Source organism: Proteiniclasticum sp. C24MP (genome assembly GCF_043951855.1).
In the GTDB taxonomy this organism is placed as follows: Bacteria; Bacillota; Clostridia; order Clostridiales; family Clostridiaceae; genus Proteiniclasticum.
Genome location: NZ_JBINJW010000006.1, coordinates 1 through 115343 on the forward strand (window position 1 = coordinate 1; position 115343 = coordinate 115343).

At 43.2% G+C, this 115343-nt stretch carries 116 protein-coding genes (1 of these 116 running past the window's edge); 101 read left to right on the forward strand and 15 right to left on the reverse strand.

Annotation, left to right across the window (positions count from 1 at the left end):
* On the reverse strand, positions 1 to 653 hold a 653-nt coding region (locus ACHAL6_RS06385; protein WP_395269416.1), incomplete at its 3' end, for a DUF3221 domain-containing protein.
* Between the two features lie 191 nt (positions 654 to 844).
* Here ACHAL6_RS06385 and priA point away from each other — a divergent pair.
* The 11 genes from priA (at position 845) to ACHAL6_RS06440 (ending at position 12663) form a co-directional block, all read left to right on the forward strand.
* Positions 845 to 3028, forward strand: a complete 2184-nt coding sequence (priA, locus tag ACHAL6_RS06390; RefSeq protein ID WP_395269417.1) for a primosomal protein N' — start codon at positions 845 to 847, stop codon at positions 3026 to 3028.
* Between the two features lie 24 nt (positions 3029 to 3052).
* Positions 3053 to 3565: a peptide deformylase gene (def, locus tag ACHAL6_RS06395; RefSeq protein ID WP_395269418.1), complete on the forward strand. Its 513-nt coding sequence runs from the start codon at positions 3053 to 3055 to the stop codon at positions 3563 to 3565.
* Positions 3566 to 3570: 5 nt separating this feature from the next.
* Positions 3571 to 4506 (forward strand): methionyl-tRNA formyltransferase, encoded by a 936-nt coding sequence (gene fmt, locus ACHAL6_RS06400; RefSeq protein ID WP_395269420.1) that lies wholly within the window; start codon positions 3571 to 3573, stop codon positions 4504 to 4506.
* On the forward strand, positions 4506 to 5195 hold the full coding sequence (locus ACHAL6_RS06405) for a zinc metallopeptidase (RefSeq protein WP_395269421.1): 690 nt from the start codon (positions 4506 to 4508) through the stop codon (positions 5193 to 5195). Before fmt ends, ACHAL6_RS06405 begins: the two co-directional genes overlap by 1 nt.
* Before the next feature lie 11 nt (positions 5196 to 5206).
* Positions 5207 to 6523: a 16S rRNA (cytosine(967)-C(5))-methyltransferase RsmB gene (gene rsmB / locus ACHAL6_RS06410; protein WP_395269423.1), complete on the forward strand. Its 1317-nt coding sequence runs from the start codon at positions 5207 to 5209 to the stop codon at positions 6521 to 6523.
* 175 nt (positions 6524 to 6698) lie between these two features.
* Positions 6699 to 7724 carry a 23S rRNA (adenine(2503)-C(2))-methyltransferase RlmN gene (gene rlmN / locus ACHAL6_RS06415; RefSeq protein WP_395269596.1) on the forward strand — a complete coding sequence of 342 codons (1026 nt, stop codon included), beginning with the start codon at positions 6699 to 6701 and terminating at the stop codon, positions 7722 to 7724.
* A 19-nt stretch (positions 7725 to 7743) separates the two neighbouring features.
* Entirely contained in the window at positions 7744 to 8466 is a 723-nt protein-coding gene (locus ACHAL6_RS06420) for a Stp1/IreP family PP2C-type Ser/Thr phosphatase (protein ID WP_395269424.1), read from the forward strand.
* A complete protein-coding gene (gene pknB / locus ACHAL6_RS06425) occupies positions 8463 to 10385 on the forward strand; it encodes a Stk1 family PASTA domain-containing Ser/Thr kinase (RefSeq protein ID WP_395269426.1) in 1923 nt (640 codons plus the stop codon). Before ACHAL6_RS06420 ends, pknB begins: the two co-directional genes overlap by 4 nt.
* Positions 10386 to 10520: 135 nt before the next feature.
* Entirely contained in the window at positions 10521 to 11384 is an 864-nt protein-coding gene (rsgA, locus tag ACHAL6_RS06430; protein ID WP_395269428.1) for a ribosome small subunit-dependent GTPase A, read from the forward strand.
* Positions 11378 to 12031: a ribulose-phosphate 3-epimerase gene (gene rpe, locus ACHAL6_RS06435; protein WP_395269430.1), complete on the forward strand. Its 654-nt coding sequence runs from the start codon at positions 11378 to 11380 to the stop codon at positions 12029 to 12031. The genes rsgA and rpe overlap by 7 nt, the downstream gene beginning before the upstream one ends.
* Entirely contained in the window at positions 12028 to 12663 is a 636-nt protein-coding gene (locus ACHAL6_RS06440) for a thiamine diphosphokinase (protein ID WP_395269432.1), read from the forward strand. Before rpe ends, ACHAL6_RS06440 begins: the two co-directional genes overlap by 4 nt.
* Before the next feature lie 178 nt (positions 12664 to 12841).
* On the opposite strand, the gene rpmB is transcribed toward ACHAL6_RS06440, so the two are convergent.
* The gene (gene rpmB, locus ACHAL6_RS06445; protein ID WP_207598228.1) at positions 12842 to 13033 is read right to left on the reverse strand and encodes a 50S ribosomal protein L28; all 192 of its coding nucleotides are present in this window, start codon (positions 13031 to 13033) and stop codon (positions 12842 to 12844) included.
* 269 nt (positions 13034 to 13302) lie between these two features.
* Here rpmB and ACHAL6_RS06450 point away from each other — a divergent pair, with 269 nt between their 5' ends.
* From ACHAL6_RS06450 to ACHAL6_RS06480, 7 genes are all read left to right on the forward strand, one after another.
* Complete coding sequence (locus ACHAL6_RS06450) at positions 13303 to 13650, forward strand: Asp23/Gls24 family envelope stress response protein (RefSeq protein ID WP_395269433.1); 348 nt, start codon at positions 13303 to 13305, stop codon at positions 13648 to 13650.
* 195 nt (positions 13651 to 13845) lie between these two features.
* Positions 13846 to 15486 carry a DAK2 domain-containing protein gene (locus tag ACHAL6_RS06455; protein WP_395269434.1) on the forward strand — a complete coding sequence of 547 codons (1641 nt, stop codon included), beginning with the start codon at positions 13846 to 13848 and terminating at the stop codon, positions 15484 to 15486.
* Positions 15487 to 15528: 42 nt separating this feature from the next.
* A complete protein-coding gene (gene recG, locus ACHAL6_RS06460; RefSeq protein ID WP_395269436.1) occupies positions 15529 to 17550 on the forward strand; it encodes an ATP-dependent DNA helicase RecG in 2022 nt (673 codons plus the stop codon).
* A gap of 13 nt (positions 17551 to 17563) precedes the next feature.
* Complete coding sequence (gene rsmD, locus ACHAL6_RS06465) at positions 17564 to 18148, forward strand: 16S rRNA (guanine(966)-N(2))-methyltransferase RsmD (protein ID WP_395269437.1); 585 nt, start codon at positions 17564 to 17566, stop codon at positions 18146 to 18148.
* A gap of 9 nt (positions 18149 to 18157) precedes the next feature.
* Positions 18158 to 18655: a pantetheine-phosphate adenylyltransferase gene (gene coaD, locus ACHAL6_RS06470; protein ID WP_395269439.1), complete on the forward strand. Its 498-nt coding sequence runs from the start codon at positions 18158 to 18160 to the stop codon at positions 18653 to 18655.
* The gene (locus ACHAL6_RS06475; RefSeq protein WP_395269440.1) at positions 18655 to 19212 is read left to right on the forward strand and encodes an ATPase; all 558 of its coding nucleotides are present in this window, start codon (positions 18655 to 18657) and stop codon (positions 19210 to 19212) included. The genes coaD and ACHAL6_RS06475 overlap by 1 nt, the downstream gene beginning before the upstream one ends.
* Before the next feature lie 304 nt (positions 19213 to 19516).
* A complete protein-coding gene (locus ACHAL6_RS06480) occupies positions 19517 to 20008 on the forward strand; it encodes a CarD family transcriptional regulator (protein WP_395269442.1) in 492 nt (163 codons plus the stop codon).
* 91 nt (positions 20009 to 20099) lie between these two features.
* Here ACHAL6_RS06480 and ACHAL6_RS06485 read toward each other — a convergent pair whose 3' ends face one another.
* From ACHAL6_RS06485 to ACHAL6_RS06495, 3 genes are all read right to left on the reverse strand, one after another.
* Positions 20100 to 20984, reverse strand: coding sequence for a hypothetical protein (locus tag ACHAL6_RS06485; RefSeq protein ID WP_395269443.1), 885 nt, complete (start codon positions 20982 to 20984; stop codon positions 20100 to 20102).
* A 141-nt stretch (positions 20985 to 21125) separates the two neighbouring features.
* Positions 21126 to 22004: an SDR family oxidoreductase gene (locus ACHAL6_RS06490; RefSeq protein WP_395269445.1), complete on the reverse strand. Its 879-nt coding sequence runs from the start codon at positions 22002 to 22004 to the stop codon at positions 21126 to 21128.
* 153 nt (positions 22005 to 22157) lie between these two features.
* Entirely contained in the window at positions 22158 to 23363 is a 1206-nt protein-coding gene (locus ACHAL6_RS06495; protein ID WP_395269447.1) for a nucleotidyltransferase, read from the reverse strand.
* A 130-nt stretch (positions 23364 to 23493) separates the two neighbouring features.
* On the opposite strand from ACHAL6_RS06495, the gene pta reads away from it, so the two are divergent.
* The 45 genes from pta (at position 23494) to ACHAL6_RS06720 (ending at position 69728) form a co-directional block, all read left to right on the forward strand.
* Entirely contained in the window at positions 23494 to 24492 is a 999-nt protein-coding gene (gene pta, locus ACHAL6_RS06500; RefSeq protein ID WP_395269448.1) for a phosphate acetyltransferase, read from the forward strand.
* Between the two features lie 35 nt (positions 24493 to 24527).
* Entirely contained in the window at positions 24528 to 25721 is a 1194-nt protein-coding gene (locus ACHAL6_RS06505; RefSeq protein WP_395269449.1) for an acetate/propionate family kinase, read from the forward strand.
* A 170-nt stretch (positions 25722 to 25891) separates the two neighbouring features.
* Positions 25892 to 26608, forward strand: a complete 717-nt coding sequence (locus ACHAL6_RS06510; RefSeq protein WP_395269450.1) for a DUF2087 domain-containing protein — start codon at positions 25892 to 25894, stop codon at positions 26606 to 26608.
* Positions 26609 to 26772: 164 nt separating this feature from the next.
* The gene (locus tag ACHAL6_RS06515) at positions 26773 to 27270 is read left to right on the forward strand and encodes a YceD family protein (protein ID WP_395269452.1); all 498 of its coding nucleotides are present in this window, start codon (positions 26773 to 26775) and stop codon (positions 27268 to 27270) included.
* A 2-nt stretch (positions 27271 to 27272) separates the two neighbouring features.
* Positions 27273 to 27458 carry a 50S ribosomal protein L32 gene (rpmF, locus tag ACHAL6_RS06520; RefSeq protein WP_207598213.1) on the forward strand — a complete coding sequence of 62 codons (186 nt, stop codon included), beginning with the start codon at positions 27273 to 27275 and terminating at the stop codon, positions 27456 to 27458.
* Positions 27459 to 27672: 214 nt separating this feature from the next.
* The gene (gene plsX, locus ACHAL6_RS06525; protein WP_395269453.1) at positions 27673 to 28659 is read left to right on the forward strand and encodes a phosphate acyltransferase PlsX; all 987 of its coding nucleotides are present in this window, start codon (positions 27673 to 27675) and stop codon (positions 28657 to 28659) included.
* Between the two features lie 64 nt (positions 28660 to 28723).
* Positions 28724 to 28957, forward strand: coding sequence for an acyl carrier protein (gene acpP, locus ACHAL6_RS06530; protein ID WP_207598211.1), 234 nt, complete (start codon positions 28724 to 28726; stop codon positions 28955 to 28957).
* A 134-nt stretch (positions 28958 to 29091) separates the two neighbouring features.
* Complete coding sequence (gene rnc, locus ACHAL6_RS06535) at positions 29092 to 29781, forward strand: ribonuclease III (protein ID WP_395269454.1); 690 nt, start codon at positions 29092 to 29094, stop codon at positions 29779 to 29781.
* The gene (locus ACHAL6_RS06540) at positions 29774 to 30796 is read left to right on the forward strand and encodes an elongator complex protein 3 (protein ID WP_395269456.1); all 1023 of its coding nucleotides are present in this window, start codon (positions 29774 to 29776) and stop codon (positions 30794 to 30796) included. Before rnc ends, ACHAL6_RS06540 begins: the two co-directional genes overlap by 8 nt.
* Positions 30796 to 34362 carry a chromosome segregation protein SMC gene (gene smc, locus ACHAL6_RS06545; protein ID WP_395269457.1) on the forward strand — a complete coding sequence of 1189 codons (3567 nt, stop codon included), beginning with the start codon at positions 30796 to 30798 and terminating at the stop codon, positions 34360 to 34362. Before ACHAL6_RS06540 ends, smc begins: the two co-directional genes overlap by 1 nt.
* Positions 34355 to 35260 carry a signal recognition particle-docking protein FtsY gene (ftsY, locus tag ACHAL6_RS06550; protein WP_395269459.1) on the forward strand — a complete coding sequence of 302 codons (906 nt, stop codon included), beginning with the start codon at positions 34355 to 34357 and terminating at the stop codon, positions 35258 to 35260. The genes smc and ftsY overlap by 8 nt, the downstream gene beginning before the upstream one ends.
* A 107-nt stretch (positions 35261 to 35367) precedes the next feature.
* On the forward strand, positions 35368 to 35685 hold the full coding sequence (locus tag ACHAL6_RS06555; protein ID WP_395269460.1) for a putative DNA-binding protein: 318 nt from the start codon (positions 35368 to 35370) through the stop codon (positions 35683 to 35685).
* A gap of 11 nt (positions 35686 to 35696) precedes the next feature.
* Positions 35697 to 37040, forward strand: a complete 1344-nt coding sequence (gene ffh, locus ACHAL6_RS06560) for a signal recognition particle protein (protein ID WP_395269461.1) — start codon at positions 35697 to 35699, stop codon at positions 37038 to 37040.
* Positions 37041 to 37067: 27 nt separating this feature from the next.
* Entirely contained in the window at positions 37068 to 37313 is a 246-nt protein-coding gene (gene rpsP / locus ACHAL6_RS06565) for a 30S ribosomal protein S16 (protein ID WP_207598204.1), read from the forward strand.
* Between the two features lie 14 nt (positions 37314 to 37327).
* Positions 37328 to 37558, forward strand: coding sequence for a KH domain-containing protein (locus ACHAL6_RS06570; protein ID WP_395269463.1), 231 nt, complete (start codon positions 37328 to 37330; stop codon positions 37556 to 37558).
* Positions 37559 to 37642: 84 nt separating this feature from the next.
* Positions 37643 to 38140 (forward strand): ribosome maturation factor RimM, encoded by a 498-nt coding sequence (rimM, locus tag ACHAL6_RS06575; RefSeq protein WP_395269465.1) that lies wholly within the window; start codon positions 37643 to 37645, stop codon positions 38138 to 38140.
* Positions 38130 to 38861 (forward strand): tRNA (guanosine(37)-N1)-methyltransferase TrmD, encoded by a 732-nt coding sequence (trmD, locus tag ACHAL6_RS06580; protein WP_395269466.1) that lies wholly within the window; start codon positions 38130 to 38132, stop codon positions 38859 to 38861. Before rimM ends, trmD begins: the two co-directional genes overlap by 11 nt.
* 119 nt (positions 38862 to 38980) lie before the next feature.
* Positions 38981 to 39328 carry a 50S ribosomal protein L19 gene (gene rplS / locus ACHAL6_RS06585; protein ID WP_395269468.1) on the forward strand — a complete coding sequence of 116 codons (348 nt, stop codon included), beginning with the start codon at positions 38981 to 38983 and terminating at the stop codon, positions 39326 to 39328.
* 298 nt (positions 39329 to 39626) lie between these two features.
* On the forward strand, positions 39627 to 40490 hold the full coding sequence (gene ylqF, locus ACHAL6_RS06590) for a ribosome biogenesis GTPase YlqF (protein WP_395269469.1): 864 nt from the start codon (positions 39627 to 39629) through the stop codon (positions 40488 to 40490).
* A complete protein-coding gene (locus tag ACHAL6_RS06595; RefSeq protein ID WP_395269471.1) occupies positions 40483 to 41280 on the forward strand; it encodes a ribonuclease HII in 798 nt (265 codons plus the stop codon). Before ylqF ends, ACHAL6_RS06595 begins: the two co-directional genes overlap by 8 nt.
* An 89-nt stretch (positions 41281 to 41369) precedes the next feature.
* Positions 41370 to 42326: a DNA-processing protein DprA gene (gene dprA / locus ACHAL6_RS06600; protein ID WP_395269473.1), complete on the forward strand. Its 957-nt coding sequence runs from the start codon at positions 41370 to 41372 to the stop codon at positions 42324 to 42326.
* Positions 42327 to 42603: 277 nt separating this feature from the next.
* Positions 42604 to 44694: a type I DNA topoisomerase gene (gene topA / locus ACHAL6_RS06605; RefSeq protein ID WP_395269475.1), complete on the forward strand. Its 2091-nt coding sequence runs from the start codon at positions 42604 to 42606 to the stop codon at positions 44692 to 44694.
* Between the two features lie 490 nt (positions 44695 to 45184).
* Positions 45185 to 45958 (forward strand): GTP-sensing pleiotropic transcriptional regulator CodY, encoded by a 774-nt coding sequence (gene codY, locus ACHAL6_RS06610; protein WP_395269477.1) that lies wholly within the window; start codon positions 45185 to 45187, stop codon positions 45956 to 45958.
* Between the two features lie 187 nt (positions 45959 to 46145).
* Positions 46146 to 46847 carry a 30S ribosomal protein S2 gene (gene rpsB, locus ACHAL6_RS06615; protein WP_395269479.1) on the forward strand — a complete coding sequence of 234 codons (702 nt, stop codon included), beginning with the start codon at positions 46146 to 46148 and terminating at the stop codon, positions 46845 to 46847.
* A gap of 85 nt (positions 46848 to 46932) precedes the next feature.
* Positions 46933 to 47844: a translation elongation factor Ts gene (gene tsf, locus ACHAL6_RS06620; RefSeq protein ID WP_395269480.1), complete on the forward strand. Its 912-nt coding sequence runs from the start codon at positions 46933 to 46935 to the stop codon at positions 47842 to 47844.
* Between the two features lie 106 nt (positions 47845 to 47950).
* Entirely contained in the window at positions 47951 to 48670 is a 720-nt protein-coding gene (gene pyrH, locus ACHAL6_RS06625; protein WP_395269482.1) for a UMP kinase, read from the forward strand.
* A 33-nt stretch (positions 48671 to 48703) separates the two neighbouring features.
* Positions 48704 to 49255 carry a ribosome recycling factor gene (gene frr / locus ACHAL6_RS06630; RefSeq protein WP_395269484.1) on the forward strand — a complete coding sequence of 184 codons (552 nt, stop codon included), beginning with the start codon at positions 48704 to 48706 and terminating at the stop codon, positions 49253 to 49255.
* A gap of 25 nt (positions 49256 to 49280) precedes the next feature.
* The gene (locus ACHAL6_RS06635) at positions 49281 to 50048 is read left to right on the forward strand and encodes an isoprenyl transferase (protein WP_395269486.1); all 768 of its coding nucleotides are present in this window, start codon (positions 49281 to 49283) and stop codon (positions 50046 to 50048) included.
* Positions 50041 to 50835 (forward strand): phosphatidate cytidylyltransferase, encoded by a 795-nt coding sequence (locus tag ACHAL6_RS06640; protein WP_395269488.1) that lies wholly within the window; start codon positions 50041 to 50043, stop codon positions 50833 to 50835. Before ACHAL6_RS06635 ends, ACHAL6_RS06640 begins: the two co-directional genes overlap by 8 nt.
* Positions 50836 to 51042: 207 nt before the next feature.
* Positions 51043 to 51180, forward strand: coding sequence for a hypothetical protein (locus ACHAL6_RS06645; protein ID WP_207598188.1), 138 nt, complete (start codon positions 51043 to 51045; stop codon positions 51178 to 51180).
* 496 nt (positions 51181 to 51676) lie between these two features.
* On the forward strand, positions 51677 to 52834 hold the full coding sequence (locus tag ACHAL6_RS06650; RefSeq protein ID WP_395269490.1) for a 1-deoxy-D-xylulose-5-phosphate reductoisomerase: 1158 nt from the start codon (positions 51677 to 51679) through the stop codon (positions 52832 to 52834).
* 1 nt (position 52835) lies between these two features.
* Positions 52836 to 53840 carry an RIP metalloprotease RseP gene (gene rseP / locus ACHAL6_RS06655; RefSeq protein WP_395269491.1) on the forward strand — a complete coding sequence of 335 codons (1005 nt, stop codon included), beginning with the start codon at positions 52836 to 52838 and terminating at the stop codon, positions 53838 to 53840.
* A gap of 3 nt (positions 53841 to 53843) precedes the next feature.
* Positions 53844 to 54893, forward strand: coding sequence for a flavodoxin-dependent (E)-4-hydroxy-3-methylbut-2-enyl-diphosphate synthase (gene ispG, locus ACHAL6_RS06660; RefSeq protein ID WP_395269493.1), 1050 nt, complete (start codon positions 53844 to 53846; stop codon positions 54891 to 54893).
* Positions 54894 to 54939: 46 nt separating this feature from the next.
* Positions 54940 to 59187 carry a PolC-type DNA polymerase III gene (locus ACHAL6_RS06665; protein ID WP_395269598.1) on the forward strand — a complete coding sequence of 1416 codons (4248 nt, stop codon included), beginning with the start codon at positions 54940 to 54942 and terminating at the stop codon, positions 59185 to 59187.
* Between the two features lie 196 nt (positions 59188 to 59383).
* A complete protein-coding gene (gene rimP, locus ACHAL6_RS06670) occupies positions 59384 to 59836 on the forward strand; it encodes a ribosome maturation factor RimP (RefSeq protein WP_395269495.1) in 453 nt (150 codons plus the stop codon).
* Positions 59837 to 59855: 19 nt separating this feature from the next.
* Positions 59856 to 61088, forward strand: a complete 1233-nt coding sequence (nusA, locus tag ACHAL6_RS06675) for a transcription termination factor NusA (RefSeq protein ID WP_395269496.1) — start codon at positions 59856 to 59858, stop codon at positions 61086 to 61088.
* A 47-nt stretch (positions 61089 to 61135) separates the two neighbouring features.
* Complete coding sequence (rnpM, locus tag ACHAL6_RS06680) at positions 61136 to 61402, forward strand: RNase P modulator RnpM (RefSeq protein WP_395269497.1); 267 nt, start codon at positions 61136 to 61138, stop codon at positions 61400 to 61402.
* Between the two features lies 1 nt (position 61403).
* A complete protein-coding gene (locus ACHAL6_RS06685) occupies positions 61404 to 61709 on the forward strand; it encodes a ribosomal L7Ae/L30e/S12e/Gadd45 family protein (protein ID WP_395269600.1) in 306 nt (101 codons plus the stop codon).
* Positions 61710 to 61726: 17 nt separating this feature from the next.
* Positions 61727 to 63805, forward strand: coding sequence for a translation initiation factor IF-2 (infB, locus tag ACHAL6_RS06690; protein ID WP_395269498.1), 2079 nt, complete (start codon positions 61727 to 61729; stop codon positions 63803 to 63805).
* Between the two features lie 34 nt (positions 63806 to 63839).
* Positions 63840 to 64196: a 30S ribosome-binding factor RbfA gene (gene rbfA / locus ACHAL6_RS06695; protein ID WP_395269500.1), complete on the forward strand. Its 357-nt coding sequence runs from the start codon at positions 63840 to 63842 to the stop codon at positions 64194 to 64196.
* A gap of 2 nt (positions 64197 to 64198) precedes the next feature.
* Positions 64199 to 65158, forward strand: a complete 960-nt coding sequence (locus ACHAL6_RS06700) for a bifunctional oligoribonuclease/PAP phosphatase NrnA (protein ID WP_395269502.1) — start codon at positions 64199 to 64201, stop codon at positions 65156 to 65158.
* On the forward strand, positions 65155 to 66021 hold the full coding sequence (gene truB / locus ACHAL6_RS06705; RefSeq protein ID WP_395269503.1) for a tRNA pseudouridine(55) synthase TruB: 867 nt from the start codon (positions 65155 to 65157) through the stop codon (positions 66019 to 66021). The genes ACHAL6_RS06700 and truB overlap by 4 nt, the downstream gene beginning before the upstream one ends.
* Before the next feature lie 8 nt (positions 66022 to 66029).
* Complete coding sequence (locus ACHAL6_RS06710) at positions 66030 to 66959, forward strand: bifunctional riboflavin kinase/FAD synthetase (protein WP_395269505.1); 930 nt, start codon at positions 66030 to 66032, stop codon at positions 66957 to 66959.
* Positions 66960 to 67071: 112 nt separating this feature from the next.
* Positions 67072 to 67335, forward strand: coding sequence for a 30S ribosomal protein S15 (gene rpsO, locus ACHAL6_RS06715; RefSeq protein ID WP_395269507.1), 264 nt, complete (start codon positions 67072 to 67074; stop codon positions 67333 to 67335).
* 263 nt (positions 67336 to 67598) lie between these two features.
* Positions 67599 to 69728, forward strand: coding sequence for a polyribonucleotide nucleotidyltransferase (locus tag ACHAL6_RS06720; protein ID WP_395269508.1), 2130 nt, complete (start codon positions 67599 to 67601; stop codon positions 69726 to 69728).
* A gap of 90 nt (positions 69729 to 69818) precedes the next feature.
* Here the strand turns inward: ACHAL6_RS06720 and ACHAL6_RS06725 are convergent, their stop codons facing one another.
* Positions 69819 to 70250, reverse strand: a complete 432-nt coding sequence (locus ACHAL6_RS06725; RefSeq protein ID WP_395269509.1) for a hypothetical protein — start codon at positions 70248 to 70250, stop codon at positions 69819 to 69821.
* 282 nt (positions 70251 to 70532) lie between these two features.
* On the reverse strand, positions 70533 to 70721 hold the full coding sequence (locus ACHAL6_RS06730; protein WP_395269511.1) for a DUF6440 family protein: 189 nt from the start codon (positions 70719 to 70721) through the stop codon (positions 70533 to 70535).
* Between the two features lie 214 nt (positions 70722 to 70935).
* Here ACHAL6_RS06730 and ACHAL6_RS06735 point away from each other — a divergent pair, with 214 nt between their 5' ends.
* From ACHAL6_RS06735 to ACHAL6_RS06750, 4 genes are all read left to right on the forward strand, one after another.
* Positions 70936 to 73482: a DNA translocase FtsK 4TM domain-containing protein gene (locus ACHAL6_RS06735; protein WP_395269513.1), complete on the forward strand. Its 2547-nt coding sequence runs from the start codon at positions 70936 to 70938 to the stop codon at positions 73480 to 73482.
* Positions 73483 to 73593: 111 nt separating this feature from the next.
* Positions 73594 to 74184: a CDP-diacylglycerol--glycerol-3-phosphate 3-phosphatidyltransferase gene (gene pgsA / locus ACHAL6_RS06740; protein WP_395269515.1), complete on the forward strand. Its 591-nt coding sequence runs from the start codon at positions 73594 to 73596 to the stop codon at positions 74182 to 74184.
* A gap of 263 nt (positions 74185 to 74447) precedes the next feature.
* The gene (locus ACHAL6_RS06745) at positions 74448 to 75143 is read left to right on the forward strand and encodes a DUF1361 domain-containing protein (protein ID WP_395269516.1); all 696 of its coding nucleotides are present in this window, start codon (positions 74448 to 74450) and stop codon (positions 75141 to 75143) included.
* A 258-nt stretch (positions 75144 to 75401) separates the two neighbouring features.
* Positions 75402 to 75665 carry a GlsB/YeaQ/YmgE family stress response membrane protein gene (locus ACHAL6_RS06750; protein ID WP_395269518.1) on the forward strand — a complete coding sequence of 88 codons (264 nt, stop codon included), beginning with the start codon at positions 75402 to 75404 and terminating at the stop codon, positions 75663 to 75665.
* 81 nt (positions 75666 to 75746) lie between these two features.
* Here the strand turns inward: ACHAL6_RS06750 and ACHAL6_RS06755 are convergent, their stop codons facing one another.
* From ACHAL6_RS06755 to ACHAL6_RS06770, 4 genes are read right to left on the reverse strand one after another with little or no spacing between them, the layout of a single operon-like run.
* Positions 75747 to 76466, reverse strand: coding sequence for an HAD family hydrolase (locus ACHAL6_RS06755; protein ID WP_395269519.1), 720 nt, complete (start codon positions 76464 to 76466; stop codon positions 75747 to 75749).
* Positions 76467 to 76481: 15 nt separating this feature from the next.
* Positions 76482 to 76646 carry a hypothetical protein gene (locus ACHAL6_RS06760; protein ID WP_395269521.1) on the reverse strand — a complete coding sequence of 55 codons (165 nt, stop codon included), beginning with the start codon at positions 76644 to 76646 and terminating at the stop codon, positions 76482 to 76484.
* The gene (locus ACHAL6_RS06765) at positions 76633 to 77079 is read right to left on the reverse strand and encodes a threonine/serine exporter family protein (protein ID WP_395269523.1); all 447 of its coding nucleotides are present in this window, start codon (positions 77077 to 77079) and stop codon (positions 76633 to 76635) included. The genes ACHAL6_RS06760 and ACHAL6_RS06765 overlap by 14 nt, the downstream gene beginning before the upstream one ends.
* A 1-nt stretch (position 77080) precedes the next feature.
* Positions 77081 to 77839, reverse strand: coding sequence for a threonine/serine exporter family protein (locus tag ACHAL6_RS06770; RefSeq protein ID WP_395269525.1), 759 nt, complete (start codon positions 77837 to 77839; stop codon positions 77081 to 77083).
* A gap of 315 nt (positions 77840 to 78154) precedes the next feature.
* Between ACHAL6_RS06770 and glyA the strand changes: the two genes are divergently transcribed.
* From glyA to ACHAL6_RS06835, 13 genes are all read left to right on the forward strand, one after another.
* Positions 78155 to 79387: a serine hydroxymethyltransferase gene (gene glyA / locus ACHAL6_RS06775; protein WP_395269527.1), complete on the forward strand. Its 1233-nt coding sequence runs from the start codon at positions 78155 to 78157 to the stop codon at positions 79385 to 79387.
* Between the two features lie 185 nt (positions 79388 to 79572).
* Complete coding sequence (sufC, locus tag ACHAL6_RS06780; protein ID WP_207598165.1) at positions 79573 to 80352, forward strand: Fe-S cluster assembly ATPase SufC; 780 nt, start codon at positions 79573 to 79575, stop codon at positions 80350 to 80352.
* Positions 80325 to 81737 carry a Fe-S cluster assembly protein SufB gene (sufB, locus tag ACHAL6_RS06785; protein WP_207598164.1) on the forward strand — a complete coding sequence of 471 codons (1413 nt, stop codon included), beginning with the start codon at positions 80325 to 80327 and terminating at the stop codon, positions 81735 to 81737. The genes sufC and sufB overlap by 28 nt, the downstream gene beginning before the upstream one ends.
* 10 nt (positions 81738 to 81747) lie before the next feature.
* Positions 81748 to 82818, forward strand: coding sequence for a Fe-S cluster assembly protein SufD (gene sufD / locus ACHAL6_RS06790; protein WP_395269529.1), 1071 nt, complete (start codon positions 81748 to 81750; stop codon positions 82816 to 82818).
* A 1-nt stretch (position 82819) separates the two neighbouring features.
* Entirely contained in the window at positions 82820 to 84043 is a 1224-nt protein-coding gene (locus ACHAL6_RS06795) for a cysteine desulfurase (protein WP_395269530.1), read from the forward strand.
* Positions 84030 to 84464 carry a Fe-S cluster assembly sulfur transfer protein SufU gene (sufU, locus tag ACHAL6_RS06800; protein ID WP_395269531.1) on the forward strand — a complete coding sequence of 145 codons (435 nt, stop codon included), beginning with the start codon at positions 84030 to 84032 and terminating at the stop codon, positions 84462 to 84464. The genes ACHAL6_RS06795 and sufU overlap by 14 nt, the downstream gene beginning before the upstream one ends.
* 79 nt (positions 84465 to 84543) lie before the next feature.
* Positions 84544 to 84966, forward strand: coding sequence for a rhodanese-like domain-containing protein (locus tag ACHAL6_RS06805; protein ID WP_395269532.1), 423 nt, complete (start codon positions 84544 to 84546; stop codon positions 84964 to 84966).
* Positions 84967 to 85105: 139 nt separating this feature from the next.
* A complete protein-coding gene (locus tag ACHAL6_RS06810; RefSeq protein WP_395269534.1) occupies positions 85106 to 85615 on the forward strand; it encodes a flavin reductase family protein in 510 nt (169 codons plus the stop codon).
* A 50-nt stretch (positions 85616 to 85665) separates the two neighbouring features.
* Positions 85666 to 86439: a PHP domain-containing protein gene (locus ACHAL6_RS06815; protein ID WP_395269536.1), complete on the forward strand. Its 774-nt coding sequence runs from the start codon at positions 85666 to 85668 to the stop codon at positions 86437 to 86439.
* 45 nt (positions 86440 to 86484) lie between these two features.
* A complete protein-coding gene (locus ACHAL6_RS06820; RefSeq protein ID WP_395269602.1) occupies positions 86485 to 86922 on the forward strand; it encodes a MarR family winged helix-turn-helix transcriptional regulator in 438 nt (145 codons plus the stop codon).
* Positions 86923 to 86984: 62 nt separating this feature from the next.
* Complete coding sequence (locus ACHAL6_RS06825; RefSeq protein ID WP_395269604.1) at positions 86985 to 87611, forward strand: histidine phosphatase family protein; 627 nt, start codon at positions 86985 to 86987, stop codon at positions 87609 to 87611.
* Positions 87608 to 88387: a type I 3-dehydroquinate dehydratase gene (gene aroD / locus ACHAL6_RS06830; RefSeq protein ID WP_395269538.1), complete on the forward strand. Its 780-nt coding sequence runs from the start codon at positions 87608 to 87610 to the stop codon at positions 88385 to 88387. The genes ACHAL6_RS06825 and aroD overlap by 4 nt, the downstream gene beginning before the upstream one ends.
* 35 nt (positions 88388 to 88422) lie before the next feature.
* Entirely contained in the window at positions 88423 to 90855 is a 2433-nt protein-coding gene (locus ACHAL6_RS06835) for a beta-glucosidase (protein ID WP_395269539.1), read from the forward strand.
* A 69-nt stretch (positions 90856 to 90924) separates the two neighbouring features.
* Here the strand turns inward: ACHAL6_RS06835 and ACHAL6_RS06840 are convergent, their stop codons facing one another.
* Positions 90925 to 91164: a hypothetical protein gene (locus ACHAL6_RS06840; RefSeq protein WP_395269540.1), complete on the reverse strand. Its 240-nt coding sequence runs from the start codon at positions 91162 to 91164 to the stop codon at positions 90925 to 90927.
* A gap of 106 nt (positions 91165 to 91270) precedes the next feature.
* Between ACHAL6_RS06840 and ACHAL6_RS06845 the strand changes: the two genes are divergently transcribed.
* The 6 genes from ACHAL6_RS06845 to ACHAL6_RS06870 all read left to right on the forward strand — a co-directional run bounded on the left by ACHAL6_RS06845 (position 91271) and on the right by ACHAL6_RS06870 (position 96849).
* The gene (locus ACHAL6_RS06845) at positions 91271 to 92539 is read left to right on the forward strand and encodes a replication-associated recombination protein A (RefSeq protein ID WP_395269542.1); all 1269 of its coding nucleotides are present in this window, start codon (positions 91271 to 91273) and stop codon (positions 92537 to 92539) included.
* A 71-nt stretch (positions 92540 to 92610) separates the two neighbouring features.
* The gene (locus tag ACHAL6_RS06850; protein ID WP_207598152.1) at positions 92611 to 93060 is read left to right on the forward strand and encodes an Rrf2 family transcriptional regulator; all 450 of its coding nucleotides are present in this window, start codon (positions 92611 to 92613) and stop codon (positions 93058 to 93060) included.
* Entirely contained in the window at positions 93053 to 94204 is a 1152-nt protein-coding gene (locus tag ACHAL6_RS06855; RefSeq protein WP_395269544.1) for a cysteine desulfurase family protein, read from the forward strand. The genes ACHAL6_RS06850 and ACHAL6_RS06855 overlap by 8 nt, the downstream gene beginning before the upstream one ends.
* A 36-nt stretch (positions 94205 to 94240) precedes the next feature.
* Positions 94241 to 95320: a tRNA 2-thiouridine(34) synthase MnmA gene (mnmA, locus tag ACHAL6_RS06860; protein WP_395269545.1), complete on the forward strand. Its 1080-nt coding sequence runs from the start codon at positions 94241 to 94243 to the stop codon at positions 95318 to 95320.
* A gap of 123 nt (positions 95321 to 95443) precedes the next feature.
* Positions 95444 to 96619 (forward strand): DUF2812 domain-containing protein, encoded by a 1176-nt coding sequence (locus ACHAL6_RS06865; RefSeq protein ID WP_395269546.1) that lies wholly within the window; start codon positions 95444 to 95446, stop codon positions 96617 to 96619.
* A 38-nt stretch (positions 96620 to 96657) separates the two neighbouring features.
* Positions 96658 to 96849: a hypothetical protein gene (locus ACHAL6_RS06870; protein WP_395269547.1), complete on the forward strand. Its 192-nt coding sequence runs from the start codon at positions 96658 to 96660 to the stop codon at positions 96847 to 96849.
* Between the two features lie 25 nt (positions 96850 to 96874).
* On the opposite strand, the gene ACHAL6_RS06875 is transcribed toward ACHAL6_RS06870, so the two are convergent.
* The gene (locus ACHAL6_RS06875) at positions 96875 to 97489 is read right to left on the reverse strand and encodes a 4Fe-4S binding protein (protein WP_395269548.1); all 615 of its coding nucleotides are present in this window, start codon (positions 97487 to 97489) and stop codon (positions 96875 to 96877) included.
* A 95-nt stretch (positions 97490 to 97584) separates the two neighbouring features.
* Here ACHAL6_RS06875 and ACHAL6_RS06880 point away from each other — a divergent pair, with 95 nt between their 5' ends.
* Positions 97585 to 98241 carry a Crp/Fnr family transcriptional regulator gene (locus ACHAL6_RS06880; RefSeq protein ID WP_395269550.1) on the forward strand — a complete coding sequence of 219 codons (657 nt, stop codon included), beginning with the start codon at positions 97585 to 97587 and terminating at the stop codon, positions 98239 to 98241.
* Between the two features lie 74 nt (positions 98242 to 98315).
* Here ACHAL6_RS06880 and ACHAL6_RS06885 read toward each other — a convergent pair whose 3' ends face one another.
* Positions 98316 to 99191: a general stress protein gene (locus ACHAL6_RS06885; RefSeq protein WP_395269552.1), complete on the reverse strand. Its 876-nt coding sequence runs from the start codon at positions 99189 to 99191 to the stop codon at positions 98316 to 98318.
* A gap of 574 nt (positions 99192 to 99765) precedes the next feature.
* Between ACHAL6_RS06885 and alaS the strand changes: the two genes are divergently transcribed.
* From alaS to ACHAL6_RS06935, 10 genes are all read left to right on the forward strand, one after another.
* Entirely contained in the window at positions 99766 to 102384 is a 2619-nt protein-coding gene (gene alaS / locus ACHAL6_RS06890; RefSeq protein ID WP_395269606.1) for an alanine--tRNA ligase, read from the forward strand.
* 101 nt (positions 102385 to 102485) lie between these two features.
* The gene (locus ACHAL6_RS06895; protein ID WP_207598143.1) at positions 102486 to 102740 is read left to right on the forward strand and encodes an IreB family regulatory phosphoprotein; all 255 of its coding nucleotides are present in this window, start codon (positions 102486 to 102488) and stop codon (positions 102738 to 102740) included.
* A 142-nt stretch (positions 102741 to 102882) separates the two neighbouring features.
* The gene (ruvX, locus tag ACHAL6_RS06900) at positions 102883 to 103302 is read left to right on the forward strand and encodes a Holliday junction resolvase RuvX (RefSeq protein ID WP_395269553.1); all 420 of its coding nucleotides are present in this window, start codon (positions 102883 to 102885) and stop codon (positions 103300 to 103302) included.
* Positions 103303 to 103319: 17 nt separating this feature from the next.
* Entirely contained in the window at positions 103320 to 103589 is a 270-nt protein-coding gene (locus tag ACHAL6_RS06905; RefSeq protein WP_207598142.1) for a DUF1292 domain-containing protein, read from the forward strand.
* Position 103590: 1 nt separating this feature from the next.
* Positions 103591 to 104088 (forward strand): Fur family transcriptional regulator, encoded by a 498-nt coding sequence (locus tag ACHAL6_RS06910; protein ID WP_395269555.1) that lies wholly within the window; start codon positions 103591 to 103593, stop codon positions 104086 to 104088.
* A complete protein-coding gene (locus ACHAL6_RS06915) occupies positions 104069 to 105736 on the forward strand; it encodes a ribonuclease J (RefSeq protein WP_395269557.1) in 1668 nt (555 codons plus the stop codon). Before ACHAL6_RS06910 ends, ACHAL6_RS06915 begins: the two co-directional genes overlap by 20 nt.
* 16 nt (positions 105737 to 105752) lie before the next feature.
* Positions 105753 to 106100, forward strand: a complete 348-nt coding sequence (locus ACHAL6_RS06920) for a YlbF family regulator (RefSeq protein WP_395269558.1) — start codon at positions 105753 to 105755, stop codon at positions 106098 to 106100.
* A 204-nt stretch (positions 106101 to 106304) separates the two neighbouring features.
* Positions 106305 to 108122, forward strand: coding sequence for a translational GTPase TypA (gene typA / locus ACHAL6_RS06925; RefSeq protein ID WP_395269559.1), 1818 nt, complete (start codon positions 106305 to 106307; stop codon positions 108120 to 108122).
* A 34-nt stretch (positions 108123 to 108156) separates the two neighbouring features.
* Positions 108157 to 109179, forward strand: a complete 1023-nt coding sequence (mltG, locus tag ACHAL6_RS06930) for an endolytic transglycosylase MltG (protein WP_395269560.1) — start codon at positions 108157 to 108159, stop codon at positions 109177 to 109179.
* Between the two features lie 104 nt (positions 109180 to 109283).
* Complete coding sequence (locus ACHAL6_RS06935) at positions 109284 to 109865, forward strand: 5-formyltetrahydrofolate cyclo-ligase (RefSeq protein ID WP_395269561.1); 582 nt, start codon at positions 109284 to 109286, stop codon at positions 109863 to 109865.
* Positions 109866 to 109935: 70 nt separating this feature from the next.
* Here the strand turns inward: ACHAL6_RS06935 and ACHAL6_RS06940 are convergent, their stop codons facing one another.
* A complete protein-coding gene (locus ACHAL6_RS06940) occupies positions 109936 to 110781 on the reverse strand; it encodes a GNAT family N-acetyltransferase (RefSeq protein ID WP_395269563.1) in 846 nt (281 codons plus the stop codon).
* Positions 110782 to 110992: 211 nt separating this feature from the next.
* Between ACHAL6_RS06940 and ACHAL6_RS06945 the strand changes: the two genes are divergently transcribed.
* From ACHAL6_RS06945 to ACHAL6_RS06960, 4 genes are all read left to right on the forward strand, one after another.
* Positions 110993 to 111844 carry a Ku protein gene (locus tag ACHAL6_RS06945; protein WP_395269565.1) on the forward strand — a complete coding sequence of 284 codons (852 nt, stop codon included), beginning with the start codon at positions 110993 to 110995 and terminating at the stop codon, positions 111842 to 111844.
* Between the two features lie 2 nt (positions 111845 to 111846).
* Positions 111847 to 114348, forward strand: coding sequence for a DNA ligase D (gene ligD, locus ACHAL6_RS06950; RefSeq protein WP_395269567.1), 2502 nt, complete (start codon positions 111847 to 111849; stop codon positions 114346 to 114348).
* Positions 114349 to 114541: 193 nt separating this feature from the next.
* Positions 114542 to 115183 carry an O-methyltransferase gene (locus tag ACHAL6_RS06955; RefSeq protein ID WP_395269569.1) on the forward strand — a complete coding sequence of 214 codons (642 nt, stop codon included), beginning with the start codon at positions 114542 to 114544 and terminating at the stop codon, positions 115181 to 115183.
* Positions 115176 to 115343, forward strand: partial view of a U32 family peptidase gene (locus ACHAL6_RS06960; RefSeq protein WP_395269571.1) — the start only. Its footprint extends 1053 nt past the window's final position; 168 of the gene's 1221 nt are visible here — the first part of the coding sequence; it begins with the start codon at positions 115176 to 115178; its stop codon lies beyond the right edge, outside the window. The genes ACHAL6_RS06955 and ACHAL6_RS06960 overlap by 8 nt, the downstream gene beginning before the upstream one ends.

Here is a 115343-nt window from a genome sequence, read left to right on the forward strand (position 1 = left end):
CAGTTCTCATCGACTTGGATCACAGAGGAAGCGCTACCCTGCATGGGATAGCTTTCAGCCAGCGGACCATCAATGACCACGAACACTCTGTTTCCGACGGAAAAAAGCTTTTCCGCATCATGTGAAGTGTATGCATGCTCCGGAACGCGAACATAAACTTCACTTTCAGCCCCATATCCGGTCACTTCACCTTGTACCAGAAATGTGAGGGCAGCAGCATCATCTGTGGATACTTCCATGATTTCACCTTTTATGATGATTTCAGTGGATACTTCAGAAAGTATTGTCACCTTTTCCGCATCTCCCTGAGCCGGATAACTGGTCCGCAATGTGTCGGAGCTTTCGATTCTCACCAGATTCCCTACTGCCAGATCCTCTGATGCAGCCTCAGCGTGATCCGTCTGAATAATGGTGCTGTCAGTCAGGGTGAAACGGATCACACCTTCCGTAGCCTCATCCTGGCCGTTGTTCATGAAACTTCCGTCCACTAACATGGATGAACCATCGTCACTTTTTGTGAGACTGATGATGGTTCCCTCATACAAGGATGAAGGTTCATTTTTGAGAAAAAGCTGATATAAAGAAACGGCGGAAATGATGAAGATCAGGAGAGCCAGAATAATGTATTTTTTTGAACTGTCACCTCTGTCCATGTGGGATCCTCCTTACTGTGAAATTGAAGATACAATCTCTTTTCTTATTTTATACCACAGTCCGCCAAGGCTTATGTGACAGAATGCTTACATAAGAAGGATTCAATGAGAAAGAAGCAGCGCGGGAATTGGATGATGGAACAGCATGTGGATTGATGCTATAATTAATTGGTTATGAAGGTGGTGATAGAATGTCGTATGCTGGCATAGTTGTAAATAATGAAGCACTGTCCATGGATCGGATTTTCACTTATAGCGTGCCTGAAAATATGAGGGTTTCTGTAGGTCAAAGAGTCAAGGTTTCCTTTGGTCAGGGCAATAAGAGAATAGACGGGTTTGTCATGAGGATATCGGAAGAAGCGCCAGAAGGAGTCTCCAGGCTGAAGGAGATTCAAAGTGCTTATCCGGAAACTTATTTTGATGAAGATCAGGTGGAGTTCATTGAGACCTTAAGAAAAAAATATCTCGCCTCCTATCTGGATGTCATCAAGCTTCTGATACCAAGAGGGATTCTCAGTGGCATGAAATACAAAACCAGCGAAAAACTGTACTATGTAAAAGAAGCGGAGGGACGATACGATAAGATGCAGTATAGAGCCATCCTGGACCATGTTAAAGCAAACCAGGGGAAACTCATCAAAGCGGATCTGTCCAAAGCAGGATTTTCCGTAAGTTCCGTGAACACACTGCTCAAGCACGGATTCTTATCCGTCATGAGTGAAAATGACTATCGCTACAATATAGAAGAGTATGAGGCTTACAAAGCCAAAAATCTGAATGAAGAACAGCGCTATGCTGTGGAAAAAATAAAGAGTGCACCGGGAACTTATCTGCTTCATGGAATTACAGGCTCTGGAAAGACAGAAGTTTTTCTTGAGCTTATAAGACAGAACATCGAAAAGGGGTATGACAGCATCGTCCTCCTACCGGAAATCAGTCTGACACCCCAGATGATCGAAAGATTCAAGGGGAGATTCGGAAAAGACATCACCATTTTCCATTCCAGATTGAGTGATGGAGAAAGATATGACGAGTGGCATAGAGTAAGAAACGGAAAAGTGAAGATTGCCATAGGGGCACGTTCTGCGCTGTTTCTCCCTTTCAGAAACCTGAAGCTTGTGGTCATAGATGAAGAACATGAAAGCACCTATAAATCAGAGATGAATCCGAAATACAATGCCAAGGAAGTGGCAGAACACATGATGGATAAGAAGGCGGGACAGCTGGTTCTGGCTTCAGCTACACCTTCCGTGGAATCCTTCCATCGTGCAGAGAAAAACGAAATAGAACTGATTACTCTGCATAATAGGGCTACCAGTGGTGTACTCCCTTCTATGGAAATCGTGGATATGCGGGACGAGCTTATGAGCGGCAACCGCTCCATTTTTTCGAGAACACTTCTGGGGAAAATGAAAGATCGGCTGGACAAGAAGGAGCAGATCATACTGTTTCTCAATCGTAGAGGCTTTTCCACCTTTGTGTCCTGCAGATCATGCGGCTATGTATTCAAATGTGAGAACTGCGATATCAGCATGACCCATCACAGGGATAATTCTCTCATGTGTCATCAGTGCGGTGCGAGAAAGCATCTGCCCAAAACCTGCCCTGCATGTCAGTCGAAATACATCAAGCAGTTTGGTACGGGGACGGAAAAAGTGGAAGAATCCGTAAGGAAGTTCTTCCCGGATGCCCGAGTCATGAGAATGGACAGAGATACCACAAGGCAGAAGAATTCCTATGAGCTCATGTACAATGATTTCAAAAACAATGAATGTGACATACTCATCGGTACGCAGATGATCAGTAAAGGGCTGGATTTCAAGGATGTGACGCTGGTCGGTGTTCTTGCGGCGGATCTGTCACTGAATATGCCGGATTATCGGGCTTCCGAAAAGACATTTCAGCTCATCACCCAGGTGGCCGGGCGTGCTGGAAGAGGCGATAAGCCTGGTGAAGTGATCATACAAAGCTACAGTCCGGATAATTTCGCCATCACTTCGGCTCAGTCCCATAATTACAAGGGATTCTACAAAAGAGAAGTGGAAATGAGAGAAGCGTTGAATAATCCACCGTTTTCAAGACTTTTCTATCTGGTTTTCACTTCCGAGAAAGAGGAACTATTAATCAAAAATATACAATCTATTGGTGGAGTTTTAAGAAAACATTTGACAAAATATGATAATATAATTCTATTAGGACCCAGCCCGTGCATTATTTCGAAAATCAAGAACAATTACAGATGGCAGGTCCTCATAAAAGGAGAGATCCATGATGAGACGGCACTGGAAATCAGAAATCTCATCCAGGATGAGATGAAGTCGGTGTATAAAGACATCAAAGTCAGCATGGATCTGAATCCGAACAGTATGATGTAAATTTAAAGAAATAGGAGAAAAGAAATGGCATTAAGAGAAGTAAGATTGGTACCGGACAGTGTACTGAGAAAAGTGGCAAAACCTGTAAAGGAGATGACGCCGAGGCTTCAGACCCTGGTGAAGGACATGTACAACACCATGGACAGTGAAGACGGCATAGGGCTTGCCGGCCCGCAGGTTGGTATTCTGAAGAGAATATTCACTGTAGGAATCGGTGATATAAGACTCTGCTTTGTGAACCCTGAGGTTCTTGAAACCAGAGGAGAATATCTTGACGTGGAAGGATGCCTGTCCATTCCAGGGGAGACTGGTGTGGTGAGCAGACCCGAATATGTCAAAGTGAAGGCCATGAACGAGAAGAATGAAGCGTTCATCATTGAGGCGAAAAATCTTCTTGCAAGATGCATCCTGCATGAACTGGATCATCTGGATGGAGTACTGTTTACAGATAAACTTGTGGAAGTGGACGAAGATTTTGAACCGGAAGAGCAGAAAGAAGAGCTTCTGGTGAGTCTCACCTACACAGAGAAGGAGTAATGAATTTGAAAGTTGTTTTTATGGGAACACCTGATTTTGCGGTTCCTTCCCTGAAAGAGATGGATGACCGTTACGGCGTGGACCTGGTGGTGACACAGCCGGACAAGCAGAAAGGCAGAGGGAAGAAGCTTCAGTTCTCTCCTGTGAAGGAAGAGGCGCTGAAAAGAAATATCAGAGTGCTTCAGCCTCTGAAACTGAGAAATGATCGGGAGGTCATTGAAGAAATCAAGAGTCTGGAACCGGATTTCATCATCGTGGTTGCCTATGGTCAGATTCTAAGTGAAGAAGTCCTCTCCATTCCGAAATATGGCAGCATCAATCTTCATGCCAGTCTGCTCCCTAAACTGAGAGGTGCGGCCCCGCTGAATTTCGCGCTCATTGAAGGACATGAGGAAAGTGGATCCACCACCATGCTCATGAATAAAGGGCTGGATACGGGGGATATGATTCTGACAGACAGAGTTCCGCTGGATGATGAAATGAATGTGGAAAAGCTTCATGATCTGCTCAGCAGTCGTGGAGGAAAGCTTCTCATTGAAAGCATGGAAGGCCTGAAAGAGGGCCGTATTACACCTCGAAAACAGAACCATGAAGCGTCAACCTATGCACCACTGATCACGAAGGAAACCTGCGAAATCAGCTGGAACAGGTCCGCCAGGGAGATTCATAATCTTGTGAGAGGGTTGTCTCCTGTACCAGGAGCTTTTTCCTATATCGAAGAGAACAAAGTGAAGATCCTGGAAACCGAGGTGCTGGAGGGAAATGGAAGTGAACCAGGAACCATCCTTGAGGTAACACCAAAGGGAATCCAGGTGGCAACGGGCGATGGAGTCCTCCATATCCTGAAACTGCAGTATCCGGGAAAGAAACCCATGCTGGTGAGAGATTTTCTCAACGGAAATGAAATCACAGTGAAGAAATTTGAAAGGAGTGTTGATTAATGCTAATGCCATATGGTTTGGATCCAACGATTCTATTACTGATACCAGCCATGATCTTATCGATCTATGCGCAGAGTAAAATCAAGAGCGCTTATAATATCTACTCTAGAGAAGGGCTCAAGAGCGGTATGACCGGCGCTGAAGTAGCAAGAATGGTATTGGACCGTTCAGGCCTTCAGGATGTTGTCATCGAAAGAGTGGCAGGAAATCTGACGGATCACTATGACCCTAGAAAGAAAGTGCTGCGCCTATCATCAGATGTATACAGCAGACCGACCATCGCATCCGCTGGTGTTGCCGCCCATGAAGCGGGACACGCCATTCAGGATCAGGTGGACTATGGACCGCTGAAACTGAGATCCTTCATGGTGCCCTTCGCCTCCTTCGGTTCAAGGTTTTCCATGATCATCATCATCATCGGACTGATATTCGGCTTCACGGGTATGATCAGTCTTGGAATCGTTCTGTTCTCTCTGGTTGTGATGTTCCAGCTTTTCACACTGCCGGTGGAATTCAATGCTTCCAGCAGAGCGCTGGCAGTACTCGGGGACTATCAGATTCTGACAGCAGATGAAGTGCCCAAGGCGAAAAAAGTACTGGATGCGGCGGCGCTTACATATGTGGCTGCAGCGTTCTCATCCATCATGACCCTTGTAAGGTTACTGATTATTCGTGATAGAAGAAGATAGGAGATAAAAATATGGTTACCAACGCCAGAGAAGTTTCTGTGGATGTGTTAGGTAAAGTTCTGCATCAGGGGGCATATTCAAACATCGCTTTGGATCATGCCTTTTCTTCTGCCGATCTGAAAGAAGAAGATACAGGGCTCGTCACCGAAATCATCTACGGAACATTAAAATACCTGCTCGCCATCGATAAAATCATCGAGAAAAACTCCTCCATCGCGCTGAAGAAAATAGAGGAAGATGTACTGAATATTTTAAGGATTTCGATCTATCAGATGAAATATCTTGATCGGATTCCACCCTATGCGGTACTCAATGAAGCGGTGAATCTGACCAAGAAGAAGTCCAGAGGTGCTTCCGGATTCGTCAACGGTGTATTGAGAGGATATCTTCGTACACAGGATGAGAAAATGGAGTTCGGTTCGAACATGGAGAAAGACTCTTTCAACTTCTCTTTTCCGGTCTGGATGATCGAACTTTTCAAAGAGCAGTACGGAAAAGCCTATAAGAAGATTCTTGCGGGTCTGAATGAAAGGCCTGTGATCACCTATCGGGTGAATACACTGAAGATGACAAGAGAGGAAGCGCTGGAGCGGCTGCTTGAATTGGGGTATGATGCACGTGAAACCGCGATTTCACCCTATGGCATCGAAGTGAAAGGCGGAAAGTCTGTAGTCAGCAATCCGCTGTTTCAGCAGGGTGTTCTTACGGTGCAGGATGAAAGTTCCATGCTGGTGGCGCCACTGCTTGTGGAAGAAAACAGAAATTACATGGACCTGTGCTCTGCGCCTGGAGGGAAGACGACGCACATAGCGGAGCTTTCAGGCGATGAAGCGGAAGTTCATGCATTTGACATCTATGAAAGCAAAGTGAAGCTCATTGAAGAAAACAAGGAAAGACTGGGTCTGAAATCCATTCAAGTGGAAATCAACGATGGTCTGAATTACCTCAGTTCCTACAGTGAGAGTGCGAATGTGCTGCTGGATGCGCCTTGTTCAGGCCTTGGCATCATCAGAAAAAAGCCGGAAATCAAGTACACGAAGAATCTGAAAGAGCTGAATGAGCTTGTGAAGATTCAGCGGGCACTGCTTGAAACAGCCGCAGGCTATGTTCCTTCGGGAGGCATTCTTCTATATTCCACATGCACACTGAATAAGATGGAAAATGAGGAGAACATACGATGGTTTCTGGAAAATCATCCTGAGTTCACTCCAGTTCCGGTTGAACTGGGGGAACAGGATCATTTCCAGTATACGGAAGAAGGCTTTCTCACCATACTGCCAGGGAAGACCATGGACGGTTTTTTCATCAGCAGAGTAAGAAAAAAATAATTTTCACGACTTCTGTAGATGTTGGAAATGGCTGATACAGAGGTCTTTTTTGAAATACTAAGAATAATTTAAAGAAATTTAACATTTTTTATGATAAAATGTCCATGTTTATAAAAAACGTTTTTGACAGGAAGAACATGTTTCCGGTGACGAAACACAAGAAAAGGAAGTAATGATGGAATATATATTTGATTATTCTCTGGATGAGCTCAAAGCCTGGTTTAAAGACCATGGAGAGAGCGCATTCAGAGCGAAGCAGGTCTATGATTATCTGTATAAGGGAGTCACAGACATCGATGAGATGAAAAATGTGAATACAAGCGCCAGAGAGAAGCTGAAGGAACATTTCAGAGTCACTCTCCCGAAGGTCCTGGACCAGAGAATATCCAAAGATGGAACAGTGAAGATGCTGATGCTTCTTGAAGACCAGAACATCATAGAGACGGTGATCATGAAGTATCACTATGGATATTCAGTATGCGTTTCATCCCAGATCGGCTGTAAAATGGGATGTACGTTCTGTGCATCGACAAAAGACGGCATGGTGAGAAATCTGAGCGCAGGTGAAATTCTTTCCCAGGTGATCGCATCCTCCGTACTGGTAGGTGAGAGGATCTCCCATGTAGTACTCATGGGTTCGGGAGAGCCGCTGGATAATTTTGATCAGGTGATGAAATTTCTCGACCTGATCCATGCAAAGGAAGGACTGAATCTTTCTCATCGCAACATCACCATATCCACCTGCGGACTGGTGGACAGGATCAATGAGCTGGCCGACAGGCAGCTGCAGATCACGCTGGCGATTTCGCTGCATGAAACGACAGATGAGAAAAGAAAGCAAATCATGCCTATAGCAAATAAATATAGTATCCATGACATCTTAAATAGTGTAAAATATTATATGAGCAAGACAGGCAGGAGAGTTTCATTCGAATATGCTCTCGTGAAAGGTTCGAATGATCGTGAAGAGGATGCGGAAGCTTTGGCGAAACTGCTGAAGGGGATGAAGGTTCATGTGAATCTGATTCCGGTCAATACGATCAAAGAGATGCTGTATCTGCCTTCATCCAACGAATCCATCCAAAGATTCAAGGATATTCTGATTCGCCACGGCATTGAGGCTACAGTGCGAAGAGAGATGGGATCTGACATCGATGCCGCCTGCGGGCAATTAAGAAGAAGCTATCTGGAGAACAAGTAGCTTGTGCAAGGAGACTGTTATGATAGAAAGGATTTCTGATATCGGAAATATTAGAGAACTGAACGAGGATACCTTCGGTGTTCTCGAGGGAAAGTATTTTAACCTGTTTATCATCTGCGATGGTATGGGTGGGCATAATGCCGGAGAAGTTGCAAGCAAGATGGCCAAGGACACGATTCTCGAAGCCATGGAACATGATCTTCATGAATCCCCTGTCGAGGCGCTGGTTTCAGCGATAAAAGAGGCGAACCGGAAGATTTTCGAGCGATCCTCTTCAGAGAAGACAATGAGCGGGATGGGTACAACTGTCACAACAGCGGTATCCTATGACGGTAAGCTGGATATAGCCCACGTAGGAGACAGTTCTCTCTACATCATAAGAGGCAATGAAATCAGGAAGATCACCAAAGATCATAGTTATGTGCAGGAGCTTGTCGATTCCGGGAAGATCAGACAGAATGATGCCAGGCATCATCCCAATAAGAACATTATTACTAGAGCTGTGGGAACTAACGCTGATGTAGCTGTGGATACATATAGACTGAATACAGAGAAGGATGATATTTTCGTCCTGTGTACGGACGGACTGACAGATTATCTTTCCGATGAAGAAATCCTGAATGAAGTGACTAGCCATGAAAACAAAAAGGATTCGATTGCTTCTTTGGCGGACATAGCCAAGGAAAGAGGCGGAAAAGATAATATAACGCTAGTAATATTTGGAGGCGAAGCGCTTAAATGATAGGTAGAATTTTAGGAAGCAGATACGAAATCACTGAGAAAATTGCTCAAGGCGGCATGTCAGTAGTATATAAAGCTTTAGATCTGAATCTGAACCGATATGATGCGGTTAAGGTTTTGAAAGAAGAATTTTCAACAAACAAAGACATATTGGAAAGGTTCAAGCAGGAAGCGAATGCGGTGGCTTTTCTTTCCCATCCCAACATTGTGAACATCTTCAACGTAGGAAGTGAAGGGAATATCCATTATATCGTCATGGAGTACGTGAAGGGGAAGACGCTGAAAGAAATAATCAGAGAACAGGGCAGCCTTTCCAACGAAGGAATACTCAATTACTCCTATCAGATTGCAAGAGCGCTGGAGTCAGCACACAACAGCAATATCATACATCGTGACATCAAACCGCATAACATCATCGTCACCAAGGACGATCTGGTGAAGGTCACGGATTTCGGCATAGCAAAGCATTCCGATTCCGCAACCATCACCAACTCCGGGAAAATCATCGGTTCAGCGCATTATTTCTCTCCTGAACAGGCAAGAGGAAACATGACTGACAGAAGATCAGACATTTATTCCCTGGGTATTGTAATGTATGAGATGGCTACCGGGAAAGTTCCTTTTGATGCGGAAAGCCCTATCACCATTGCGCTGAAGCATATGCAGGAACCTCTACCGTCACCGAAGAAGGATAATCCTGAAATCAGTGATGGACTGGAAAAGGTGATTCTGAAAGCTACAGCCAAGAATCCCATAGACCGATATCAGAGAATAGAGGATATGATGATGGATCTTCGTACCCTCATGAATGGAGAAAGACTTGAACGAGTTTCAAGTGACAATACAGAAAATACACAAGTTATGGGTGCGGTTGTACCAGAAAGGATTGCCATGAAGAACGATATTTATGACGATGAAAAACCATCAAACAGCAAAAAGAAAGGACTTATAATAGGACTTGCGATGATACTTGTGGTAGTAGCCGGTGCGCTGATCGGAGATGCTGTTTTCAGCCGTTCCAATGATGACCCATCTGTAATTGCCGAAGAGGAAGAAGTTGCAGTACCGGATCTTGTCGGTATGACAAGCGCGGAAGCGGAAGCGGAACTGGAAGCACTGGGACTTGTTTATGAGGTCCAGTCCACAGAAACATCGGATCAGCCCGTGGACACGGTCTTACGAAGCATTCCGGAGATGGACACCATGGTGAAGAAAGGTGTGACCATATCAGTCATCCTCAGTGCAGGCGAAGAAAAACTCTTCGTGCCTGATATAACCGGAAGCACGCTGGAAGGCGCTGAAATCGTCCTTGGCAACAACGGATTCATTCTTGGTACGGTGAATGAGGACTATAGCGATACCGTTCCGCAAGGTGAGATCATCAGTCAGGATCCTATGGTGAATATGTCCATGCCTAAGGGAAGTGCAGTGAATGTGCTGGTGTCAAGAGGGCCGGAAATTGTTCTTTCCAATGTTCCGGATCTGGTTGGAAAAACAGAAAGAGAAGCGCAGGCGCTGCTGGAAGCCATTGGTCTCACCATTGGCACAGTCACGAAACAGCCTACTGGCAGCGAAGAGCAGAGCGGTAGAGTAGTGGAGCAGAGCATTCCAAAGGAAACCGAAGTGAAAGAAGGAACAAAGGTCAATATCACGGTCTACGAATATACTGAAGTGACCATTCCGTCCAATCTCATCGGAAAAACCGCAGGTGAAGTTATGAATATCTTAAGAGGACTGAACCTGAAACCTGAACTGGTGGATGGTACGCAGAACGGGGATATCGTTGTTGAAGTTACACCTTCGGGTGGAAACACTGTGGGGTATGGAACAACGGTGAGCGTTCTGGGTGAACCGGAACAGGAAGAACCTGTAGAAGAACCGGAAGAGCCTGAAGAACCGGTGGAAACACCTGCACCATAATACTGTCATCAGCCAGTGATAAGGGATTAACCTTTATCACTGGTTTTTCATGCGCAAATCATCTTTTGGTTAAACAATTGCCTGGAAATGGTTTATAATGAGGGTAGCAATCAAAACGAGTAAAGGAATGATGCAATGGAAGGTATAATTATCAAAGGAATTGCCGGGTTCTATTATGTGAGAACCAGTGAAGGCGTTCTGGAATGCAAGGCCAGAGGAATATTCAGAAAGAACAATGTGACACCTATGGTAGGGGACCGTGTAACTGTCATAGCGGCACCGGAAGGGAATACGCTTGATAAGATCCACGAAAGAACATCCGAGCTTATGCGGCCTTTTGTGGCCAATATCAGCCAGGCGTACGTGGTTTTTGCGCTTCGGAATCCGGATATCAATTTCGAACTGCTGAACAAGTTTCTGGTCTATCTGGAAATGAAGCATATCGAGCCGGTGCTGGTGTTCAATAAAAGCGATCTGGCGACACAAGATGAGATGAATAGAATCAGAGAAGACTTCAAGGGAACCGGTTATCCGATCTATTTTATTGAAGCGAAGTCAGGACTGGGGCTCGACGATCTTTATGCGCAGCTGAAAGATCACATTACAGTGCTGTGTGGTCCATCCGGGGCAGGGAAGTCTACACTTCTCAACAAGCTTTCAGGAAATGAAACGATGGAAACGGGTGCTATATCTGTAAGGCTGAATCGAGGTAAACATACTACAAGGCATAGCGAACTTATTGAAATCAATGATGCTCTCCTGGTAGATACCCCTGGATTCTCCACCATGGATTTCACCATGGAAGCGGAGGAGCTGAAGGATTATTTTCCTGAATTCTACGAATATGAAGGGGAATGCAGGTTCAATGGATGCAACCACAACCGCGAACCTGGCTGTAAAGTGAAAGAAGAAGTGGGTAAGACCATTTCCGAAGCGAGATATAATTATTATGTCAAATACTATAATGAATTATTTGAGGAGAACAAGAGAAAATGGTAAAAATTGCACCATCCATCCTGTCAGCGAATTTCGCTGATCTGGGTAGAGATATTGAGAAAACGATAGAAGCTGGAGCGGACTGGATTCATATAGATGTCATGGATGGGTCCTTTGTTCCGAATATCAGTTTCGGTATACCTGTAATGAAGGCGATCAGACCTCTGACCGATAAGTTGTTTGATGTTCATCTGATGATTGTGAATCCCAGCAGCTACATTGACGCTTTCGCCGATGCGGGTGCAGATCTGATCAATTTTCATTATGAAGCGGAAACACATATAGACAGAGCCATTGAAAAAATCAAGGCGAGAGGGCTGAAAGCGGGCATCACACTGAATCCTGCCACCCCTGTTTCTGTATTAAGCACTATTTTGCCTAAGCTGGATATGGTGCTCATCATGTCTGTGAATCCAGGGTTTGGAGGGCAGAGTTTCATTCCATACACATTGGACAAGGTGAGAGAGTTAAGAGAAATGGCAAATAAGATGAATCCGGATCTTCTGATAGAAATTGATGGAGGAATTGCGGAGAACACCATCAGATCAGCTGTAGAAGCAGGAGTGGATGTTGTTGTCGCAGGATCTGCGGTGTATAAGAACGGAGAAATCAGAAGGAATATCGAGGTCTTAAGGGAAGCGCTGAAATGAAGAAAGTGATCATTGTTTCAGGAGGGAAGAAGCCGAGCCTGTCTCTTTATGAATCTCTGTATGACGATACCTGCAGAATCATTGCGGTGGACAGCGGCGCAGAGTTTTTCAGGGAAAATGGAATCACGCCGCATGTGCTTCTAGGGGATTTCGATTCCATCACAGAGGAGACCCTGCGTTTCTTCGAAGGCAGGACAGAAGTTATACGGTATGATACGGTGAAGGATTTCACGGATACAGAGGCGGCTCTTGAAGAGGCATTCAAGGAGAAACCGGATGAGATTGTTCTCTTGGGATGTACAGGAAACAGGCTGGATCACTTCATCGGCAACCTGTCACTGCTGGAGAAAGCGCTGCGCAGAAGTGTAAAAGCGTTCATCATGGATGATCATAATAAGATCTTCATGATGGATAAGCCAGGAATCATTAAAAAGGAATTTGGAGACTATATCTCTTTTCAGGCCTTTAGAGGTCCTGTAAAAGGTTTTGGCGTCAAAGGGGTAAAGTACCCTTTATGGGATTATGAACTTGTCCTGGGCGATTCTATGAATGTTTCCAATGAATTTGTGGAGAAGTATATCTCGGTTACCTTCCAAGAAGGGATTCTGATGGTTTTCATGACGAAAGATTGATAGGCTGTTCCCATAAAAAATGAACTGGCGATTGATTCGTATAGAAGTGAATCAATCGCCGGTTCATTTTTCTCGAACAAAAAAAGAGTTACTATAAACTGAATTTCTTCAATCTATAGTAACTCTTTTTCAGAGTAAAATAGCCAGTCTGAAAGACCAGCTACAATTCTTTGCTCTGTTATATTGCTCTTTCTACCTTACCGGAACGTAGACATCTTGTACAAACGTTAACTCTCTGGGGAGTTCCGTTAACAACAGCACGTACTCTTTTTAGGTTTGGTGCCCATGTTCTCTTAGATTGTCTGTGTGAATGAGAATACTGTACACCAGCTACTACACCTTTATTACAGATATCGCATTTTCTTGCCATTAAAATACACCTCCTCCTGAGAGATCAAATCATCTCAAAAGCTTTTCAAATATTATTTGTTTTGAACAGATACCATTCTATCATAACTGATGACGGTAATGCAACATAATTTTAGCCTTTAATTTGTTTATATTGAAGTATGTTCAAAAATATAATATCATTATAGGGATAAGACCTTTGTTCGTCAATCGGCAAAGGAACACGAACGTCCCGCAGGGTCAAGTAAATGTATAATTGAAAACGCAAAGAGGGAATGAGGAGGAAATTTCATGATAGGATTAACGAACGAACAAGGACATATATCATATTCAGAAGATGTAATTGCAAACGTGGTAGGTCTCTCCACAATGGAATGCTATGGTGTTGTAGGTATGGCTTCGAAAAACACCAAAGATGGTCTATGGGAACTCATCAGAGTAGAGCACTTGAATAAGGGTGTGAAGATCAATGCGAAAAACAACGAATTGTCCATCGATCTGTTTGTAGTTGTGGAATACGGCACGAAGATTTCGGTCATCGCCAATAATATCATCAAGAAAGTAAGATACAATGTAGAGAACTATCTTGGACTGAAAGTGAATCATATTGTCGTGAATATTGAGGGAGTTCGATTCTAACCGGAATTTCTTAATTTTTATTAAGAAATTCTTAGATAAATTTGATTTTGAGTTATCCGGTTTAGTATAATAAGGATTGGTTTAATATTTTATGAATAAAACCCTAATTATAGGGTTTTATTAAAGTTTGATTTACTGAGTATAAATGGCGTGGGCATCTTTGATATTGTCCATATTTTGCAGGAGGAATATCGTATGAAATACAATAAAATCGATGGACAGCATTTTTTGAATATGGTGACCAATGCGAGCATCAGATTGGAAAATGAAAAGGCATATGTGGATTCACTGAATGTCTTCCCTGTTCCTGATGGAGATACAGGCACAAATATGTCCATGACCTTTACAGCTGCTGTTCAGGAAATTCAGAGCAGCAAATCCGCTTCCATAGGAGAAGTATCCAAGATCATGGCGAAAGGAGCACTTATGGGAGCCAGAGGAAACTCTGGGGTCATTCTTTCTCAGATTTTCAGAGGAATTGCGAAAGGGCTTGAAGGCAAAGAGGAAGTGAATCCTTATGAATTCGCCCTGAGTATCCTGGAAGGCTCAAAATCTGCGTACAGAGCGGTTATGAGACCGACTGAGGGAACTATACTGACAGTTATAAGAGAAGTGGGAGAGAAAGCTACGGAGTATCATACAGATGACATGACAGATCTGATGAGCAAAATCGTAGCCTATGCGGATGAAACACTGCAGAGAACTCCAGACCTGCTGCCGCAGCTCAAAGCTGCGAATGTTGTGGATTCAGGTGGCATGGGGCTTCTCATCATTCTTAAGGGAATGTACGAAGCGCTGGAAAGCGGCTTCCAGATGGCAGAAAAACTGGAAGAGAAGTCTTTCGATGAGTATGTTGCGGCAAGAGACACACACACAGAAATCACATTCGGCTACTGTACTGAATTTATCGTTCTGTCAGAACCGGATAACGGAGAATTCAAAGACTATCTTGAGACCATGGGTGATTCCATCGTCTATGTGGGGTATGACGACATCACGAAAGTTCATATCCATACCGATAATCCGGGGCTGGTTCTTGCTGAAGCGGCAAAACGTGGAGAGCTGACAAAAATCAAGATCGAGAATATGAGAGAGCAGCATAGAAATCTTCAGGAAACACCAGATGTGCACGAAGAAGTGAAAGCGGAAGCGGTTCAGCCGGTTGCGCAGAAGGAGAAGGAAAAATATGCGTTCATCTCTGTATCCATGGGGGACGGAATCAAGGATGTGTTCCATGACCTCGGTGTGAATTTTGTGATATCCGGGGGACAGACCATGAATCCTTCCACCCAGGATATCGTCAAGGCTGTAGAAGAAGCGAATGCGGAGTATGTCTTCATACTTCCGAACAACAAGAACATTATCATGGCGGCTAATCAGGCGAAGGAGATTTCAGGGAAGGAAGTTTATGTGATTCCCACAAAAACCATTCCTCAAGGTGTAGCGGCGCTGACGACCTTTAATCCGGAAGCGGATGCTGAAGCCAATTATGATGCGCTTATGGAAAGTCTTAAAACCGTAAAATCCGGATCGGTGACCTATGCAGTCAGAGATACTGAAATTGAGGGAAAAGAGGTCAAGCAGGGAGACTATCTGGGACTGATCGAAAACAAGATCAAACTGGTGAAAAGAGAACTGTATCCTCTTGTGGAAGAGCTCATTGAATCCATGGTGGACGAAGAAAGTTCCTCCATCACACTGTTTTATGGTGAAGATGTGAAAGAAGAAGAGTTTAATGAACTTGTAGAGCTTCTTGAAGAAAAGTATGAAGACCTGGATGTTATGAGTGTAGATGGGAAACAACCTCTGTACTACTTTATCATCGCGGTGGAATAAATTTGAAGAAGGCTTCGGCCTTCTTTTTTTTAGGAGGATTATATGGATATTTACGATTCCGTGGGCACCCTGAAAGGGGTTGGAGCAAAAACGAAAGAACAGCTGGAAAAAATGGGCATCGTGACCCTATTGGATCTTCTTCTTTATTTTCCTCGTGCATATGATACATACCATGAGGCGGATGATACTTATTTCAACGGAATGGATAAAGTGAAGCTGGAAGCGGAAGCGGTCCGCATCACAAAGCCTTTTCGGACGCGCACCGGAAAAACCATGACGACCATTTATTTCTCCACAGATTTCGGTCAGCTGAAAGCCTTGTTCTTCAATATGCCATACGTTTCCAATAATTATAAAATCGGCGAAAAATATGAACTGAAGGGAAAGTTCACAAAAAAAGGGAAGAACATCGAATGCATCAATCCGGTGATCAACAAGGACAAAGAGGAGATTGTGCCGGTATATTCTTCAGAAGGGAAAGTCACAGGAACACTGATCAAAAAACTGGTCAGGCAGATTCTTGAGCGGGTCATCATCAATGAGAATTTTCCCCGGCAGATTCTTGAAGAGGAAGACCTGATTTCTCTGGACGAGGCGGTCAGAAGTCTTCATTTTCCTGAAGATGAGAGAAAACTGGAAGATTCACTGAAAAGGATGAAATTCCAGGAGATGTTTTCCTATTCCATGAAAATCATGCTGTCCAAGACCAGAAGACTGGAAAATGAAGAAGGCATCTCCTTCAGCATGAGCAGGAGACTGAAAGAGCTGAAAGAGCAGATTCCCTTCAACATGACAGAGGCTCAGAACAGAGTCATCCGTGAAATCCTGAAAGATCAGAAGCGCACTTTTCCGATGAATCGCCTTCTCCAGGGAGATGTGGGATCAGGCAAGACCGTTGTTGCGCTGATTTCACTCTTCAATGTCATCGAAAACGGATATCAGGGCGCATTCATGGCTCCTACTGAAATCCTGGCGAAACAGCACTATGAAGAAGCGGTAAAGCTGCTTGGTCCTATGGGCGTTAATGTGGAGCTCCTGACCGGATCCACCAGGAAGTCGGATCGCCTGAGAATATCAGAGGATCTGGGTGCCGGAAAACCGCTGCTTATGATCGGAACCCATGCACTCATTGAGGAAAAGGTGAATTTCACAAAACTGGGAATGATCATCACGGATGAACAGCATCGGTTCGGCGTCAATCAGAGAGCAAAGCTTATCAATAAGAGCAAGACAGCTGAAGTGCTCGTCATGAGTGCAACACCAATTCCAAGAACCATGGCGCTTACCATCTATTCCGACCTGGATTTGTCGGTCATAGATGAGCTGCCAAAGGGAAGAAAAGAGATTAAAACGGTTCTTCTGGATGAGGGAAAGAGGAAAGCGTGCTATAGTAAGGTTCTTGAAGAAGTGAAAAACGGAAGGCAGGCGTACATCGTTACACCCCTCATAGACCTTGACGAAAACGGGGAGCTGAATTCCGTGGAAGGATTATATGACGAACTTTCCAAAGGTCATCTTAAGGGTATACGGTTGGGGTACCTGCATGGTAAAATGACTTCAAAGGAAAAGAATCAGGTCATGGAGTCCTTCAAGGATGGGAGAATTCAGGTTCTCATTGCAACGACTGTAATTGAGGTAGGGGTAAATGTGCCCAATGCCAGTGTCATGGTCATCGAAAATGCGGAGAGATTCGGTCTTGCTCAGCTGCACCAGCTAAGAGGGCGCGTAGGACGTGGCGAATATCAGTCCTACTGTATTATGGTGGCAAACATCAAAAGTCAGATCACAAGAGAAAGGCTGGAGATCATGGTGAAAAGCAATGACGGTTTTTTCATAGCCGAGGAGGATCTGAAGCAAAGGGGGACCGGACAGCTCTTTGGTGTCAACCAGAGCGGACACTCCGGACTCATCTTATCTAACCTTGCAATGGACTACGAACTTTTTCTGAAAGCGAACAGTTATGCGAAAAAAGTATATAACGGGAAACATCCCGAAGAAATCAGAATGAAGAATGAATTCCTGAAGAAGATTTCCAGAAGCATGAATTTTATTTGTCTGAATTAGAGGAGAATAGCAAATGAGAATAATTTCAGGTACTGCCAAGGGGAGGAAACTGCTCTCACCCAGGAATGAAGGCAGAATTACACAAAAAGGTGAAATGAGAGCGACAAGACCTACTCTTGATCGAGTGAAAGTGTCCATGTTCAATATCATCAATCCTAAGATCTATGGTGCAAGAGTACTGGATATGTTTGCCGGTACGGGGAGTCTTGGGCTTGAATGTGCAAGTCGAGGAGCGGATACAGTGATTCTCACCGAAAAATTCAAAGAGACCTATGATATTCTTGTGGAAAACATTAATCTTCTGGGTTTCACGGATTCATGCAAGGCATATCATAAAGATTCCTACGAATTCATAAAAAGTTCAGGGTCTAATGGAGAAAAGTTCGATATAATATTTGTAGACCCGCCTTATCTGAATAATATGGTGGAAGAATCCATCAGGCTCATCGAGAAATATGATCTTCTATCAGAAAATGGAGTGATTGTATCTAAATACGATAAAGATGAAAGTATTTATAAGCCCGATGGAAAATATGAACTGATAGATGAAAGAAAGTACGGAAAGACCATACTGGGATTCTATCAGCTGAGAATATGAGGAGATAATATGAAAATCGCTGTTTATCCAGGAAGTTTCGACCCGATCACCCTAGGACACATGGATATCATCACACGGTCATCCAGGCTTTTTGATAAGCTGATTGTGGCAGTATTGAAGAATGTTGATAAGAAAGGCCTGTTTACAATCGACGAGAGAGTTGGTATGATTGGTAAACTGGTAGAGAAATATGATAATATTGAAGTAGTAAGTTTTGAAGGTCTGCTGATTGACTTCATGGAAAGCATTGATGCGAAAATAATCGTGAAGGGTCTTCGCGTAGGACTGGATTTCGATTATGAGCTTCAGATGTCACATATGAATCGAAAACTTTCAAAAGACCGCGTGGAAACAATACTCTTGATGGCGAGTACGGAGTATTCTTATATCAGCTCTTCTTCTGTAAGGGAGATTCTGCATTTTAAGGGGGATATATCGAATTTTGTTCCAGGAGATATTGTTCAGGACATCTATAAAAAAGTTGGAATCGATGGAGGGGTAGTTTAATGAAAGAAAATTATGAAGTGACATCAAGAAGAATCGAGATTACTGGTCTTGTAGAAGTGCTGCAGGAAATTATAGATGATGGCTCCAAGATGCCGTTTTCTAAGAAGGTCATGGTTGATAAGGAAGAAATCGTGAACATTCTGGATGAAATCGTTCAGGTGATACCTGAAGATCTGAGAACAGCGCAATGGGTTCTGAGTGAAAAAGATCGTATTCTTACGGAAGCGAAAACGGAATATGAAAGAACCAAAGCGGAAGTGGATCGAATGATGAGAGAAAAAGTGGATAACCATGATATTGTAAAGGAAGCGAATATAAAGGCGCAGGAAATCATAAACAAGGCTCAGACAGAAGCGAAACTGGTTAAATTATCTGCAAGGGATTATGCGGATTCACTACTGTCAGATCTGGATTCTGAGATCAAGGAAAAGAATCAGCAGATGATGTTGAATTTCAAAAATCTCTTTGAAGGATTCGTTCAGGAATACAACAAGAATTTCAATACCACATCCAATACAATCAAAGAGAACATCAAAGAATTGAGAGAAATGAAATAGCAGATCAATGCAATTTCAACCGCAGAAACTCCATGTTAAGAGCCGAATCTTTTCATGGAGTTTCTGCTATGTATGGAAATCATTTCTGTTGTGTAAATTTAAATGGTCTAAAACTTCATTTTTTTCTCAAAATTTGATATAATAGTATTGTTGGGAGATAACACTAAAATACAGAATATATTTAGAATAACAATTTGATTGGTGAATGATATAAAAGCTGGTCCACTGAAATCTCTCGTATACGTTCTTTTTGTGGATAGTGATATGGTCTGCAACCTGATGTTTTGCGCAAGGGGGTAATTTAATGTTCGAAATTAATGATTATGTCATGTATGGTTTAACTGGAGCTTGCAAAGTTACAGATATTCGACGTGATGAAGAAGGTTACAACAAGGAAAGAAAATATTACATACTCAGTCCAATCAAGGAAACAGACTCCATCATCATGATTCCGATTATGAATAAAGATATCAACATGAGAAAAGTCATTTCGAAAGAAGAAGCGGAGCAGCTGCTGAGTCAGATGAAGGACAAGCAGATTGACTGGATTGATGACGCCAAGGAGAGAGCACGGGAGTATAATGAACTTCTGAAATCCGGGGACAGTGAATCATGGCTTCTGCTCATCAAGGCGCTGGCAGATGAAAAGCTGGAAAAAAAGGAAGAAGGAAAGAAGCTGTCATCCAGTGATGATATGATCTTGAAATCAGCAACAAACCTTCTGAGCGGAGAATTCTCCGTAGCGCTGGACATGGATGTGGATGATGTGATTCCGTATATAAAGAAATTTCTTTAAATAGCAGATCAGAACAAGAAGACAAGCGGCCTCTCCCTGTAAAACGGAGAAGCCGCTTGTCATTTTTTTCTGCTTGCAATAAGCGGAGAGATTAAAGATTGGATAGTTCCCGGTCAATCTCGATCATCTTCCCTCGAAGGTGCTCACTGATGGATCGAAGTTCGGAGAGAAAGTTCTGAATGTGCTCGAGATTCGAGGTGATTTTTCCTCGTATGCTCCAGTCCGAGAAGATGTTATCGAAGGCGATATCGAAAAATCTTTCTCCTCCCCCTATGTGCTCCATCTTGTTCTCAATGGCCAGATCCACATCCTGAAGTTCTTTCTGCATGATATCTGCAGCTGAGTTGATTTCAGCAATATGCTGATTGGCTTCATCCAGTCTTGAGTACTTCACGAGATCACCAATGATTCCACCACCAAAAAAGGTGTCATAAGTGGACCAGCTTTTGGCGCTGGAGAGTTTGCTCTCAGCCTCTAAAGAGAGAGCGGTCACATTTTCCACAGCTTTGATCGCCTCTACGATTTCTTTTCTCACATAGAAGAGTTCTTTCTTCTTCGCTTCGATTTCCTGAGATAAAGCGACTCCTTCGGGATAGGATACGAGGATGTGGGCTTTCAGTTCCGCGTGTTCTTTCTCAAGGTTCCGGATTTCACTGTGCTGACGTTCCATTTCTTTTTTGAGGTTCATCATGCTTGTATTCATTTCATCGTATCTGATTTTCGCAAGGAGATATTCTTCGGATTCCTTATCGATTTTCTCATCATAGGATCCGGAGATTTTAGAGAGAATCGACGAGATGGAAAGACCTTCCAATGCTTCCACATCTTTCTTTTCCTTCTTCATGATCTGCAGAAATGATTTCAGCTGGCTGTTTTTTTCTTCGAGCTGCTTCCGGTTGTCGCTGAGTTTGGATTTGAGCACCAGGATATCTTCCTGATAGCCCAGCAGTTTGTCGTATGCTTCATTATAATTCATCGTTCATCATGGTAAAGTATTACCTTTCCTCCTATTTATTATATGGTTAATTATACCATATAATAAAGTAAATGTAACCTATTATATGTAAGTTAACATGAAGAAAAGGGAACAGATGTCTGCTCCCTGGTTCACGTTTATTCAGCCGTTGAGAATCTCTCCGCCATTGACATGAAGGGTCTGGCCAGTCATGTAGGTTGATCCGTCAGAAGCGAGATAAACATATGCTTCAGCAAGTTCCACAGGTTGCCCGGGTCTTGCAAGAGGAACATTCTTTCCGAAATTCTCGACATCCTCACCACTGAAGGTGGAAGGGATCAGTGGTGTCCAGATCGGGCCTGGTGCAACCTGATTCACCCGTATTCTTCTTGAAGCCAGATTAAGGGAAAGCGAGCGCGTGAATGAGGAAATGGCTCCTTTGGTTGCGGAGTAATCGATCAGTCTGGGATTCCCAACAAAGGATGTGTTGGAGTTCGTATTGATGATTGATGCACCTTCTTTCAGGTGGGGAAGAGCTTCGCGTATCAGATAGAACATGGAAAATATATTGGTTCTGAAGGTACGCTCCAGCTGATCGTCTGTGATTTCCTCCAGAGAGTTCTGTGGGTGCTGCTCGGCGGCGTTGTTGACGATGATGTCGAGGCTGCCGAATTCTCTCAGTGTTTTTTCTATAATCTCTCTGGAAAAACCGCTTTTCCCCAGATCACCCTTCAGGAGGATGCATTTCGAACCATAATCTTCTATGATTTTCTTTGTTTTATCGGCATCATCATTTGAATCGTAATAGATGATGACCACATCAGCACCTTCTTTGGCAAAGGCGACCGAAATCGCCCGACCGATTCCGCTGTCTCCACCTGTCACGATGGCTACCTTGTCTTTCAGTCTTCCATATCCTTTATGGGTCGGGTTATCATATATCGGTTCAGGATCCATTTCAGACTCATCCACTGAATCCATATTCTGGTCTCTGATCTCTTCATCACGGGGCATATCATGATCCTTTAGCTCGTATTTCATCTGCGTTACCTCCTTGATCTGTTCAGTATCTTTGGGTTTTGCTTTTCATTGAGTTGCTGCATTTAGTCCAATATAGAATGCACTTATGAAGCAGTCGTTGAAATAGCTTTAAGATTCTGTGAAAAAACCGCCGGGTATGCCCCGACGGTTTTTCTATCTTAGTGACTTCGGATCTCTGAACCCTTTGAAATCCCATTGCGGATCATAGGCGGGGTTTCTCATGGCATAAATCAGGGAAGATTTCTGATCGATCTTCTGGAACGGATCAAGTTTCCGACCGAAATTATGCTCGAGTCCGATTTCCTTGTCTTTTCTCAGGGCTGCAAGGATCTCTTGCCCTTTCTCATTGAGTGCGAGAATTTTCACAGTCTCCGGTGTCTGCCTGCGGAGTGTTTCTATAGGTTCGAGGTCATAAGCTAGAAGAAACTGCATAAGGATTCGTGAGATTCTTGTGCGCGTATATCTTTTTGTCTTGATCTCATCAATGAATGATTCCAGTGAACCTTCTTTCAGGTGATTAAGATGTGACAGGATCCGGTTGTCGAGTCCTTCATTTGCTTCCTGTATGCGGATCAAAGAGTGATGCTCGGTGATGAGCCTGTAGATCAGGAAATCCTTGAAATCTTCATCGGAAATAAAGGGATAATTCCTCTTCTTCAGCTCTTCTATATACTCGAAGACCTTATCTGGAACAAATCCCTCAATGCTTTCATTGTTATGGATTTCATTTCTTAATGCTGTAGCGGAAGCGTATTCCTCTTCACTCAGTTCCAGGTCGTGATAGCCTTTTCCGATCCGCTGAACTGTGAATGGCTGGATTTTCGATCCTGTTCTCTTCATTGCTTTGAGGTATTCCACGCCGAGAATATTGTTTGGGTTCTGAATGAAATCCATATCTATCTGAGGAAGAAGTTTCTTAAGAGCCTGATTTCTTGCTTTGGGAAAGGAGTGCCCGCGCTGAAGTTCTTCTTTCAGCAGCTCCTTATATTCATCAGGTTCATGTGCAAGGATTTCAGCGATGGTGTTCAGGATATCAAGCCTTCCTTCTTCTGAGCCGAAAGATAGAAGGTGCACCCCGTTGAGTGCGTTTAGAATTCTGATGGATCCTTCCGCGAAAAATTCAGCCGATGACAGGGCATAGACGCCGGGAAGCTCCAGTACCAGATCAGCTCCTCCCAGAAGAGCCATTTCCGCTCTTCTGTATTTATCTATGATGGCGGGGAGTCCTCTCTGTACAAAGTTACCGGACATGAGCGCTATGACGTGAGTGGCTTTTCCGTCCGTTCTGGTCATTCTGATCTGATATTCATGTCCCTTGTGGAAAGGGTTATATTCCGAGATAATAGCGGCTATTCTCATAAGTGCATACTCCTTATTGTATTTCTACTTCATTTTAGCGCTTTCGACTTGAAAAGAACAGTTATAAAGATGTATTATATTATAAGGTATGTTGTTTAAAAAGTTAATGTAGAGATGAAAGGAGAATATTATGGATTTTGTGTCCAAGATGAAGGAACTTGCAAAAAGTGACCTGAAAAAAATCGTGCTCCCTGAAGGTAATGAAGAAAGAAACCTGAAGGCTGCGCAGATCATTCATTCTGAAGGAATAGCTGAGGTTATTCTAGTAGGGGCCAGAGATGAAGTTGAGGCCAACGCAAAGAAATTCGGTGTCAACATCGAAGGAATCACCATCGAAGATCCTGCAACTTCAGAAAGAACAAAAGGATATGCAGAAGGTTTATATGAGCTGAGAAAGAAGAAAGGTGTCACGGAGTCCATGGCTGAAAACATTGTACTGGATCCTATGTATTTCGCAACCATGATGGTTAAGAATGATGACGCGCATGGTATGGTATCCGGTGCGGTGCATACTACCGGAGATCTCTTAAGACCAGGTCTTCAGATCATTAAAACTGCCCCTGGGATCAGTGTGGTATCCTCATTCTTCATTATGCTTCTGAAGGACAAGAGCTTTGGAGAAGACGGACAGATGCTGTTTGCGGATTGTGCAGTGAATCCGAATCCCAATGCGGATGAACTTGCAGCCATTGCAGTTGCTACAGCCGAATCAGCGAAAAAGCTGATGAAATTCGACCCTAAGGTAGCCATGCTTTCCTTCTCCTCTTATGGAAGTGCAAAGCACGAACTGGTGACGAAGGTAGTAGAAGCGACAAAGAAGGCGCAGGAAATGAGACCTGATTTCATGATTGATGGAGAACTTCAGCTGGATGCAGCCATCGTGGAGGCGGTCGGAAAGAAGAAAGCAGCCTCATCACCAGTGGCAGGCAAAGCCAATGTGCTTGTATTCCCTGACCTCCAGGCAGGAAACATCGGTTACAAACTTGTGGAAAGACTTGCAGGGGCTGATGCCATCGGGCCTATATGTCAGGGCTTCGCAAAACCGATCAATGACCTTTCAAGAGGATGCAGCGTGGAAGATATTGTCAATGTTGTAGCAATTACAGCAGTACAGGCTCAGAACGCATAATAAAAAAATAAGATATAAAGGATGGAATCGGATTAATGAAAATTTTAGTAATCAACTGTGGTAGTTCATCACTGAAGTACCAGCTTATAGACATGGAGAATGAAAACTCCTTATCAACAGGACTTGTAGAGAGAATCGGCATTGAAGGTTCAAAGCTGACACAGAAAGTGGAAGGTAGAGAAAAGTATGTGCTTACAGTTCCTATGAAGAATCATAAGGATGCCATTGCCCATGTAATTGATACCTTACTGGATGAGGTTCAGGGTGTAATCAAGTCTTCTGACGAGATCGGAGCTGTGGGTCACAGAGTGGTTCATGGAGGCGAAAAGTACAGCAGTTCCGTCATCATTGATGATGAAGTGATGAAGGATCTTGAAGAATTCTCTGTACTGGCACCACTGCATAACCCACCAAACATCATCGGAATCAACGCCTGCAAGGAACTGATGCCTGATACGACCATGGTGGCGGTTTTCGATACGGCATTCCATCAGACCATGCCTGAAAAGGCGTTCCTTTATGGACTTCCTTATGAACTGTACAAGGAAAACCACATAAGAAAGTACGGCTTCCACGGTACAAGTCATAAATATGTATCTCAGAGAGCAGCGCAGATGCTGGATAAGGACCTGAAGGACCTTAAGCTGATCACATGTCATTTAGGAAATGGTGCTTCAGTAGCAGCTGTAAGAGGTGGCATATCTGTAGACACTTCCATGGGATTCACACCGCTTGAAGGACTCCTCATGGGAACAAGATGCGGAGACATCGACCCTGCCATCATTCCATATCTTATGGATGTGAAGGGATACAGCTATGATGAAGTGAACAACATCATGAACAAGAAATCCGGTGTTCTTGGACTTTCAGGCGTATCATCCGACTTCAGAGACATTGAAGATGCTGCTGCCGAAGGCAATGACAGAGCCAAACTGGCTCTTGATGTGTTCCATTACAGAGTCAAGAAGTACATCGGTTACTTCATGGCTGCCATGAATGGTGTCGATGCAGTGATCTTTACAGCTGGACTTGGCGAGAATGCGGTTGAGACCAGAGAAGAGATCATAACTGATCTGGAATGGTTCGGCATCGAGCTGGACAAGGAAAAGAATAAGGTCAGAGGAAAAGAGAAGATTGTTTCCACTGATGATTCAAAGGTGAAGATCATCGTGATTCCAACCAATGAAGAACTGATGATTGCAAGAGATACACTGTCACTGATAAAGTAAGAATATGAATGAAGTCTGCTGCGGATCCGAAACGGGGTCTGCAGCAGATTTTTTGCTTTTCAGTAAGAATGTATGAGACTAATTTTCAAAAATAGCCTTGAAAAATGTCAAACGATGCTATAAAATACACACATATAAGCAAACAAATAATAACATAGTTTGAGAGGTGTATGATGAAACAGGAATTGAAGCATCTGGATTTTTTAGCGGAATACTTCGAAGAAGGAAATGTCTTCCGGTGTGCCTATTGCGGTGAAAGCTTTGAGAAAGAGCGGATTTATCCTTATGAGGAGAAGCTCTATTCAGGGAAAGGAATGCTGGAGAAGCACCTGCTTATCCACGACATGGTGGAGGAAATACTGAAGCTGCCCAGAAGTGCCACAGGGCTGACAGAAGTGCAGGAAACCCTGATTCCCATGCTGCATCAGGGGATGAAGGACCAGGAAATCGCGGATGCACTTCAGATTTCTCCAAGTACGGTGAGAAATCATCGTTTCAGACTCAGGGAGAAGGAAAAGCAGGCAAGGATCTTCATTAAGCTCATGGAGAATCTTGAAATCAGAGGGGAAGAGCATATTGCGCCTCATAAAGGTGCCACCATGCTGGATGACCGCTATCAGATCACCAAAGCGGAAGAAGCGAAAGTCATAACGACCTATATGACAGAAGAAGGGGCTTTGAAGAGTTTTCCGGCCAGAGAGAAGAAAAAGATCGTTGTACTCAGGATGATCGCCCGGCAGTTCAAGGAGGGCAGACAGTATACCGAAAAGGAAGTGAACAGGGTCCTGATGAGAATCTATGAAGATTATGTACTTCTTAGAAGATACCTCATTGAATACGGTTTTCTGGACAGAACACGCAATGGCTCTATTTACATAAGAAAATAACCAGTGTATACTTAATGAACCATATGATGTTGAAGTGAATTTGAGGAAGGATAGAAAAACCTTGACTTTTGAAAATTGACTTTATATAATTATATGTGTTTGCTTGAGAAGTATAACTCGATGGAAGCAGCATCTGCTTTTTGCAGGTGAACAGGAGAATAAAGATGGAAATAATACTACAGGATTCAAATGTAAAATCCATAACCAAGGATATTGATTTTACCTACCACAAAGAGAATCTTGTTTATAACAACGAGACCATTAGAATTCTGAAACCAATCCAAGTTAAAGGAAAAGTAGTGGTAAGCCAGGGCGTTGCAGATGTTAAGCTATCTGTAAATACCAGGATGCTGCATACCTGTTCCAGATGTCTTGAACAATTCGAGCAGGACCTGGAACTGATCGTGGACGAAAAGGTTTCTAAAAATGAACAGGAAGACGGGAATATCATCACTTTAGAGGAAGGTAATATTCTCGATTTAAGGGATGTTGTTCTCAATAACATCTATTTGGCATTCCCTTTCAAAATTCTTTGCAAAGAAGACTGCAGAGGTTTATGTCAGACCTGCGGAACAAACCTCAATCATGAGCAGTGCAGCTGTAGAAGTGATGAGATTGATCCGAGGTTATCAGCCCTCAAGGACATGTTTAAGGAGGTGTAATAATGGCAAATCCAGCTAGAAAATCTTCTAAAGGTAGAAGAGACAGAAGAAGAGCATCAACATTCAAAGTAGGAGCACCTGGAATTGTTGAATGTCCACAGTGTCATGAAATGAAGCTTGGTCACAGAGTGTGCAAGCACTGCGGATATTATAACGGTAAGGAAGTTGTAACAACTGAGGTTGAATAGGAGAGTCCTGGACTTTCCTTTTTTTACCCGTTTTCTCTATTTATAGAGGGAGCGGGTTTTTGCTTGTGGCGAGATTTCCACGGGTAAACTTTAAAATTTTCTTAAGAGAATTTGGTTATGATGGGTAAGATGCATTATAATAGTATGATGTATACATTATCTGATAGAAATAACTGTTCCTGAGTAGAAGCCGGGAGCATAGGAGGAATGAATTTTGAGAATCGCCTTAGATGGAATGGGGGGAGACTTTGCCCCAAAGGAATCTGTTCATGGTGCAGTGCTTGCTGTAAAAGAATATGGCGTGCATGTCACCATCACTGGGCCCAAAGAAAAGATACAGGAAGAACTGGATCAGTATGAGTACGATCAGAGCAGGATTGATATTCTGGATGCGAGAGAAGAGATTTCACTGAATGAATCTCCAGTCATGGCGATCCGAAGAAAGAAGGATTCTTCCCTGCGCAGGGCGATGGATCTCGTGAAAGAGGGGAAAGCCGATGCGGTGGTTTCAGCTGGTTCCACTGGCGCGATTCTGGCAGGAGGTCTTCTTGTTGTTGGTAGAATCAAGGGGGTAGACAGAGCCGCGCTGGGTGCGCTGATGCCAGGTAAAAACGGTCATTTCATGGTCATCGACCTGGGTGCCAATGCCGATGTGAAGCCGCAGAATCTGGTTGAATTCGCGAAGATGGGAACAGTCTACTTCAAAGCGCTGAAAGACAACAGTAATCCTAAAGTGGGTCTCATCAACATCGGTGCGGAAGAGGAAAAAGGTAATGAGCTTACGAAGGCGGCCTATGGACTGCTCAAAGAGGAAAAAAGCATAAACTTCATCGGAAATGTGGAGCCCAGAGACATAACAGCTGGTGATGTGGAAATCCTCGTCTGCGACGGATTCACCGGGAATGTGGTCCTGAAAATGTACGAGGGGGTTGTGAAGAATCTCATGTCCATGATCAAGGAAGCCATGATGAGCACGACAAAAGGCAAAATCGGCGGACTTCTTGTGAAGCCTAGTCTGAAGGAATTCATGCTCAAGAATGACTATAAGGAAGAAGGCGGCGCAGTGCTTCTCGGAGTAGACGGAATTGTTGTTAAAGCCCATGGGACTTCAGATGCAAGGGCTTTCAAAAATGCCATAAGGCAGGGCAAGAGTTTTTATGACAGAAAATACCTTGAACACTTCAAGGAAAATCTTAAATAAGAGATTTTTCTGTTGCATCTGCGTGCCATTTCTAATATTATACAAATGATGGAGGTGATTTAAGATGATATTCGAAAAGTTAAAAGCAATTATCGTAGATAAACTAAGTGTTGATGAAAATGAAGTGACAATGGATTCCACTTTTGAGGATCTAGGTGCTGATTCCCTTGACATCGTGGAAATCGTCATGGCTCTTGAAGAGGAGTTTGACATTGAAATTTCTGATGATGAAGCTGAACAGGCGAAGAGTGTCGGAGATGTGGTAAACTATCTGACAGCGGCAATCGGCGAGGAATAAAAAGTCATGTCCCGTATGAAAGGCTCGGCCTATATACGGGACTTTGTTTTTTTTGTATAATAAAGAGGATTATAAGTTTATTCGTGAGGCTAACAGGTAGCTTGACGAATGAACTTCTAGAAAAGGAGTTAATCATGGAATTTGAAAGTATCATAAAGCAGCCATTCAATGATCTGGGGCTTCTGGAGACAGCTTTGACCCACTCATCTTATGCAAATCAGCATAAGAACATGGATTACAACGAAAAGCTTGAGTTTCTGGGAGATGCAGTACTACAGCTGGCTATAACAGAGTACATCTACAGAAATTTTCCGAAGAAGACAGAAGGTGAACTGACTAAACTTCGCGCACTGATTGTGTGTGAGGCTTCTCTGCATCAGGTTGCCGTGGACTGGAACCTTGGAAGGTATATCAGAATGAGCAAAGGAGAAGAGCTCACAGGTGGTCGTGAAAGGGCAGCGCTCCTTGCAGACGGTGTGGAAGCTGTCATTGCAGCGGTGTATCTGGATCAGGGCATGGAAGTCGCTAAGAGATTTGTAGTGAAAAGCTTCATGGAAATCATTGAGATGGCCAACAGAAACGAAATCGTTCTCGATTATAAAACAAGTCTGCAGGAAATTCTCCAGGAGAACGGGGAAATCGAAATCCGATACGAACTCATAAAATACGAGGGCCCGCCTCATAGAAGGAAATTCTATTCCAAAGTGGTCATCGACAGCATCACCATGGGTAAGGGAGAAGGATTCTCCAAGAAGGAATCGGAGCAGCTGGCAGCAAAAGATGCTCTGGGAAAATACGTGAAAGCTGAGGATACCCATGAATAAGCATCGGATCATTCCCATATTCATACCACATGTGGGATGTCCTCATGACTGTGTCTTCTGCAACCAGGCAAAGATCACGGGGCAGCTTCGTGAGGATTACGACAATATAACCGGGGAATCTGTGCGCGAAACCATAGAACGTTATCTTGAAACCATAGACAGAAGGAAAACCACTGTCGAGGTTTCTTTTTTCGGAGGCACCTTTACCGCCATCAATATGAAGAAACAGAAAGAACTTCTTGAAGCGGCGAAAAAAGCAAAGGAAGAAGGGCTCATAAAGTTCATAAGACTCTCTACTCGTCCTGACTACATCAGTCTGCCCATCATGCATCATCTGAAAAGCTATGGTGTGGATATTGTGGAACTGGGGGTGCAGTCTATGGATGAGGATGTGCTGAAACAATCGAAAAGAGGGTATGATAAAAGTTCGGTCTATCACGCTTCCAGACTGATCAGAGATTTCGGGATGACTTTAGGTCATCAGCTCATGATCGGTCTTCCGGGAGATTCAAGAGAAAAGGACTTTCTTTCCCTTCAGGAAAGTATCGAAATGAAGCCGGATCTTGTGAGAATATATCCTGCGCTGGTCATAAAAGACACGGAAATGGAAGAATTCTACAAGAGCGGTGTCTATCGTCCCTATGCACTGGATGAAGCAGTGGAAATTGCGGCACTGATGATGAGGGAATATGAGAAGCATGGCATCAAAGTCATCAGAGTAGGTCTGCAGCCTACAGAAGAGATCAGTGACAAGGCGGATGTCATAGCCGGACCTTTTCATCCGGCCATTCGTGAGCTGGCAGAATCTTTTCTTCTGGCAAGGCGGATTGAAGAGACAAAGAGAGAAGAAGTGGAAGTGGTCATTGGAGAACAAGACCTCTCCAAGCTTTATGCGGGCGGGAAAAGATATTTCAGGCCGCTTCTTGAGAAAATGAAAGTGCATGTGAAGGTAGTATCTGAGAAACGCAAGGACATCATTGAAATCAGATCCTACCAGGAAAGGGGTGTTTTGTAATGTATCTTAAATCCATAGAAATAAGAGGATTCAAATCTTTTGCGGACAGAACTCTCCTGGATTTCAACAACGGAATCACTGCTGTCGTGGGACCCAACGGATCCGGCAAGTCCAACATATCGGACGCGGTAAGATGGGTGCTCGGCGAACAGAAAGTGAAATCCCTTCGTGGCGGAAAAATGGAGGATGTTATTTTTGCAGGTACGGATTTCAGAAAACCGCTGGGGTTTGCTGAAGTGACGCTGCTTCTGGATAACAGCGAGAAAAAGCTGCCAGTACCGTATTCGGAAGTCAGCGTCACAAGAAAGCTTTTCCGATCCGGAGAGAGTGAGTATCTGATCAATAACACGACCTGCAGACTGAAGGATATCCATGAACTGTTCATGGATACAGGAATCGGCAAAGAAGGATATTCCCTCATCGGACAGGGAAAAATTGAAGCGATCCTAAGCGGGAAGATGGATGACCGACGCGCGCTTCTGGAAGAAGCGGCAGGGATTGTAAAATACAAGTCCAGAAAAGAAGAATCAGAAAAGAAAATGGTGAATACGGAGCAGAATCTTCTGCGTGTCAATGATATTCTGAATACCTACGAAGAAAGAATCGGACCGCTTCAGAAAGAAAAAGAGAAGGCGGAGAAGTTTCTTGTGCTCAGCAAGGAACAGAGAGAAATTCTGATTTCCCTCATACTGTCGGACCTGGAAGAGTTTGATGCCGAAAAGGCTTCTCTCGATGAAAAGCTGTCTCGTGTTTCCAGAAACTACGATGAAATCGAAAGAAAAAGAGCGGAAGCAACCACATCCAGAGATGCGCTGGAACTCGCCATGGAAGAGAAGAAGGAACGGGAGACTGAACTGAAAGAAGAATTTTATCGCAAGAGGGAGCAGAATGAATCCGCTTCCAACGAAATAAAAATGCTCTATCAGCTCATCGAAGACCGGAAGAAGACGCTGGCTAAAAATGAGAAGTCCATTGAATTGAACACCAAAAGACTGTCCGAAGAAGAGGAGAGCCAGATGGAGCGCTCTTCGGAAATTGAAAGCGGGCAATCAGAGATCAGTGAAGTTTCAAGATACCTGGATGAAAAAAGAATGCGCAAAGCCGAGCTTTCTGAAAGTCTGAAGCTCAGTGAGAATGCGCAGAAAGGTCTTCGTGATGAAGATGAGGATACGGACCAGAAAATAAGAAGCATTCAGGACAAGGCCAGAGCCAGCTACAGTGACCGTGATACTCTGAAAGGTAAGGTCGAAAACATCATTTCCATGATCAGCAGCTATAAGGCTTCCTCCTCCATGAATGAAATGGCAAAGAAAGATACAGACAGGGAAATTCTGGAACTGAAAGAAAAAATCAGACAGGAAGAGAAGGTGCTTCTGGACAGAAAGGACTCTGCGGGAAAAGTGCTTCATGAACTCAATGAGCTTGATTCAAGAGTCAAGAACATGGATTATGATCTGAGAGGTCAGGAATCGCAGATGAAGCTTCTTAAAAATCTGGAAGAACATTATGAAGGATATACAAGATCTGTAAAGTCTCTCATGACTTATCTCAAGAGTTCATCCCATAAGTTAAGCGGCAAAGTCAATCTTGTGGGTGAGGTCATCAAACCCAATAAAGGCTTTGAACTGGCGCTGGAAGTGGCTCTGGGGTCTCAGGTGAACAACATCATCACACCTACGGATAACGACGCCAAGGAGCTTATAGGGATCCTGAGGTCGAAATCCTACGGTCGTGCAACCTTCTATCCGCTGAATGTCATGAAAGGGTATAAGGCCAAGGATCCTTCACTGAAGCGAGGTAAGCTTCTAGGGAACTTATTTGATCTGGTGAATTTCGAGAAGAAATATGAAGGAATCGCGGCAAACCTCCTGGGGAGAGTTTTTGTGGCATCCAATATGGATGAAGCGCTTCTTGCAGCCAAGGAAATGGGCTATACCATGAGAATCGTCACACTGGAAGGAGACATCATCAATGCGGGGGGATCATTGACAGGAGGCAGTCTGTATAAGAAATCTTCTGGCATCTTTTCGAGAAAGAAAGATCTGGAAGACCTTGCAGTCAGTTACGCGGCATTGAAAGAGAGCAGATTGCAGGAAGTCGCCAGGAGATCTGAAATCGAAAAGGTTCTTCAGGAAAGAGCCAGAGAAGAAAGAGAATGCTCCTACACCATCAGCAATTACAAGATGGATCTGGCAAAGCTTTCCGAAAGACAGGAAGGTTTTCAGAAGGACATGATGAGGCTTGAGAAAATCATTTCCGAAGCGGAAAGGGATCTTTCCTCCAGGCAGATGGAACTTAAGACTCTTGACCAGACGATTGCACAGATGGATGAGAAGATTCATGACCTCATGACGCAGAAAGAAAAGAACAAGGATTATCTGAAGGAGATCAAAGATAAAAGAACAAGGGAATATCAGGAGTTTGATGAGCTTACTGCCTTCATCATGGAGGAATCGGTGAAAGAGGGAAGGCTTCTTGAGGCCCATGATGCGAAGAAAAAAGCTCTGGCGAGGGTCAGAGAAGACATCGCAGCGCTTAAACAGTCACTGAATGAGCTGAATGAGGAAAAGGAAGCGACAGCTTTGGAAGTGATTCATTCAGAGCAGCGAATCGATGAAATGAAATCAGAGGTTACTGAGCTTCAGAATGAGCTTGCCGGCATGGAGAAAAAACTGGATGAGATGTCCATGGAAGAAGTGAAGGACAAATCGACGTTCAAGGAACTGCAGGGGCTTGTCAGAACACTGGATGAAGAGTTCTATGTTCTGGATAAGGAACTCTACAAAGTGAAGGATGCCATTGATAAGCTGGAAAAGGAGAAGATCAGTCTTCTGAACAAAATCAATGATGAACTGAATCTGACGCTAGCAGAAGCCAAAGAAGAGCGTATTCCGATTCCGGACAAGGATGCCTTCAGAAAGAGGCTGAACGATCTGAGAAGACAGATCACAGCACTGGGCAATGTAAATGTGGCTGCCATAGAAGAGTTCAGAGAGGTGTCAGAGCACAGCGCATTTCTGACTACCCAAAGGGATGATCTTGAAAAAGCGAAGCTGGAGCTGAAAGAGCTGATTATGGATATGACGCTTCGCATGAGAACACTCTTTACAGAAAACTTCAAAGTGATGAATGAAAACTTCAATGACACTTTCAGGAGACTTTTTCAGGGTGGAAATGCAAAGCTGCTTCTGGGTGAAGGAGATATACTGGAAGCGCCTATTGAAATCAGTGTTCAGCCCCCGGGCAAGAAACTTCAGAACATAACCCTTATGAGTGGTGGAGAAAAAGTGCTTTCGGCCATTGCGCTGACATTTGCGATTCTCCGAATGAAACCGACACCGTTCTGCATACTGGATGAAATTGAAGCGGCGCTCGATGATGCGAATGTTTACAGGTTTGCAGAATTTCTTACGGAATTTGCAAGAGACACACAATTTATTTTGATTACACATAGAAAAGGTACAATGGAAGCGGCGAATGCCCTTTATGGTGTAACCATGGAAGAAAAGGGGATTTCCAAAATTGTTTCCATGGATCTTTCCGTGGCAAGGAGTGAAAATGGCTAATTTTTTTGAAAAACTGAAAAGCGGATTAAGCAAGACCAGAGACAACATCACCGGTAAGATGAATGAAGTGCTGGGGCTTGCCATGACCATTGATGAGGATCTCTTTGAAGAGCTGGAGGAAGTGCTGATCACGTCTGATGTGGGGTATGAAACGTCCATGATTCTCATTGAGAAACTGAGGCAGAAGATCAGACTTCAGAAGATCACAGAGGTGGATATGGTTTCAGGTGCACTGAAGGAAGTGATTTCCGAGTTCATGGAAGACGAGGAGAAGAAGTTCAAGGTGGAAAAGCCTACGATTATTCTGGTCATCGGAGTCAATGGCGTAGGCAAGACCACATCCATCGGGAAACTGGCGCATAAGTATAAAAAAGAAGGCAGAAAAGTGATCATGGCGGCAGCGGACACATTCAGAGCTGCAGCCATCGATCAGCTTGAGGTCTGGGCGAAGAGAGCCGATGTGGACATCGTAAGGCATCAGGAGGGTTCTGACCCTGCGGCAGTGGTATTTGATGCGCTGCAGGCGTTCAAGGCGAGGAATGGGGATGTGCTGCTTGTTGATACAGCAGGAAGACTTCATAACAAGAAGAATCTCATGAATGAGCTGGAGAAAATCAGAAGAGTCATCGACAGGGAATATGGAGATGCCAATATCTATTCCCTGCTGGTTCTGGATGGAACCAGCGGACAGAATGCTGTGATTCAGGCAAAGGAATTCCAGAAGGTGGCTGAGCTCGACGGAATCGTTCTGACCAAGCTGGATGGTACAGCCAAGGGTGGAGTGGTGCTTTCCATCAAAGAGACCCTGAAGATTCCGGTAGTCTATATCGGAGTCGGTGAGGGGATCGATGATCTGGAAGACTTTGATGCCAAGGCTTTTGCGGAAGCGCTCATCTGATCGGGTAACATGATTCACGCTGAAAAAATTTTTTTAACGCTGTCAGGTAAAAGTACTTGACAGCGTTATGCTTTTTAGGTAAACTAATCCATGTGGTAGGTGAGGTTATGGAAGACAGAATTGAAATATCCTTGTTGATGGATTTTTATGGGAAGCTTTTGACGGATAAGCAGAGAAATATTTTAGATCAATACTATAATATGGATTACTCTTTATCAGAAATCGCGGAGAATCAGAATACCAGCAGACAAGCAATTCATGACCTGATCAGAAGATGTTATAAGACCCTCAATGATTATGAAGATAAGCTTAGTCTTCTTAAATCTTCCATTAAGGAAGAAGAGATCAAAGAGCGTATGAAAACACTTTTATTAGAGAAAAATTGTTACTGTAGTGAAATCGAAAAACTCCTGAAGGAGTTATAAGGAGGGATTACATGGCCTTCGACAGTTTGGCGGAAAGACTCCAGGAAGCCTTCAAAAAGCTTCGTGGAAAAGGAAAGCTGACAGAAAATGACATAAAAGAAGCCATGAGAGAAGTACGGCTAGCCCTTCTGGAAGCTGATGTGAATTTCAAAGTCGTCAAAAACTTTGTGAAGAAAGTCAGCGAAAAGGCTACTGGCAGTGAGGTCCTTGAAAGCCTTACACCAGGACAGCAGGTGGTTAAAATCGTAAATGAAGAACTGACTGCACTGATGGGTGGTAGTGAAGCAAAGCTTAACTTTGATTCCTCTATTACCGCATTCATGCTTGTAGGTCTTCAGGGTGCGGGTAAAACGACCATGGCTGGAAAGCTTGCCTTGCATCTTCGCAAGAGAAACAGAAAGCCGCTTCTTGTAGCAGCAGATATTTACAGGCCTGCGGCCATCAAACAGCTGCAGATTGTAGGCAAACAGATCGACATCCCGGTATTTGCCATGGGCGATAAAGTAAGCCCTGTGGACATTGCCAAAGCGTCCATGGAATATGCCCGAAAAGAAGGCTGCGATGTGGTTATCGTAGATACCGCTGGTAGACTTCACATCGACGAGGAACTCATGAATGAGCTGAAGAGCATCAAGTCTTCCATAAGACCTATGGAAACGCTGCTCGTGGTCGATGCCATGACTGGACAGGATGCTGTCAATGTATCCGAGAGTTTCAATAATTCTCTGGATCTTACAGGCGTGATCCTGACGAAACTCGACGGTGACACCAGAGGCGGTGCAGCGCTTTCCATCAGGGAAGTGACTGGAAAGCCGATCAAGTTCTCTGGTGTAGGCGAGAAAATGAGCGATTTGGAAGTGTTCCATCCGGAACGAATGGCGAGCCGAATTCTAGGCATGGGTGATGTGCTTTCTCTTATTGAGCAGGCAGAATCAGCCATTGATGAAAAAGAGGCCAGGGAACTGGGCTCAAAGATGATGAGTAAGGAATTCAACTATGAAGATTACCTGAAAGCCTTTGAGCAGATGCAGAAACTTGGACCCCTCAACAAAATCATGGAAATGATGCCTGGAATGAACAGCAAGGAAATGAAGGGACTGAATCTTGATGACAGTGAAAAGGAAATGATGAAGACGAAAAGCATCATCCATTCCATGACAGCCAAGGAAAGAAAAAACCCGAAATTACTTGAAAACGCATCTCGGAAAAAGAGAATCGCGAAAGGTTCAGGCGTAACCATACAAGATGTCAACAAAGTCATCAAAGGTTTTGACAATATGAAGAAAATGATGAAACAGATGGGGAATATGCAGAAGGGTTCCAAAAAGGGACTGTTCGGTAAAATGCCCTTTTAACACAAATATTCAGGAGGTGAATGATAAATGGCAGTAAAGATTAGATTAAGAAGAATGGGATCCAAGAAGGCTCCTTTTTACAGACTGGTTGTTGCAGATTCAAAGAGTCCTAGAGACGGTAAGTTTATCGAGGAGATTGGTTTCTACAATCCAGTAAGCGTACCTAAGGAAGTCAAGATTGATGCTGAAAAGGCAACAGAATGGTTAAACAAGGGAGCTCAGCCTACAGAGGTTGTTGCTAAACTATTTGACAAGGCTGGAATCAAGAAGTAATCGGAGGGAATGACATGAAAGAATTAGTTGAGTTTATCGCTAAGGAATTGGTAGATCACCCCGAAGAAGTTTCCGTCACAGAAGTGGACAACGATAGTTCTCTTACCCTGGAACTCAGAGTGAACGCTGAGGATATGGGCAAGGTCATCGGTAAGCAGGGGAAAATTGCCAAAGCAATCAGAACTGTGGTAAAAGCCGCTTCCATGAAGGAAAACAAGAAAGTACATGTGGAAATAGTAGAATAAGCTATTTTTCTTAGCCTGCTTAGAAATAAGTGGGCTTTTAGAATATTTGGACGAAGTAAGGCTAAGAATGAAGAAGAGGTAGTTATGAAGAAATTTCTAACCATTGGTGAAATTACAAAACCCCATGGCATAAAGGGTGAAATCAAGGTTTTTCCTTTAACGGACGATATCAGCAGGTTCAAGAAGCTCAAAAGAGTCTTCATTGACGGAAAAGAAGTGAATGTAGTGTATGTGACCGTGGGCAGCGATCGTGCAATCATGAAGCTTGAAGGTTGTGAGAGCATTGATGAGGCTGAAAGATATCGAAGAAAAACAATTGAAGTACCGAGAGAAGAAGCGGTGAAACTGGAAGAGGGTGCTTATTTCATTGAAGATCTCAAAGACTGCACAGTCTATGACAGTGAGGGGAAAGAACTGGGTCCTGTGGATGAAGTGATTCAGACAGGTGCCAATGATGTATACTGGATCAGAAAGCCCAAAGAACTGCTTATTCCTGCCATCAGAGATGTGGTTCTTGAGGTGAACATCGAGGAAGAAAAAATCATCATAAAGCCTGTCAGGGAGTGGATGGATGAGGATTGACATACTCACGCTGTTTCCAGACATGTTCAGTCTGTTCAATGAAAGCATCATCGGAAGAGGGAAAGAGAAAGGTCTATACACCATCCATACGACAAACATACGAGACTTCTCCAAGGACAAGCACAGGAAGGTGGATGACTATCCCTATGGTGGAGGCAGCGGCCTTGTGATGACCGTCCAGCCTATAAGAGATGCGATACGGGAGACGAAGAAAGTGAATAAAGGTAGCGTGATCTTTCTTGGACCCAAAGGAAAGACTTTTGATCAGAAAATGGCAGAAGAGCTCTCGAAAAAAGACGGTCTCATCTTTCTCTGCGGCCATTATGAAGGGATAGACGAAAGAATCTACCAAGACGTCGATATGGAGGTTTCTCTGGGGGATTTCATACTCACCGGAGGTGAAATGGCGGCGATTCCCATCATCGACAGTATCCTGAGACTGAAAGAAGGCGTGCTAGGCACAGACGAGAGTTCCGTAGAGGAAAGCTTTTCTGAAAATCTACTGGAATATCCGCAGTACACAAGACCTGAAGAGTATGAGCATCAGAAGGTACCGGAAATACTTCTTTCTGGTCATCATGAAAATATCAGGCAGTGGAGAAGGTACATGATGCTGAAAACAACCATGGAGAGAAGACCGGATCTTTATGAAAAACATGTCCTGTCCAAAGATGATAGGAAGATTCTGAAAAAGTTTGCGAAAATGGAAGAAAATAAATAGATTCCACTTGTACTGACAGCATTTGTTGTGCTAAAATATAATTTGTGCTAGTACGGGCGTTCCACTGAGAATATAAGATTCTGTATGAACGTCAATTTATCTATAGGAGGGAATGCACTATGAACGAATTAATCAGAGCTATTGAAGCTGAGCAGATCAGAGAATCTGCATTACCAGAATTTAACGTGGGAGATACTGTTAAGGTACACGTTAGAATCAAAGAAGGCGAAAAGGAAAGAATCCAGGTATTCGAAGGCGCAGTAATCAAGATTCAGAACGGTGGAGCCAGAGAAAACTTCACAGTAAGAAGACTTGCTTATGGTGTTGGCGTAGAAAGAACTTTCCCAGTAAATTCACCATCCGTAGACAAGCTTGAAGTTGTCAGAAGAGGTAGAGTAAGAAGAGCTAAGCTGTTCTATCTTAGAGACAGAGTCGGTAAGGCTGCTAAGGTTAAGAACGCTAGATAAGATGATAAAAAAGAGGCTACGGTCTCTTTTTTGTTTTATATATACTATGTCATTCCTGTTTTTTGAGACAATTTCTGCACTTATATGTATAATAATAAAGAAAGAAATGCTGACGGGAATCGTCATGAGAAACCGAAAGTGACAGGATTCGATAAGGTCATGTGCGCGTGGCGCAAGTCAGGCGAAGATCGTTGAAGATGGAATGGGAATGGGAAGTCTGCTATCGAGCAGTACGTTCATCCCTCAGATGATCCATTATGGAATGAACAGATTTTACTACAGGAAGGAAGTGTACTAGATGGATATGCAAAAAATAAACTGGTTTCCAGGCCATATGGTCAAAACCAGAAGAGAAATCACGGCAAATCTGAAGCTGGTTGATGCAGTCATAGAAATCCGAGATGCGAGAATCGTGTCATCGTCTCAGAATCCGGAAATTGACAAGATCATCGAAAACAAGCCGAGAATCATTCTGCTGAATAAAGCGGACATGGCGGAAGACCAGGTGACAAAGCGCTGGAAGAAAAGTCTCGAGAATGAGAGCACACTGGTGCTTGAAGTGAATTCACTCACCGGAAAGGGGCTTAATGCCATCAAGCCGACCCTCAACGAACTGCTGAAGGATAAGATTGCAAGAAACAAGGAACGCGGCATCGTCAATTACACCATTCGTGCCATGGTGGTCGGAATTCCAAATGTGGGGAAAAGCTCATTCATAAACCGAATGGCAAAGAATGCCATTGCAAAGGTAGGAAACAGACCAGGAGTCACAAAGAACAAGCAGTGGATCAAGACAAAGGAAGGCATTGAGCTTTTAGATACACCTGGAATCCTCTGGCCGAAATTTGAAGAGGAGACTTCTCTGAATCTGGCTTTTACAGGTGCCATCAAAGATGAGATCATGGATACGGAAACACTGGCTTTAAGGCTCATTGAAAGACTGTCTCATCACTATAAGGATCGCCTCATCGAAAGATATGCTCTGGAAGAGTTTTCAGAAGATCCACTGGAAAATATGGACAACATCGCAAGGAAAAGAGGATGCATCATCAAAGGTGGAGAAATCGACTATATGCGTGTGGCGGTGATGATTCTGGACGAGTTCAGAAGCGCGAAGCTTGGTAAGATCTCACTGGAATGGCCGGAGGTCTCTCATGATTGAACACATCATGACAGGAAGTGTTCCTGAGATAAAATCCTATGTGAAAGAAAACAAAGAAGTGATTTTCAAGGACAGGGAGAACTGCATGAGAATTCTTCGTATGGATAAGAGGAAAAGCGTGCAGGCTCTGGCGGAGTATCTGGAATGCGAGTATCTGAAGAGAGAAGTGGAAATAGCGAGGGTCAAAGCGCTTTATGATCATGATCTCGCCTATAATAAAGTGGTATGCGGAGTGGATGAAGTCGGGAGAGGTCCTTTAGCGGGACCTATTGTTGCGGCGGCAGTCATATTGAAACCGGACTCTGCGCTGGAAAATATGATTCTCGGCATCGATGATTCAAAGAAATTATCGAAGAAGAGAAGAGAAGAACTCGATGTGCTGATCAGGGAGAAAGCTGTGGCATATGGTATTTACGAGATGAGCAATCTCGATATAGATCGTCTAGGCATTTCCTACTGTAACCACGAAGTTTTCAGAGGATCTATCAGAAGTCTTGAAATCCCTCCGGAACTTGTTCTTTCGGACGGGTATAAGGTGAAAGATTATAAGGGAGAGAATATTTCACTGGTGAAAGGAGATACTTTAAGCGCGTCCATCGCCTGCGCATCTATCATCGCCAAGGTACATAGAGACAAACTGATGGAAAGACTCAGCGTCTATTATCCGGAGTACGGGTTTGATCATAATGCAGGCTACGCGAGCCCGGATCATATCGCCGCACTGAAGACCATAGGTGCTACACCGGTTCACAGAATGAGTTTTATTCGTAACTTCGTATCAGAGGAATAGAAGCAGTGCTTCAGGTTATTTCTGAATAATAATTGACCTCCAGTGAATAATGTAGCTATGAGAAATAGTGAATGTCACTGGAGGTTTTTATGCACAGAGAGACATATGAAAACATAGATGGAGAGCAGAGGCTCATGGCTGCGCTTCATTCTTCCGAATACAGAAAATGTCATCAGGCCATGGTGATGAAAAGGAATCATTACAGCAAAGAAGAAAAGGCAAGAATCGCCAGAGTGCTACAAGAAAACAGAAACTATGTGCTCATTGGTGATGAAGATTATCCGGGAAAATTATACGATATGCAGTGGCCCCCTCTGGTGCTGTTTTATGAAGGACAGCTGGAGCTTCTGAAGAGACCTTCCATCGGCATGGTAGGCGCAAGAAACTGCAGCGCTTATGGCAGAAGGATCACGGCGGATCTGGCGGGAGCTCTAGCGAAAACAGGGTTTGTCATCATCAGTGGCGGGGCTGCAGGGATAGATGCTGCGGCGCATAAAACGACCCTGGAAGAAAGCGGGAAAACCGTATGTGTTCTGGGCTGTGCTCTGGACATCAGTTATCCGCGGGAGAATGAAAAGCTGTTCTCAGTGATAAAGAAGGAGGGTCTTGTTCTTACAGAATATCCGAAAGGGTTTGGTCCGAAAAAATGGACATTTCCCATGAGGAATCGGATCATTGCGGCTTTGTCGGATGAAATCATCGTAGCTGAGGCAACGGAAAAGAGCGGGTCGCTGCATACAGCTTCCTATGGTGAAGAGCTCAATAGAACCATACATGCGATACCGCATGAGGTGTATTCCGCATCAGGAGCTGGTACCAATCTTCTGATAGAAATGGGTGCGCATATTATAATAAGAAAGGAAAATCTTCTCTATGACCTTTTGATGAGAAATCCTGAAGTGCTTCTGCTGAGAATCAGGGATCTGAACCTTCTTGATCTGAAGCCCACCATGGAAGATCTGGAAAAGATATTCTGTCTGAATAAAGTGAAAGGACTGTACTGGAAGGAAAAACTGGAAACAGATTTGAATCATTGTTTTAGATAAGACGACGCTATGCTTCATACACCATACACCCCAAAGAGTTCAAGCGGTGATGCGTGATGGAATTCTCTCCAGTTTCCGACGATATCTTTCTCTTCGGATAAATAATATTTTGACATTTTAAAATGCATAGTATAGAATATGGAATTAATTCAGAGATTTACCAGAACGGTAAATAAGTAGTGTGTGATCAGATATCATTTCATATCTGTAACTTGGCTATTTCGAGAGAATAGCTTCAACATCTCTAGGGATGAAACTGTAATAAAAGGGAGAATTTATGAGTCAGAAATTAGTAATCGTCGAGTCACCGGCTAAAGCAAAAACCATAAAAAAATATCTTGGTTCCGGGTATACTGTGGAAGCCTCCATGGGGCATATCAGAGATTTACCTAAAAGTCAGCTTGGCGTAAACGTGGAGAATGATTTTGAACCGAAATACATCACCATTCGAGGTAAAGGAGATTTACTTGCCAAGCTTCGAAAGGCTGCGAAGAAAGCGGATAAAGTCTATCTGGCGACTGACCCCGACAGAGAAGGAGAGGCGATCAGTTATCATTTATCTCATATCCTGAAACTGGACCCGGAAGAGAATATCAGGATCGAATTTAATGAAATCACTAAGGATGCGGTGAAAAAATCCATCAAGAATGCCCGTCCGATCAATCTCAAGGTCTTTGATGCACAGCAGGCAAGAAGAATAGTGGATAGACTGGTGGGTTATGAAATCAGTCCGATCCTTTGGAGAAATGTGAAGTGGGGACTTAGTGCAGGTCGTGTGCAGTCCGTCGCGTTGAATCTCATATGCAACAGAGAAAAAGAAATTGAAGCTTTTGAATCCAAGGAATACTGGAGTATTGAAGCGGATCTTCTGAAAATGAAGAAGACAATCAAGACCAAACTGACCCAGTACAAGAACAGGAAAATAGAGATCGGAACTGAAAAAGAAGCTCAGGATATCAAAAAAGACCTGGATAAAGGAGAGTTTTCTGTTGCGAGCATCAAGAAAGGCACCAAGACGAAAAATCCTCTTGCACCTTTCATCACGTCGACACTTCAGCAGGAAGCTTCAAAGAGAATGAACTATCAGACCAGAAGAACCATGAGCATCGCACAGAGGCTCTATGAAGGTATGGATATCAAGGGCTATGGATCTGTAGGTCTCATCACTTACATGAGAACGGATTCCACAAGAATCTCCGATGAAGCCCAGGCCTCAGTAAAAGCGTATATTGAATCCGCTTTTGGCAAAGAGTATTATCCAAAAACACCAAGAGTATATAAGGGCAAGAAAAATGCGCAGGATGCCCATGAAGCCATCAGACCAACGGTGATAGAACTAACACCTGAAAAAGTCAAGGACAGCGTGAAGGCGGAAGAATACAAGCTATACAAACTCATCTGGGAGCGGTTCATTGCCAGTCAGATGGAATCCTGCAAGCTGAATACCATCAGTCTGGAAGTGTTAAATGGCGACTACAAATTCAGAGCCAGCGGATCTTCAGTGGCGTTTGACGGATTCATGAAGCTTTATGATTACAAGAATGAGGATGAAGAAGAGAACACCTCCATTCCGAATCTGGAAGAGAATGAAAAGCTGAAAAGCAAGGAAATTCATCTCAATCAGCATTTCACACAGCCACCTGCAAGATATACCGAAGCCAGTTTCGTCAAGACGCTTGAGGAACTGGGGATCGGAAGGCCTTCCACTTATGCCCCTACCATATCCACACTTCTGAACAGATTGTATGTGGAAAGAGAAAAGAAGAGTCTGATGCCGACAGACCTGGGTAAGATCGTCAACGACATCATGGCGGAATACTTCAAGGATATCGTTGATGTGGAATTCACCGCTGAAATGGAATCCAGACTTGACCTCATCGAAGAAGGCAAGGAAACATGGAAGGAAGTAGTAGGAAGCTTCTATAATCCGTTAAAGAAAGACATTGATATTGCAGAAAGCAAGGTTTCCAAAATCACCATAGAAGATGAAGTTTCAGATGAAATCTGTGAAAAATGCGGCAGCCATTTTGTGATAAAAAATGGAAGGTTCGGTAAATTTCTGGCGTGTTCCGGATATCCGGACTGCAAAAACACGAAAGCCATCGTAGAAAAACTAGATGTAAAATGCCCTACCTGTCATGAAGGTGACGTCATTCAGAGGAAATCAAGAAAGGGCAAGAAGTTTTACGGATGTTCTAGATATCCTGAGTGTAAGTATGTCAGCTGGTATGAGCCCGTAAAGACACCTTGTCCAGAGTGTGGAAGTCTTATGTACAGAAGATATTCCAAGAAAGACGGAAGTTATCTTCTCTGCTCAAATGAAGAATGTGGTCACAAGATCATTGAGAAGAAAGCTACAGAGGAATAAAATAAGAAGAAGTGCAGATTTGCATAAAATGCTCCTACTGGAGAAGGGCGTTTTAGTGAACCTGCACTTTTTCTTATGAAACTGATGGATTTTCCCTGTGCATCCAGACAAATATTTATTTGCTTTAGTGTATAAATGAAGATATAATGCAATATGTTGATGTTTAAGCAAGAGTTTAGACATTCTGTTTCTGAATCCGTAGAGGAATAGCCTGAATCTATCCAGTAAAAAAATATTGGAACATCCCAAATGAAGAATTTATGGTCAGAAAAAGTATGCAAAAAGCATTTCTTTCATTAAATATTTACCAGATATCATCTTTTCATCACAATGACGTAAAATTATGTCAAAAAATCTGGTTTAATACAGACGATTGAATTGTGCAAAATTATTGAATAATGCTTAAATTTGTGATATTATCTTGAAAGGATAAACAACAATTCGAAATATTCACAATATTACTATATAATAATAAACAGGGGGATGAACAATGTCATTACTTAATAAAACAAGAAAACTAAACAAGATTCTTCAAAAGTCTGGAACAGAACCAGTTATTTTTGATGATATCTGTGAAATTCTCAGCGATGAACTTAATTCAGATGTATATGTAGTCAGCAGAAGAGGAAAGATTCTAGGACACAGATTTATTCGTCAGTTCACACCTAAAGACGAATATGCCTATATTCTGGATGATATGAGATTTGATGATGAGTACAATGAGGTTTTACTGAGAATCGGAGAAACGCTGACGAATCTCAGATCTGATGAAAGATTTGTACTCAATATTGAAAATGAGTATGAAGAACAGAATAAGATCACTACAATCGTACCGATCAATGGTAACCGTGAAAGACTGGGCACGCTGATTCTTGTTTCACTGGATGGTGAATACACAGATGAGGATATTGTTTTGGCTGAGTATTCGGCAACCATCATCGGACTCGAAATTCTAAGATCGAAGCAGCTGGAAAGTGAAGAAGATCAGAGAAAGAACGATGTGGTGGATCTGGCGATCCATACCCTTTCATACAGTGAAAAGGAAGCAGTGAACCATATATTCAGAGAACTTGATGGTAATGAAGGTCTTCTGGTCGCATCAAGAATAGCAGATAAGGTGGGTATCACAAGATCTGTCATCGTAAACGCCTTGAGAAAACTGGAAAGCGCCGGTGTCATCAAATCCAGATCATTGGGTATGAAGGGTACAAGAATTACGATTTTGAATGATAAGTTACTGGAAAAACTGGAAATTAAAAAGTAAAAACATATAAATAATGATATTTTGCAAAAACCAGTTTAATGACTGGTTTTTGTTGATATGTTCACACAACTATGATATACTACTTTAGGATAAAAATAATCACATCCATTGATTTCAGCGAGGTTGCCTTGAATGGTTTTGCTGAGAGTTGATGTGGATGGAAGGTTAAAAACCAGGAGGTAAAAAAATGGCAGTAATTTCAATGAAACAGCTTTTAGAAGCTGGTGTTCACTTTGGTCACCAGACCAGAAGATGGAACCCTAAGATGGCTCCATACATTTTCACAGAGAGAAACGGAATCTATATCATAGATCTGCAGAAGACTGTGAAGCTTGTTGATGTGGCTTATGACTTCATCAGACAGGTATCAGCTGAAGGCAAGGACGTACTCTTTGTTGGAACAAAGAAGCAGGCTCAGGAAGCGATCCAAGAGGAAGCAACAAGAGCAAACATGCATTTTGTAAACAACAGATGGTTAGGTGGAATGCTTACAAACTTCGGTACAATCAAGAAGAGAATCGGCAGAATGGAAGAAATCCGTGTCATGCAGGAAGATGGAACATTTGATGTTCTACCTAAGAAGGAAGTAGCTTCTCTGATGCATGAACTGGAGAAACTTGAAAAGAACCTTGGCGGAATCCAGAATCTTGATGTGAACAACATCGGTGCTGTATTCATAGTAGACCCAAGAAAAGAAAGAATAGCAATTGCTGAAGCAAAGGCGCTGAATATTCCAATCGTTGCCATCGTAGATACAAACTGCGATCCAGACGAAATTGATTACATCATCCCTGGAAATGATGATGCGATCAGAGCTGTAAAGCTGATCACAGGAAGACTTGGAGATGCTATCTTGGAAGCAAGACAGGGCGAAGAAATAGCTGAGTAAGTAGAGAGAAAGGTAGGTGGTTTTCCATTTACCTTTTCTTATAGAATGGGATAACTTTATGATTAATATTTAGGAGGAATTTATTGTGATAAGTGCACAAGCTGTAAAAGAACTAAGAGACAAGACCGGCGCAGGTATGATGGACTGTAAGAAGGCATTGACCCATGCTGAAGGTGATATAGAGAAGGCTGTTGACATCCTGAGAGAAAAAGGACTGGCATCCGCTGCCAAGAAATCAGGAAGAGTGGCATCTGAAGGTGTCATTGCGACTTTCGTATCTGAAGATATGAAGAATGCTTCCATGATCGAACTGAACTGTGAAACAGACTTTGTATCATCAAATGCTGATTTCGTCAGTCTTGCCAATGGAATTGCCAAGATTGTTGCAGAAAACAATGTGGAATCCATTGAAGATGTGAAGGCACTTCCATATGAAGGCGCTACAGTGCAGGATGCGGTGACAAACCTCATCGCGAAGCTGGGAGAAAACATGAACCTGAGAAGATATGAAAAGATGGAAGCGCCAGAAGGCCTTGTTTCTTCTTATATCCACATGGGCGGTAAAATCGGTGTACTCGTACAGGTGAAGTCTGAAAATGTGAATGAAGAGGTTGCAACAGTTGCAAGAGACGTGGCGATGCATGTAGCTGCACTGAATCCACAGTTCCTTGACAACACTTCAGTAGATGCAGATACCATCGAAAGAGAAAAGGAAATCTACAGAGTGCAGGCGCTGAACGAAGGAAAGCCAGAAAAGATCGTTGAAAAGATGGTTGATGGAAGAATCAACAAGTTCTTCAAGGAAGTCTGTCTTGTAAACCAGATGTTCGTCAAGAACCCTGATCTTTCCATTCAGGCATTCGTGAATCAGGAGTCCAAGAAGCTTGGAAACATTGAGCTTGTGAAGTTCGCCAGATTCGAAAAGGGTGAAGGAATCGAAAAAGAAGAAGTGGATTTCGCTGCAGAAGTTGCTGCTCAGATGGGTCTAAACAAGTAAAATTCGAAACTGGAATTCGAAAGAATTTAAAAGAGAACACCTTTGTGTTCTCTTTTTTTGAAATAATTGCTAGAATGGTACTATAAAAGTACATACGGAGGTTAATATGAACGAACCTAAATACAAAAGAGTCATGCTTAAACTGTCAGGTGAATCTCTTGCAGGAACATCAGGTTATGGCATTGATTTCAATGTTGCAAAGAGAATTGCGGAAGAAATCAAAGATCTGATCGATATGGGCGTTGAAGTCGGAGCTGTCATCGGAGCGGGAAACATCTGGAGAGGAAGAGAAGGCAGTGGTATGGATCGTGTGACTGCAGACAATATGGGGATGCTTGCTACTTGCATCAATGCGCTGGCACTGCAGAATTCACTGGAAGACCTCGGTATTGAGACAAGGGTGCAGTCCGCCATTGAGATGCGGGAGATTGCTGAACCTTTCATCAGAAGAAGAGCGGTGAGACATCTCGAAAAAGGCAGAGTAGTCATTTTTGCTGCAGGATCAGGGAATCCATACTTCACAACCGATACAGCAGCAGCCTTAAGAGCGGCTGAAATCGACGCGGAGTGCATTCTACTAGCCAAAAAAGTGGATGGCGTTTACGATATGGATCCGAATATTCATCCGGAAGCGAAAAAGTACGATAAACTCACATACAGACAGGTCATCGAACAGGACCTGAAGGTCATGGATATCACTGCTATCACTTTATGCAAAGATAACGATATTCCAATCATCGTGTTCGGGCTTGATGGTGAAGGAAATATCGTAAAAGCGATTACTGGGGAATCTAACGGTACCATTATTGACGGTAACGATATATAATTGAAATAAGAATCAATTACAGGAGGATAGACAATGTTTAAAGATTTAATGAAAACACTTGAAGAAAAGATGGGAAAGACAATTCACAATCTTGAATCCGAACTTGCCACATTGAAAGCGGGTCGTGCAAACCCTAGCATGCTGGATCGTATTGAAGTGGAATATTATGGAAGTATGGTTCCAATAAGCCAGGTGGGAAACATCTCAACTCCGGAGCCAAGAATTCTTATGATCACTCCATGGGAAAAGTCAGCATTAAAGGCTATAGAAAAAGCGATCAACATGTCGGATCTGAATCTCAATCCGAACAATGATGGTTCCGTGATCAGACTGATCGTTCCTGAACTGACGGAAGAAACAAGAAAGAACCTTGTGAAAGTGGTTCACAAAAAAGGTGAAGAAGCTAAGATTGCCATAAGATCCATAAGAAGAGACGTCATCGAAAAAATCAAAGCGATGAAGAAGGAAATCTCTGAGGATGACATCAAAAAAGGCGAAGAAGAAGTTCAGAAGAAAGTGGATGAATACGTGAAGAAAGTGGACAGCGTTCTGCAAACAAAAGAGAAGGAAATCATGACTGTTTAGTTTCCATTTCGAAAGAAGGTAAGGAATGTTTAATTTTTTTAAAAAGCCGAAACCCATCCATAAGGATTCTTCTGCACTTGATATGGACCGGATTCCAAAGCACATAGGAATCATTATGGATGGAAACGGCCGCTGGGCAAAGGGGAGAAATCTTCCTCGAACCATGGGACATAAGGCAGGCGTGGAAACCATCAGAAAGATACTCAAAGAATGCAACAGGCTAGGGGTCAGATATCTGACCCTGTATGCTTTTTCCACCGAAAACTGGAAGCGTCCTAAAGATGAAGTGAGCGCACTTATGACACTTCTTGTGGAATACCTTAAGAATGAGCTGAAGGAACTTCATGAAAACAATGTGGTGGTCAATTACGTCGGGAATATCGCAAGACTCCCTGAAGCTGCGCAAAGAGCGCTGAGTGATGCGAAGGAAATGACAAAAGACAACACGGGTGTTCAGATGAACCTGGCGCTGAATTATGGTGGAAGAGAAGAAATTGTTCGTGGAGTCAGAGATATTGCGGAAGCGGTTCACTCTGGCGCAATAAAGGTTGAAGACATAACGGAAGAATCCTTCAAGGATTATTTGTACACGAAAGGACAACCGGACCCGGAACTGATCATCAGACCAAGCGGTGAACTCAGACTATCCAATTTTCTTTTATATCAGAGTGCATACAGCGAGCTCTGGTTCAGCAGCATCAACTGGCCTGACTTCAGCGAAGATCATCTGAGAGGGGCCATTGCGGATTATCAGAAACGAGACAGACGTTTTGGAGGAGTTAAGAGTGAATAGTAGATACCTTGGTGCATTGATACTGATTCCTATATTGGCTCTACTGCTGATAGGGGGATGGTTCTTAAAAATTACAGTACTGTTCTTGTCTATAAGAGCATTGTATGAATACTTTCATGTGCTGGAGAAGAAAGGTCATAAGCCGGTGAGAATATTAGGCTATAGCGCCTGGCTTGCTTATTTTCTGGTTCTCTTTTTTGCGGATCATCCACTCAGTCATATTAGCGTGATCTTATCTGTACTTCTGGCGGCTGGTTTTGTATACATGGTTTTCAGTCAGGATGTTTCCATAGCTGATATCGGCATTACCATTGCCGGAGTCCTCTATACGGTCGTATTGTTCAGTTTTCTCGTTCTGTTATCAGAAAAAGAAAATGGCCAGTATTATGTGTACTCCGTTTTCATCATCTCCTGGGTGTGTGATACACTGGCATATTACAGCGGCAGGCTCTTTGGCAGGCACAAGCTGATTGAAAGGGTTAGTCCCAAGAAAACAGTGGAGGGCGCCTTAGGCGGTCTTTTAGGTGGAGCGGTCGGGGCATTCGTCCTTGGAACACTGATTTATGATGTAAGTGGTGTTTCTCCATGGCATTTTCTTGTCATGGGTTTCATCGGGGCCATGTTCGGACAGATCGGAGATCTGGCAGCATCAGCCATCAAGCGTTATGCACAGGAGAAAGATTACCCTAGGATCATTCCAGGACACGGAGGGGTATTGGACAGATTTGACTCGATACTGTTTGTTTCTCTCATCGTCTATGTATATACAACTTACGTTATTTTCTGATAGAAACATGGCATCCTTGCTGAAATAAATAAGAACATGTGATAACAAAGAGTCATTCAAGTGAGTGGCTCTTATTCATTTTAATAGAAGAAAGTTTATTATGTTCATAAGAAATTTAAATAATATATATTGTGTTATTGAGGTGGCGGGTATATATTATATACAACAGTAGTTTTATCATATAACTCAAGAAGGAGGGTGCATTTTATGAAAAAGGAACCTAAAACCAAAATCCTGTTTACATTACCTGTTGACCTGAAAGAAGAGTTATTAAAAGAAGCTGAGAAAGAAAACAGATCTTTAAATAACTATATTCTTACATTACTGCTTAAAAGAAATAAGTAAATGACATAGTAGATGGACTTGAAGTATTCAGATCTGAAGCGTGAAGCTTCAGATCTTTTTATTTGGAATGATCTTTGGAGTCGCTGAATCCGGTTATCCTGAGAGCGCATACCCTTGGCTTGCAGCTCAGTCTGCATAAGGATGCAGCTGCTTGATTTATCGTCATGAATCAGCAGAGAAAATCTGCCGGCAGGTGGAAACCATATCCAGAATGAATTTTCACTGGGAGGAATCCTCGGCATCAGACAGTCGAAACTGCCTTCTGTATGTGCTGCAGTTTCGTCACGGCAGGGGACTTGAATGAGGATATGTCATGGAGTCTGTGTTATAAGCTCTTAAAATTGCTTCAGTGATGAATGCAATATGAATTATCGGTAAACTGCAGAGTTAAGGAAAGTCTGTATTAATATTATAAGAATGTTAGTCAAATCTATGATTTTCTTAATAATTCTTTTGTATAATAGGAAGGTAAACAACGATGAAAGGGGATAACCCATTGAAAAATATAGCGATTATCGGAGCATCAGGCTCCATAGGAACACAGACGCTGGAAGTTCTTCGTAAAGAAAAGGAACTCCACTTGGCAGGTGTTTCAGTACATTCGAATTTAGAAAAACTGAAAGAAATTATCATCGAATTCAATCCAAGGGCTGTGGCGGTCACAGACGAGCGGAAATATGAAGAAGCCATCGAGCTTAAGCGAGCACTTCGTTACGAAGGGGAGCTTTCCTTCGGTACAGAAGGGCTCATTCGAATTGCGACGCTATCAGAGGCTGATACGGTGGTGACATCGCTGGTGGGAATGGTAGGACTGAAGCCCACGGTGGCGGCGATTAAAGAAGGCAAGAATATTGCACTTGCCAACAAAGAGACCCTGGTTGCTGCGGGGGAGATTGTGATGCAGCTGGCAAAGAAGCATCAGGTGAATATATTGCCTGTGGATTCAGAGCATTCCGCCATATTTCAGAGTATACAGGGATCCCAAAAGGAGGAAATCAGTAAAATCATACTGACTGCTTCGGGAGGCCCTTTCAGAGGAAAAGACAGAGATTTTCTTAAGACCGTAACAAAAGAAATGGCGTTGAAACATCCGAATTGGGTCATGGGGGCAAAAATCACCATCGATTCCTCCACCATGATGAATAAGGGGCTTGAGGTGATTGAAGCCAGATGGCTCTTTGATGTGAACTATGATAATATAGAAGTCTACGTGCATCCGGAAAGCATCATCCATTCTATGGTGCAGTTTTGTGACAACAGCATCATTGCGCAGCTTGGAGCGCCGGATATGCGCCTGCCGATTCAGTATGCACTGAATTACCCGGAGCGGCACGAAGCTGTTGCGAAGGAGCTGAATCTTCTTGAGGTCCAATCACTCCACTTCATGGAGCCGGACAGGGAAACTTTCAGAGCCCTTGAACTGGCCTATATCGCAGGAAAAAGAGGTGGACTTCAGCCCGCTGTGATGAACAGTGCCAATGAAGAGGCGGTGGATCTTTTTCTGAAAGAAAAAATCCGGTATTTTGAAATAGCGGAAGTTGTGGAAGAAGCAATGGTGCGCTACAGGAATCTAGGAGAAATAACCCTGGATAAGGTTCTGGAAACAGACATTGAGATCAGGGAATATGTAAGAAGAAAGTTTAAAGAGGTGTAAAATGTATCTATTGTTATCTATATTTGCCTTTGGGCTACTGGTTCTAGGGCATGAATTCGGACATTTCATCATGGCAAGGGTCAATGGAGTCACTGTGGAAGAGTTTTCAGTGGGCATGGGTCCTAGAATCTGGAAGAAGCAGGGGAAAAATACGCTCTATTCGCTGAAAGCGCTGCCCATTGGTGGTTCTGTGAAGATGTACGGAGAAACCGAAGATGAGGCTGGGGAAGGGTCGTTCTTTTCCAAAAGTCCATTAAGAAAAATCAGCATCATCGCTGCGGGACCCATCATGAATGTCATCATGGCACTTGGCGTGCTTTTTGTAGTTGTTCTTTTCAATGGATACAGCAGCAATGTTGTAGGAGAAGTTCTTCCAGACTCCCCTGCACAAGCAGCGGGCATCACAGCCGGTGACCGGATCGTGCGTGTAAATGACGAAAAGGCGTATACCTTCCAGGATGTTTCAACCTATATCGCCTATAATGGCTTCAATGATGTGACACTGGAGCTTGAAACAGAAGAAGGTACAGTGATCAAGAAAATAACTCCAATGGACTCAGAAGGCAGACCGCTGGTGGGCTTTGTGCCGGAATCAGTGGAGAATCCGGGATTCATAGAATCTGTCGGGGAGAGTGTCAATCAGGCAAGGTCACTGATTACTCAGACTTTGTTTTCACTGAAGATTCTATTCACTGGTCGAGCAAGTCTCAATGACTTTGGAGGTCCTGTGACCATATTCAAAATCTCGTCGGAAGTCGCAAGTGTCTCCTTATGGGGACTGGCATCCTTTGCTGCTTTCTTAAGCATAAATCTGGCAGTGCTGAATCTGATACCTTTCCCGGCGCTGGATGGAGGATGGATCCTTATTCTTCTGGTGGAGATCATTACCAGAAAGAGACTTCCGGATAAATTCGTTGGTGTATGGAACACGATAGGATTTGTGGTTCTCATGAGTTTCATGCTGCTGATCACCTTCAAGGATATCTTCTTACCAGGAGGTTTTTAGTCCATGATGCGCAGAGAAGCCAGAAAAATCAGAATCAAAGACATATATGTGGGCGGGGACAGCAGGATTGCAGTCCAGTCCATGACCAATACGGACACAAGAGATGTGGAGGCAACGCTGAATCAGATCAGAGCCCTGATGGTCGCTGGATGCGATATCATCCGTTGTGCAGTTCCGGATATGGAAGCCGCGGAGGCTTTGAAGGAAATCACGCGTCAGATCCCCATTCCTGTGGTGGCGGACATTCATTTTGATTATCGTCTGGCGCTGAAAAGCATCGAGAATGGAATTTCAAAACTGAGAATCAATCCGGGTAATATCGGCGGAAATGATAAAGTGCGACTTCTGGCGGATGCCTGCAAGGAAAAAGGCATCCCCATCAGAATCGGTGTCAATTCAGGTTCTCTTGAAAAGGACATCCTGGCGAAATATGGAAAAGTGACACCGGAAGGCCTTGTGGAAAGTGCCATGAGACATGTGGAACTGCTGGAGAATCATAACTTTCATGATATCATCATCAGCATCAAGTCTTCTGATGTGATGACCATGATGAACAGCTACAGACTTTTATCGAAAACCGTTGATTATCCGCTTCATCTAGGTGTAACGGAAGCAGGTACACCCTGGAGAGGGACCATCAAGAGTTCCATCGGCATCGGGGGGCTTCTGTCGGAAGGGATCGGTGATACGATCAGAGTATCTCTAACCGGAGACAGCATTGATGAGATCAAAGTCGGCAGGGAGATCTTAAAAGCGACGGGGCATCTAAAAGAAGGAATCGAATTTGTTTCGTGCCCCACCTGTGGAAGAACACAGATTGATCTCATCGGCATTGCGAATCAGGTGGAAGAAGCCTTGAAAGACAGCAAGAAGAACATCAAGGTTGCTGTAATGGGCTGCGTCGTCAATGGTCCCGGAGAAGCAAGAGAAGCTGACATAGGTATTGCAGGTGGAAATGGTGTCGGACTGATTTTCAAGAAAGGTCTGATCATAAAGAAAGTCAAAGAGGAAGAGCTTGTGGAAGCTTTACTGGAAGAAATAGAACAAATGTAAGAATTATGCGAAGAGAAAGGGGGAGGCGTTTTTGGAGATACAGGAAATGATGTGCAAAGAATCCTCGCTTACTCCATTTAAAATAGATAACGTGCTGAAAGTCGAATTTGTGAAGAAAGTCAACCTGTTTCGGGTTTACCTCAAATCACTACGTGTTCTGGATCCCAAGGTGAAGGAACCCATTTCGGCTTTTCTGAATAACCTCATCGGCCAGAGTTGTGATGTGGCGATTATAAACATCCTGGATGAAGTTCATGACGAGAACATCCAGGATGTTCTCATGGGTATCTTTCTGACTGAGCCACTGAAGTATAATTTCCTGAAAGATGCGCAGGTCAGCTGCGAAGAATCCAGATTATTCATCAGACATTACAGTCCGGCTCTGATCCGTAATTTTCAGATGAAGAATGCGGTGAAACACATGGAAAAGGTACTGACTTCTTTTTATCAGAAGGAAGTTCACATCGAGGTTCGCCTAGATGAAAGTCTTACACCTGTAAAAGAAGAAATCGATGTAAGACACGAACTGAATATCATGAGAAAAGAAGCGGGTCTTAAAGGCGAACTGCCTGGAACAACTGCACCTGTGGGTGTTCCGATGAAAGCAAAAGCGCCTGCAGCTGGAAAAGACAGCAAAAAATTCAAGGATGAGAATGTTCTTCTGGGTAAGGCGATCAAAGAACCGAGTACAAAAATCAGAGATCTGGATGACAATTCCGGCATCAGTGTCATCGACGGGGAAGTTTTCAAAACAGATATGAGAAAGCTTAAGAGCGGCAAAAATCTTCATCTGCTATATGTGACGGATAATTCCAGTTCCATTTCCGTGAAAGTTTTCACGAAAGAAGAGGAGGATCTTCCGATAAAATCAGGAGAAGTATTCAGATTCAAAGGGAATGTCACGTTCGACATGTATTCCAAGGAGCTTACGATGATCGCGAGGGACATCAACAGAATGGAGAAAATCAGACGGAAGGATCATGCAGAAGAGAAAAGAGTAGAGCTTCATTTCCACAGTAGTATGAGCAGCATGGACGCTCTGCCATCTGCCAAGCGTATTTTCACTCAGGCAAAAGATTTCGGTCATAAAGCTGTAGCGATCACTGATCATGGGGTAGTTCAGGCATATCCGGAAGCCATGGATCAGGCCAAGGCCACCGGGGTGAAAGCCATCTATGGAATGGAAGCCTATGTGATCAATGATGAACTGAATATCGTGGAGAATATGAACCCAGCCATTGAGAAGATGGTGATTTTCGATATTGAAACCACCGGATTCTCCTCTGTAAACGACAAAATCATCGAAATTGGTGCGGTGAAAGTAAAAGACGGTGTCGTCATAGACGAATTCTCTGCCTTCATCAATCCTCATCGTCCCATTCCCATGAAAATCACAGAACTTACTGGAATCACAGATGCCATGGTGAAGGATGCACCTTCCATCGAATCCGTCATCAGAGATTTTTCCGCATTCATCAGGGATACGATACTTGTAGCTCATAATGCATACTTTGACGTTGGATTCATACGGAAGAATCTGGGCGATCTTGGGATGACGATAGATAACCCCATCATGGATACCGTGCCTCTATCCAGATTCCTGTACAAGGAACTGAAAAGACATCGACTTGACACCATAGCAAAACATCTCGGTATCGATATGGGATCACATCACAGAGCGGTGGATGACGCGAAAACCACCCACAGAATCCTGATGAAATCCATGGAGAAGCTGGCTGAGATGGGGATTCATTCTTTCGAAGAACTGAATGAAAAAAGCAAAGAAGACATGGACTACAAAAGACTGCCCATGTTTCATACAACCCTTCTGGTGAAAAACACTACAGGATTAAAGAACCTTTATGAACTGGTATCGGAATCTCATCTGAAAAGCTTCCATATGAAACCCAGAATCAGGAAAAGTCAGCTGGAAAAGAAAAGAGAAGGACTGCTTCTGGGTTCCGCCTGCATCAACTCGGAGCTGGTCAGATACATAATGGAAGGAAGAACAGAAGATGAAATCGAAAAAATGGCATCCTACTATGACTATCTGGAAGTCCAGCCCATCGAAAACAATCTGGATCTTCTGAAAGACGGGAGAATCAGAGACCTGGAGGGGCTTAGAGATCTCAACAGAAAAATCATTTCACTGGGCGAATCGCAAGGTAAAGTTGTAGTGGCTACAGGAGATGTGCATTACATCAACAAGGAAGACAAGCTCTACCGGAAAATCCTGCTCGGAGCCCAGGGATACAGCAGCCAGAACGATGATCTGGACCTGTATTTCAGAACCACCGATGAAATGCTTGATGCATTCTCTTATCTGGGGAAAGAAAAAGCCCATGAGATTGTGGTGAAGAACACAAACCTCATCGCAGACAGCGTTGAGGAATTTCTTCCGATTCCAAATGGCACATTCCCGCCGAAGATAGAAGGTGCGGATGAGGAAATCAGGGAGATGACGATGACCGAGGCGCATAAGCTCTACGGAGATGTGCTTCCTGATGTTGTAGAAAAACGTATACTGAAAGAGCTGAATTCCATCATCAGTAACGGATATGCGGTTTTATATCTCATAGCGCACAAACTGGTGGCGAAATCTCTATCTGATGGGTATCTTGTAGGTTCCAGAGGATCTGTCGGATCTTCACTGGTGGCCACATTCACTGGCATCACAGAGGTGAATGGTCTTCCACCTCACTACAGGTGTCCAAGCTGCAGACACAATGAATTCTTCCTGGACGGGAGCATCAGCAGTGGAGCGGATCTTCCTCTGAAGGACTGTCCGGAATGCGGGACTCCTTACGTCAGAGATGGCCACGATATTCCTTTCGAAACCTTTCTGGGCTTCGAAGGAGACAAGGAACCGGATATCGATCTGAACTTCTCTGGAGAGTATCAGGCTGTGGTGCACAAGTACACGGAAGAACTCTTTGGAGAAGGCTATGTATTCAAAGCGGGAACCATCGGAACGGTGGCGGAGAAAACCGCATATGCTTATGTGAAGAAGTATCTGGAACAGAAAGAAATGAATCTTCCTTCGGCTGAAGTGGAAAGACTTTCTCAAGGAATGGTCGGGGTGAAGAGAACCACTGGGCAGCATCCTGGCGGAATCATGGTTGTTCCGAGAGACAACGATGTCCATAATTTCACGCCGGTTCAGAGACCTGCTGATGATCAGACTTCTGACATCACCACAACGCATTTTGATTATCATTCCATTTCGGGAAGACTTCTGAAGCTGGACATCCTGGGTCACGACGATCCTACAATGCTGAGAATGCTTCAGGACCTGACGGGGCTTGATCCGAAATCCATTCCTCTCAACGATGAGAAAGTGCTGTCGCTGTTCACATCCACCAAAGCTCTGGGGGTCTCAGAAGAACAGCTGGGCATACCCATCGGTGCATCAGGCCTTCCGGAATTCGGTACGAAATTTGTTCGAGGAATGCTGCTGGATACAAAGCCAAGCACCTTTGCGGATCTTGTCCGTATCTCAGGACTCTCCCACGGAACGGATGTGTGGCTCAATAATGCGCAGTACTACATCAAGGAAGGATTCACGACCCTGGGGGAATGTATCAGTACGAGAGATGACATCATGGTATATCTCATCTATAAAGGGCTTCCATCCAAAAAAGCGTTCACCATCATGGAAAGTGTAAGAAAGGGAAAAGGGCTTAAGGAAGACGATGAAAAGATCATGCGGGAAAATGATGTGCCGGAATGGTATATCGAATCCTGCAAGAAAATCAAGTACATGTTTCCTAAGGGTCATGCAGTTGCGTACTGCATGATGGCTATGCGTATTGCCTATTTCAAAGTCTATCATCCCCTGGCTTATTACGCCGCTTACTTTTCCACAAGAGCTTCTGATTTCGACGGAGAGCTGATTCTCCAGGGCGAGCTGGCAGTAAGGAAGCAGCTGGATGAGTATTACGAACTGGGCAACAATGCTTCAACAAAGGAAAAGAGCATGATCACGATTCTTGAAATCGTGTATGAGATGTATAAGAGAGGGTATACATTCAAGCCGGTGGATCTATATAAATCCCACGGAATCAAATTCAGAATCGAAGATGATGCCATAAGACCGCCTTTAAGCTGCCTTGTGGGCGTAGGGGCAAATGCCGCCAACAGCATCTATGAGGAATCGAAAAGAGGGGAGTTCATCTCCAAAGAAGACCTCAGACTGCGCTGCAAAGTATCGAAAACCGTCATAGAAACCCTGGGCAACTGCGGTGCGCTGGAAGGAATGGACGATACCAATCAGCTGTCTCTATTCAATCTCTAGAAGGGGTTGAAATTTCAGTGAATTTATGATACTATTTAAAAGTAGAATAACTTGAACTTTGAGAGTGGGCACAACCCGCTCTTTCGTTTTGTGTGGCGCAACTGAGATCTTGGTTGCGTTTTTCATTACCCGAAACCGGATGACTATGGAAACATAGTGCATGCAGCGGTTTAATATTAGGATAAGAGGTGAAATAATGGCTAAACTAAATGACCTGGAAGGACTGTTTACAGAAGAAATTGAAGCTTTGGGTTACAGACTTTATCATATGGAATATGTCCATGAAAGCGGAATGAATATACTTCGCTTCTATATAGACCATGATAACGGAATTTCCCTGGAAGACTGCGAAAAGGTCTCGAGAAAACTGAGCGATCTGCTCGATGAGAAGGATCCGATTGCAGAGGATTACAATCTGGAGGTCTCTTCTCCGGGAATCTTTAGAACCCTCTTCACCAGAGCACATATGGAAAAGGCTCTGGGTGAAAAGGTAATGGTCAAGACAAAAAAACCGGTGGCAGGGGCCAAGAAATTTACTGGCGTACTGAAAGAAGTCCGCGACCATGATGTTGTAATAGTAAAAGAGAAAAATGAACTGGAAATCACATTTGAAAATCTGAAATCAATCAATATCGAAGTTGATTTATAACAAGTACGAGGAGGATAAAATGGCAAAGGCAACTGAAAAAAAGAAAGATGAAGTTATTCTTGCATTAAAAGCCATAGCAGAGGAAAAAGGAATCAGTGAGGAGATGCTGTTTGAGACACTTGAAGATGCTATGATCGCAGCTTACAAGAAGAACTACGTCAACAGCGGAGCTCAGAACGTCAGGGTGAATATTGACCGCGAAACCGGCGAAATTAAAGTGTACTCTTTAAGACAGGTTGTGGAAGAGGTTATGGATCCTCAGGATGAAATATCTCTTGATGAAGCAAAGGAAATCAACCCTGCCTATGAACTTCTGGATTTTGTGGAAAATGAAGTCACACCAGCGAACTTCGCCCGTGTGGCAGCGCAGTCTGCGAAGCAGATTGTGACACAGAGAATCAAGGAAGCGGAAAGAAGCATCCTTTATAATCAGTACCATGAAAAAGAATTCGATGTCATCACAGGGACTGTTCAGAGAAAAGACAAGGGAAATGTCTATATCAGCCTAGGGAAGACAGAAACCGTTCTTACCCCTTCTGAGCAGATTCCAGGAGAACGTTATGAATTCAATGACAAGATTCTTTTATACATCGTGGAAGTGAAGCAGAATCCGAAGGGACCTATGATTTCCGTTTCCAGAACACACCCTGGTCTTGTGAAGAGACTATTTGAAAAAGAAGTACCTGAAATCTATGAAGGCATTGTTGAAATCAAGGCCATCTCTAGAGAAGCAGGTTCTAGAACAAAGATTGCGGTTCATTCCAACGATCCGGAAGTGGAACCGATGGGTGCATGTGTCGGACCAAGAGGTACAAGAGTTCAGAACATCGTCAATGAACTGAGAAATGAGAAAATCGACATCATCAAGTGGTCAAAGGATCCGAAGGAATTCATCGCAAATGCGCTAAGTCCTTCCAAGGTACTTGATGTAATCATCATGGATGAAGGAAATTCCTGCAAGGTCATTGTGGATGACAATCAGCTTTCTCTGGCCATCGGCAAGGAAGGTCAGAATGTGAGACTCGCGGCCAAACTTACAGGATGGAAGATCGACATCAAGAGCAGAAAACAGTACGAAGCTGAAGTGGAAGCGAAAGCAGAAGCAGAAGCGAATGAAGCTATGGCAGCAGAAGAAACAGAAGTGGTCGCAGATGTTATGGAAGCGGATGCGGTTATTGTGGATGCAGAGGATGTTGCATTTGATGAAGTTGAAGAAGATATCGAAACGGAAGCAGATGATACAGATCTTTAAGAAGTGATCAGATTATCCTGAAATCAAATGAAAGAGAGGTGTTTTATGTGAAGGTGAAAAAAATACCTATGAGAATGTGCACCGGCTGCATGGAAATGAAGCCGAAGAAAGAACTTATTCGAGTGGTAAAGAATAAGGAAGGGGAGATTTCCCTGGATCTTACAGGTAAAAAGCCTGGCAGAGGTGCATATGTCTGCAGAAGTGTGGACTGTCTTGAAAAGTCATTCAAGACCAAGAGGCTTTCCAGAAATCTGGAAACCAGTATCAGTCAGGAGATTTACGATGATCTTCGGAAGGCGGTGGACGTTGAATAAAATGCTGTCCTTCCTTGGACTCACCAGAAAATCTGGGAATCTGGTCCTGGGATACAATAAAAATGAGGAAGCGGTTAAAACGGGAAAGATCAGCCTTATGATCATTTCAAAAGAAGCTTCTGAGAACACGAAAGATAAATTTAAAAGTTACAGCGAAAAGTATCATGTACCTTTAATTGAGGATTTCACTCCTGATGAATTAGGATATGCATTGGGTTTAGAAGGAATTGCTGTTGTAGGCGTAACGAAGAAGAGCATGGCTAAGAAGTTACAGGAAATCTATATCAGCATACAGGAAGAAGAATAAATACGGAGGTGGTCCTATTGTCAAAAATCAGAGTGTATGAACTTGCAAAGGAACTAGAAATAACGAGTAAAGAGCTAATAGCGATTCTAAAGGATGAATTTGGAATAGAAGTGAAAAATCATATGAGTGTGGTGGAAGAAGAAGATGCCGCACTGATCAAGGAGCTCTTAGGAGACGACAAGAAGGAACCGGAAACGGGAACAGAAGGTAAGACCGAAAAGAGTATCGTGGATGAATATGAGGAAATTCTTGAAGAAGAAGTCGTGAATCTGGCGAAAAAGAAGAAGAAATCCAAAAGAGAACTGGCTCAGGAAAAGATCGATGCGGAAAAGGCCAATGAGATTACAGGAATCGAGATCGGTGAGTTCATCACCGTCAAAGAGTTTGCTGAAAAACTGAACAAGCCTGTGGCGGAAGTCATCAAGGCGCTGATCTTCACTGGCATCATGGCAGGAATCAACCAGGAAATAGATTATGAAACAGCTGAAAAAGCGGCGAAGAGCCTGGAAGTGGACGTGGTCAAGGCAAAGGATGATTCATCAGGAATTTCTGATGATGATCAGGAAGATGCTCTGGATGTCAATATGGAGAAAAGACCTCCGATTGTCACTGTAATGGGACATGTTGACCATGGTAAGACTTCACTGCTTGACGCGATCAGAAAGGCGAAAGTCACTGAAAGTGAGGCTGGTGGTATCACGCAGCACATCGGTGCGTATACAGTCACACTGAATGGTGAGAAAATCACATTCCTTGATACGCCTGGTCATGAAGCTTTTACAGCCATGAGAGCTAGAGGAGCACAGGCTACGGATATCGTTATCCTTGTAGTTGCAGCGGATGATGGAATCATGCCACAGACGGTTGAAGCCATTAATCACTGTAAGGCTGCTCAGGTTCCTATTATTGTAGCCATCAACAAGATTGATGTGGAAGGCGCAAATGTGGACCGTGTCAAGCAGGAGCTGACAGAATACGGCCTTGTGGCTGAAGAATGGGGTGGAGACACCATCTGCGTGCCAGTATCCGCCAAGCAGAAAATCGGCATTGACGATCTTCTTGAAATGGTTCTTCTGACTGCTGAAGTGGAAGAGCTGAAAGCGGACGTAAACAGAAAGGCTGCAGGAACTGTAGTTGAATCCGAGCTGGATAAGGGAAGAGGCCCAGTGGCGACTTTACTTGTACAGAAGGGAACCCTGAATGTCGGAGACTCTATTCTTGTGGGTACCACCTACGGTAGAATCAGAGCCATGTTCGATGACAAGGGTAAGAAAATCAACAGTGCGGGTCCTTCCATACCTGTGGAAATTCTCGGTCTTTCCGAAGTTCCACATGCAGGTGACAAGTTCAATGAAGTGAAGGATGAAAAAACAGCAAGAGGCATGGCAGAAGCGCGCAAGATCAAAGAAAAGAGCCTGCAGCAGAGTACCATGAGAGTGTCCCTTGAAGATCTATACAGTCAGGTGAAGGAAGGCAAGATCCAGGAACTTCCAATCATCATCAAGGCAGATGTACAGGGATCCATTGAAGCGCTGAAGAACAGCCTTGAAAAGCTTTCTACCGATGAAATCAAGGTCAGAGTCATTCATGGTGGTGTAGGTGCTGTTACAGAAACAGATATATCACTGGCGGCAGCATCCAATGCGGTAGTTATCGGATTCAATGTCAGACCAGACAACAATGCACAGATTCTAGCCGAAAAAGAAAATGTATATGTCAAGACCTACAGAATCATCTATCATGCTGTAGACGACATCAAGGCAGCTATGATCGGTATGCTTTCACCTGACATCAAGGAAGTCATTCAGGGTAGAGTTGAAATCAGACAGACCTACAAGGTATCAGCCATTGGTACCATCGCTGGATGTTATGTGCTAAGCGGAAAGATCACCAGAAACTCACTGATCAGACTTCTTCGTGATGGTGTAATCATTCATGAAGGAACTCTTGCATCCCTGAAGAGATTCAAGGATGACGTCAAGGAAGTGAAGGAAGGATTTGAATGTGGTCTGTCTCTTGAAAAGTACAATGAAATCAAAGAGGGTGACATACTGGAAGCCTACGTCATGGAATCTGTGACAAGAAAGGAACTGTAGTCATCGCAAATGAAATAGAAATGAGGTGGAAAATATGGCAAAATACAGAGCCGGTCGAATCAATGAAGAGATGAAGAAAGAAATTTCTGCAATCATCATGAATGGTTTGAAGGATCCAAGAATCACTGCCATGATAACCATAACAGATGTGGAAGTTACCTCGGACTTAAGATATGCCAAAGTATATGCGAGTATCTTTGGAACCGAAGAACAGAAAGAAGAATCCCTGGCTGGGCTGAAGAGTTCTGCTGGATATATCAGAAGAGAAGTAGGCAAGAAGATTCAGATGCGCTATGTGCCTGAACTGATCATTGTGGTGGATGACACCATTGATCGTGGTATGCACATAGATGAACTGATCCGAAAAGCCAATGAAAAGAAGGACCAGTAGTTATGATGTTTAAGGAAATCGCTGAGAAAATCATGGGAACAGAGAGAATTGCGGTAGTCACCCACGCATCACCGGATGGTGATGCTGTGGGGAGCACTATGGGAATTGTGCTTGCCTTGAGAGAACTGGGTAAAGATGTTGAAATCTTATCTAAGGAACCTGGACCAGAGAACCTGTCTTTCCTGCCCCTCTATGAGGAGTATGGAGTTCAGGCTACTTTAAGCGGTGACAGGGAACTTCTGCTGGCTTTGGACTGCGGTAATAAAGACAGATTATCCATGGAGCGTGATGGATTCGATGAGATCTTTAAAATCAATATTGACCATCATGTATCAAATGAAATGTACGGGAGTCTGAATTATGTGGATACCGCTTCAGCTTCAACAGCAGAGATCATTTTCGAGCTGATCGAAGCACTGAGAATCTCACCAGACCAGTCAATGGCACAGTGCCTTTACACCGGCATTGTTTCAGATACAGGTTCGTTCAGATTCCCTTCCACTACAGCGAAAACCCTTCGTATCACTGCTGAACTTATTGAAACAGGTCTTGATTTTTCGGAAATACAGCGTGTCTTGTTCAGTACATCAGAATTCAAGCGAATCAAGCTGCTTGGAAGAGCGCTGATGACGCTGGAAAGCTACATGGAAGGTTTCGTTTCCGTCATGAATCTTGAAGCCAATGATTTCAATATCCTTTCGATTTCCGACAGGGATTCGGGAGATATTGTGAATTATGGACTGGAGCCACCCGAAGCGGATGTCTCAGTTCTGCTGAAAGAGGCAGAAGGATTTTTCAGGGTCAGTGTGAGAACCAAACTTGAAATCGATGCGTCTTCACTATGCGGGAAGTTTGACGGTGGCGGACATGTCAGAGCGGCGGGCTGCAATATCAAAGCAGAGTCTCTGGAAGAAGCGAAGCGTCTGATTCTAGAGGAAATAGAAAGGATGAGAGCTGTTTGAACGGAGTAATCAACCTTTATAAAGAAAAAGGCATGACGTCTTTCGCCGCAGTGGCGGCTGTGAGAAGACTGTCTAGAATAAAGAAAGTGGGCCATACAGGCACACTGGATCCTGAAGCGGAAGGAGTCCTTCCTGTCTGTATAGGAAAGGCTACAAAGCTTGTGGAATATATCATGGCAGGCAACAAGGTTTATCGGGCCGGGTTCAGGCTTGGCAAGATTTCAGATACACTGGATGCTTTTGGTGAAGTGCAGGACACTGGAAAGACTATACCGGGAGAAGAACTTGTACGAGAGAAACTGAAAGAGTTTCTTGGTGAGTCCATGCAGCTTCCGCCTATGTTTTCCGCCTTGAAGATCAACGGGAGAAGACTGTATGATCTGGCGCGGGAAGGAATAGAAGTTGACCGTGAGAAGAGAAAGATTCATGTATTTGACATTGAGCTCGTCTCATTTGAAGAGGATGAGGGTGAAATACTTCTTTCCTGTTCCAAAGGTACGTATGTTAGAAGCATCATTGATGACCTTGGACAGAAGCTTGGGTGTGGTGCTATCATGACGAGTCTTATACGTGAAGGTACAGGAGCATTTTCCATGGAGAATGCTGTCACACTGGAAACGCTTGAAAAGGACGGATATGAAAAACATCTGATTCAGATGGATGCCGTTCTGTCAGACTACAAGGACATCACTATTTCGGACAGGTTTCTCAAGCTTGTCGTCAATGGAGTGAAGGTGAAAGACGGCAGACTGATAAGTTCCATCGAAGAGGGGCTTTACAGAGGATACTCTGAAAAAGGGGATCTGTTGGGGATAGTAGAGAGGAAAGAAGATTTCCTTTATCTAAAAGTAAATCTTATGTGAGGTTTGAAATGATAATAATTGATGAAAATGTCAAGGAAGATTTTAAAGAGGGTACTTACATTGCTCTGGGGAGTTTTGATGGTCTTCACAAAGGCCACATGACACTGATAAACAAGGTAGTGGACGAAGCCATGGCTGATGGCCTGAAAAGTGCAGTCTATACTTTCAAAAATCATCCTCTGACTGTGGCAAAACCTGAACTGGCACCAAAACTTCTCATGGACAATAAGCAGAAAATCCATCTCCTTAAGGCAAAAGGGGTAGATGCAACAATTTTTGTGTCTTTTACCATGGAATACATGCAGACCGAAGCGGATGATTTCATACTCAGTCTGATCAACGACTTCAATGCCAAAGGTTTTGTGGTGGGATTCAACTATAAGTATGGATATCAGAACAAAGGGAACGTGGACACCTTAAGAGAAATGGCGGAAAAACATGGCTTCAAACTCTTTGTCATGGATGCTGCCTTGAGTAATGATGATGTCATCAGCAGCACCAGAATCAGAAATCTGATACTCAAAGGGAAAATGAGTGAAGCGAATAAGCTGCTCTTTGAACCCTTTATGCTGAGAGGAACCATCATCGGTGGAAAGAAACTCGGCAGAAAACTGGGATTCCCCACTGCCAATATGAGTTATGACACGAAGTATGTGATTCCTAAAACAGGTGTTTATTATACAAATGTCATGATGGATGGAACACTGCACAAGAGCATCACCTCAGTCGGATACAATCCGACAGTGGATGGAAAGAATCTGAGCATAGAAACCTATATTCTGGATTTTGACCGTGAAATCTACGGGGAAGAAGTGAAGCTGTACTTTGTGGAGTACATGAGAGATGAAGAAAAGTATGAAACGCTGGATGAGCTTGTAGAACAGCTTAGAAAAGATGAGAAGTATGCTGCAGAGCAGGAACTTTCTGTGCTTTTATAATTGCAGTACAGGCTTCAGTATGATATAATACGTAACGAACCATGAACTATGTTATTAGGTTTGCTGTCTTTTAACATGGTCATAGGGGATAATTGATCAGGAGGTAAAGCAAATGGATAAGGTAAGAAAGCTGGAGATCATCCAGGAACACGCAAGACACGAAGGTGACACAGGTTCACCAGAAGTGCAGATCGCACTGCTCACAGAGAGGATCAACTCTTTGACAGGGCATCTTAAGATCCACAAGAAGGATCACCATTCAAGAAGAGGTCTTCTTATGATGGTTGGTCAGAGAAGGGGTCTTCTTAACTATCTGATGGCTGAGGATATTGAAAGATACAGAGATATCATAGCGAAGCTTGGAATCAGAAGATAATTAAAAAATGTACTCTGAGCCTGCTTTTCTGAAGCAGGCTTTTAGTATATACTGGATATAAAGCTTTTCATATAGAGCTTTTATTCAAGTAGAGTATTACAAAGCCCCATAAGCCGTTTCAATTTAAAGATTCTCATCTGATGTTTTTTAAAAATCAAAGAATGCAACATGTTGATTTTTTGATTTTTAAAAAATTTATCGGATCCAAGGACTCATTTAATTTTTGAACGCTTGTGGAGGCAGAACAAAAAGGAGATGAATCAATGCAAATCAAACAGGAAATTCAATTAGCTGGAAGAAATTTCGGTATCGAGTTCGGAGAAAGAGGCATGCTGTCTGATGCTGCTATTTTCATGAATTATGGAGATACAGTAGTCATGGTCAATGCGAATTCTTCCGAGAAGCCAAGAGACGGGATCGACTTTTTCCCTCTGGCTGTAGATTATGAAGAAAAAATGTATGCTGTTGGTAAGATTCCAGGAGGATTTATCAAGAGAGAAGGAAGACCTTCGGAGAAAGCGATTCTTTCAGGAAGAGCCATTGACAGACCGCTGAGACCTCTGTTCCCGAAAGGTTACAGAAATGATGTACAGGTTGTGTGCACCGTGCTTTCCGTGGAAAATGACAATCTTCCAGAGATTCTGGCAATCAATGCTGCAGCAACTGCACTGCTGCTTTCATCCATTCCTTACACAACGCCTCTGGCCGCTGTAATGATCGGATACATCGATGGAGAATTCGTTGTGAATCCGACATCAAAGCAGAGAGAAGAAAGCGTGCTGTCACTGACAGTCTGTGCCACAGATGAGAGAATCATGATGATCGAAGCTGGTGCTCAGGAAGTGGACGAAGATACAATGATCAAGGGAATCCAGTTCGGATTCGAAGCTTGTCAGCCGATCATTGCCATGCAGAAAGAGCTTACTGAAAAATACGGTAAAGAGAAGAAAGTTCCTGTACTGTATACCCTTGACGAGGAAATCGAAAAGGAAGTCAGAGCGTTTGCAGGAGATCTGGTTGCTGAAGCCATGCACATCGTGGACAAAGCAGAAAGAAGCGTAAAGCTTGACGAAGTGAAGGCTAAGGTAGCTGAAGCGTTCGGAGAGAAGTATCCTGAAGGGAAAAGCGATATTGCTGAAACCTTATATATGCTGCAGAAGGAAACTGTCAGAGATATGGCGATTCTGGAACACAAGAGAGTGGATGGAAGAAGATTCGATGAAATCAGAAAGCTTTCCTCAGAAGTTGCAGTACTGCCTAGAACCCATGGTTCAGGGGTATTCTCCAGAGGTTCCACTCAGGTCATGGCAGTGACTACACTGGGCGCAATCGGAGACATCCAGATTCTCGACGGCGTAAGTGAAGAAGAAAGCAAGCGTTATATCCATCACTATAATTTCCCATCCTACTCCGTTGGTGAAACAAGACCAATGAGAGGACCAGGAAGAAGAGAAATCGGTCATGGTGCTCTGGCAGAAAAAGCCATTGAACCACTTATCCCAAGCGAAGAAGACTTCCCATACACCATCAGAGTGGTATCTGAAGTGCTTTCTTCAAACGGATCCACATCACAGGCATCTGTCTGTGCATCCACTCTGGCACTGCTTGATGCAGGTGTTCCACTGAAGAGACCGGCAGCTGGTATCGCCATGGGGCTGTTTACTACAGATGATCTTGTAAGAGAAGAAGTAGTGACAGACATTCAGGGCGTGGAAGACTTCTTCGGCGATATGGACTTCAAGGTGGCTGGAACAACAGAAGGGATCACTGCAATCCAGGTTGATACCAAGATTGCCGGTCTTTCACCAACCATTATCGAAAAATCCATCAGAGATGCGAAGACTGCAAGACTTGAAATCCTGAAAGTAATGGAAGGGTCCATCAAGGAAGCAAGACCGGAAGTTTCTCAGTATGCACCTAAGATCTTCACGCTGAACATCAATCCTGATAAGATCAGAGACGTCATCGGTTCCGGTGGTAAGGTAATCAACAAGATTATCGCAGAAACCGGAGTGAAGATTGATATCGATGATACAGGTAAGGTATTTGTCGGTGGATCTGATATCGAAATGGTGAAGAAAGCGATTTCCATCATTGAAGGTATTGTCAAGGAAGTTGTACCTGGTGAGATTTATCTTGGTAAAGTCATCAAGATCATGCCATTTGGTGCCTTCGTTGAAATTCTTCCTAACAAGGAAGGTCTGGTTCATATTTCTAAGCTTGATATGAAGAGAGTGGAAAAGGTGGAAGATATCGTAGAAGTAGGAGATGAAATCCTCGTGAAGGTATCAGAAATCGACAACCAGGGGAGAATCAATCTTTCCAGAAGAGATGCGCTCATCGACATGGAAAAGAAGGAAAAAGCTGAAAAATCTGAAAAAGAGCAGGAATAAAAGTTACGGGACAGCAGATGCTGTCCCGTTTTTATTGCAGACATATAATATTTTAACGACTCATTCCAGGAGAGAGGGATAAGATAATGATCAGGGAGAAGTGACATTGAAGATCAGATTTTCTTTGTCATTCTCTATATGAATCGTCATTTTATTTTCCTCATCAAAACTGAATGTTACAGTTTCAGCAGCAAGTATATTTTTTTCTTCATCTAATACCGAGAATAAGGCCCCGGTGTCGGGCGTGTCAAAATCAAAGAAAAGCCTCTCACCACGTTTTAAAGGGGAACCATCTGCGTTCATGCTGCCACCACTAGAGAGGTTCTGCTGAAAGCGGATTTCAGAAATTAGCTCCTGTGACATATTTACGAAGGTTACAGTGTACTTTGGATCAGATTTCGGTGAAAGTTCATGGTTACTGTTCCTGGTGCATCCAGCACCAAGAAGGAAAAGGGCGACAAGTAGAAGCGGCAAGTACAGTATTTTAAAATCAGGTCTGTCAATCGTAATTTTAGGATGCATAGTGAATCCTCCTTTTATTGTATTATAACATATTTTTATTGTTAATCAATAAAAATATGATTTTCAACAAAAATCCCTAAATTGTAATCCAAGATACCGGTTTGCAGACCAAGAAGCAGTTTTTGAAAGTCATATCAGGAAGTTTGCTGGCAGGATGGAAGTCTTGCGTCGATTTTCCGAAGGGCTTCTTTTCAGGGGACAAGCAGAAAAAGCATCGTAGCCGCTATGATGCTTTCTGACGTTCTCTTTTGCGGGTGTGGTTTTACGACGTGGAGATCCCGCTTAATACGGAAGATCCATTTGTGGTGTTACGACAGGTTTTCCATCCTGGTCCAGAAGCACAGTCAGTCCGCCTGAATACCCTGCAGCATGGTAGATATAGTTCACTCCGGTCTCTCTGTCCACCCAGATTTCCATCACATTTACTCTACCTTGAATGTATGTTCGGACAAATCGATCTATGTCTTTCATTTCAACCTCCATGGTTTTTCAGCTTTATTATATAGTCATGTTCCTTTTCTCATCAAGGAGTCCCATATTTTCCGAAGTGAATGCAGAACCGGTATTGTTTCTGTGTATCCCATAAGGAAGTTCAAGCCCGACCCGCTGATTGTTTCAATTGCGTCATAGAATGTGGTAGAATATAGGTATTATCTAATCTATAGAGATTGTGGAGGTAGTTTTCTTGAAAGAAACAAGCAGCAGCAAAAGGACCGCAGCCGGAAATAAAAGCGGGTCTGCATCGAAAACAAAATCATCTACTTCTACTCGTGGAAAAACAACTGCCAAAGCATCCGGAAAAAGAACTGGAAGCAGAACGGCTGTGAAAGCAGTAGAGGAAAAAAGAAAATATTTCTATCAGGAACTCATAGGGCTGGCACTTTTGGGTCTGGGGATTTTTTCGTTTATTTCCATGGTATCTGGAAGCGTGGGGATACTGGGAGAAAGCATCAAAGAGATTCTGATCGCGATCCTAGGCGTGATGGCTTATATTTTTCCGTTTATTTTCATGCTGATGGGCACAGCGCTCATCATTCGAAGACCATGGCTATTTTCCAATAAGAAGACCTATGGAATCCTTCTTGTGGTGCTGGTTACTGCAATGCTCTTATCATTAAATCGAATGGAAGCAGTTCACAGGGAAGGATTTATGGTTACGCTGAAAAATCTCATGAATATCAATGACATCAACCATGGCGGAATACTCGGGTTGTCATTGGCCGTACCATTCTACCGTCTTCTTGGACCTCTGGGGACCTATATCATAGCCGGTTGTCTGTATGTAGTTGCAATCATTCTTGTTTTCAATACTACAATCTATGACATGCTTAAGAAAAGCAATCAGGCAAGAATTGAGGCGAAAGATAAGATTGCTGTGAAAAGAGAAGAGGTTCAGGCACAGAAAGAGCTGAAGAAGGATACTCCTGAAGAAAAGAAAATCCAGGATAAGCTGAAGATTCTTGAAATGATGAATCAGAATGAAGAGGTACATGAAGAATCTGAACAACCAGAAGTAACGCAATCTCCCTTCATAAATCTTGATCTGGAAGAAAACGATGGACTGGAGCGGGTTTTATCAAAAGAGGATGAGGTGTCCAGAGAGATTCAGATTCTCGGCAGAAATGCACAAGGAGCCCCGACTGATCCGGAAAAGAGCAAGTCAACGGAAAACAATGCACCGGTTCAGGAACAGAGAAGCGCAAAAGCTGAAGAGAAGCCTAGAATCACTGAGGAAAAGAGAAAGGCTGCCAATGAGGATTCCGGTGAAATTGAAGGAAGTCAGATTGGACTTGATGAGCTTGAAAAACCTCTATATGAATTTCCGGAAATTGCACTGCTGAAACAGAACATCAAAGGAATGCTTGCCAATGAAGACCGTAATGAGATCATTGAAAATGCGAAAAAACTGGAGGAGACTCTGATGTCCTTTGGTGTGGAAGCCAGAGTAATCAATGTATCCAAAGGACCCTCTGTCACCAGATACGAGCTTCAGCCGAAAGCCGGGGTCAAAGTTTCTAGAATCGTGAATCTGTCAGATGATATTGCACTGGCGCTTGCTGCCAGAGGTGTAAGAATCGAAGCGCCTATACCTGGAAAGGCTGCTGTGGGTATTGAAATTCCCAATAAGGAAACCACTCCAGTATACTTAAGGGAAGTGATCGAAGATCCGAAGTTTCAGAGGAGCACAAAGAAAATCTCTGTAGCTTTGGGAAAAGATATCTCAGGCGAAGCGATCATTGGGGACTTATCTAAAATGCCGCATGTGCTTATTGCAGGAGCCACAGGTTCTGGTAAGAGTGTATGTATAAATTCACTTATCATTTCGATACTGTATAAATACGATCCTGAACACGTAAGACTCCTTATGGTCGATCCTAAGGTGGTGGAACTGAATGTGTACAACGGCATTCCTCACCTGCTCATTCCTGTCGTGACAGACCCTAAGAAGGCTGCAGGAGCACTGAACTGGGCAGTCAATGAAATGACAAGAAGATATCAGTCCTTTGCAGAACATGGTGTCAGAAATATTGAAGGGTTCAATGAGATTGCCAAAAAGAAAAAGGAACTTCAGAGTTTACCCTACATCGTCATTATTGTAGATGAACTCGCAGACCTTATGATGGTTTCGGCCAATGAAGTGGAGGATTACATCGCAAGACTTGCACAGATGGCAAGAGCTGCCGGTATGCATCTTGTTATTGCAACACAGAGGCCCTCTGTGGATGTCATCACGGGCGTAATCAAGGCGAATATCCCTTCGAGAATCTCCTTTGCTGTATCCAGTGCCATAGACTCCAGAACGATTCTGGATTCGGGCGGTGCAGAAAAGCTGCTTGGAAAAGGAGATATGCTCTACTATCCGGTAGGAGAGCAGAAGCCGAAGAGAATACAGGGGGCTTTTATTTCTGAGGAAGAAGTGGAAGCCATTGTGTCTAGAATCAAAGTGCATAAAGATAAGCTTTCATATGACGAAGATATCATCAATCACATCGAAAAGGGAAAAGGAGATTCAGATCAGTCTGATGAGGGGGATGAACTTTATAGAGATGCGGTCAAAGTGGTTGTGGAAAACCAGCAGGCATCCACGTCATTTCTGCAGAGAAAGATGAGGATAGGATATAACCGTGCTGCACGGATCATGGATGAACTGGAAGATCGCGGAGTCATTTCCGAAAGAGACGGTTCTAAACCAAGACAGGTGCTGTTGAATGAATTCGATCTGGAAGAGTAGTTCTTCTTGTGAAAAAGTGAAGAATATGAGAAGATATTGATGTAGATAATACAAAGCCCTGTTTTTCAGATTTTAAATTAAAGCGAATAGAAGCGATTTGGAGTGGATAATATGAATTTACCAAATAAATTGACATTGTTTAGAATGTTTCTAGTACCAGTTTTTCTGATTCTCGTATCAGTAAATCAGATACCATATAACGTCACATTGGCGACGATTGTATTCAGTATCGCAGCATACACGGATCATCTGGATGGTAAGATTGCCAGACGAGACAATCTTATCACTAATTTCGGAAAGTTCATGGATCCACTGGCAGATAAACTGCTTGTGACATCCGCGCTGATTGCACTGGTGGAATACAACCTGATTGGCGCCTGGGTAGCAGTGGTGATCATAGCAAGAGAGTTTGCGGTTTCCGGGCTGAGAACCATAGCAGCCAATGAAGGGGTTGTCATTGCGGCTAGTATCTGGGGGAAAATCAAGACCACTACCCAGATCATTGCAATCATCTCCATGCTGATTCATCTGATCTCGACACAGGAACAGTATCTTATGGATTTATTCCAGAGTGTTCCTTTCCTGGAGTCCTTCTTCAGCATTTTCCCACCGGTTGTGATGTATGTGGCAGTATTCTTCACCATCATGTCGGGGCTTGATTACTTCAAGAACGGCTGGAAATTCATTGATACAAATAAATAGGTTCGGTGCATACTGAATACTTCAATGTACCCTGGAGAGTAACAGACGAATACTTTCCAGGGTGCATTGTCATTTCTGAAGACTGCATGTAAGATCACGGTTTCAATTATAGGATGAATATCTTGTTTTCTTATGTCGGTTTTTCTTCATACTTGCTACAATACAGGTAGGAAAACGCGCATAAGTAGAGGCTACATTATTAAGGGTAAACCATCAAATGCTATTACGGAGATGGTTTGCAGCAAAGAATCGGAGGAAGAAGAATGGGTCTGTATAAAAATATCGCTTACTTTATCTTAACTTATGGAGTCTTATCAATGGTCCTGTTTCTGTATTCAGGAAGCTTTCTCTTCATCATGATGGTCTGGAATGTGATTCTCGCATCCTTGCCTCTGGTTTTCATGAAACAGGGGATGAAAGCGGAGAGGACGTGGAAGAGAGGAGTCCTTTTCTTGCTGTGGTTTTTCTTTTTTCCCAATGCGATTTACATGATTACAGACTTCATACATCTCACCAATGATCAGATGATCTGGTCGATTCCAGTGGAGCCTTATTCCGGACTGGATGGAACCAGATATTCCATGGAGATCATGCAGTGGGCGAAATTACTGCTGATCGCTCTTGGCGCTTTCTATGCACTCGGCATTGGTATGGAATCCTTGTACAGATTTCATGACTATCTCAGGAGAAGAAAAGGAAACATGATTTCTTTTGCAGCGGTGGCATTGATTTCTCTTGCATCATCTTTTGGTGTATTCGTAGGAAGATTTCTGCGCTTCAACAGTTGGGATATCATGAGGCCTGTGCGTCTTGTGAAAGGGATTCTTGATTCGGTGACCGGATTCGCCTTCTGGTTCACAATGATCTATGGTCTGTTCGTCATATTCTCTTTCCTGCTGTTTCGGTGGTTCAGAACTGGCAGAGCGGATTCAGATAGTCTGTTTTCAGAAAATATTTAGCATTATTCAACAAAGAACCTCGTCAAGAAGTGTACTGGATATAACCAATGTGTTAAAACCCTGTGATTAAACGATGGCGTTTTTTTAAAAATTATGAATAGTTTAATGCAAATAAAAATTCCAGTGAAACATTATGAAAACACTTGCAAATAAAGGGTTCCAGCCGTTGACTATCTTGATCCGAAAAAGATATAATGACAGCAAGAACTGATACAATAGTTCAAGCAGAACAAATCTTTTTACAGGAGGTATTATTTTATGCCAGAAGTATCAAATATTATTGTATGGTTGATTCTAGGTGGTATATCCGGTTGGATAGCCAGCATGATTGCAGGTAAAGATGCCAGTATGGGTATTGTCGCAAACATCATTGTAGGTATCATTGGTGCCTTCATCGGTGGCTGGGTTGCAGGACTTCTTGGATTAGGACCAGCGACTGGACTTAATATATGGAGCTTCATCGTAGCAATCGGTGGTGCGCTGATATTACTTTGGATTATCGGCCTTGTAAGAAAAAGGTAAAAGTATTGCATTAAAAAACCCCTAAATAGAAAAGAAGCCTGAACAGCGATGTTCAGGCTTCTTTCTCCTGTTGGATGCATGTTATTTAACTGCTGGCATGTTTTTCGCGAAAAGGAGAAAATCTTTGTAGTCTCCGATATGGTCAGCTTTGATTTCAACTTCATTTCGGTTCAGCAGATGATCTGTGACCAGATATGTGGTGATTCCGAGTTTGCCTGCAATAAGATCCTCGAGGGCGTCATTGCCTACCATCATGCATTCTTCCGGTCTCTTGTCGATGCTTTCCAGAATCTCTTCGTAGTATTGAAGATTCGGCTTGCAGTAGTGATTCTTTTCAAAGTAGCTCACATAGGAGAAGTCGCTGCGGTCGATGCCGCTCCATTGGATTCTTTTCTCGATGGCCTCCTTCGGAAACAGCGGATTGGTTGCGATGACAAGATTGTAGCCCTTGCTCTTTAAAGCTTTTGTTGCCTCCTGCATTTCTGTAGTATCCAGAACCGCTTCCTTCAGTACATCGAAGTCATTCTTGTAGTATGTGCTGAACATGTCCGCATACTTCTCCAGGTCGTCATTCACATGAGTCTTCATGGCTTCCATGAAGACTTCTTCATTGGTTCTATGTTCTGTATTATTCACCATGGCCATGACAGAACCATAGAGAATTTTCATGAAATTATCTGGTGGCATGATGTCTTTGAAAGATGCTGAAAGGCTGCTGTAGTAGATATTTTCAAAGTCCTTCATGTTGATTGAGAGTAATGTTCCGTCCAGATCGAACAGAATGGTGTTTATTTTATTCAAAAGAGTTCCTCCTTGCTATCTGCTGTTATAGATGATAAGTGCATTTTTTGTGCTGTCTTTTTCCGAGTAACGGATTTCGATGAGGTCTTCTTCAGTGATATGATACTTCTTCATGGTCATCTTCACTTTTTCCTTGATATCCTCGTCTCGATTTGCATAAACCAGCTTAGTTCGTTTCATGAGTCAATCTCCTTTTTATGAGATAGTAGATCTTGATCATTGTAAAAACCATAAGAATTCCTATGGCCAGTGCACCGGAGGCCATTATGGTGGTGATTCCTTCACGGAGGGCTTCGTTGTAATTTCCCTCCAGGGACTGGAGCATGGTCCGATACAGTCCACTGCCAGGCACCAGTGGTATAAGGGCAGGGGTTATATAGCTTGTCACAGGTGTTCGGGTTTTTCTTGCCATGATTTCCGCATAATAGGAAAGGGCTACCGCACCCAGAAAATATGCGATGTTACTGTCCTGGAAAAGGATAAGACCCTGACGATAGAAGAGCCATCCTATGGAACCTCCGATGGCTGATAACAATGCGGTCCTCCGATTCAGATTGAATATGTAGGCAAAGCTTAGAGATGCGAGATAGGCCATAATAAGCTCAAGAATCATATTAAAACCCTCCCATCAGTGCAAGTCCGAATCCTGCGCCTATTGCTATGCCGACTGCAATCAGAAATGCTTCCATTCCTTTGGATACACCAGAGAGGTAATCTCCCATGAGCGTGTCTCTTATACCATTTGTGAAAGCGATGCCCGGCACAAGAAGCATGATGGAACCGATGATGATGGTATCCTGATTGGTTTCAAAGGGGATGATTTTTGTGAAGACTGTTACAAGAATCGCCACCAGAGCACCGCCGATGATGTTGATGAAGATGGCATTGAGTTTGATTTCTCTTGTCACCAGCTGCAGAAGTCTGACGAAAATCCCGATGAACAAGGATACAGTGGCATCTATCACGCTGCCTCCAAAAAGAAAGGTGAACGAAAATCCGCAAAGCGCTGCCATGAGCAGCTGAAATTTTATGGAATAGGGTTCTTTATCCGAAATCTCCTTCAGTTTGCGTTCAAGCTCATCAAGAGGCAGAGGGTGGACCATAAGATCTCGGGATAAGGAGTTTACCAGTGCGACTTTCTCCAGATCCACTGTGCTTTTCGATACTCTGTGGATCAGTGAAATGACATCACCCTGCATGTCTGTGAGAGAAACCATGATGCCGGTTGGTGTTACGAAACTTTCCGCATCTCTGATATCATAGGAATTCAGAATTTTAGTTATTGTATCTTCCACCCGATAAATTTCTCCACCGGACTCGAGGATGATTTGTCCCGCTGATGTTGCGAGTTTGATTAATCTTCTGTTATCCATATAAAGTAATCTCCTCATTTAAATATTGTCTCATTCCATTATAAGGGAAGGCGTGGGTTATTGAAATAGCTGAACCTGAAGGAAACGTTCCCATGGACAAAAGGAATTTCCAGCATGAATAGAATCGTGAATGAATAGATTCATGCCTATAGGATTAAATTGTTGAGAAAACCATTACATTTTCAGCGGAAATCCGAAAGGATGATAAATCGTTCATTTTTACGACTTTTTAATATACAAAAACTCTCAGGATTGATATGATTAAAACATGTGGACAACAATCTGTTGTCAGTTGTTTATTAATAGGGGGTAGAAATGGACAGTAAGTATTTGAAACATGTGGACAGAGAGATCTTTGATCTCATCGAAGAAGAAGAGAAGAGACAGGAATATAACATTGAGCTCATCGCGTCAGAGAATTTCACATCTAAAGCCGTGATGGAAGCTATGGGAACAGCCTTGACCAATAAATACGCGGAAGGATATCCGAATAAGAGATATTATGGCGGATGTCATGTGGTAGATAAGGTGGAGACTCTGGCCATAGAAAGAATGAAAGAACTTTTTGGTGCGGAGCATGCCAATGTACAGCCCCACTCAGGTTCCCAGGCGAATATGGCTGTCTACATGGCAGTACTTGAACCAGGGGATAAGATTCTGGGCATGGATTTATCACATGGCGGTCATCTGACCCATGGAAGTCCGGTGAATTTCTCAGGGAAGTTGTATGATTTTGTTTCTTATGGAGTGGACCATGAGTCTGAAACAATCAATTATGATGCACTGAGAGAGATGGCTCTCCGTGAGAAGCCGAAGATGATTGTAGCAGGTGCTTCTGCATATCCCAGAAAAATCGATTTTGAGAGGATTTCAGAAATCGCAAAAGAAGTAGGGGCTTATTTCATGGTGGATATGGCTCATATCGCAGGTCTGGTTGCAACGGGTCATCATATGAGTCCGGTTCCTTATGCGGATTTTGTCACAACCACAACGCATAAAACACTGAGAGGTCCAAGAGGGGGCGCAGTGCTTTGTAAAGCGGAGCATGCCAAGGCAGTGGATAAATCCGTGTTTCCTGGAATGCAGGGCGGTCCTCTGGAGCATGTGATTGCAGCAAAAGCTGTCTGCTTCAAGGAAGCTATGAGCGACGAGTTTAAAGTATACATGGAACAGGTTCTTAAAAATACAAAGACTCTGGCAGAGGAACTTGCAAAGAGAGGATACAGACTTGTTTCCGGTGGTACTGACAATCATCTGATTCTTGTGGATCTGAACAATAAGGATATCACAGGAAAAGATGCGGAAAAGCTATTGGACACCATTGGTATTACAACAAACAAGAATACGATACCTTTTGAAACCAGAAGCCCCTTTGTCACATCAGGTCTTAGAATGGGATGTGCTGCAGTAACGACGAGAGGATTCAAGGAAGAGGAAATCAGAACTATGGTTGAGTATATCGATTATGCGATTACCCATAGAGAGGATGATTTATCGGAACTACGTGAAAAAGTGGCAGACCTATGCAGAAAGTATCCGCTGTACTAAAGGCAATTAATTAAATTGTGCAATCGCAAAAAGTCGGAAAGTGTTGATTTTCAGGCTTTTTGCTTTTTTTATCAATCAAAAAAATCTAAATTAAGTGCTTTATCGTGTTGACTCTATAACCATAAAAGGTTAAAATGGAACAGGTAATATCAGATTAAAATGCTCAGAATTGAAGGAGAGTTAGAATGGCAGAATTATTAAGAATAACTGGCCTCAAAAGCCAGGTTGAAGACAAAGAAATCCTGAAAGGTCTTGACCTTGTCGTAAACAAAGGTGAAGTTCATGTAATCATGGGACCAAACGGAGCGGGAAAATCCACTCTGGCTAACGTCATCATGGGTAGCCCGAAGTACGAAGTTACAGAAGGAACCATCCTGTTTGAAAATGAGGATATCACAGAAGATGCTGTGAATGAAAGAGCTAAAAAAGGAATCTTTCTATCTTTCCAGGCTCCACAGGAAATCCCTGGAATCACTGTTGAGAATTTCTTAAGAACAGCGAAAGCTCAGATCACAGAGAAACCTGTAAAGGCAATACAGTTCAAGAAGGAACTGACAGAGAAAATGAAGGAACTTGATATAGATCGTTCTTATGCACAGAGATATCTGAACATGGGATACTCAGGCGGAGAAAAGAAGAAGAATGAGATTCTTCAGATGAGAATACTGAATCCGAAGCTTGCAATCCTTGACGAAACAGATTCAGGTCTAGACGTGGATGCAGTCAAGATTGTATCCAAGGGTGTTATCGACTTCAAGAGTGAAGATAACGCCATTGTAATTATCACCCACCACAACAACATACTTGATTACCTGAATCCGGATGTGGTTCATGTAATGGTAGATGGTAAGATCGTAGACACTGGAGATATATCCCTTGCAAATGAAATCAACAAGAACGGATATGTCAAGTACAGGGAAGCGAAAGGTGAGGCAGAATGGAAAAAAGAAATAAAACTTATATAGAAGATCTGGACAGAGGCGTATATGACATCAAGAATGAGTTCGAATACGACTACAAGTCCGAATCAGGACTTACAGAAGACATCATAAGAGAAATATCCGCGAAGAAGAACGAACCGGAATGGATGCTGAATTACAGACTGGAATCACTGAAGGTCTATCATCAGCTGGATGTTCCTACCTGGGCGCCGGATATATCTGATCTTGACATTGAAAATATTGTTACTTATGTCAAGCCGAAATCAAAGAACATGAATACTTCCTGGGATGATGTTCCGGATGAAATCAAGGATACCTTCGAGAGACTGGGGATTCCGGAAGCGGAAAGAAAGTCCCTGGCAGGTGTAGGAGCACAATACGACTCTGAAGTCGTATATCATTCCATCAAGGAAGAACTTGTGAAGCAGGGGGTAGTCTATACAGATATCGAAACAGCTCTGGTAGAGTATGAGGATATCGTGAAGCAGTACTTCATGAAGCTGATCCCCAACACCGACCATAAGTTTGCTGCCCTTCATGGCGCAGTCTGGTCCGGCGGATCCTTCGTATATGTACCGGAGGGTGTGAAGCTGGATATTCCACTTCAGTCCTATTTCAGACTGAATGCACCAGGAGCAGGACAGTTTGAGCATACGCTCATCATCATTGAAAAGGGTGCTTACTGTCATTTCATCGAAGGATGCTCTGCACCGAAGTATTCAGTAAACAATCTTCATGCCGGAGCTGTTGAGCTCTATGTCAAGGAAGACGCCACACTGAGATATTCAACCATTGAAAACTGGTCGAAGAATATGTACAACCTGAACACAAAGAGATCTGTAGTGGATAAGAACGGTACCATTGAATGGGTATCCGGATCCTTCGGGTCCAAGGTGTCCATGCTGTACCCTATGAGTATTCTAAGAGGGGAAGGCGCAAGAGCAGAGTTTACTGGTGTAACTTTCGCCGGTAAGGGACAGCTTCTTGATACAGGATCTAAAGTGGTTCACGCAGCACCAAACACAACTTCCACTGTGAACTCCAAGTCCATCTCAAAATCAGGCGGACAGGCGATCTATAGAGGTCTTCTAAGAGTTGCACCAAACGCCCATGGTTCCAAGTCCACTGTGACGTGTGAATCTCTGATGCTGGACAATGAATCAAGATCAGACACGATCCCTGTGATTGATATCAACAATGATGATGTGGATCTGGGACATGAAGCAAAGATCGGAAGAATTTCAGAAGAAGCGATCTATTATCTCATGACCAGGGGAATATCAGAGGAAGAAGCGAAGGCGATGATCGTAAGAGGATTCGTTGAGCCGATTTCCAAGGAATTGCCACTGGAATATGCTGTGGAAATGAATAATCTGATCACACTGGAACTTGAAGGAACGATAGGATAGAGGTGGATGAATGAGCGCAATAAAAGAATCATATAATGTCTTACCCAGACTGAGTTTCAGATGGGTCAAGGCTAACGAGCTGCTTCTTAATGCCGTGGAAGTAAGCATTGGAAAAGAATATACCTACAAATCCATAGAGGGTGAAGGGTATAGCAATCTGGCAAATGAAGATCTTCCTTTATCAGAAGATTTTAAAGGGGTCAACAGAGACATGGTCGGGATGGTGGAGGACCACCACAATGCAGGTCTTTACGTTCACGTGAAAGAGAACGAAGAACAGAGCATTCATATCTCACATGTTCTTGGAAGAGAGAACGACACTCTGATTGAAAAGAATGTGATTGTTCTTGAGAAAGGTTCTAAAATGAATCTGATCATGGACTATTCATCTGATGATGCAGTGACATTCTCCAATATACTGAATAAGATCAGTGTCGCTGAAGGAGCGGAGCTGAACATCATCAAGATTCAGAGACTCAACTCTGTCTCCAGACATCTGGAATCCAGATATTCAACCGTACAGGAATCCGGAAAGATAAACTATATATCAGTTGAACTTGGCGGAAAAGAAGCCGTAGTGAACTATATGTCAGATCTTCTGGGTGATGAATCCGAAGGACATGTCAAGAGTGTATATCTGGGCTTCGGAGAAAGAGTCATCGACCTTTCCCACCATATGAATCACTTCGGAAAGAAGACCAATTCAGACATGATCTTCAAGGGAGCACTGAAAGACAAGTCCAAGAAAGCATTCAGAGGAACTCTTGATTTCAAGAAGGGGTCTACCCATTCTGAAGGAAATGAGGAAGAGTTTACGATTCTTCTGAGCCCTAAGGTGAAATCCTATGCGATTCCGCTTCTGCTCTGCAGAGAGGATGATGTCATAGGAAATCATGCAGCTTCCAATGGACAAATCGACGCAGAAAAGTTATTCTATATTATGTCTAGAGGAATGAGCGAAACGGAAGCAAAGAAGATCATCATTGAGTCCCATATCAGACCGATCATTGATCTGATACCCGTTGAATCCATACAGGAGATTATCCTGGAGGCAGTAGAAAAAGAATTGACAGGTGAGTAATTTGAGAGATTTCAGAGAAGATTTTCCGATTTTAAAACAGGAAGTCAATGGCAGAAAGATTATCTATCTCGATAGCGCTGCCACTGCACAGAGACCAGAGCAGGTGCTTGATGCAGTTGTTAAATATGATCATGAGGCTAATGGGAATCCCCACAGGGGTTCCCATGTCCTTAGCATGCGTGCCACAGAAGCTTTCGAAAATGTCAGAGAAAAGGTAAGAGGCTTCATCGGTGCCAGAAGCACAAAGGAAATCATTTTCACGAAGAATGCCACAGAAGCAATCAATCTTGTGGCTTACAGCTATGCACTGGAACATCTGAATCCAGGGGACAAGATTGTGATTACCATTGCGGAGCATCATGCAAACCTTGTGACATGGCAGCAGATTGCTAAAAAGACAGGTGCACATCTTGTCTACATGTATGTGGACCCGGAGGGAAGACTTCCCCTTGGAGAACTTCAGAAAATCGATCAGAAAACGAAAATCGTTGCCTGTACACATATGTCCAATGTACTGGGAAGCATCTTCCCGGTGGACAAGATTATAGAAAGAGGACATGAAGTAGGTGCCAAGGTGCTTATCGATGGTGCTCAGGCAGTTGCCCATATGCCCGTGAATGTAACTGAAATGGACTGTGATTTCTATGTTTTTTCCGGTCACAAGATGTACAGCCTCACTGGGGTTGGTGTTTTATACGGAAAAGAAGAAATCCTGGATAAGATGGAGCCGTTCCTTTATGGTGGAGATATGATTGAGTATGTTTATGAAGAAGAAACCTCTTTCAACGAGCTGCCATTTAAATTCGAAGCGGGGACACAAGGGATCGAAAGTGTAGTATCTCTCGGCGCCGCCATAGATTATATCAGCGAAATCACATATGAGGTGATTCATGAAAAAGAAATGGAACTTACGGAATATGCACTGAGAAGACTTCAGGAACTTCCTTATATCCGCATTGTGGGACCAAGAGATATGAATTACAGGGGCGCTGTCATCAGCTTCACAGTTGATGATATACATCCTCATGATGTTTCCATGATCCTGGACAACTATGGAGTAGGCATAAGAGCAGGACATCACTGTGCACAGCCGCTTCTTCGTTTCATGGAGGTTTATACATGCTCTAGAGCCAGTTTCGCGTTCTACAATACAAAAGAGGAAATAGATGCATTAGTTGATAACCTGAGCGAAGTAAGGAGGTGGATGGGATATGGATCTAAGTAATCTCTATACCGAAGTAATCCTGGAACACAATAAAGACACGAGAAACAGACGTGAAATCGAAGGCTACACTCATAAGGAAAGAGGTCATAACCCAAGCTGTGGGGATGACATCACCATAGAGGCGAAGATCGAGGATGGAATCATCAAGGACCTGGCCTATACTGGTCATGGCTGTTCCATCAGTCAGGCATCGGCTTCCATGATGACGGATCTTCTAACTGGAAAAACAGTAGAGGAAGCCATGGAAATCATCGAGATCTTCCTTGGCATGATCAAAAGAGAGATCAATGATATTGACTATCTTGAAGATGTGCTGGATGAAGCATCCATCCTTCAGGGGATCTCAAATCTGCCAGCGAGAGTGAAATGTGCTGTGCTTGCATGGCATACTTTAAAAGAAGCTGTTCAAAAAGAAGACTAGATAGGAGAGACTGGACATTTTGCGTCCAGTCTCTTTTGAACATACACGAATAAAATGAAAAGACCGGAGGAGAAAAGAAATGAAATATAAGATATTAGCAACAGCAGCAGCTGCACTTGCCCTGATATTCTCAGTGGGATGCAGTGCTGAAGAACCAGCTACAGAGGAAGAGAAAAACAGTGAAGCTACGGTACAGGTTATTTCTGCAGATGAGGCAAAGAAGATGATGGATGAAGAAGAGGTTATCATTGTCGATGTAAGGACAAAAGCGGAATATGCAGAGGCTCACATAGATGGAGCAGTTCTTCTGACACTGGATACCATTCCGGATAAAGCGGAGGAGATTCTGCCTGATAAAGATGCAACGTATCTCCTTTACTGCAGAAGCGGTAACAGAAGCAATCAGGCAGCAAAGGAACTGGTGCGAATGGGATATCAGGAGATATATGACTTCGGCGGCATCATCGACTGGGATTACGAAACGGTATCCGGAGAAAATTAGCGTAAATCCGCTCCTTTGAAAAGCTGTAAAGAAATACTGTAAGAATTGTAGATTTTTTATTAATAATTATAAATTTTACACAATTGATTAGAGTATACTGTATAATAGAAACAGAATGAAATTTGGAGGGAAATGAATTATGGCAGTAGAATTTATAAGATATCTGGACAAGAGCATCAAGTATCTGCACAGACAGGGCGCTTTTCTCACAGTGAAAAAAGGTGACGAAGTCAATGTCAGTACCATCAGCTGGGGAAACATCGGTTTTGAATGGGGAAGACCCGTATTCACAATCCTTGTGAGAAATTCAAGGCACAATCATGAACTACTTCAGGATAATGATGAGTTCACCGTGTCCATTCCTACCACATCCACCATGAAGAAAGCTCTTAATAAAGTGGGCAGCCTATCCGGCAGAGATACAGACAAGTGGGCAGAAGCGAATCTGACGCAGTATAAGGCGAAAACCATGGATACACCGGTGGTCAAGGAAGCTAACATATTCTATGAATGCAAGATCATCTACAATCACAAGGTAGACCCTAAAATGCTTCGTGGAGACGTAGATGTGACAAGTTACATGGACGGAGACTATCACGAGATATTCTACGGAGAAATCGTCACTTCTTACACAAAGGATGATTTATAAGAACATAGACTGAAACACAAAAGATGAGAGTGAAAAAGGAAGAAATACAGATGATTTTTGATACACACATGCACACGGAACTTTCATTTGATTCCAGTGAGCAGATCACGAAGATTTTAGAAGAAGCGGCAGTGAAAAATCTGGGTGTGATCACAACAGAACATAAGGATCTCAATTACCTGGAGGTCGGTGGATTCCCCATTGATTTTGATGTGGATGAATACTTCAGGCTCTATGAGAAGTACAGAAGTGATACCTATCTTATGGGCATCGAACTAGGCCTTGACAGAAGATACACGGATAAAATAAGAGAAATACAAGAAAAATATGATTTCGATATTGTCATCGGTTCACTGCATACAATGGACGGAATCAATTTATCTTCCAGAAAATACTTTAAGTCTCAGAACGAAAAAGATTTCTACAGGACATATCTCAGGTATGCGGAAGAAATGGTTCGGGACAGTTCGTTTATTGATGCTCTGGCACATTTCGATTATCCGACCCGGTACTCCGGATTTTCGGAGCTTCGTTATGAGGCGTATGAGAAGGAACTGAGCGCACTATTCAAAACGATGGTCAGGGAAGATGTGACACTGGAAATCAATCTGAAAAGACCTCTGATTGGGGAAGTGTATCATTCTTTCAGAAGTATCTATAAAGGGTATTATGAGAATGGTGGTCGTTATGTGACACTGGCTTCTGACGCCCATGTTGCAGAGGACATCGGAAGAAATTTTGATGAAGCCATTAAACTTGCTGATGATATCGGACTGGAAATCTGCTATTATAAAAATAGAAAAAGAGTCCTTTGTGACCGATGATGAACGACAAACAGGAAGAAGGTGGAGCGTATCAACTAGAGTAAGATCGTACTGAACGAGCTATTAGTAGATTTATTCCATGACATTTTGGAGATTGAAGAAAAATCGCTTCGTGATAACGGAAGTGATCTCACAATTACAGAAATGCATACAATACATGCAGTAGGTGATGAGAGACCTAGAACCATGACTGAAATTTCACGGGATCTGAACATCACCATGGGCACACTGACAACAGGTGTGGATAAGCTGATCAAAAAAGGCTATCTTTTGAGAAAAAGAACAGAAGAAGACAAACGCGTCGTTCTTGTGGAGCTGACGGATAAAGGGATGGAAGCGAAGAAGATGCATGATGCATTTCATCAGGATATGATCGCCAGTGTCATTGAAACTCTGAATGAAGAAGAAGAGTCAATACTGATTCAGGCGCTGGAGAAACTCATCGGTTTTTTTGATGGAAAGTATCGGAATACAAAAGAATAAGAGAAATGAGAGGGAAAAGTTCGCTTTTCCCTATTCTTATAGTGGGAGGGATATATTTGGAAGTGCTTTTTGTACGCCATGGTGAGTCGGAAGCCAATGTACTGGAACTTATGTATGGTTCCAGTGACTACAGACTTACGGAAAATGGAAAGGAACAGGCCCGCAAAGCGGGGAAGATGATAGAGAAAATGGGCTTTACGCCAGATGCGTTATTCGTATCCTCTCTATCTAGAACACACGAGACACTGGAGAACATGGGTTATAGCTTAAGCAATGCGATTTCAGATCAAAGACTGGATGAGAGACATCTGGGAGATCTGGAAGGGGTGGAGTATCATATGCTCCATAAAGAGAATCCGGATCTTTTTGTGGAATGGAATGAAGACTGGCTTCATTACAAGCCTGGCGGTGGAGAAAGTCATTTTGCTTTTGAGAAACGAGTTGCCTCATTTCTCAAGGACCTTCAGGAAAAATACACAAATGGAGAGCGGATTCTTGTAGTCTGTCATGGGGGAACCATGAAGACGATTTTTTCACATGTGTTCATGCATGGTGCAGATTCATTTTTCAATATTGAAATCTACAACTGTTCCATCATGAGGCTGAAGAAACACAGGGACAGATTTGTCTTTGATGCGCTCTATAATATTGATGATTACTTCGGAGAGAAAAAAGGGGCGGAAAAATGAAAGCTCTGAAAATCGGTGAAGCTATTTTCGATGATGGTTCATTCAACATCTGTGTCACTTTGACACCAGGAACGGTTGAAGAGCTGAGAAGAGATCTTAAGACACTACGTGGCAAAGAATTCTCCATCATAGAATGGAGGGCGGATTACCTGCTTTTAACTGCCAGACTTTCCGAAGAAATCGAAACAGGCATCAGACTGATTAAAGAAGCAGTCCCTGAAAAGCCGCTGATCTTCACTTATCGATGGAAAGAAGAAGGAGGACAGACATCACTTGATCCGAAAGAACTGCTCAGGATACGGAGAGTTGTGGTGAAACAGAATCTTGCTGACATCCTGGATATTGAAATGCACTGGTTTCGAAGTGCACAGAATGAGGAAAATCTGGATGCGTACTTTGCGCTTGTGGCTCAGGCAAAGGAACTGGGGATGAGCGTACTCCTGTCATGGCATGATTTTCAAAAGACGCCTGACGAGGAAAGCCTGCTGCGCATCCTGAGAACACAGGAGAAGCTAGGAGCAGATATAGCTAAAATTGCTGTATTTGCCGTGGTGAAGAACGATCGGGAACGACTGATGACTGCTTCTAGAAATGGAGCACAATCTCTCGGCATTCCTCATATCGCACTTTCCATGGGGGATCTGGGAAAGAGATCCAGATATGACAAGAAAAGTTCGATGACCTGCGTCACTTTTGCTCCGGTTCATAATCCATCAGCACCAGGTCAGCTAACGCTTGACGAACTGAAGGAGAGGCTGAATGAAGAGTCGGAATAGGAAATAGTTCAAATCTGTATTGGGGGGTGAGAGTGGTGCTGAAACATCAGAGTCTGATCAGCAGCATGACACTAGAAGAGAAAATAAGATTAACTTCGGGGAAAGATAACTGGAGAACCGTGGAAATGAAACATCTGGGGATTCCTAAAATAACGCTCAGCGACGGACCGCATGGATTGAGGCACCAGGAGGAAGACCAGGATCATCTCGGCATCAACGAAAGTAATCCTTCCACCTGTTTTCCGCTGGCATCTCTTACAGCGGCTTCTTTTGATGAAGATCTTCTCTATGAAATGGGCAGAGCCATAGGATATGAAGCACTGTGTCAGGATGTTCAGGTCGTTCTGGGACCAGGTGTCAACATAAAGAGGAACCCTCTCTGCGGGAGGAATTTTGAGTATTTCTCTGAGGATCCCTGCCTTTCCGCTAAGCTTGGAACCGCATGGATCAGAGGCGTTCAGAGTATGGGTGTTGGAGCCAGCCTGAAGCATTTTGCCATGAACAATCAGGAAAGCAACAGAATGAAGTCAGATAGTCTCGTAGACAGAAAGGCCATGCATGATATTTATCTCAAGTCCTTTGAAGGTCCGGTGAAGGAGGGTAAGCCTTATACAGTGATGGGTTCCTATAATCTGATTGATGGAATCTATGCCTGTGAACATCCATATCTGCTGAACGATGTGCTGAGAGAGAAATTCGGTTTTGAAGGAGTGCTTGTGACAGACTGGTCTGCCATGAACGATAAGAAAGCCTCCTTTATGGCTGGTCTTGACCTGGAAATGCCAGGTGGGGCAGTGTATTTTGATGAAGAAGTCCGAGAAGCGATATTGACGGGTAAGATGGAGGAAAAGTATCTGGATCAGTCTGTGGATCGCATATTGGATCTTGTCTTCAGAACCCGTAATAGCAGAGAGAAAATGCTAGCAGAGTATGGTCCTCTTGATAAAAATTCCGTGGACAGGGAGAAACATCATGAACTGTCAAGGAGAATAGCAAGAGAGTCCATGGTTCTTCTGAAAAATGAACTGGGTATTCTGCCTCTTGAAAAGGAAAGCATGCACAGGCTCATCATCACAGGTGCTCTGGCTGAAAAACCCAGGTATCAGGGCGCAGGCAGCTCACATATCAATCCCTACAAAGTGACATCATTACGGGATGGGTTAGATGAAAAAGGTATCAAGTATACATTTTTCCAGGGATACTCTCTGATGGATGAAGAACAGGAGGAGGGCCTAGAGGAAGAAATTCTTTCAGTCATAGAAGAGGATGACATCGTTCTGGTGGCTGCAGGGCTTCCTGACGAGTATGAATCAGAAGGATTTGACAGAGAGCATATGAGGCTTCCAACGCAGCAGAATGAACTGATCTTACAGCTTACAAAGAAGAGCAGGAAAGTCATAGTACTGCTCTATTCAGGTGCTCCAGTTGAAATGCCCTGGGCTGATGAAGTGGCGGCGATTCTCAATTGCTATCTTCCCGGACAGGCTGGGGGAGAAGCGGCTGCAGATCTTCTCTTTGGAGAATTCAGCCCTTGCGGAAAACTTCCTGAGACCTTGCCACATCGATACGAAGATCATGTGACATCTGAAATATACGGGATTGAAAATTATCAGGTTGAATACAGGGAAGGAATTTATGTCGGATACAGATACTTTGACAAGGCGGGAAAGCAAGTCCGTTTTCCTTTCGGGCATGGTCTTTCCTATACGGAGTTCCAGTATGAAGAGCTTTCTCTATCCCAGTATGAAATCCGGATGGATAAAGAGGAGGAAGTGACTGTTTCATTCAGACTTCGAAATATCGGTGAAAGGGAAGGGAAGGAAATCTCTCAGCTGTATATTGAAAGAATGGATCAGGAAGGATATGTCGTAAAGAAGTCCCTGAAGGGCTTTAAAAAGACTTCGCTGAGGCCTGGCGAAGAGAAAATCATTGAGATAAAGCTTCAAACTGAAGATTTCTGTGAGTATGATCTTAAACTTGAAAAAGAGGTGCTTTATGAAGGGCGGTACATGATTCATATCGGTTCCTCTTCTCAGGAACTCAGATTGACTGGTGAGATCAAGTCTCGAGGGATCCACCTGGACAAAGCTGAAGTTCCGCAGTACTATGCTAGACTCGATGGAAAACCATCGAGAAGTGCGTTTGAAGCCCTGAAAGGGATCCGCATCCGGAAAACGGAGATTGGGAAACCTTTTACAGTGAACAATACACTCTATGAGATGAAAGATGCGCTGCAGATGAGAATTGTCATGAAGATTATGAAAAGAATGCTCGCAGATGCAACTGGAGTGAAGAGTGAAAAAGACAATGCCTATAAAGTGGTCTACTCCATGTTCATGCATACGCCGATCAAAAGACTGTCGCTGGTATCTCCGGATAAAATGCCGAAATACCTTGGAGAATCCATTGTTCATATTGCCAATGGAGAATTTCTCAAGGCGGCAAAAAAAGCGAGAGATAAAAAATAGACAACTGGAACCGATAGTCTTGGCCTGAACTGAAAGAAACCTGGAAGAGCGCATGTTAGAATGCGCCTTTCAGGTTTCTTTGTCCTTGTTTTCAGTTTCTGTCTGAGGGCTTGAGTCCTCACTATGTTCCTTCTGGAATTTCCTGGCTTCCTTTGCCATTTCCAATGCTTTGCTTCTGGCTTCTTTGGCTTTTCTGCGTCGTTCTTTCTGGTATTCGATATCCGGCTTATAAGCCAGATAAAGTCCGGAGACGATACCGACGTAGATCAGGATGCCTGCAAGAAGTCCGATAATATATTTTGTTTCCATATGATCACCATACCTTGATTCATTATAACATCTCTTAAGAAGCTTAAGAAGCTTAAAGAAGAAAAATCGGAAAACGTGGTATAATTTTAGTTGGGTGATGAAAAATATGGAACCTTTAGCAAGTAAACTAAGACCTAAAAATCTGGATGAAGTACTGGGTCAGAAACATCTCATCGGAGAAGGAAAAATCCTATCCAGCATGGTGAAGAGCGGAAGCCTCATGAATATGATTTTCTACGGTCCTCCTGGAATCGGGAAGACTACTGTAGCAAGGCTTCTGGCAGATCTTACGGACAGGAAATTCATCAGTCTCAATGCTTCGACGGATTCCCTGAAAGATGTGAAGAACGCCTTGGAAGAACTGAATATGTTCATGGGGCAAAAAGGACTTTTACTGTATATTGATGAAATTCATTTATTCAATCGGCGCAATCAGCAGGTGCTTCTGGATTACATGGAAAACGGGAAGATCATTCTGGTGGGATCCACCACGGAGAATCCCCATTTTGCAGTATTCAAAGCGCTTCTTTCCAGAGCCATGGTGGTGGAATTCAAACCGCTGGAGTTTAAAGATATTCTTGACGGCATGGATAGAGCCCTTACGTTCTATAAAGAAGAAAAGGGCTTGAAGGAAGTTTTGATTTCCAAGGTGTCCATGGACTTCATAGCAAGTCTTGCCAATGGAGATATGAGAAAGGCCATCAATAATCTGGAACTTCTTCTTCTGTCAAAGGACAGAGTGAATCAGGACCGCATAGAAATCAGCCAGGATGATGTGGAGAATCTGCTGCAGAGGAAAATCATCAATTTCGATATGGATGGAGATTATCATTACGACCTCTTAAGCGCCTTCCAGAAATCCATCAGAGGCAGTGATGAGAACGCTGCTCTTCTGTATCTGGCGATGCTCCTGAAGGGGGGAGACCTGATTTCTGTGAACCGCAGACTTCTGGTCATTGCTGCGGAAGACATCGGGCTTGCAAATCCTCAGGCCATTACCATAGTGAAAGCATGTACTGATGCAGCCCTTACGCTGGGCCTGCCGGAAGCAAGGATTGTACTGGCCCAGGCTGTGATTCTGCTGGCTACCTCACCGAAGTCCAACTCCGTCATTACCGCCATTGATTCGGCCATAAACACGGTGGACTCGACATCTGTTCTGGAGCTTCCCGCTCATTTGAGAGATGGTCACTATGCGGGAGCCAAGTCTCTGGGGAGAATGCAGAAATATCTTTATCCCCACGGGTATAAGAATAATTATGTGAAACAGAACTATATGCCAAAGGGACTGGAAGGTAAAAAGTTCTATGTCACGGGAACCAATAAATATGAAGAAGCGACAAAAAACTACTGGAAACAGATCAAGGAAGAATAAGTGTCAATAAAGTTGACACAATCACTCGGAATTGATACAATTTATGGATGAAATGCCTTGGAGGTGTAGAAGTGAAACTATCAACAAAAGGAAGATACGGTGTCAAAGCGATGATGGATCTGGCGATTCATTACGGCAACAATCCGATTTCGATAAAGAGTATTTCTGAGCGTCAGGGAATATCAGAATATTATCTGGAACAGCTCTTTGCGCCATTAAGACGAGCAAAACTTGTTAAAAGTGTGAGAGGAGCGCAAGGTGGATATATCCTGAACAGACTACCGAAGGAAATCACAGTGCTTGAAATCATGGATGTGCTGGAAGGACCTGTGGAGATCTCGGACTGCCTGACCAATGATGAATGCGATTATCTGGAAGCCTGTGCCACAAGAGTGCTATGGGCCAAAATAAGAGATTCCATAAATTCCGTCATGGCAGGCGTTACCCTTCAGGATATGCTCAATGATTACAGGAAAATGCAGGCGACGCCGATCAAAGAGGGGATATTTCTGAATGACTGATTTTATATATCTGGATAATGCTGCGACAACGTTTATGGATTACGATGTTCTGAAAGCCATGGAACCATACAATCTGGAGAAGTACTCCAATCCATCCTCGATCTATTCCTTTTCAAGAGAAAACAAATCGGCGATGAAAAGAACAAGAGATGTGGCGGCGAAGCTTCTGGGCGCAAAACCCAAAGACATCTATTTCACATCTGGTGGCAGTGAAGCGATTAACTGGGCAATCAAAGGTGTAGTCTATGGCAATGAAGCCAAAGGCAGACACATTGTTTCCACGAAGATCGAGCATCATGCGACGCTTCATACGCTGGAGTTTCTCGAAAAACAAGGCTTCGAAGTGACCTATCTTGATGTGGACGAAAATGGACAGATTGATCTGGAGGAACTGAAAAAATCCATCAGACCAGATACTGTCCTTGTGAGCATCATGGCCGCTAATAATGAAATCGGGACAATTCTCCCTCTTAAGAAGATTGGAAGCATCTGCAGGGAAAAGGGGACATTCTTTCATACAGATGCCGTACAGGCCATTGGTGCAGTGGAGATAGATGTGGAGGAAATGAATATCGATTTTCTTTCGGCGTCTGCACATAAATTTCATGGTCCTAAAGGCGTAGGTTTTCTCTATCTCAGAAGCGGGATTGTCATTGAGAATCTCATCCATGGCGGGAATCAGGAACGAGGCAGGCGCTCCGGTACAGAGAATGTAGCTGGTATTGTAGGACTGGGAAAAGCGCTTGAAATCGTCATGACAGATAAGGAAGAGAAAAACAGAAGACTGTCCATGCTTCGGGATCAGCTGACACAGGGGCTCCTTAAGATTGAAGGATGCCGACTCAATGGTCCTCGAGGCGAGAACAGACTTCCCAATAATGTCAATGTTTCCTTTTCAGGGGTAGATGGAGAAGCCCTTCTTATGAACCTGGATCTGTCTGGAATCCTGGCTTCATCTGGCAGCGCATGCACATCCGGGGCTATTGATGAGTCACATGTATTGGAGGCCATCGGTGTGGAGAAAGAATACATCAGAGGCAGTCTGAGATTCACGCTGAGTAAGTACAACATGGAAGATGAAATAGAAAAGACCCTAAGAACAGTAGAAGAAATTGTAAAGAGACAAAGAAAAATCGGAAGATAGATGATTGTGTGTGAATAAACAGAGTAAGGTGAAAAGATGAAAAAGAGAGTAGTACTGGGTATGTCAGGTGGAGTAGATTCTGCTGTTGCGGCATACCTGTTAAGAGAGCAAGGATATGAGGTCATCGGAGTGACCATGCAGGTCTGGCAGGATGATAATGGCTTCAAGGAAAGAGAAGGCGGATGCTGTTCCTTGTCCGCAGTAGATGATGCCAGGATGGTTGCAGATACATTAGACATCCCATTTTATGTCATGAACTTCAAAGAGGTATTCAGAGAAAAGGTCATTGATTACTTCATGGAAGAGTACATAGAAGGAAGGACACCAAACCCTTGCATAGCATGCAATAAGTACATCAAGTTTGATGAGCTTCTGCATCGAGCGGAAACGCTGGGGGCTGATTATGTCGCTACAGGTCACTATGCCAAGATCTACGAGAAAGACGGCAGAATGGTCATTGAAAAGGCGGATGACGATACGAAGGATCAGACCTATGCTCTGTATAACCTGACCCAGGAGCAGCTGAGAAAGACGCTGATGCCCTGCGGTGAGTTCAAGAAGAGCAGAATCAGAGAGATCGCCAAAGAGATGGACCTGGGGGTTCATAACAAGAAAGATTCTCAGGAAATCTGTTTCATCGATGACAACGATCATGGCAGATACATCTATGAAAAGAAGCCGGAGCTGAAAATACCTGGAAATTTTGTGGATCCGGATGGTAAAGTGCTGGGACAGCATAAGGGCATCGCCTATTATACCATCGGACAGCGCAAGGGATTAGGGCTTTCTTTAGGAAGACAGGTTTTCGTGTCCAAGATCGACAAGGATACCAATGAAGTGGTGCTTACAGATGAAAGCGCATTATTCAAGAACACCCTGATCGCCCATGATCTGAACTGGGTATCAAGAGATGAGGTCACGGAACCCTACAAGGCCAAAGCGAAGATCCGTTACTCCGCGAAACCCGCAGAGTGCACCATCTATCCTATGGAAGACGGCATGGTGAAGGTTGTTTTTGAAGAGAAGCAGAGAGCCATGACAAAAGGTCAGGCTGTGGTATTCTATGAAGACAACTTCGTCTTAGGCGGAGGAACCATTTACGCAATTGAAGAGTAGTCAGAAAGGAGCTTATCATATAAGCTTCTTTTTTTATATCTCGTTGACCGCAGGATAGAATGAAGGTATGATAAGAATATAACATTTTATAGTTCAAAAAGATCAGGAGGAGGCAGCAAGGTCATGGCAAAAAGATTCTGGGTACCCTATGCAGCCTATGATGTGGAAAGCATCAGGATGTGGCTGGAAGAGAAGGCGGAGGAAGGCTATCGTCTCAAAAAGATGAAGCCTTATTTTGCTGTCTTTGAAGAGACCGATAGAGAGCATCTGAAGTTTCATCTGGAACCTACGCTGAAGGATGCCAGGGAGCCCGAAAGCGAAGTGGTGGAAGCCCATTCCGACAGAGGATGGACCTATGCAGGGACCCTTGCGGATCACTTTCATGTATATTACGCAGAGAAAGATACACCGGATTTCTATATGGATCCCCATTCAGTGAAATGGAAATATGAAGAAAAGCTGAAAAAGGAAAGATGGGGGATCTTCTGGTCGATTCCAGGATTTCTGCTGCTTTTTCTTCTAGATCTGGACTTTCTGAATGGATTCAGTGATCCGATTTTATGGATGCTCCAGAATCTCCAGGTGTATCATCTTCTATATCTTTCCTTTATTGTCCTAGGCCTTATGACAAAAGTCATCACCTATCGAAGGCATAAGAAATATGTGGAAAACATAGATGAGAAAGAAGACTTTCAGACCCCATCCACTGGGATTTTCAGAATGGTGAATCTCATGGGGAACTTTCTGTTCTATGGTGCAGCCATAGGCATTCTCCTCTTTGCGTTTTCAGCAGATCAGGAGATGTATGGCTACCTCGAGATTGAGGATCTTGATTTCGAACCCGTGATTACACTGGAGGAGATTGAAGAGATGAAGGATCCCGATTTCAGGGAGAAAGAGCCTTTCGATTATGGAAACTATGCCAGTGTTCGAAAAAGCATATTTCTGAACGATCAGATTGTGATTGATGAAAATCTGTGGATCATCAACCGGTACAGTCCTGGACTGCAGACCACATATTATCAGGTGTCTTCTCAGTGGATACTGAATTTTCTCGAAGACAGGCTGATCAGCCGGGTGGAGAAAAGCACTGGTGACACAGATTCCATCAGAGAAAAGTACGGGAACGTATCGGTCAGCTATTTTGATGTGCCTGAACTGCGGACCATGATTCTGCGCATGGAGGATCGACTGATGGTGGTGAATTATCGTGGGAGAGTGGACCTGAAGAGCTTCAAGGAACTCATAGCAGAGAGGTTCTCGGCGTCCATGGAAAGCGCTCTGGCAAAAAGTGAATGAGAGAATGAACTTCTATGTGCTGAAAGGAGCGTGCAGTAATGAAATTCAAACCAAGGACTTTGATGATTGCGGCCTTATTCGTGGCGGTATCGCTGATCTATTACTTCATCTATCGAAATGATACCTTCTTCATCGGAGCCACCATGCTCATCATGGTGCTATGGCTGCAGCTCTCAGGAGGATGGAAGCCCCAAAGAAGAAAAAAGAAGAAAAATAAGCAAATAAAATAGACCCGTGAGGGTCTATTTTATTTGCTTATTTATAGGAGATGGCATTGGTAGGACAGGAACGGATGCATTCTCCGCAGACGAGGCATTCCTCTTTCAGTATCTCATGCTTGTCTTTTCTGATTACAGCCTTGGATGGACATACGTTCGCACATTTTGTGCAGTTGACACACAGATCCGAGGATATGGTCACAAAATGCTTGGATTTCTTTGACGGAAAGCTGAGGAAAAGTCCATAAGGGCAGAGAAAGCGGTGCCAGAGTTCTTCATGGAAAAACAGGGTCAGGATGGCACCGAGCAGCACCATGGCTGGAAGGACGGGGAGTCTTTTCCCTGACATTACTGATATCAGAAAAAGACTCATGAAGGATACCAGAATCAGTACACGTGTCAAAGGTTTTTCCAGAAAAGATGAGACTTCATGATCTTTCAGATGCAGCTTTTCCTTGATCCACTTCACCGGTTTCATCAATGTATTGATGGGACAGATATAACCGCAGTAGACTCTGCTGAAGAGAAAAGCAAGAATCATGGAAGCTGCAAAGAGAATCATCCAGATCTGGGGCTTCCCAATCATTACAAGAACACCGAATAAAAGCAGAAAGAAAAGCTGTATCGCCACCTGAAGACTTTTAGTTGTCATAATTCATACCTCACATAATTGAATATTGATTTATCTATAGCATACTGCTACTATGAAGAATATAGTGTTACCGTGGTAACTGGAGGGGTGAGTTAATGAAACTGAATGATTATATGGAAGATCTTGCTCAACTCCCTCTTTTCGAAGACTTCAGAAAATACGACCTGAGAAATCATCTTATGGAAAGAGGGACCGCACTGCACAGATATCTCAAGAATGAAATGATCTATCTGCAAGGACAGACTGCATCCAAGATGGACATTGTCCTTTCAGGGAAAGTTTCAGTCCAGAGACTGGATGAGAATGGGAACGTGCTTCGTATAGAGAACTTCAGAAAAGGGTCTCTCATTGGCGCAAATCTCATATTCTCCACGTTCAGAACGTATCCCATGACGGTCATAGCAGAAGAAGAGTCAGTTCTGATCTCACTGGATGCACCACTTATTCTGCATCTCTGCAGTATAAACAGTAATTTCATGCTGAAATTTCTGCAGGCTGTTTCGGATCGAACTTTGGTGCTGACGAATAAGATTGAAGAGATTTCTCCAGGGACGCTGCGCAACAAGCTTCTGGATTATCTCACATACGAGAAGAAATTCCAGAAAAGAAGCACCATCGTTCTGGATGGTACAAAAAAACAGCTTGCTGAAAGGCTGGGGGTGCAGCGCACTTCCTTGAGTCGTGAACTGCAGAAGATGAAAAGGGATGGTCTCATTGAATATGACAGAAATACAATTACGCTGAAAGACTGAAAAAGAACGAAGAAAAGGAGACTCCATAATGATAGAGTCTCCTTTCCCATTCAAGGGGAGAATACTATGAAAATTTAAAACTGATCTACATCTCTTAGTTTTTTATCCAGATCATATGCTTTTTCTGCTTCGAAAGGTTCTTCTTCTTCGATTCTTCTTTCATGTCCATCTACTATATGATTGGTGTTTCCCTTTTCTGTATCTTTGTTGATTTCCTTGTTCCATCCTTTATCATGGGTAGCGATTCCACCATCATAAGCTGGATTTTCATTGACTTCCTCGTCATTCTTCTCCAGTATTTTGTCTAAATCTTTGTTTTTATCCACTTCAACAATCACCTCTTCATTTTTTTCCGCATAACTATCTGTCAGATAGCTGGGTTTTCCGGTTTCTTCTGATATACTATCATCTTCATAGGGTGCGCTTCGATCTCTATGCCTGTATGTGTCTCTGTTGAGGCTTTCATTTCTGTAGAAATGGTCATATGCTTCATCACGTTTTTGTTCGTCATCATCTACGAGGATCAGAATGTCACCAGCGTTGATGCGTTCTTCATATTCCTTTGCCTCTATTTCAGGCACACCATAATCGATGAGTGCTCCTGCCAGTCCACCTACAGCACCTCCTGCAAGGGCTCCTGTGATAGCTGCTGCGATAGGTCCTGCAGCAACTATGGGTCCCACTCCAGGTATGGCTAAAGCACCTAGACCCAGAAGCAGTCCTCCAAGGCCACCAATGGCACCTCCGGTTACCGCACCGGCCGCGGCACCGCCTGCTGCATCTTTTTCGTTTGTTATATCTTTTCCTACCTTGTTTGTAAGTGCATTATATTTTTCTTCATCTTTTGTGATGATGGATATTTCATCATCTCTGTAACCGGAAGATCTCAATCCTTCAATGGCTCTGATAGCCAGATCCTCTGTCTTGAAAATTCCTATGATTTTTTTCATTACTAACCTCCTGCGTATTGAGTTCAATTTCAGTTAAAATTGACTATGTAGTTATAATACCGCTTTATTCGGAACTGCCAGTTACCGTTTTATAAACAAGTAGATAATTGGCTGAAAACAATAATTAATGAAGTTAATAGATTTTCAAAATAACCTGAAATACTATGAACCATAAAGCCATAATATGAAGTGTTTGTTGATAAAAGGTTTCAGTGATGGATTAAGGGAGAATCAAATTGAATTAACTGATCATCAGCATGCAAATGCATTGACTTTATGGAATGCAATGAGTATACTTTATAAGTAATCAGTGAATACTGTGAATACTGGATGTTGAAGAGAATGAGTACTCATCAGAATCTACCATTTAGAGAAGAGGCGGATGGTGAAAGCCTTTGGAGAGAGATGACGAAGCTGTCTTGGAATCCGGATCTTTTGAGAGATGAATGCAGCGCATTCATAATTAGGGTGGTACCGCGGAAGCAGAGCTTTCGTCCCTTGCTGGGGATGAAGGCTTTTTTTGTTGTATTAAATTATTAAAATAGAGAAAGATAAAATATATGGAGGCAAAATGATGGAAAAACTTACAACCAATGAAATCAGACAGAAATATCTGGACTTTTTCAAAGAGAAGGCGCACTACGTGATGGAAAGCTTTCCTCTAGTACCTAAGGATGATAAATCACTCCTTTTAATCAATGCGGGTATGGCACCATTGAAACCCTATTTTACAGGTGTGAAGGTTCCTCCTTCAAAGAGAGTGACCAGCTGTCAGAAGTGCATACGAACCGGTGACATTGACAATGTAGGGCGCACGAAAAGACATGCCACATTTTTTGAAATGCTGGGAAACTTTTCCTTTGGGGATTACTTCAAAGAGGAAATCATTCCCTGGGCATGGGAATTCGTTACTGAAGTGCTGAAAATCGATAAGTCCAGACTTTATGCAACGGTATATTTTGAAGATGATGAGGCCTTTGAAATCTGGAAAAATAAAACAGATATCAATCCTGATCGAATTTTCAGGCTGGGAAAAGAAGATAATTTCTGGGAAATCGGAGTGGGTCCATGCGGACCTTGTTCAGAAATCCATTATTATAAGGGTGCTGATGAAATCAGGACCACAGACGATTTCATCGCCGCATCTGATCGAGATGAAATGACTGAATTCTGGAATCTGGTGTTCACTCAGTTCGATAAGGATGAAGAAGGAAACTACAATCTTCTTGCAAACCCTAATATTGATACGGGTATGGGGCTGGAAAGAATGGCCACCATCATGCAGGGTGTGGATTCCATTTTTGAGATTGATGTCCTGAAAAACATCATAGATAAAGTCACTGAAGTAACTGGAATAGTTTATGGAAAGAACAAGGAAGAAGATGTTTCCATAAGAATCATCGCAGACCACGCAAAAAGCATCGCTTTCCTCATCGGTGATGGAGTTCTTCCATCCAATGAAGGCAGAGGCTATGTGCTGAGAAGACTTCTGAGACGTGCAGCAAGACACGGCAGGGTACTAGGTCACAAGAAGCTGTTCCTTAACCAGATCATTTCCGCTGTGATGGAAAGCTATGGACAGGCATACCCTGATCTTCTGGAGAGAAGAGAGTATATAGAAAAAATTGTTGATCTGGAAGAAAAGAAATTCCATGAGACACTGGATGCAGGTATGGAAATGCTTCTGGGATTCGTGGAAGAAACAGAAGGAGACACCTTCAGTGGAGAGCACGCATTCAAGTTATATGATACCTATGGTTTTCCACTGGAATTGACAGAAGAGATCATTGCTGAGAAAGGAATGAAAATCAATCTGGAAACATTCAGAAAGGAAATGAATGATCAGAGGCAGAGAGCACGTGCCGCAAGGGGAGAAAGTTCCTACATGGGTTCCGAGAATTCCGGAATCGATGTTCTGGAGGAAACTGTTTCCACTGCGTTCACAGGATATGGAACACTTACAGAGGATGCGGAAATATTATTTGTCTACAATGAGGATGAAATGGTGGAGCACCTGGAAGCGGGTCAGAAAGGATACGTGGTTTCTGATCATACTCCATTTTATGCTGAAATGGGCGGTCAGGTAGGAGATGTGGGTCTCATCGTAGGGGATGAGTTCAAAGCAGAAGTCCTTGATACCAGAAAAAGCAGAAACGGAAATACTGTACATGTCGTAACAGTTCTGGAAGGAAATCTGACCAAAGGCAAGGCAGGATTCCAGGTATCAGAAGCGGTAAGAAAGAGCACAGAAAGAAATCATACTGCAACACATCTGCTTCATAAAGCCCTGAAGATGGTGCTCGGCAGTCATGTGAATCAGGCGGGTTCTGTCGTCCAGCCCGATAAGCTGAGATTTGATTTCAATCATTTCCAGCCTATGACGGTGGAAGAAATAAGAAGCGTGGAACAGATTGTCAATGAAGAGATTCTCAAAGCGACACCTGTAACTACTTCACTCATGTCCATGTCTGATGCGAAAGCATCTGGCGCCATGGCGCTATTTGATGAAAAATACGGCGATGAAGTTCGTGTGCTGTCTGTAGGAGAATTCTCAATGGAGCTTTGCGGCGGAACGCATGTGAGAAATTCCGGGGAAATCGGATTATTCAAAGTGACTTCTGAAGCAGGGATTGCATCCGGCGTCAGAAGAATCGAAGCGATCACGGGTTTGAATTCGTTTGAACTGTTCAATCAAAAAGAGAATACCTTAAGTGAACTGCAGGAACTTCTTAAAGTGGGCAAGAACGAAATCGTGAATAAGGTGGCTGCCAACATACAGGAAATGAAAGCACTTCAGAAAGAACTGGAGGAATCAAGAAAAGCACAGTCCTTAGGGTATGTGGACGAGCTTCTGAAAATGAAGGAAGAAGTCCATGGGGTACATCTTATCAGAGGAGAAGTTCAGAATGTGGAAGCAGGAGATCTGCGAGACCTTACAGAGAAGGTTCTGGATAAGCTTCAGTCAGGAATCGTCGTACTGGCAGCAAAAGGTGAAGGAAAAGTCAGTTTCTCCGTCATGATCTCAAAAGATAAAGTGAAAGACGGATACCATGCTGGAAAGCTGATCAAGGAGATAGCTGCAATTGCCGGCGGCGGTGGTGGTGGCCGACCTGACATGGCTCAGGCAGGCGGTAAAAAGCCTGAAATGCTGGGAGAAGCACTTCAAGCTGTGGAAGATCTCTTGAAGAAATAAGTTAATTCTGAAGTTGTCTATACAATTTAACCAGAATAATTTATAATATAGATAGTAAGGTACTATTTTCAAGGGGGTGAAGCTGCGAAGCAGCGTTGTTTATGAACAATAAAGATCATACCATGCAATTTGACTTTGAGAATGATAAGAAAGATCTGACCAAAGCGATACTTGAAGAAGTATATAATGCACTCAACGAAAAGGGATATAATCCCGTAAATCAGCTGGTTGGATATATCATTTCCGGCGACCCGACGTATATCACAAACTACAATGGAGCAAGAGCCCTAGTAAGAAAGCTTGAGAGGGATGAAATCCTTGAAGAGGTTCTGAAATCCTATTTGAACATTAAATAATAGGAAGGGATACCTTGAATAAGGTATCCCTATTGCTTTTATTCTCATTATGTGTGAGAATGATACGATAAAAACATAAAGTTTTTTAAGGAAAGTTTGATACGATATAATAGTATCAATTTGAAAGGATTTAAATTTATTAATGAGGTATATTGGATTGGATGTAGGCGATAGAACCATAGGGGTTGCGGTAAGCGATCCGTTAGGTTATACCGCGCAAGGAATAACTACCGTGAGAAGAAAGTCACTTGAAAAGGATTTTGAAAAGCTTCGAGAGATTTTCAATGAGTATGAAATTCTGGGAATCGTTGTGGGACTTCCTAAAAACATGAATGGAACCATTGGACCCCAGGCTGAAAAAGCCATGGAGTTCGGAAGGGTTCTCGAGGAAGAATTCGGACACAAGGTGATTTACTGGGATGAGAGGCTTACAACCATGGCTGCACACAGAGCCATGCTGGAAGCGGATATGTCCAGAAAGAAGAGGAAAACTCTGGTAGATAAGATTGCAGCCACCTATATACTTCAGGGATATTTAGATAAAATTAGCAGCACAAAATAAACAAAGAGGTGAAAATTATGGAAGACATGACAGATCTAATTGTACTTACAGATGAAGACGGAAATGAAGTGGAAGTTGAAGTCGTGACAAGAATGGAAATAGAAGATGTTGAATATTTCATTGTTTCTCCCGTCGAAAGTGATGAGGAAGAACCTGTATTTACAGCCCTTAAGGTTGTGTATGACGAAGAGGGTAACGAATTTTTCGAGACCGTTGAAGACGACGTGGAAATAGCCATGATAGAAGAGGCGTACAGCGTTATATTCGACGAAGACGGACTGAATTAATATGGTAACTACTTATACCAGAGAGGATATTCAGACAATAACCAGTAAACTTAAGAAAAGCGGTTATAAGCTGACACCACAGAGACAGGCAATCGTTGATGCGATTATCGAAAGTGTGGGGGAACACCTGACCGTGGAAGAATTATTTGATATCGTGAAGGTGAAAAGACCTGAAATAGGTCTTGCCACTGTTTACAGAACAATCATGCTCATGCATGAGGAAAATATTGTTACACGACTAGATCTTAAAGATGGAACTGCAAGATATGAACTGACCAGGACAGATGAAGAACATACACATCATCACCTGATCTGCATCAGATGTTCCAGAGTTTACGAGTTCATGGGTGACCTCCTGGATCCTTTAGAAGAGGAGATTGGTAGAAAGTATAAGTTCAAGATTCTCGATCATAGCCTTAAATTTTACGGTATTTGTAATGAGTGCGCTAAAGAGGAAGAACTTAAGGAGGAAACAAATAATGGCAAAAGAGAAGGATAATGTAAAGATTATACCTCTTGGCGGTACAAACGAAATTGGCAAGAACATGACAGTAATAGAATACAAGGATGAAATCATCGTGGTGGATAGCGGTTTGAAATTCCCGGATGATGATATGCTTGGTATTGACGTTGTCATTCCTGATATTACATATCTTGTAAAGAATCAGGAGAAAATAAAGGGTATCTTCATAACCCATGGTCATGAAGACCACATAGGAGCACTGCCATATGTGTTAAAGCAGATCAATGTTCCTGTATATGCAACAAAGCTGACAGCGGCTTTGATTAACCTGAAACTTACAGAGCATCGCATTCAGGATGTGGTGACGGTAAATATTGTGAAAGCAAAAGATGTGATTAAACTGGACAAAATGTCCGTTGAGTACATCAAAGTAAATCACTCTATTGCGGATGCCTGTGCGCTCGCAATACATACTCCCCTTGGAGCTGTAGTGCATACAGGTGACTTTAAGATTGACTACACTCCGGTTGACGGAGAAGTCATTGATCTTCAGAGATTTGCGGAATTAGGTAGAAGAGGGGTTCTGGCCCTGTTATGTGATTCAACAAATGTTGAGAGAGAAGGATTCACCATTTCTGAATCTTCGGTGGGAGATAGCTTTAAGAGAATATTCCACGGTGTTCAGGGAAGAATCATCATTTCAACTTTCGCATCCAATATCCATAGAATTCAGCAGATCATCGAAGCTGGTATTGCTGCAGGAAGAAAAATTGCGGTATCAGGAAGATCAATGGAAAATATCATTCCCATCGCCATCGATTTAGGATACATCACCATCGATGAAAAACATCTGATTTCCATCGATGATGTCAAAAAGTATCCTGATAATCAGGTTGTGATAGTGACTACTGGAAGCCAGGGAGAGCCCATGGCTGCATTATCAAGAATGGCGAATAACATGCACAGAAAAATACAAGTGAAACAGGGCGATACTGTCGTATTCTCTTCTTCACCGATTCCAGGTAATGAGAAGCCGATTTTCAGAACCATTGATAAACTGGCGCAGTTAGGTGCTGAAGTGGTTTACGGAAAGCTGGAGGCCATTCATGTATCAGGCCATGCCTGCAAGGAAGAAATCAAGCTGATGCACACACTTACAAAGCCAAGGAATCTGATTCCTGTGCACGGTGAATATAGAATGCTTAGAGAACACAGAGATCTGGGCATGAAGCTGGGCTTAAGTGGAAACAACATTGTAATTCCTGAGAACGGGGATGTCATTGAAGTTTTCAGAAAGGGCATCAAGAAGGTAGGTACTGTGAATTCAGGACATGTACTCATTGATGGTCTTGGTGTTGGAGATGTGGGAAGAATCGTATTACGTGACAGAAAGCATCTGTCTGAAGATGGAATCATTACAGTTGTAGTGACCATGGAAAAGGAAAGCGGCTTAGTCGTTGCTGGACCGGACATCATAACAAGAGGTTTTGTATATGTGAAAGAAGCGGAAGCACTGATGGACAGCTCCAGAAAAGTTGTCATGGAAGCGCTAGCAGAATGTGAAGATAAGCATATCACAGATTGGAACATCCTTAAGAACATCATCAAGGATACATTGAAGAATCATCTTTTCGAGAAAACAAAGAGAAGACCGATGATTCTACCAATCATCATGGAAGTGTAATAGGAGGGCAGATAAGTTGAATATATATGATAAATTCAATGAGTTGGCAGCAGAACTGAAGGTGAATCCAGATGTGGTGGCTTTCAGAGAAGCGGCTCTGAAGATTCAATCTGATGAAAAGAAGACCAGAATGCTGGAGGATTTCAGAAAGATTCAGATCGCGGCTTATACCGAATCTATGGAGAGTGGTAAGGTTTCAGATGAAACCACAGAGCAGATGCAGAATTTCGCATCTGTCATCAAGACCAATCCTGATATCAATGAGTACCTGCAGGCGGAAGTGAGATTCTCCATCCTGTTTGAAGACATGATGAAAATCATCAATGATGCAGTGGGTGTGGATGTCATTGGAGTGGGAAAGTAATATTCATTCCAAAATAGAATTATAATATAGAAAGCAGTAAGATGGTATCTTGCTGCTTTCTTCATTGAATGAAGGGATTCTTGAGAAAATGCATAAAAATTTCAACCTAAACCGGTTACATAGGAGAACAGGGCGCTATTCTTCCCACAGGCCAAGGTTTTTGTGCTATAATACATTGTTAGATACGAAAAATGGAGGAATAAGATGTCATATAAGAGAGAGAATGTCAGAAACATAGCAATCATTGCCCACGTTGACCATGGTAAAACCACACTGGTGGATGCTATGCTTAGACAGTCCAATAACTATAGAAGCAATGAAAAAGTAGAAGAAAGAGTAATGGATTCCAACGATCTGGAAAAAGAGAGAGGGATTACGATTCTTTCAAAGAATACATCCATAACTTACAAGGGTTATAGAATCAATATTGTCGATACACCAGGTCATGCTGACTTTGGCGGAGAAGTGGAAAGAGTACTCATGATGGTGGACTCGGTACTGCTTGTTGTAGACTCTAATGAAGGCGCTATGCCCCAGACGAAGTTTGTGTTAAAGAAAGCCCTTGAAGCCGGACTTAATCCAATGGTCGTCGTTAACAAGATCGACAAGAAAGATGCCAGACCGGATGAAGTCATTGACGAAGTCTTTGACCTGTTCGTGGAACTGGGCGCAACAGATGAGCAGTGTGATTTCCCGATCATCTACGCATCTGCGAAAGATGGATACTCAGGAGAAAACATTGAAGATGAAATGACGGATATGATTCCTCTGCTTAACAAGATCATCGACTATGTAAAACCACCTGAAGGAGATATCGCAGGACCACTTCAGATGCTGGTCACAACACTGGACCATAATAACTTTGTAGGTAAGATCGCCATCGGTAAGATTGTGAGAGGGATTGCGAAAAGAAATCAGCCTATTGCAATAATTGAAACAGATGGTACTATTAAGAAGACAACGATATCCAATCTCTATCTATATGATGGATTAAAGAGAGTGGATACAGAAGAAGCTGCCATTGGTGATATCGTTGCGATCTCAGGAATCGGCGATGTTCACATCGGTGATACGGTGACAGATGCCAACGCACCAGAAGCGCTGCCTTTTGTACATATTGATGAACCTACATTATCCATGAACTTCATGGTCAATGATTCACCATTTGCCGGACAGGACGGAAAGTTCATCACATCCAGACATCTTAGAGATCGACTGATGAAGGAGCTTGAGACCAATGTATCACTTCGTGTGAATGAGCTTACACCGGATACATTCGAAGTTTCAGGAAGAGGAGAACTTCATCTTTCCATTCTTATCGAAACCATGAGAAGAGAAGGATTTGAGCTTCAGGTATCAAAGCCAAGAGTCATCAACAAGGAAGTTGATGGTGTAACCATGGAACCGATGGAGTACCTGACCATCGACGTGCCTGAAGAATTCATGGGGAACGTCATGGAAAAACTGGGACCAAGAAAAGCGGAAATGGTCAATATGACTTCTGCTGTCAATGGGTACACCAGACTTGAATTTGTCATTCCTGCCAGAGGACTCATCGGATTCAGAAATGAATTCATGACGGATACGCGTGGTAACGGAATCATGAATCATGTATTCCAGGGTTACGAGAAAGTCAAAGGTGAAATGCCAGGAAGAAGCAGGGGATCTCTGGTTGTCTTTGAAACTGGAGAGGCCATCACGTACGGCCTGTTCAATGCGCAGGAGAGAGGAACACTCTTCATTGAAGCAGGAACTCCGGTTTACGCCGGAATGGTCTGTGGTGAATGTTCTAGAGCGGAAGACATCGATGTCAATGTCTGCAAGAAGAAGCAGCTGACCAATACCAGATCTTCCGGAGCGGACGATGCTTTAAAGCTTGTTCCGGTCAAGAAGATGACACTGGAAAACTATCTGGAGTTCGCTGCAGAAGATGAGATTGTTGAGGTGACTCCATTAAATATCCGATTAAGAAAGAAATTCCTTGATCATACACAGAGAAAGAGAGCCGCAAGAAATAAATAATATTTGAATGATAATGAGCCGGGGGGGACGACCATTGAAGAAATTCCTGATTTTTCTACTGATTTTAGTTCTGGTACTGGGTGGAGCAGCACTTATTGGATGGAACTACTATAACGATGTGGGTGAAAGACCACTGACAACAGATGAAGAGATTATTGAAATCACTGTAGAACCCAACGACAACTTCAGCCGACTGCTTACAAGGCTAGGCGACGAAGGTCTGGTAAGAAACGTGCTTCTGACCAGAATTTATTTCAGAATGAATCCCATAGAAACAGCATTTAAGCCAGGAACCTTTGAGGTTCACGGAAAAGGAACCCTGCATGAAATCATCACCGAACTCAATGAGGGTGAGGATATTTATGAGGTCACTGTGGTGATTCCGGAGGGGCTGACCATTGATCAGATGGGTGAAGTCTTCGAGGAGAAGGGACTGTTTACCAAAGAAGAATTCATCGCAGCCACCAGGAGCTATATCGTGCCAAGCTGGCTGGAAAACATTGAAGAGAGAAGACATGTGCTGGAAGGATTTCTTGCACCTGCCACTTATAAACTCAAGATCGGTCAGACACCAGGATATGTGGTGGACATCATGTACAAGGCATTCGTCAACAGAATGTATGGTGTCATCGAGGAACTTAATGAAAATCTGCCCACATCCGAGTGGAATGAAATCCTGACCATCGCTTCCATGATTGAGCGAGAAGCTGCCAATACGGCTGAAATGCCTAGGGTGAGTTCTGTTATCTACAATAGGCTTGCAAAGGGCCAGAAGCTGCAGATAGATGCCACCGTCGTATATGCGCTTGGTCTGACATCAAAAGACAAGGTGCTGCTGGAAGATCTTGAAGTAGAATCTCCATTCAACACCTACTATATCAATGCGCTGCCCGTGGGTCCCATATCAAACCCGGGCGCAGCTGCAATCAAAGCAGCTCTCAAACCTGAGTATACTGAGTATACTTACTATGTTCTGGACCCATCCATAGGAGAACATTTCTTCACCAACGACTATAATGAATTTCTGCGGAAGAAAAATGAATTTGCTGGTGAATAATATGAAATCCTCTTATCCATTTACGGATAAGAGGATTTGTTTTTATTTTGTGAAGATGTGCTAGAATAGGACTAGAGTAAAAATAAACAGTTTTGGAGGAAATCATGTTTCAAGTAGATCCGGTCATAAAGCAGGAAAAGAAAGCACTTAGAAAAGAACTGATTGAAAAACAGTACAGTTTAGATAGATCCTATCGGAAAGAGGCTTCAGAAAGAATTCTCAAGGAAATCATCACACAGAGGGATTATCTTCTGGCAGGTACGATATTCATTTACGTGGGCACAGAGACTGAAGTGGATACAAGCCTGATCATAAAGGATGCACTGGCGAAAGGAAAAAAAGTGGTGGTACCTAAAACCATAGAATTAGGCCATATGGAAGCCTGCGAAATAGATTCAATGGAAGACCTGGAGCCTGGAAGACATGGTATTCTTGAACCAGCAAATACCATGTACAGACTGGACCCGGATAAGATAGACGCTGCCTTCATACCTTGTGTCGCATTCACAAAAGAAGGATACAGGTTAGGCTATGGGGGTGGATTCTATGATCGGTTTCTTCCTAGAGGGAAGTTCAAGAGAATTCTTCTGGCCTTCAGTGCCATGGAAGTGAAGAAACTGCCGGTGGATCATTTTGACGAGAAAGTTCATGGAATTCTGACTGAGAAAGGGTATGAAGAAATATAGATGCACTGAAAAAAGAGCCTTAGGGCTCTTTTTTCATATAAAGGCAGCATAGTACATATCCTATGGGGGTTCACCTAAGAAGAAGCTTTCTTGAGTCCTGTGCCTGAATGAATTCAAAACCTGTATCCGTATATAACTTCAAAGCTTTCTCATTTTCAGCCAGCACATTCAGGCTGACTCCGGAAGGGTTCTGCTCAAGGCCTCTGTTTACCGAGAATTTCAGTATTTGTCTACCCAGGCCACGACCTTGAAATTTCACGTTGGTGAATAAAAGCTCGATCTCTGCCTCTTTTACCATAGAGGCACCCGCTAACTCATCATCATTGAAAAACAGATGGATGTGATTTTTGTTCTTTTCAGTATATTTTCTGTTCGATGAGAGAGAGGCTTCATCTGCTGACAGATACCAGTTATAAGGTCTGATGTCATGTTTCTTTCGGAGCGGAAAGAAGGCTTCACTTTCAAGTCGTATTTTATCCTCGTAGTATCTGTCCTCATACTGAACTGTGTGGATGGATGTTTCCGGAAATTTATTCCCCTGGTAACGCAGACGATAAACTGAATACCAGTATTCGAAAGAAAGCTGATGAAAGAGCTGCTCATATTCTATGATGTATTTCACATGATAGGTCTGTATGAACGAAACGCTGTGTTCTTTTAGATATTTTTCTGTTTCATGCCATAATGCATGTCCTAAGGGAATTATATCGCTTCTCTTCAGTATGCCCATTTCGATGGTGCGGTGATTGCCCTCTCCGATGATATGAACAAAACCTCTGATTCCATCGCCCTCCTCATAGACTAAAATTTTTGCAGCAGCTTTCAATGCTTCAATTTCTTCAGGCATCGCCCTATACTCTCCAGTATAGATTCTGATGATTTCATCAAGATCTGATTTCTTGTAATCCCGTATCATACTTCACCTCATTTGCTATTCAGTGATTTCTTCAACTGTGGTGGTAAAGAAAACACTTTATATAGCAGTATTATACATCAAAATGTTGAATAAATAGGGACATTTCATTTCGGGTTATGCAGAATAAAGTATAATTCTAAACAGTATGGTAAAAGATTGTACAAAAAGTTCTGTTATAATGACCCTAAAATCAAGAAAAAGGGGTGATTTTATGCGTTCCATCTGGAAAGGAGCGATCTCTTTTGGTCTGGTCAACATTCCAGTAAGTCTTTATTCCGCTGAGGAGACAAATGATCTGAAATTCAGCCTGATCGATAAGAGGGATGAAAGCAGAATCAGATATCAGAGAATCAACGAAACCACAGGAGAAGAGGTGGCATACGAGAATATCGTGAAAGCCTATGAGTTCGAGGATGGAGATTATGTGGTCATGACGGATGAGGACTTTGAACAGGCTGATGTGGAGGCGACGAAGACTGTTGATATTGAAACATTCATTCAGCGAGAGGAACTGGACTTCATGTACCTGGAAAAACCATATTTCATTGCACCGACGAAAGGCGGGGAAAAACCCTATGTGCTTCTGAGAGAAGCCATGGAAAAAACGGAGAAGATCGCAATTGCTAGAGTAGTCATCAGAACCAAGGCTTACCTCGCTGCGATATACAGTTCAGAAAACATACTGGTACTCAATCTTATAAGGTTTCATGATGAGCTTCGTTCTGCAGAGGAGCTTAAAATTCCAGAATCTGTGAAGATTTCATCAAAGGAGATGGAGCTGGCAGAAAGCCTCATAGAGGGAATGACTGCAGAGTGGAAACCGGAGGACTATGAGGATGAATACAAGGATGCGGTTATGGAGAGAATAGAAGCGAAATCCAGAAAGAAGGGGAAGGAAGAACTTCCTCCAGAGGAGAAAGACGAGGATGCTGGAAGCGGTAAGGTAGTGGATATCATGGACCTTCTCAAAAAATCCGTGGAGGCGAAAAAGACGGACTCAGGGAAAAAAACAAAGAAGAAATCGGATGAACAGGATACAGGAAAAAAGAAAGCGAGTAAGTGATTATGGCAGACAAGCTGGAAACCTATAACAAGAAAAGAGACTTCAGAAAAACGAAGGAACCTTCAGGAAAAGAAGAGAAGAGCAGCGGAAAACTGCGGTTTGTTGTGCAGAAACATGATGCATCCAGACTCCATTATGATTTTCGAATCGAGTGGGAGGGTGTTCTATTGAGCTGGGCTGTACCCAAAGGGCCTTCATATAATCCAAAGGATAAAAGGCTGGCAGTGGAAGTGGAACCGCATCCCATGTCCTACAGGGACTTTGAAGGAACCATCCCCGAAAAGGAATATGGCGGTGGTACAGTGATGCTTTTTGATGAAGGGTACTGGGAACCTCAGGAAGAAATGGAGAAAAACCTGGAGGAAGGTTCCATCAAAATGATTCTTCAAGGAGAACGGCTGAAAGGCAGATGGGCACTGGTCAGAATGAAATCAAAGAAAGAAGAGGGGAACCGCAACTGGCTCCTTATCAAGGAAAAGGATGAGCTTGTTCAGGACGAGGACGGGATTGGCGGTTTTACCACCAGTGTTAGAACAGGAAGAACCATGGAAGAGATTGCACAAGACAAGAAGCCTCCAGACAGTAATGAGAACAAGAAGCTGCCATTTCATGAATATACAGTACAGCTGGCGAAGCTGGAAGAAGAGGTCCCTGAAGATGAGGATTGGGTCTATGAACTGAAATATGATGGCTATCGAATCACTGCAGAAATTGAAGCGGGAGAGGTCAGACTTCTATCAAGAAACCGGAAGGATTATACGAAGAAGTTTCCTGTGGTTGTGGATGCGCTGAAGAAGATGGCTGATACAAGAAACATGATTCTTGATGGTGAAATTGTGGTGCTGGATAAAAGAGGAAGAAGCGACTTCCAGAAACTGCAGAGATATCTGAAGAATCCTGGTGGAAAGAATATCACTTATATCCTTTTTGATCTTCTTGCGTTGGATGAAGAAGACCATAGAGAATATGAACTTATGAAGCGAAAAGAAGAACTGAAGAAGCTAGTAGGAGAAGGGTATCCGCATCTTCATTACAGTGAGCATACAAACGGTGATGGAAGAAAAATCTTAAAGGCCGCCTGCGATGCACAGATGGAAGGCATCATCGGAAAAAAGGCGCGCTCGAGATATGCGGGAACAAGAAACGGTGACTGGATCAAAGTCAAATGTGACAGAAGGCAGGAGTTTGTCATCGGCGGCTATACTTCATCGGATAATAGAAGCAAAGGGGTGAGTTCACTACTTTTGGGGGTTTATGAGAAAGGGGAACTGATTTATGCCGGAAGGACTGGAACAGGATTTTCGCTGAAAGAGCGTAAAGAGTTAGAGAAGAAGTTCAGTTCCATCACAAGAAAAACGGCTCCTTTTAAAGAAGCCCCAGAAGAAAGAAAAGGGGAAGAAGTTTTCTGGCTGACGCCGAAACTCATTGCTGAAGTCAAATTTCAGGAGTGGACAGATGAAAATCTCCTCAGGCAGGCCAGTTACAAAGGGCTGAGGGAGGATAAGAATCCTGAAAAGGTGATCAGAGAATCGGTTGGAACGGATGACCTGGTAGACGAACTGAATGAAATCGTTCCTGAGGATAAAGTTTCTGAGCGTGAAGCAAAGAAGACTGGAAAAGCAAAGAAAACACGCTCCAGTTTTACAATCAGAGGGATTAGGATCTCCAGCCCGGATAAAGACATGTATCCCGGAGAACAAATAACCAAGGAAGATGTGGCTGAATATTATCAGCTTGTTTCTGAAAGAATGATGCCTTTTACAGCGGAGCGTGTGTTGAGTTTTCTGCGATGTCCAGATGGTATCAAGGAGTGCTTTTATCAGAAGCATCTCGAACAGACTGGAAAAGGTCTTGAAAAAATAAGAATTGAAGAAAAGGACGGAGACAAGGAAGATTACGTCTACATCAGTAGTGTACAGGGACTTTTGTCTTCAGTACAGATGGGTACACTGGAATTTCATATATGGGGAAGTAAGGTGGATCAGCTGGAATACCCTGATATGATCGTTTTTGATCTCGACCCAGCAGAAGGGATGGAGATGGAAAGGGTCCGAGAAGGGGTGCGGGATATGAAAGAAATTCTGGATGAGCTTTCTCTTACCTCATTTCTTAAAACCAGTGGAGGCAAAGGATATCATATTGTAGTGCCTGTAAATGGTTCCGCTGACTGGGATGCAGTACGGAGTTTTGCGAAGCTTTGCGCACAGGCCATGGAAGAGCGATGGCCTGAGAAATATACAAGCAACATGAGAAAGGAGAAGAGAAAAGGAAAAATATTCATCGACTGGGTACGAAACGGAAGAAGTGCGACTTCAGTTGCGCCCTATTCGTTAAGAGCGAGAAAAGGAGCGCCTATTTCCATGCCGATTTTCTGGGAGGAGCTTGATGAACTGGCTCCTGCTCAGGTGACTTTGCATAACGTGAAAGAGAGGCTAGAGAAGGAGGATCCCTGGAAGGACTTTTTCAAGGTAAACCAGGGAATACGAGGGAAACTGGATGATTGAGGGCCTTGAGGAAGAGTGACGAATAATGAGCTGATAATAGGAGCATTGGAAATCTGCTTTGGGATGGAAGGCGGATTTCTTTTCTATTTCTTTTTTATGTCACTGCTGTGTTTGATAAAGCTTATCAAATCGGCTATAATAGGATAGGAATTTTACGGACCCCTAGGGGTTAATTTTTTATGTAGGTGTTTATATGGATGGAATTGTATATCCGAAGGTATCGGATTATATAGAGAAGTTCGGAGGGATCTCTGAACTTCTGGATCTGGAAGAATACGCGAAACTCAATTACGTGCCCATTGTCATGAAAGATGCAGCCAGATTTCTGGCTTTCATGGTGTCTCTTCACAGACCTTTGAAGATACTTGAACTTGGTACGGCCATAGGGTATTCGGCTCTTGTCATGGCGCTTCATTCAGAAGCGGAGATCATAACCGTGGAGCGAGAGGAAAAAATGAGGGAGATGGCCCTGGAGAACATCGAGAAACATGGCATGAAAGACCGCATTCGGGTGGTTCTTTCAGAATGCGAGGATTTTCTCAGCGAAACTGAAGAGACCTTCGATTTCATATTCATGGATGCCGGAAAATCTCATTACAGGGAATATCTGGATCTTTCATTACCTAAGCTGAATCCGGGTGGGTTCATCTTGTGTGATAATGTACTTTACAAGGGCCTGGTGGTTCATGAAACCGCAGCCAGGAAACACAGAACAAATGTAGTAAAACTTCAGAAGTTTCTGGATTATGTTCATAGTAGAGAAGACCTTAGGGTGTCCCTTCTCACGGTGAGTGATGGAATGCTTCTGATCAGGAGGAAAGAAGAGAATGAATAAACCGGAACTTTTGGCCCCAGCGGGCAATCTTGATAAACTGAAGACAGCGATAGACTATGGTGCGGATGCTGTGTATATGGGAGGCGCAAGACTCAATCTCAGAGCCTTCTCGGACAATTTCACCAATGAGGAAATGATAGAAGGTCTGAAATATGCCCAT

Coding starts and splice junctions, on each gene's coding strand:
- priA (WP_395269417.1), top strand. CDS start 845: ATGTCGTATGCTGGCATAGTTGTAAATAATGAAGCACTGTCCATGGAT.
- def (WP_395269418.1), top strand. CDS start 3,053: ATGGCATTAAGAGAAGTAAGATTGGTACCGGACAGTGTACTGAGAAAA.
- ACHAL6_RS06405 (WP_395269421.1), top strand. CDS start 4,506: ATGCTAATGCCATATGGTTTGGATCCAACGATTCTATTACTGATACCA.
- rsmB (WP_395269423.1), top strand. CDS start 5,207: ATGGTTACCAACGCCAGAGAAGTTTCTGTGGATGTGTTAGGTAAAGTT.
- rlmN (WP_395269596.1), top strand. CDS start 6,699: ATGGAATATATATTTGATTATTCTCTGGATGAGCTCAAAGCCTGGTTT.
- ACHAL6_RS06420 (WP_395269424.1), top strand. CDS start 7,744: ATGATAGAAAGGATTTCTGATATCGGAAATATTAGAGAACTGAACGAG.
- pknB (WP_395269426.1), top strand. CDS start 8,463: ATGATAGGTAGAATTTTAGGAAGCAGATACGAAATCACTGAGAAAATT.
- rsgA (WP_395269428.1), top strand. CDS start 10,521: ATGGAAGGTATAATTATCAAAGGAATTGCCGGGTTCTATTATGTGAGA.
- rpe (WP_395269430.1), top strand. CDS start 11,378: ATGGTAAAAATTGCACCATCCATCCTGTCAGCGAATTTCGCTGATCTG.
- ACHAL6_RS06440 (WP_395269432.1), top strand. CDS start 12,028: ATGAAGAAAGTGATCATTGTTTCAGGAGGGAAGAAGCCGAGCCTGTCT.
- rpmB (WP_207598228.1), bottom strand. CDS start 13,033: ATGGCAAGAAAATGCGATATCTGTAATAAAGGTGTAGTAGCTGGTGTA.
- ACHAL6_RS06450 (WP_395269433.1), top strand. CDS start 13,303: ATGATAGGATTAACGAACGAACAAGGACATATATCATATTCAGAAGAT.
- ACHAL6_RS06455 (WP_395269434.1), top strand. CDS start 13,846: ATGAAATACAATAAAATCGATGGACAGCATTTTTTGAATATGGTGACC.
- recG (WP_395269436.1), top strand. CDS start 15,529: ATGGATATTTACGATTCCGTGGGCACCCTGAAAGGGGTTGGAGCAAAA.
- rsmD (WP_395269437.1), top strand. CDS start 17,564: ATGAGAATAATTTCAGGTACTGCCAAGGGGAGGAAACTGCTCTCACCC.
- coaD (WP_395269439.1), top strand. CDS start 18,158: ATGAAAATCGCTGTTTATCCAGGAAGTTTCGACCCGATCACCCTAGGA.
- ACHAL6_RS06475 (WP_395269440.1), top strand. CDS start 18,655: ATGAAAGAAAATTATGAAGTGACATCAAGAAGAATCGAGATTACTGGT.
- ACHAL6_RS06480 (WP_395269442.1), top strand. CDS start 19,517: ATGTTCGAAATTAATGATTATGTCATGTATGGTTTAACTGGAGCTTGC.
- ACHAL6_RS06485 (WP_395269443.1), bottom strand. CDS start 20,984: ATGAATTATAATGAAGCATACGACAAACTGCTGGGCTATCAGGAAGAT.
- ACHAL6_RS06490 (WP_395269445.1), bottom strand. CDS start 22,004: ATGAAATACGAGCTAAAGGATCATGATATGCCCCGTGATGAAGAGATC.
- ACHAL6_RS06495 (WP_395269447.1), bottom strand. CDS start 23,363: ATGAGAATAGCCGCTATTATCTCGGAATATAACCCTTTCCACAAGGGA.
- pta (WP_395269448.1), top strand. CDS start 23,494: ATGGATTTTGTGTCCAAGATGAAGGAACTTGCAAAAAGTGACCTGAAA.
- ACHAL6_RS06505 (WP_395269449.1), top strand. CDS start 24,528: ATGAAAATTTTAGTAATCAACTGTGGTAGTTCATCACTGAAGTACCAG.
- ACHAL6_RS06510 (WP_395269450.1), top strand. CDS start 25,892: ATGATGAAACAGGAATTGAAGCATCTGGATTTTTTAGCGGAATACTTC.
- ACHAL6_RS06515 (WP_395269452.1), top strand. CDS start 26,773: ATGGAAATAATACTACAGGATTCAAATGTAAAATCCATAACCAAGGAT.
- rpmF (WP_207598213.1), top strand. CDS start 27,273: ATGGCAAATCCAGCTAGAAAATCTTCTAAAGGTAGAAGAGACAGAAGA.
- acpP (WP_207598211.1), top strand. CDS start 28,724: ATGATATTCGAAAAGTTAAAAGCAATTATCGTAGATAAACTAAGTGTT.
- rnc (WP_395269454.1), top strand. CDS start 29,092: ATGGAATTTGAAAGTATCATAAAGCAGCCATTCAATGATCTGGGGCTT.
- ACHAL6_RS06540 (WP_395269456.1), top strand. CDS start 29,774: ATGAATAAGCATCGGATCATTCCCATATTCATACCACATGTGGGATGT.
- smc (WP_395269457.1), top strand. CDS start 30,796: ATGTATCTTAAATCCATAGAAATAAGAGGATTCAAATCTTTTGCGGAC.
- ftsY (WP_395269459.1), top strand. CDS start 34,355: ATGGCTAATTTTTTTGAAAAACTGAAAAGCGGATTAAGCAAGACCAGA.
- ACHAL6_RS06555 (WP_395269460.1), top strand. CDS start 35,368: ATGGAAGACAGAATTGAAATATCCTTGTTGATGGATTTTTATGGGAAG.
- ffh (WP_395269461.1), top strand. CDS start 35,697: ATGGCCTTCGACAGTTTGGCGGAAAGACTCCAGGAAGCCTTCAAAAAG.
- rpsP (WP_207598204.1), top strand. CDS start 37,068: ATGGCAGTAAAGATTAGATTAAGAAGAATGGGATCCAAGAAGGCTCCT.
- ACHAL6_RS06570 (WP_395269463.1), top strand. CDS start 37,328: ATGAAAGAATTAGTTGAGTTTATCGCTAAGGAATTGGTAGATCACCCC.
- rimM (WP_395269465.1), top strand. CDS start 37,643: ATGAAGAAATTTCTAACCATTGGTGAAATTACAAAACCCCATGGCATA.
- trmD (WP_395269466.1), top strand. CDS start 38,130: ATGAGGATTGACATACTCACGCTGTTTCCAGACATGTTCAGTCTGTTC.
- rplS (WP_395269468.1), top strand. CDS start 38,981: ATGAACGAATTAATCAGAGCTATTGAAGCTGAGCAGATCAGAGAATCT.
- ylqF (WP_395269469.1), top strand. CDS start 39,627: ATGGATATGCAAAAAATAAACTGGTTTCCAGGCCATATGGTCAAAACC.
- ACHAL6_RS06595 (WP_395269471.1), top strand. CDS start 40,483: ATGATTGAACACATCATGACAGGAAGTGTTCCTGAGATAAAATCCTAT.
- dprA (WP_395269473.1), top strand. CDS start 41,370: ATGCACAGAGAGACATATGAAAACATAGATGGAGAGCAGAGGCTCATG.
- topA (WP_395269475.1), top strand. CDS start 42,604: ATGAGTCAGAAATTAGTAATCGTCGAGTCACCGGCTAAAGCAAAAACC.
- codY (WP_395269477.1), top strand. CDS start 45,185: ATGTCATTACTTAATAAAACAAGAAAACTAAACAAGATTCTTCAAAAG.
- rpsB (WP_395269479.1), top strand. CDS start 46,146: ATGGCAGTAATTTCAATGAAACAGCTTTTAGAAGCTGGTGTTCACTTT.
- pyrH (WP_395269482.1), top strand. CDS start 47,951: ATGAACGAACCTAAATACAAAAGAGTCATGCTTAAACTGTCAGGTGAA.
- frr (WP_395269484.1), top strand. CDS start 48,704: ATGTTTAAAGATTTAATGAAAACACTTGAAGAAAAGATGGGAAAGACA.
- ACHAL6_RS06635 (WP_395269486.1), top strand. CDS start 49,281: ATGTTTAATTTTTTTAAAAAGCCGAAACCCATCCATAAGGATTCTTCT.
- ACHAL6_RS06645 (WP_207598188.1), top strand. CDS start 51,043: ATGAAAAAGGAACCTAAAACCAAAATCCTGTTTACATTACCTGTTGAC.
- rseP (WP_395269491.1), top strand. CDS start 52,836: ATGTATCTATTGTTATCTATATTTGCCTTTGGGCTACTGGTTCTAGGG.
- ispG (WP_395269493.1), top strand. CDS start 53,844: ATGATGCGCAGAGAAGCCAGAAAAATCAGAATCAAAGACATATATGTG.
- ACHAL6_RS06665 (WP_395269598.1), top strand. CDS start 54,940: ATGATGTGCAAAGAATCCTCGCTTACTCCATTTAAAATAGATAACGTG.
- rimP (WP_395269495.1), top strand. CDS start 59,384: ATGGCTAAACTAAATGACCTGGAAGGACTGTTTACAGAAGAAATTGAA.
- nusA (WP_395269496.1), top strand. CDS start 59,856: ATGGCAAAGGCAACTGAAAAAAAGAAAGATGAAGTTATTCTTGCATTA.
- ACHAL6_RS06685 (WP_395269600.1), top strand. CDS start 61,404: ATGCTGTCCTTCCTTGGACTCACCAGAAAATCTGGGAATCTGGTCCTG.
- rbfA (WP_395269500.1), top strand. CDS start 63,840: ATGGCAAAATACAGAGCCGGTCGAATCAATGAAGAGATGAAGAAAGAA.
- ACHAL6_RS06700 (WP_395269502.1), top strand. CDS start 64,199: ATGATGTTTAAGGAAATCGCTGAGAAAATCATGGGAACAGAGAGAATT.
- ACHAL6_RS06710 (WP_395269505.1), top strand. CDS start 66,030: ATGATAATAATTGATGAAAATGTCAAGGAAGATTTTAAAGAGGGTACT.
- rpsO (WP_395269507.1), top strand. CDS start 67,072: ATGGATAAGGTAAGAAAGCTGGAGATCATCCAGGAACACGCAAGACAC.
- ACHAL6_RS06720 (WP_395269508.1), top strand. CDS start 67,599: ATGCAAATCAAACAGGAAATTCAATTAGCTGGAAGAAATTTCGGTATC.
- ACHAL6_RS06725 (WP_395269509.1), bottom strand. CDS start 70,250: ATGCATCCTAAAATTACGATTGACAGACCTGATTTTAAAATACTGTAC.
- ACHAL6_RS06730 (WP_395269511.1), bottom strand. CDS start 70,721: ATGAAAGACATAGATCGATTTGTCCGAACATACATTCAAGGTAGAGTA.
- pgsA (WP_395269515.1), top strand. CDS start 73,594: ATGAATTTACCAAATAAATTGACATTGTTTAGAATGTTTCTAGTACCA.
- ACHAL6_RS06745 (WP_395269516.1), top strand. CDS start 74,448: ATGGGTCTGTATAAAAATATCGCTTACTTTATCTTAACTTATGGAGTC.
- ACHAL6_RS06750 (WP_395269518.1), top strand. CDS start 75,402: ATGCCAGAAGTATCAAATATTATTGTATGGTTGATTCTAGGTGGTATA.
- ACHAL6_RS06760 (WP_395269521.1), bottom strand. CDS start 76,646: ATGAAACGAACTAAGCTGGTTTATGCAAATCGAGACGAGGATATCAAG.
- ACHAL6_RS06765 (WP_395269523.1), bottom strand. CDS start 77,079: ATGATTCTTGAGCTTATTATGGCCTATCTCGCATCTCTAAGCTTTGCC.
- ACHAL6_RS06770 (WP_395269525.1), bottom strand. CDS start 77,839: ATGGATAACAGAAGATTAATCAAACTCGCAACATCAGCGGGACAAATC.
- glyA (WP_395269527.1), top strand. CDS start 78,155: ATGGACAGTAAGTATTTGAAACATGTGGACAGAGAGATCTTTGATCTC.
- sufC (WP_207598165.1), top strand. CDS start 79,573: ATGGCAGAATTATTAAGAATAACTGGCCTCAAAAGCCAGGTTGAAGAC.
- sufB (WP_207598164.1), top strand. CDS start 80,325: ATGGAAAAAAGAAATAAAACTTATATAGAAGATCTGGACAGAGGCGTA.
- sufD (WP_395269529.1), top strand. CDS start 81,748: ATGAGCGCAATAAAAGAATCATATAATGTCTTACCCAGACTGAGTTTC.
- sufU (WP_395269531.1), top strand. CDS start 84,030: ATGGATCTAAGTAATCTCTATACCGAAGTAATCCTGGAACACAATAAA.
- ACHAL6_RS06805 (WP_395269532.1), top strand. CDS start 84,544: ATGAAATATAAGATATTAGCAACAGCAGCAGCTGCACTTGCCCTGATA.
- ACHAL6_RS06810 (WP_395269534.1), top strand. CDS start 85,106: ATGGCAGTAGAATTTATAAGATATCTGGACAAGAGCATCAAGTATCTG.
- ACHAL6_RS06815 (WP_395269536.1), top strand. CDS start 85,666: ATGATTTTTGATACACACATGCACACGGAACTTTCATTTGATTCCAGT.
- aroD (WP_395269538.1), top strand. CDS start 87,608: ATGAAAGCTCTGAAAATCGGTGAAGCTATTTTCGATGATGGTTCATTC.
- ACHAL6_RS06840 (WP_395269540.1), bottom strand. CDS start 91,164: ATGGAAACAAAATATATTATCGGACTTCTTGCAGGCATCCTGATCTAC.
- ACHAL6_RS06845 (WP_395269542.1), top strand. CDS start 91,271: ATGGAACCTTTAGCAAGTAAACTAAGACCTAAAAATCTGGATGAAGTA.
- ACHAL6_RS06855 (WP_395269544.1), top strand. CDS start 93,053: ATGACTGATTTTATATATCTGGATAATGCTGCGACAACGTTTATGGAT.
- mnmA (WP_395269545.1), top strand. CDS start 94,241: ATGAAAAAGAGAGTAGTACTGGGTATGTCAGGTGGAGTAGATTCTGCT.
- ACHAL6_RS06865 (WP_395269546.1), top strand. CDS start 95,444: ATGGCAAAAAGATTCTGGGTACCCTATGCAGCCTATGATGTGGAAAGC.
- ACHAL6_RS06870 (WP_395269547.1), top strand. CDS start 96,658: ATGAAATTCAAACCAAGGACTTTGATGATTGCGGCCTTATTCGTGGCG.
- ACHAL6_RS06875 (WP_395269548.1), bottom strand. CDS start 97,489: ATGACAACTAAAAGTCTTCAGGTGGCGATACAGCTTTTCTTTCTGCTT.
- ACHAL6_RS06880 (WP_395269550.1), top strand. CDS start 97,585: ATGAAACTGAATGATTATATGGAAGATCTTGCTCAACTCCCTCTTTTC.
- ACHAL6_RS06885 (WP_395269552.1), bottom strand. CDS start 99,191: ATGAAAAAAATCATAGGAATTTTCAAGACAGAGGATCTGGCTATCAGA.
- alaS (WP_395269606.1), top strand. CDS start 99,766: ATGGAAAAACTTACAACCAATGAAATCAGACAGAAATATCTGGACTTT.
- ACHAL6_RS06895 (WP_207598143.1), top strand. CDS start 102,486: ATGAACAATAAAGATCATACCATGCAATTTGACTTTGAGAATGATAAG.
- ruvX (WP_395269553.1), top strand. CDS start 102,883: ATGAGGTATATTGGATTGGATGTAGGCGATAGAACCATAGGGGTTGCG.
- ACHAL6_RS06905 (WP_207598142.1), top strand. CDS start 103,320: ATGGAAGACATGACAGATCTAATTGTACTTACAGATGAAGACGGAAAT.
- ACHAL6_RS06910 (WP_395269555.1), top strand. CDS start 103,591: ATGGTAACTACTTATACCAGAGAGGATATTCAGACAATAACCAGTAAA.
- ACHAL6_RS06915 (WP_395269557.1), top strand. CDS start 104,069: ATGGCAAAAGAGAAGGATAATGTAAAGATTATACCTCTTGGCGGTACA.
- typA (WP_395269559.1), top strand. CDS start 106,305: ATGTCATATAAGAGAGAGAATGTCAGAAACATAGCAATCATTGCCCAC.
- ACHAL6_RS06935 (WP_395269561.1), top strand. CDS start 109,284: ATGTTTCAAGTAGATCCGGTCATAAAGCAGGAAAAGAAAGCACTTAGA.
- ACHAL6_RS06940 (WP_395269563.1), bottom strand. CDS start 110,781: ATGATACGGGATTACAAGAAATCAGATCTTGATGAAATCATCAGAATC.
- ACHAL6_RS06945 (WP_395269565.1), top strand. CDS start 110,993: ATGCGTTCCATCTGGAAAGGAGCGATCTCTTTTGGTCTGGTCAACATT.
- ligD (WP_395269567.1), top strand. CDS start 111,847: ATGGCAGACAAGCTGGAAACCTATAACAAGAAAAGAGACTTCAGAAAA.
- ACHAL6_RS06955 (WP_395269569.1), top strand. CDS start 114,542: ATGGATGGAATTGTATATCCGAAGGTATCGGATTATATAGAGAAGTTC.